Below are 81315 nucleotides of genomic sequence, written 5' to 3' on the forward strand. Positions count from 1 at the left end.
CGCCACCCCGGTGCGGGCGTGGTGCTCACCGTGGTCTCCGAGGCCGCCCGGGCCGAGGCAGAGGCCCGCGCCGACTCCGCCACGCGGGTGGCCTGGTTGCCCCCGGACGCCCCCCGCGCCGCCCGGCGCTTCCTGGAGCACGCCGACCCGGACTTGGCGGTCTGCCTGGGGCCGGGGCTGTGGCCCAACCTGTCCCGGTCCCTGGGCCGGCGCGGCGTGCCCTGCCTCTGGCTGCTCGGGGGGGTGTATCCGGCCCCCTGGCGCTGGGCCCGGCGCCTGCCCTGCCTGTACCGCGGCAGCATCCTCCGCGCCGACGCCGTGCTGCTGGGCCAGGGCGAGGACCGGGAGGCCCTGGAAGGGCACGGGGTCCCGGAGGAGCGCATCCGCGTGACGGGCAACCCCCTCCTGGACGCGCCCGAGCCCGCCGCCGCCGGCGACGCCCGGCAGCTGCGCGCCGCCCTGCGGGGCCGGCCCCTGCTCGCCTTCGACGGCACCGAGCCCGGCGAGGAGGAGCTGCTGGCGGGGGTCTGCCAGCAGCTCCCCGCCCCCTTCACCCACTGGCTCATGGTCCTGATCCCCGCCGATCCCCGCCGGGCCTCCGAGCTGGCGGAGCGCTTCCACCGCTTCGAGCTGGAGACGGCCGTGGCCTCGCGCGGGGACACCATCCACAAGGGGACCCGCGTCTACCTCCTCGACGACCCGGCCCAGCGGCCCCTGTTCCTGGCGGCGGCGGACGCGGTGGTGCTCGGCGGCACCTGGATCCAGGGCTTCGCCGGGGCCGACCCCCTGCCCGCCGCGGCGGCGGGCCGGCCCATCGTCTACGGGCCCTACGCCCACCGGCACCGCGAGGCCCTGCGCATCCTGGACCGGGCCGGGGCCGCCCGGCAGGCGCCCAACGTGAACAACCTGCTGGCGGCCATGCGGCGCCATCTCCAGCACCCGGGGGAGGGCCAGGCCGCCGGTCGCGCCGCCCGCAAAGCCCTCGCCCCCCATCGGGGCGCGGTGGCCCGCGTCACCGATGTCCTGGAGGCCCATTGGGGGGATCGCCACCCCGGCGATTGACGCCTTGTGGAACCTCGCCCTAGTGTAGGTCTTACCCCTGGCGCGCGGCCGGGGGCCCGAACCCGTCACCAGGCACCGTTCCGCCCATGGCCCACGCCGAGCCCGTCGTCGAGGTGGAGCACCTCCACAAGGTCTTCGGGGCCCATCCCGAGGTGGCCCTGGAGCTCCTCGATCGGGGCTACGACAAGGAGGCCATCTTCGAGCGCACCGGGCTGACCGTCGGGGTGCGCGACGCCTCCTTCGCCATTCGGCGCGGGGAGGTGTTCGTGATCATGGGCCTGTCGGGCTCCGGCAAGTCCACCCTCCTGCGCATGCTCAACCGCCTCATCGAGCCCACCAGCGGCACCGTGCGCATCCACGGCGACGATGTCACCGCCATGGATCCCCGAGCCCTCATCGAGCTGCGGCGCAGCGAGATGAGCATGGTGTTCCAGTCCTTCGCCCTGCTGCCCCACCTGAGCGTCCTGGAGAACGCCGCCTTCGGCCTGGACATCGCCGGGGTGGACCGGGACGAGCGCCACCGGCGGGCCCGGGCGGCCCTGGAGCAGGTGGGGCTGGGGCCCTACGCCGACAGCCTGCCGGACGAGCTGTCCGGGGGCATGCAGCAGCGCGTGGGCCTGGCCCGCGCCCTGGCCGTGGATCCCAGCCTGATGCTCATGGACGAGGCCTTCTCCGCCCTCGACCCCCTCATCCGCCGCGAGATGCAGGACGAGCTGCTGCGCCTTCAGGGGGAGAGCGAGCGCACCGTGGTGTTCATTTCCCACGACCTCGACGAGGCCCTGCGCATCGGCGACCGCATCGCCATCATGGAGGGTGGGCGCCTCCTCCAGGTGGGCACGCCGGCGGAGATCCTCAACCACCCCGCCGACGACTACGTGCGCAGCTTCTTCAAGGGGGTGGACGTGGGCCACATCTTCCTGGCCGGCGACCTGGCCCGGCCCGACCAGGTCACCTTCCGCCAGCCCCGGGAGGGGGCCATGGACAAGCCCACCCTGGTGCGCCACCTCCGCGAGTACGACCGCACCTACGCCTTCGTCCTCGACCCCGACGGCCGCTACGTGGATGCGGTCTCCCTGTACTCCTTGGAGGCGGTGGCCGAACGGCCGGAGGCCCCGCTGGAGGAGGCCTATCTGGCCCTGGGCGCCGTCAAGGCCGACACCCCCCTGGACGAGGTGCTGCGCCTGCTCTCCTACACCGAGCTGCCCCTGCCGGTGGTGGACGGTGAGCGCCGCTTCCTGGGGGCCATCGCCAGCCCCACCCTGCTGTCCACCATGGCCCGGGCGCGATGACCGCGCGGCGCCTGCTCCCCCTGGCCCTGCTCGCCCCGGTCCCGGCCCGGGCGGCCGTGCCTTGCGGGGTGCCGGTGGCGGAGTACATCGAGCGGGGCGTGGACTGGCTGCTGGCCAATCTGCAATGGCTGTTCGACGCCATCGTGGCGGTGGTGGGGGGCCTGACCGGAGCGCTGGAATGGCTGCTGCTGGCCCCGCCCGCCTGGCTGCTCACCGCCGCCATCGTCGTCCTCGGGGCCTGGCGGGTGGGCTGGCGCTTCGCCCTGTTCGCCCTGGCCGCCCTGGCCCTGGTGGTGGGCATGGGGCTGTGGCCGGACACGGTCTCCACCCTGGCCCTGGTGCTCGCCGCCACGGTGGTGAGCCTGGCCATCGGCCTGCCCCTGGGCATCTGGGCCTCGCGCAGCGATACCGTGGAGAAGGTGGTGCGCCCGGTGCTGGACTTCATGCAGACCATGCCGGCCTTCGTCTACCTGATCCCGGCGGTGATGTTCTTCAGCACCGGCAAGGTGCCCGGCGTCATCGCCACCATCATCTTCTCCATGCCGCCGGCGGTGCGGCTCACCAACCTGGGCATCCGGGAGGTGCCCCGGGAGCGGGTGGAGGCGGGGCTGGCCTTCGGCTGCACGCCGCGCCAGCTGCTGTTCAAGGTGCAGGTGCCCTCGGCCATGCCCTCCATCATGGCGGGTGTGAACCAGAACATCATGCTGGCCCTGTCCATGGTGGTGATCGCCTCCATGATCGGCGCCGGAGGCCTGGGCGACGTAGTCCTGCGCGGCATCCAGCAGCTGCAGGTGGGCATCGGCTTCGAGGGCGGCATCGGGGTGGTGATCCTGGCCATCATCCTCGACCGCATCACCCAGAGCTTCGGCCGGCGGCGCCGGGTCTCCGTGCGCGAGCGGCTGCGCGGTCTGTTTCGGCCCGAGCGTGCGCTGCCCCGCGGCGGGGGCGGGGAGTAGGAGGTCCCTATGGGTGCCTGGCTGCGGTGGCTGACCCTCGGCGTGGTGGGCGGGGTGGCGGCCGCCCTGTTCGTCTACCTGTTTTTGTGCGGGCCCGGGCTCACCGGCCGGCCGGGAGAGACCGCCCACCGGGGCCCCCCCGCGGAGCGGGCCGGGGAGCCGCCTCCCGCGGCGCAGGGGACCGACGCCGGCACGGCCCGCACCCTGCGCATCGGTTGGACCGCCTGGTCCGACGCCGAGGTGGTCTCCTTGCTGGCCCAGCGGCTCCTGGAGAAGCGCATGGGGCTGGAGGTGGAGCGGGTCATGACCGACATCGGCATCCAGTACCAGGGGGTGGCCAACGGCGACCTGGACGTCATGCTCATGGCCTGGCTGCCGGTGACCCATCGGGACTACTGGGAGCAGGTGCGCCACCGGGTGGTCAACCTGGGGGTGCTCTACACCGGGCGGCTGGGCTGGGTGGTGCCCGCCTACGTGCCGGAGGCGGAGCTGGGCGCCATCCCCGACTTGGCGGACCCGGAGGTAGGCCGCCGGGTGGGCGGCCGCGTCCAGGGCATCGACCCCGGCTCCGGGCTCATGCAGGCCTCCGAGCAGGCCTTGGAGGCCTACAGCCTGGAGGAACTGGACCTGGTCCCGGCCAGTGGAGCGGCCATGACCGCCGTGCTCGACCGCGCCATCCGCAACCGCGACTGGGTGGTGGCGACCGCGTGGCGCCCCCACTGGATCTTCGCAGCCTACGACCTGCGCTTCCTGGAGGACCCCGAGGGGGTGCTGGGCGGCGAGGAGCGGGTCCACGCCCTTGCCCGGCAGGGCTTTCAGGAGGACTTCCCGGCCCAGGTTTTGGGCTTCTTCAGCCGGCTCTACCTGCCCCAGGAGGAGCTGGCCGGCCTGCTGCTGGAGGCCCAGGACACCTCCCCCGAGGAGGCGGTTGAGCGCTACATCCGCGAGAACCCGGCCCGGGTCCGCTACTGGCTCACCGGGGAGGTTGAAGAACCGGGCTAAAGCCCACAATCTCCCTAGGGAATTCCCGGCCAGCGAGGCTGCCATGCCCTTCCGGCCCCGGCCCTTCGCCCGCCTGCCCCGGGCCATGGAGCCCTGGGTCTTCCTGCCCGCCGCCACCCTGCCGGTGATCGTCTTCTTCGTCACCTCCTCGGACTCGGGCTCCCTGGTGGGCGACATGGTCACCTCCGGGGGCCACCCCGATCCGCCCCGCGCCCAGCGCCTGTTCTGGGCCCTGGCCGAGGGGGCGGTGGCCGGCACACTGCTCTACGCCGGGGGCCGACCGCTTTGCGCACCGCCTCGCTCACCACGGGGCTGCCCATGGCGGTGTTCTTGCTGGTGGCGTGCTTCGGGCTGGTGCGGGCGCTGCGGGTGGACTACGCCACGGCGGGAATCCCCTCCGCCGAGGAGCTCCGGCGAGGCGGGGCCCGCATGCCGGGCCTGAGCCTGGACGAGCGCGGGGAGGGCGGGCCTACTTCCGCCAGAAGGCGGGCATCAGGATGACGAAAAAGGTGAACAGCTCCAGGCGGCCCATGAGCATGGCCAGCGACAGCACCCATTGGCCGGGGGTGGAGATGCTGGCGAAGCTGCTCGCGGGGCCCACCTCCCCCAGGCCGGGGCCGACGCAGGTCAGGGTGGCGCCCACCGCCCCCACCGCCGTCTCGAACTTGCCGCCCTCCAGGGCCATCATCACCAGAGTGAGCAGGATGAAGGTGGTCACGTAGACGGCGAAGAACCCCCAGACCGCCTGGATGACCCCTTCGGGGACCGCCCGCTCGCGCATCTTGATGGGCGCGATGGCGTGGGGGTGGATGAGCAGGTAGGCCTGGCGCAGGCCCTGCTTCCACAGCAGCAGGAAGCGCATCACCTTGATGCCGCCGGTGGTGCTGCCGGCGCTGCCCATGAAGAAGCCGATCATGAGGATGAAAAAGGGCAGCAGGGAGGGCCAGGCGGCGTAGTCGGCCGTGGCGAAGCCGGTGGTGGTGCCGATGGACACGGTCTGGAACAGGGCGCTGCGGAAGCTCTCCTCCAGGGTGGGATAGGTCTGGTAGGCCGTCAGGAAGCCCGTGACCAGCAGCGCCGCCACCACGTGCAGCGCCAGGTAGGCGCGGAACTCCGGGTCCCCCAGGTAGCCGCGCAGACCCCCGCCGTGCAGGAAGGCGAAGTGCAGGGCGAAGTTCGCCCCGCCCAGGAACATGAACAGGACGATGAGGTAGTGGATCAGCGGGCTGGAGAAATGGCCCACGCTGTCGTCGTAGGGGGAGAAGCCGCCGGTGGCCACCGAACTGAAGGCGTGGGAAACGGCGTCGAAGGGCCCCATCCCCGCCGCCCACAGGGCCAGGACCGCCACCAGGGTGAGGCCGATGTAGATGAGCCACAGGGCCTTGGCCGTCTCGTTAACCCGCGGGGTGAGCTTCTGGTCCTTCACCGGCCCCGGCACCTCCGCCTTGTAGAGCTGCATGCCGCCCACCTGCAGGATGGGCAGGATGGCCAGGGCCAGAATGATGATGCCCATGCCGCCGAGCCACTGCATCTCCTGGCGCCAGAAGCGGATGGCGTGGGGCAGCTCCTCGATCCCCGACAGGACCGTGGAGCCGGTGGTGGTGAGCCCCGACATGGACTCGAAGAAGGCGCTCGTGAAGCCCGGCGTGGCCCCGGACAGCAGCAGGGGCAGGGCCCCGAACAGGGCCAGCACCACCCAGAACAGGGTGACCAGCAGGAAGCCGTCGCGGTGGTTCAGGTCGCGGGGGGCGCCGCGCAGGGTGACCCACAGCACGAAGCCGGTGCCCAGGGTCAGCAGGTAGGAATCCACGAAGGCGGTCAGGGCGCCGTCGCCGTAGTACCAGGCGATGGCCAGCGGCGGCAGCATGGCGGTGGAGAACACCATGAGCAGCAGGCCCGCCAGGTAACCGATCGCCCGCCAATGCACTAGAAGAACCCCAGGCCGACCTGAAAGAGCTTCTCCACCTGGGCGATCTTGCGCTTGTCCACCAGGAACAGGATGACGTGGTCCTCGGGCTCGATGACCACGTGGCGGTGGGCGATGAGCACCTGATCGCCGCGGACGATGGCGCCGATGGTCACTCCCTTGGGCAGGCGCACCTCGTCGAGGCGCTTGCCGATCACCCGGGAGGTGGAGGCGTCGCCGTGGGCCAGCACCTCCAACGCCTCGGCGGCGCCCCGGCGCAGGCTGTGCACCATGGCCACGTCGCCGCGCCGCACGTGGGCGAGGATGCGGCCGATGGTGGCCTGGTGGGGGGAGACGGCCACGTCGATGCCGGTCTGCTGCACCAGGTCCACGTAGGCGCCGCGGTTGATGAGGGTCACCGCCCGGCCCACGCCCATGCGCTTGGCCAGCATGGAGGAGAGGATGTTGGCCTCGTCGTCGTTGGTCACGGCGACGAAGACGTTCATGGCGCCGATGTTCTCCTCGCGCAGGAGCTCCTCGTCGGCGCCGTCGCCCTGCAGGACCAGGGTGTTCTTGAGGCCGGCCGCTACCTCCGCCGCGTTGCGTGCGTTGTGGTCAATGAGCTTCACCTGCACCGGGGTGCGCTCCAGGGCCTTGGCCAGGGAGCTGCCGATCTTGCCGCCGCCGACGATGGCCACCGTGCGCACCGTGTCCTCCACCGCGCGCAGGGAGCGCAGCACCGACTGGATGTGCTCGCGGGCGGCGATGAAGAAGACCTCGTCGCCCTCCTCGATGACCGTCTGGCCCTCCGGGATCAAGGCCTGGCCCCGGCGGTAGATGGCGGCCACCCGGGTGTCCACCCCCGGCATGCGCTGGCGCAGCTCCTGGAGCTGATGGCCCACCAGGGGCCCGTCGGCGTCGGCGCGCACGCCCACCAGCCGCACCCGCCCGCCGGCGAAGTCCACCACCTGCAGGGAGCCCGGATGCTCGATGAGGCGGTGAATACTGTCGGTGACCACCTGCTCGGGGCTGATGATGTAGTCGACGGGAACGGCTTCACGGTTGAACAGCTCGGGATGGGCGAGGTATTCGGGAGCGCGCAGGCGGGCCAGCTTGGTGGGGGTGTGGAACAGGGTCTCGGCCATCTGGCAGGCCACCATGTTCACCTCGTCGGTGCCCGTCACCGCCAGGACCATGTCGGCCGCCCCCATCCCGGCCTCCTCCAGGATGTGGGGATAGGCCGCCTGGCCCCGCACCGTCTGGATGTCCAGGCGCTCCCCCAGCGCGGCGACCTTGTCGCCGTCCCGGTCCACCACCGTAATGTCGTGGCCTTCCAGGGCGAGCTGCTCGGCCACCGGGGCGCCCACCTGGCCGGCGCCAAGGATGACGATCTTCACTGTGGACGTTCCCGTTGGTGGAAGGGGCGAGCGTGGAAAGGCCCAAAGGATAACGCAAACCGGGGGCGGGGATAACACACCGGGCCGACGAGCAACCGCACCCCTTGCCGGCCAAGAGGCAAGCTATTCTTCCTCCATGGCACCCGCGCCCTCCGTGATAAAAGGTCGTCGCGCTTGGTCTTTCTCTGCGTCCTCCGCGTCTCTGCGGTGAACCCCCGTAAAGCCTAGCTAATCCGCCGCAGCAGCGGATCCAGGAGCCGCACCGGCAGGGACCACTTCATCCCGGCGAGCAGGTAGGTGGGCAAGGTGACGTAGTAGCGGGCCCGGGGACGGCGGGCCTCCAGGGCCTTCACCGTCTTGGCCAGCACCGCCTCCGGGCCGAGGGTGAAGGGGGCGTCCTCGCTGCCGGCGAGGCGGGCGCTCACTTCCTGCTCGTAGATGGCGCGGTGGGGGCTGCGCTCGGCGTCAATGTTGGCCTGAAAGGCGCGGAAGGCGTTCTCCCGGAAGCGGCTCGTGACCGGGCCGGGCTCCACCAGCACCGGATGGATGCCGCTGCCCGCCAGCTCCAGGCGCAGGGTGTCGGTAAGGCCCTCCAGGGCGAACTTGCTGGCGTTGTAAGCCCCCCGGTAACGCAGCGCCACCAGGCCGAGCAGGGAGCTGATCTGGATCACCCGGCCGAAGCCCTGCTCCCGCATCACCGGCAGCAGGCGCACGGTCAGATCGTGGGTGCCCAGCAGGTTGACCTGGAACTGGGCATCCAGCACCTCCCGGGACAGGTCCTCCACCGCCCCCGGCTGGCCGTAGGCGGCGTTGTTCACTAGGCCGAGCAAGGTGCCCCGGGTGCGCTCGGCAATGGCCGCGGCACATTCGGCCACTGAATTCGGGTCGGCCAGCTCCAGGGGCAGAGCCTCCAGACCCTGCTCCCCGAGACGCCGGAGGTCCTCCTCGCGGCGGGCGGTGGCCAGCACGCGGTAGCCGCGGTCGCGAAGGCCAAAGGCGATGCATTCGCCGATCCCCGAGGAGCAGCCGGTGATGGCCACGGCGGGTGAATGGCTCATGGGATCCTTTCCATGGTTGTCCCGCGGCGGAGCAACGATACCGCCTTCTTGCTGGCCCCACCGGGACGCTTTAAGCGGCACAGGACCGTTTGTGGGAACGAGCAGCCGGAGGATCTAGCGCTGGGTAATCTTGAGCTCGATTCGGCGGTTCTGGCGCCGCTGATCCTCGGTCTCGCCCGGGGTGAGGGGATGGTATTCGCCGTAGCCCGCCGCCGCCAGGCGGCGCGGGGGGAGGCCCTGCTCCACCAGGGCGCGGACCACGGACAGGGCGCGGGCGGTGGACAGCTCCCAGTTGGAGCGGAACTGCCCGCCCCGCACCGGTAGGCGGTCGGTGTGGCCCTCCACCTGGATGATCATGTCCAGCCCCTCGGGGATTTCGTCCCGGGCCTGGTCGAAGACCGCCACGAAGCGCTGGAGCTGCTCCCCGCCCTCGTCCGAAAGGGACGCCTCCCCGGAGGGGAAGAGGATCTCCGACTGGAAGACGAAACGGTCGCCGCGGATCTCGATATTGGGATTGTCGGCGAACACCTCGCGCAGGCGGCCGAAGAACTCGGAGCGGTAGCGCTCCAGCTCCTCCACTCGCTCCAGGAGCTGGGTGCGGATCTGCTCTGCCATGGCCTGGATGCGCTCCTGTTGCTCACCCACCCGCTCCCGCTGGCTGGCCACACGCTCCTCCAGGGCGCTTACCTGCTCCTCGGCAGCCCGGCGCTCCTTCTCCTCCAGGGCCAGGGCCCGCTCCATCCGCTCCAGACGCTCATTGAGCGCCGCCACGCGCTCGCTCAGAACGTCCAGGTTGGCCCGGGCGCCCGAGAGCTCCTGCCGGGTTTCGGTCAGCTCCTCCTCGCGGGCCTCCCGCTCCGAGCGGGCGGCGTCCAGGTCCCGCTCCAGGGCCTGGCGCCGCTCCCGGACCGCCGCCAGCTCCTCCCGGGTGCGGGACAGCTCCGTGTCCAGCTCCTGGCGGCGCTGCCGGCTCTCCGCCAGGCGCTCCTCCAGCCGCTCGCGCTCCTCTTCGCTCTCCCCGAGCATTCCCGCAAGGCGATCCACCTGGCTGCGCAGGTTGCCGATGATCTCCTCCTGGCCCGTCACCTGGCGGGAGAGGACCACCTCGAACAGGAAGAACAGCACCAGTAGGAACACCAGGGCCACCACCAAGCCCGCCAGGGCGTCGGTGAACCCGGGCCAGATGTTGGGGGTGGGGTCGCCGCCGCGCCTAGTCCGCCGCATTCCCGCCGTCCCGCGGCTGGCGGCCCATCACCCGGGCCAGCCGGTCGATGGCCTCACGCAGGTTCCGGTTGCGTTGGTCCTCCAGCTGGTCCAGGCGGTTGCCCAGGGCGTGGAGCTCCTGGCGCAGGGTCTCCCCGGACCGGTCCAGGGTACGGTTGAGGCCCTCGGGATCCGGCTGGCGGGCGATGAGCCGGTCCATCTGCTCCGTAACGGCGTCCAGGCGGTGGCCGATGCCCTCCAGGAGGGCGGCCTGGTAGGCGGGGCGGTCCTCCGCCTCCAGGTCCAGGTCGCGGGGCCGCTGCTGCTCGCGCCAGAAGGGCAGCAGGTCGGTGACGATGATCTCCTCCACCCGGGTCTGGCCGTGGGCCACGGCGCGGGCCAGCTGGGTCTCGGTGAAGCCGAGCACCAGCGAGGAGCCCAGGCCGAAGAGGCTGGTGGAGAAGGCCAGCGCCATGCCGGCGATGGGGTCCGCCATGCGCTCGCGCAGGGCGCCCACGAAGGCGGCGACGTTGTCGTACTCCTCGGCGGAGAGGGTGCCGATGATCCCCTGCACCCCCTGCACGGTCTGCAGCAGCCCCCAGAAGGTACCGAGCAGGCCCAGGACGATGAGGGTGCCGGCGAGGTAGCGGGGCAGGGAGCGGCGGCTCTCGGCGCGCTCGCCCAGGGAGTCCAGGAGGTAGGGCAGGGTGGCGTGGTGGTAGCCGCGCGTCACCACCTGGTGCAGGGTGCGCATGAACTCGGTGATGCTGCGGTTTTCGCCGTAGAGGATGGCCTCGTTGGCCCGCTCCGGCGGTTCCATGCCCTGCTCGGCGTAGCTCAGGTAGTTCTCCACCCGGTCCAGGTAGCGGTCCTCCTGCACCAGCTCGTAGAAGTGGCGGAAGACGTCCGCCAGGCCCACCACCAGCAGGAGCAGGATGATGCCGTTCAGGGGCGGGTTGGCCTCGAACAGGGGGGTCAGGGAGGAGGCGAACAGCCCGGCCGCCAGGGCCACCACGGCGACGAACAGGACCGCCCGCACCAGGTACCGTACGCTGCGTCCGCCTTGCTCCATGGTCGTCCCCTGTAGTCCGTGGCCCCGTCCACTGTACCGCAAGCGGGAACGGAGGCCATACCCGCCCGGAGGCCGCCTATGCGGGACCCTCCCGCAATCGGGCCACGGCGGCCCCCGGATCGGCGCCTGTCAGGGCCTCCCCCGGCACCACCAGGGTGTCCGCGGAGGTGGCACCTTCGGGGGGTGGGGCGCCCGGGTCGTCGGGAAGGGTCAGGGAGCGCTCCGCCGCCTCGGGGACCCCGCCGAAGGGGTCGGCAGACCCCGCCCCCGCGACGACGTGCACGCGGGCGGCGTCCCCGGGGGCCCTGGCGGGGGGCCAGGCGACGCCCATCCCGAAAGTTTCCAGGCGGGCGGCCAGCTCCTCCGGAAGGGCCCGGCCCGGGACCACCCAGTCGATGCCGGTGGCGGCGAGGGGCCCCATCCAGTCCGGTTCCGGAAGGGGGATTGCGGGGAAATGCAGCTCCAGGGGCAGGGGCACCGCCCCCCGCAGGGCCGCCAGGAGGTCCCGGGCCACGGGGTCGGCGGGGCCCCCCGCCACGGCGAGGCCGTCCACCCCGGCATCCCGCATGGACCACGCCCACTCCACCGGCGCACCGGCCGCGCCGGCCGGCAGCAGCGCCACCAGGCGGGGAGCGTAGGGCCGCGGACCGTTCAAGCCGCTGCCTCCGGGGCTTCCAGGCAGGCGTAGTAGAAGCCGTCCATGCCCTGCTCGCCGGGCAGGATCTGGCGTCCGGGGCCGTCCGGACGCCCCCAGTCCGCCTCCGGTGTGGCGGTGCGGGCCCCGGGTTCACCCTCCAGGAAGGCCGTCACCACCTCCCGGTTCTCGGCGGGCAGCACGGAGCAGGTGGCGTAGACCAGGCGGCCGCCGGGGCGCAGCAGGGGCCACAGGGCCTCCAGCAGGGCCCCCTGGCGGGCGGCCAGCGCGGGGATGTCCTCCGGCCGACGCAGGTGCTTGATGTCCGGGTGCCGGCGGATGACCCCGGTGCCTGAGCAGGGGGCGTCCACCAGGATGCGGTCGAAGGGCCGGCCGTCCCACCACGCCGCGGGCGCGGTGGCGTCGCCGTGGACCAGCGCCCCGGCCTCCAGCCCCAGGCGGTCCAGGGTCTCGCGGATCCTCGCCAGCCGGCCGGCCTCGGCCTCCACGGCGACCACCTCGGCCCCCGGGGCCCAATCCAGCAGGTGGGCCAGCTTGCCGCCCGGGGCGCTGCAGGCGTCCAGGACCCGCTCGCCGGGCCGCGGCGCCACCAGCGCGGCGGCCAGCTGGGCGGCGCCGTCCTGCACGCTGACCCGTCCCTCGGCGAAGCCGGGCAGGGCCCCCACCGGCAGAAACTCCTCCAGGGCCACCGCCCCCGGAGCGGCGTCCAGGGCCGAACCGGGGATGCCCGCGGCGGCCAGCCCCTCCAGGTAGGCGGAGCGGTCGCCCCGCACCCGCAGGGTCAGGGGCGGCGGGCGGTTGCCCGCCGCCAGGACTGCCTCCCAGTTCTCCGGGTAGCCCGCGCCTAGCGCCTCCACCAGCCAGTCCGGGTAGGCGTGGCGGAGGGCGGGTGAGCGATTGTCCACCCGGGCCAGGCGGTCGTCGCGCTCCCGCCCGAAGCGGCGCAGGACGCCGTTGACCAGGCGTCGGGCCCAGGCCTGCTTGCCGGTAAGCGCTCCCACCGTAGCCGAGACGGCGGCGTAAGGGGGGATCCCCGTGTGGGAGAGCTGGTGGAGGCCCACCAACAGCAGGGCCTCCAGGCGCTTTTCCTTGCGGGGCAACGACCGGTCGAGCAGGTCGTCCAGGACGGCGCGCAGACGCACGGCCCAGCGCACGGTACCGGTGGCCAGCTCCCGGAGCAGGGCCCGGTCCGCCTGCCCCAGCCCCTCGTAATCCAGGGCCGCCTCCAGGCGCCAACCCTCGTGGAGGACCGCCGAGACGGCCGCCGACGCCCGGCGCCGCACCTCGCTGCCGGCGTCCGCGCCGGTCCGTGGTGCCTTCCGCGTCCGGGCTCCCATGGCGGCTCCTCCCGCGCCCCGGTTCAGCCCAGGGCCCGCAGGCGCTCAATGCGGTCCTCCAGGGGCGGGTGGGTGGAGAACAGCTGCATCAGATCCTGTCCGGACAGGGGGTTGACGATCATCATCTGCGCCGTCTCGGGGTGGCTCTCGGCGCTGGCCATGGGCTGGCGGCTGGCCCCGTAGGCGAGCTTCTCCAGGGCGCGCGCCAGGGCCTCGGGGTCGCCGCTGATCTCGGCGCCGCCCCGGTCCGCCCCGTATTCCCGGGCCCGGGAGATGGCCATCTGAATGAGGCTGGCGGCGATGGGGGCGAGGATCATCACCAGGATGACCCCCACGATGCCGAGGGGGCTGCCTTCCTCGTCCTCGCCGGGCCGGCCGCCGAACAGCAGCATGAACTGGGCCATGTTGGCCAGGGCGGAGATGGCGCCGGCCACGGTGGCCGCGATGGTGGAGATGAGGATGTCGCGGTTCTTCACGTGGGCCAGCTCGTGGGCCAGCACGCCGCGCACCTCGCGCTCGTCGAGCAGGTCCATGAGGCCCGTGGTCACCGCCACGGCCGCGTGCTCCGGGTTGCGTCCGGTGGCGAAGGCGTTGGGGGAGCCCTCCTCGATGATGTAGACGGCGGGCATGGGCAGACCGGCCCGTCCGGCCAGCTCCTCCACCGTCCCCCAGAGGCGGGGCGCGCTGTCCCGGTCCACCGGCTGCGCCTTGTACATGCGCAGCACCATCTTGTCCGAGAACCAGTAGGCCCCCGCGTTCATGGCCAGGGCGAAGACCAGGGCGATCACCATGCCGGTGGTACCGCCGATGACGCCGCCCACCACGACGAACAAGGCCGTTAGGCCCGCCATCAGGACAGCGGTCTTCAAACCGCTATGCATCCTCGTTCCCTCCTTTGGGTATTCGTTGTCCGGCGATATGTCTGGGGATATCGGTCGGCCTATGGGACAGCCCTCCGGCCCCGGGGTTCACTCCGGCCCCGGGTCCCCGAGGCGCTCGCCGGGGCACAGGTGACCGCCGTGCAGGGCCGCCGATCCCTCCATGCGCTTGCGGCCGGGGGGCTGGACCTCCTCCAGGAGCAGACCCCCGTCCCCGCAGGCCACCAGGGGCAGGTTGTCCGCGCCCGCGGCGACCGTCCCCGGGGGACCGTCGGGAACGGCGGCCACCGGCCGGCTCCGCCACACGCGAAGGCGCTCGCCGCGATGCCCGGTATGGGCCACCGGCCAGGGATTGAAGGCCCGCACCCGGCGGTCCAGCTCCTCCGCCGGCCGACTCCAGTCCAGCTCCGCCTCCTCCTTGGTGACCTTGGGGGCGTAGGTGGCCCGATCCGGGTCCTGGGGCACCGCCTCCAGCGTGCCCGCCCGCAGGCGCTCCAGGGCCTCCGCCAGGGCCTCCGCGCCCAGGACCGCCAGGGCGTCGTGCAGCTCCCCCGCGGTCTCCCGCGGCCCGATGGGCCGGCTCCGCTGGAGCAGCATGGGCCCGCTGTCGAGGCCCTCCTCCATCTGCATGATGGTGACCCCGGTCTCGGCGGCCCCGTCGAGGACCGCGCGCTGGATGGGCGCCGCGCCCCGGTAGGCGGGCAGCAGGCTGGCGTGGACGTTGATGCAGCCCAGGTGGGGGAGGTGCAGCACCTCGGGCGGCAGGAGGAGGCCGTAGGCGGCCACCACTAGCAGGTCCGGGGCCCACTCGCGGAGCACCGCCCGCTCCGCCTCCCCCCGCAGATGGGCGGGCTGGGCCACGGGCACGCCCGCCTCCTCGGCCACCACCTTCACGGGGGACGGCCGCAGCCGGCGTCCCCGCCCCGCCGGGCGGTCCGGCTGGGTGAGCACGCCCACCACCGTCTCCCGGCCCTGGAGGAGGGCCCGGAGGCTGGGGACGGCGAAGTCGGGGGTGCCGGCAAAGGCGACGCGCAGCGCGGGCTCGGGAGCCTCGGGGCCGGTCATGGGACGCTCGCGCGGTTGGGAAGGGGAGGACGCCAACCCTCAGGCGGGGGTCGCCTGGAGGCGCTTGTCCTTCTCCATCTTCTTGCGCACCCGGCTGCGCTTGAGCTTGGAGAGGTAGTCCACGAACAGCTTGCCGTCGAGATGGTCGAGCTCGTGCTGGACGCAGCGGGCCGCTAGCCCGGCGAAGCGCTCCTCGCGCTCCTGGCCCTCACGGTCCCGGAAGCGGGCGGTCACTTCGGCGGCGCGGACCACGGGCTCGTAGACGCCCGGCAGGGAGAGGCAGCCCTCCTCGCCGTCCTGCTCCCCTTCGGCGTCGACGATTTCCGGGTTGATCAGGGCCAGGGGCGCGTCCCGCTCCTCGCTGGTGTCCATCACCAGCAGGCGGATGTGGCGATCCACCTGGGGCGCCGCCAGGCCCACCCCCTGGGCGGCGTACATGGTCTCCAGCATGTCATCCACCAGGGCGCGGATGCCGTCGTCCACCTCGGCCACGGGCTCGGCCGGAGTCCGGAGCCGGTCATCGGGGTAGTGAAGGATATCCAGAACAGCCATTGCCTGCTTCCTGTATGGCGCTTACGAGGGAGTTATTCGACCGATATCGTAGCACAATCCGTCCGCGGGGCGCCGTTGACACCGGCCCGGCCTTTTGCCAACGTATCGCGCGCTTCGCGCTCGGACGCACCTATTTAGAGACCACGCAAAGCGCCGCGGGTTTCCGGGGAGGGGCAGCCGGGCGGGAAACCCAACGAAAGGAGACGGGCACATGCGGCTTCGCAAGGGGATGGTGTTGGGACTGACGACGGTGGCCCTCGCCGGCTGCGGGGACCAGGAGGCCTACGATCCGGAGGCGGGCACCGACGCCTCCACCATGTTCGAGGAGGGGTGCGCCCATTGCCACGGCCAGGAAGGGCAGGGCAAGTTCGGCTTCCTGCTGTCCCTCGAGGACACCCAGCTGGCCGAGGAGGGCATTGCGGACATGATCGCCAACGGCACCGGCATCATGCCCGCCTTCCCCGAGCTGGAGGAGGACCAGCGCCGGGACCTGGCCCGCTACGTTACGGACCTCTAGGATCCCGGGGGAGAATACGGGCCGGAGGGGGGTGGAACCGGCCTGGCCTGGCCCTTGGGCCCACGGCCTCCCGGCCCTCCTTTCCTCCGCTCCTGCCGGTTCCCCCACCGGGAATTTCTTTAGAGCAAGCGAACCCGATCGGGGACACCCCTTTCCTCGTTTGCCCTTTCCCTTAGGATGTGGTAGCCAGAGGGTGTTCCTCGGGGGGGAATCCGCCCTAGTTGGATCCGCCCTTCCGCTCTAGCTCCAGTGAATATCAAGGATCCCATGCGCCTCCGGACCCTCCTGCTCGCCCTGACCGTCCTGCCCCTTCCCGTCTGGGCCCTCAGTCCCGATGAGCTGCGCACGGATGCCCCTTCGGTCTATACCGTCGAGAAGGGGGACACCCTCTGGGACATCGCCGCCACTTTCCTGGACGACCCTTGGAGGTGGGAAGAGCTCTGGGACCGAAACCCCTACATCAGCAACCCGGACCTGATCTACCCCGGCGACCGTCTGGTTCTGCGGGTGGTGGACGGCGAGGCCCGCCTTACCCGGCAGCGGGTTGAACGGCTGTCCCCGGAGGCCGAAGAGCAGCCGGTGGAGCGCCTGGAGGCTATTTCTACCGTTGACCCCAGCGTGGTGGTGCCCTTCCTTGGCCGCTACGGCATCGTCGATCCGGAAACCGAGCCGGCCGACCTGGGGGGCTATCTGGTGGCGGGGGAGAACGAGCGTGTCATGTACGCCACCGGCGACCGGGTCTTCACCCGACTGAAAGAGCCGGAGGAGCTGGAGGACCCCACCGCGCGGGACTGGCACAGCTACGATGAGCCGGAGGCCCTTCGCGACCCGGACAGCGGAGCCCACCTTGGCTACCTTCTGCGACACACGGGCACCCTCTCCCTGGAAGGTCCCGCCGAGGATGGCCTATTCGAATCCCGCGTTGAGCGCACCTTCGCGCCCGTGGAGGCCGGCGACCACCTGTATCCCGCCGATGGGGACTACGAGGCCCGCTTCACACCCGAAGCCGCCCCCGACGTGGAAGGCCGAGTGCTGCGTCACGTGGAGGAGGAAAGCCTGGTGGGGCAGGGCCAGATCGTGGTGCTCAATCTCGGCAGCCGGGATGGCCTCGAAAAGGGGCACGTCCTGCAGGTGCTGGGGAGCAGCCAAACCGTGGACGACCCCCAGCGCTTCGGGTCCGCCGAGCTGCCCGGTAGGGACAAGGGGACCCTCCTGGTCTTTCAGGTTGGGCAGAGGCTCAGCTTCGCCATGATCATGGAAAATTCCCGGGCCATCGCGGCCAAGGATCGGGTGGTCAGCCCGGAGCGCTGAACGTGGCCCTGGATCCCCGTGCGCGCGCCTGGCTGACCATTCGCCACGCCCCAGGCATGGGGGAGCGCCTCCTGAGCCGGCTCATGGATGTCTACCCCGATCCCGAGGAGGCCCTGGCCGCCCCCGCCGCGGAGCTCAAACAGCGGGCCGGCATCCCCCCGGCAACCGCCGCCGCCCTCCACCGGAGCGAGGCGCAGCCGGCCCTCGAGGACGATGCAGCCTGGCTCCGGCCCCCCGACCGCACCCTCCTGGCCCGCCCCGATCCCCGCTATCCCGCCCTGCTCGCCGAAACCCCCGATCCACCGCCGCTGCTCTACGTGGAGGGGCGCCCGGAGGCCCTGGAGGAGCGGCCCGCCCTGGCCGTGGTGGGGAGCCGCAACGCCTCGCGCGCCGGACGCCAGGACGCGCGGGCCTTCGCCCGCGATCTCGCCGCCAGCGGCTTCTGCATCGTCAGCGGCCTGGCGCGGGGCATCGACGCTGCCGCCCACCGGGGCGCCCTGGAGGGCGGCGGCTGGACCGTTGCCGTACAGGGTTGCGGGCCCGACCGGGTCTACCCCGGCGAGCACGCCGACCTGGCCGCGGAGGTAGCGGCCCGGGGGGCCCTCGTCAGCGAGTTCCCCGTGGGCACCCCGCCCCGCCGTAGCCACTTTCCCCAGCGCAACCGCATCGTCAGCGGCCTGAGCCTGGGCGTGCTGGTGGTGGAGGCCGGGGAGCGCTCGGGCGCCTTGACCACAGCCCGCTGGGCGGGTAGGCAGGGAAGGGAGGTGCTCGCAATTCCGGGCTCCATCCATTCGCCCCTGAGCCGGGGTCCCCACGCCCTGATCCGCGAAGGGGCCAAGCTGGTGGAGACGCTGGCCGACGTGGCGGAGGAACTCCCGCCACCCCGGCCGGTCCCATCGGAGGCGGCACCGGCCGGGGAGCCGGAAGCCGCGACGGCCCTGGCGGGAGAGCAACGGACCGTGGCTCAAAGCGTCGATTTTCACCCAACCGCCCTCGATCAGGTGGTCAACCGCTCCGGCTTGACCCCCGATAGGGTTTCGGCCATTCTCCTTGAGTTCGAAATCCTGGGGGTGGTGGCCGCCGAGCCAGGCGGTTTCTACATCCGCACACCCGCAGACGGGGCAAGAGGAACATGAACGAGAACGTCCTGGATATTCTGATGTATCTGTTCGAGAACTACTTCTCGGAGCCCATGGACGAAGCGCCCGATCAGAACGTGCTGCAGACTGAGCTGGTGGAGGCGGGATTCGCGGAGCCCAAGGTGAAGAAGGCCTTCTCCTGGCTGGAGGGGCTCGCCCACCAGCAGTCCGGAACCGCCAAGGAGCCCGGCGGCGGCCCCTCCCACCGCTCCGTGCGGATCTTCACCGAGGAGGAAGAGCACAAGATGACCCGGGACGCCCGGGGGTTCCTGACCTTCCTGGAGGATTCCGGGGTGGTGGACGCGGGCACCCGCGAGGTGCTCATCGACCGGCTCATGGCCCTGGACAGCGACGAGATCGACGCCGAGGCTCTGAGCTGGGTCCTGCTCATGGTCCTGCATAACAGCCCCGGTCACGAGGGGGCCTACGTGTGGGTGGAGGATATGATCTTCGACCGCATGGACGGGGTCTTCCACTAGGGTGCTCCGCCCAGGCTCCATGCGTTTTCCCAGGCCGTCCGGGCCCCCCCGGGCGGCCTTCGGTTTCCTGAGGGGTCCCTTCCGTCCGGGGCCCCCGACGGCGCGGCCGTCCCCGGCACCTGACAGGTAGCGGTCTCATGGCAAAGCATCTGGTGATCGTCGAGTCCCCGGCGAAGGCCAAGAGCATCAACAACTACCTCGGCAAGGACTACAAGGTCATGGCGTCCTACGGCCACGTGCGCGATCTGCGCGCCAAGGAGGGTGCCGTGGACCCGGAGCACGACTTTGCCATGACCTACGAGGTCATCGACCGCAACAAGAAGCACGTGGACGCCATCGCCGCGGAGCTGGACAAGGCCGAAGACCTCTACCTCGCCACCGACCCCGACCGCGAGGGGGAGGCCATCGCCTGGCACCTGGTGCAGCTGCTGCGCGAGCAGGGACACCTGGAAGGCAAGGGGGTCTACCGGGTGGTCTTCCACGAGATCACCAAGGGCGCCGTGCGCGAGGCCATGGAGCACCCCCGCGACATCTCCGAGGACCTGGTGAACGCCCAGCAGGCGCGCCGGGCCCTGGACTATCTGGTGGGCTTCAACCTCTCCCCGCTGCTGTGGAAAAAGGTGCGCCGGGGCCTCTCCGCCGGCCGGGTGCAGAGCCCGGCGCTGCGCCTCATCGCCGAGCGCGAGGAGGAGATCGAGAACTTCGAGCCCACCGAATACTGGTCCATCGAGGCGGACCTGGCGGGAGAGAACGAGAAGGGGGAGCAGCAGCCCTTCACCGCCACCCTAGTGGAGGCGGAGGGGCAGAAGCTGGAGAAGCTCTCCATCGGCAACGGCGCGCGCGCCGAGGAGCTCCGGTCCCATGTGGAGGCGGCCGCCGGGGACGGGACGCTGCCCGTCACCTCGGTGGAGAAGAAGCAGCGCAAGCGCAACCCCACGCCCCCCTTCACCACCTCCACCCTGCAGCAGGAGGCCTCGCGCAAGCTGGGCTTCTCCGTCTCCAAGACCATGCGGGTGGCCCAGCAGCTCTACGAGGGCATCGACCTCGGCGAGGGCACCGTCGGCCTCATCACCTACATGCGTACCGACTCGGTGAACCTCTCCGAGGAGGCCATCGCGGAGGCCCGCGGCCTCATCGGCGAGCGCTACGGGAAGGACTACCTCCCCGAGCAGCCGCGCCAGTTCAAGTCCCAGTCCAAGAACGCCCAGGAGGCCCACGAGGCGGTGCGCCCCACCAGCCCGAGCCGGCTCCCGGAGCAGGTGAAGGACAAGCTGGATAAGGACCAGTACCGCCTCTACGAGCTGGTGTGGAAGCGCATGGTGGCGGGGCAGATGACTCCTGCGCTCGTGGATACGGTCACCGCCCACTTTGAGATCGAGCCCGGCTGGCGCCTCAAGGCCAGCGGCTCTACCATCGCCTTCCCGGGCTTCCTCAAGGTGTACGAGGAGGGCCGCGACGACGCCGGCGAGGAGAAGGAGAGCAAGCTGCCGCCTCTGGCCGAGGGCGACCGCCCGGAGCTGCTCCAGGTGCGCGGGGAGCAGCACTTCACCGAGCCACCGCCGCGCTACACCGAGGCCACCCTGGTGCGGAAGCTGGAATCCTTCGGCATTGGCCGGCCCTCCACCTACGCCTCCATCCTGTCCACCCTGCAGGACCGGGGCTACGTGGAGCAGCAGAACAAGCGCTTCTTCCTCACCGACGTGGGCAAGGTGGTGAACCGTTTCCTCACCAACCACTTCACCACCTACGTGGACTACGACTTCACCGCCAAGCTGGAGGATGAGCTCGACGCCATCTCCCGCGGCGAAGAGGACTGGAGACCCGTCCTCCGAGAGTTCTGGGAGCCCTTCCACAAGCAGGTGGAGGAGAAGGAGGAGAGCGTAAGCCGCTCCGAGGTCACCTCGGAGGCCATGGAGGAGACCTGCCCCAAGTGCGGCGCGCAGCTGGAGAAGAAGCTGGGCCGCCACGGCCAGTTCATCGGCTGCTCCGCCTATCCGGAATGCGACTACACCCGGCCGGTGGAGGGGGAGGCGCCCGAGCCCGAGGTCACCGACCGCACCTGCCCCAAGTGCGAGCGGCCCCTGGCCATCAAGCACGGGCGCTACGGCAAGTTCCTGGGCTGCACCGGCTATCCGGAGTGCAAGTACCTGGAGCCGCTGGAGAAGCCCAAGGGCACGGGGGTGACCTGCCCGGAGTGCGGCAAGGGCGAGATCCAGGAGAAGAAGTCCCGCAAGGGCAAGACCTTCTACAGCTGCTCCGAGTACCCCGAATGCAAGTACGCCATGCCCAATCCGCCCATCGACGAGCCGTGCCCCGAGTGTGGCTCCAAGGTCCTCATGGACAAGACCACCAAGAAGTACGGGCGCGAAAAGGTGTGCCCCAACAAGGAGTGCAAGTACCGGGCGCCGTACCCGGAAGGCGAGGAGGAATCCGCCGGAAACGGGGAGGGGACCGACAAGGACCGCCAACCGGTGAACGCCAAATCCGATTCCTAGAAGATGGATTCACCGCAGCGACGCAAAGGAAGCAGAGAAAGGCCTGAAATTACGCGGTTCACGCCCATGCCCACTCCCACCTCGTATCCGAGCAAGGACGCCGCCCGCCGGGCCGCCTGGGATGCCCTCCAAGAACAGCGGGCGGCCCGCTTCCCCTATCCGCCCCACGGCCGCATTCCCAACTTCGCCGGCGCCGACTCCGCCGCCTCCCGCCTGCTCGCTCATCCGCGTCTCGCCGAAGCCCGGGCCATCAAGGCCAACCCCGACGCCCCGCAGCGGCCCGTGCGCCTCGGCGCCCTGGAGCGGGGGATCACCGTGTACATGCCCACGCCCCGCCTGCGCGGCGGCTTCCATCGCCTCGACCCGGAACGGATCCCTCCCGGGCACTTGAAGGAGGCCGCTTCGCTGTCCAAGGGGGCCCGGTGGGCCGAGGCGGTGCCCCTGCGGGCCCTGGCCGAGCCCATCGATCTGATCGTCACCGGCTCCGTGGCGGTCACCCGGGGCGGGAAGCGCTGCGGCAAGGGCCACGGCTACGGCGACCTGGAGTACGCCATCCTCCGCGAGCTGGGCCACCCGCCCATCCCGGTGGCCACCTCCGTCCATCCCCTGCAGATGGTGGGCGATTTCCCCGCCGATCCCTTCGACCTGCCGGTATCCCTGATCGCCACCTCGGAGGAGATTATCGAGGTGGCCAACCCCCCGGCCGCGCCCGCCGGTATCGACTGGCAGGCCTTGCCCGAAACCGCCCTCACCGAGATGCCGGTGCTCAAAGCGCTACGAGGCCGACGAACCGCCCAGGACGCCAGGAGTCCCCAAGGAAACCCATTTTCTTAACCGGTCAGGGCTGGCTACAGGGGTTCGCACAGGGGTACAAGCACAGATCGCGGATAAGCACCCGCGAGAACAAAAAAGGCCGGGGGCACACCCCGGCCTTTTCGTTGCCACTTCCGGGAATCCGTAGGCCTTGACGCTCTTGGCCTCCTTGGCGCTTCCCCCGGCCGTTCAGACGTCCAGGTTCTCCACCTCCAGGGCGTTGGCCTCCAGGAAGGCGCGCCGGGGCTCCACATCGTCGCCCATGAGGGTGGTGAAGATCTGGTCCGCCGCCACCGCGTCCTCGATCTGCACCTGGAGCATGCGCCGGGTCTCCGGGTTCATGGTGGTATCCCAGAGCTGCTCGGCGTTCATCTCGCCGAGACCCTTGTACCGCTGCACGGAGAGGCCGCGCTTGCCCTCCTCGAGCAGCCAGTCCACCACGTGCTCGAAGGACTCCACCTCCTTCTCCCGCTCGCCTCGACGCACCCGGGCCGGGGGCTCCAGCAGGCCCTCGAGGTTGCGCGCCATGTCCCGGATGCGGCCGTACTCCGGCGACTCGAGGAATTCCCGGTCCACCGTGGAGCGCGTCACCGAGCCGTGCTCGTAGCGCTCGATGGTGGCCTTGTGCCCGCCCTGCTCCGGATCGGGGAGGATCTGCATGCGGGCGTGGACGTCCTCGCCGCCGCCTTCCGTGAGATTCGCCACCACCGGCTCCAGGGAGGCCCGCAGCTGCTCCTCCGCCGCGCAGGCCTCCGGGCCGAGCTCGGGGTGGGCCAGGAGGGTGCGCAGCAGGACCGGATCGTACCGGCGGCTCAGCCGCTCCACGAGCCGCTGCACGTCCCGGAACCGCCGGGCCAGATCCAGCAGGCGGTTCCCCTCGATGGGCTCCGCGGCGGACTCGCTGGGGTAGAGCCGGGCGCCCTCCAGGGCGTTCTCGAAGAGGTACTCCTCCAGGGACTCCTCGTCCTTGAGGTAGGTCTCCTTCTTCCCCCGCGTCACCTTGTACAGCGGCGGCTGGGCGATGAAGATGTGACCGCGCTCCACCAGCTCGTACATCTGCCGGTAGAAGAAGGTGAGCAGGAGGGTGCGGATGTGGGCGCCGTCCACGTCCGCGTCGGTCATGATGATGATGCGGTTGTAGCGCAGCTTCTCCGGGTCGAAGTCCTCCTTGCCCGCACCGGTACCGAGCGCGGTGATCAGCGTGCCGATCTCCTGGTGGGAGAGGATCTTGTCGAAGCGCGCCTTCTCGACATTCAGGATCTTGCCGCGCAGGGGCAGGATGGCCTGGAAACGCCGGTCCCGGCCCTGCTTGGCCGAGCCGCCGGCGGAGTCGCCCTCCACCAGGTACAGCTCCGACTCGGAGGGATCCTTGGTCTGGCAATCGGCCAGCTTGCCCGGCAGGTTGGCGGTCTCCAGGGCCCCCTTGCGCCGGGTGAGGTCGCGGGCCTTGCGGGCCGCCTGGCGCGCCCGGGCCGCCTCCACCACCTTGGAGCCGATGGCCTTGGCCTCCTTGGGGTGCTCCTCGAGGTACCGGGTGAGGGCCTCGTTGAGCACCGTCTCCACCACGTTCTTCACTTCGGAGGAGACCAGCTTGTCCTTGGTCTGGGAGCTGAACTTGGGGTCGGGGACCTTCACGGAGATCACCGCCGTCAGCCCCTCCCGGGCGTCCTCGCCGGAGGTCTGCACCTTCTCCTTCTTGGCCAGCCCCGCCGCCTCGATGTAGTTGTTGATGCTCCGGGTGAGGCCTGCCTTGAAGCCGGAGAGGTGGGTGCCGCCGTCGCCCTGGGGGATGTTGTTGGTGTAGCAGAAGACGTTTTCCTGGTAGGACTCGTTCCACTGCAGGGCGATCTCCACCTCCATGCCCTCGCTACCCTCGTTGATGTAGACGGGCTCGGGGTGGAGGGGATGCTTGTGCTGGTTGAGGTGGTCGACGAAGGAACGGATGCCGCCGGCGTAGGCGAACTCCTCCTCCTTATCGCTCCGCTCGTCGCGCAGGACGATGGCCACTCCGGCGTTGAGGAAGGAGAGCTCCCGCAGGCGCCGGGCCAGGACGTCGTAGTGGAAGCGGGTGTCGGAGAAGATCTCGGGGCTGGGGCGGAACTGGATGGTGGTGCCCGTGCCCTCGGCTTCGCCGCTGGGCTCAAAGCCGGTGACCGGCTCGCCGAGTCGGTACTCCTGGTGCCAGATCCGGCCTTCCCGGCGCACCGTCAGCCGTAGCCATTCGGAGAGGGCGTTCACCACCGACACGCCCACGCCGTGAAGGCCCCCGGAGACTTTGTAGCTGTTGTCGTCGAACTTCCCGCCGGCGTGCAGGCTGGTCATGATGACCTCGGCGGCGGGACGGTCCTCCTCGCGGTGCCAATCCACAGGGATGCCCCGGCCGTTGTCGGCCACCGTGACCGAGTCGTCGGTATGGATGGTGACCTCGATGCGGTCGCAGTGCCCCGCCAGGGCCTCGTCGATGGCGTTGTCCACCACCTCGAAGACCATGTGGTGGAGGCCGGTGCCGTCGTCCGTGTCCCCGATGTACATCCCGGGCCGTTTGCGCACCGCCTCCAGGCCCTTCAGGACCTTGATGCTCGAAGAATCGTAGGCCTTCGTGGTATCGGGCATTCACTCGCTCCGCTCGATGGTCCCCTCGTGCACCCGGAATGTTGCCGCCGGGGTACCAGAGGAGGGGAGGGGGCACAAGGCCTCCTCCGTGCTGGTGACGAAAACCTGCCGGCCGTAGCGCTCCAGAAGGTCCATGGCCGCCCGCCGCCGCTCCGGGTCCAGCTCGGAGCCCACGTCGTCGAACAGGAAGACAGGGACCTCCCCGCTCACCTCCAGGGCCAGGGCCAGCTGGGCGAGGCGCAGGGCCAGGAGGATAATCTTTTGCTGGCCCCTGGAGGCGCGCTCCCGGGCGGGGCTGCCGTCCAGGATCAGGCGCAGATCCGCCCGGTGGGGCCCGACCCGGGTGGTGTCGAGCTCCCGCCGGCGGTCCCGCTCAAGGGCCTCCGCCAGTCCCAGGGCCTCCGGCCAGCCCCGCTCCAGCCGCATGGTGAGCTCCCCGGCGCCGCCCAGCTCCCCGAAGATCTCCTGCACCTTGCCCTCCAGCCGGGCCACGTAGGCTTCGCGCCGCTGGTTGATTTCCTCCCCGGAGGCGGCCAGCTGGCTGGCCCAGGGATCGGGGCCGCCAGGGCCCGCCTTCAGCCAGCGGTTGCGCTGTTGCAGGGTCCGGTGGTAGCGCCGTGCCAGATCCAGGTAGGCGGGTTCCACGTGGAACAGCCCCCAGTCGAGGAACCGGCGGCGCTCCCGGGGTCCCCCGGAAGCCAGCCGGTGGCCCTCCGGGGTGTAGTGGATGGTCTTCAGGACCCCGGCCAGGGCGGAGAAGCCGGGAACGTTGACCCCGTCCAGGCGGATTTCCCGGGACCCCTCGCCGAGGCGGACGCCCAGGGCGTGCTCACTGCGATCAACGATCCGGGCGGAGAGCACCGCCTCGCCGTCGCCGTTCTGGCGGAGGGTATCCGGACCGCCGCGCCGAAAGGAACGCCCGGAGGCGAGGAAGTGGATGGCCTCCAGGACGCTCGTCTTGCCTGCCCCGTTCACCCCCACCAGGCGGTTCACCCCTTCCGCAGGATCCAGGCGGGCCGAGGAGATGTTCCGGAAGGCGCCGATCTGGAGCCGTTGAATGACCACCACCACTCCATTGGCCGGGCTGCGAGGACCGCCGGTTCCCGGCGGAAGACCGTCCCGGTCCGCGCCGACCGCCGGGGCTTCGACCTCGTGGCCCTGAGGGCGGGCAGGGCACGCAAGCCGTTTCGTGCGCCTATCTATTCTAACGCATAACCGGAAGTTTCGGGGGCCTGGGGATCACGGAAAGCGAGGTCCGCGCCGAAGGGGGGAGGGGTGGACCCATTCCAACCGGGGGGAAGGGGTGCCCGGATCGGCGCCCGGCGCCTTGCCGGGAGGGCCCCCGGTCCCGCTAGAGCCGCATGGGCATGATGACGTATTTAATGGAGGTGTCGTCCGGAGGCATGATCAGGCAGCTGGACTGGGCGTCCCAGACGTGGATGACCACGTCTTCGGTGGGAAGGGCGCCCATGGCCTGCTGCAGGTATTCCACGTTGAAGCCGATCTCCAGCGGCTCGCCCTCGTAGGTGACGGGCACCTCTTCCGCGCCCTGATCCTGGTCGGGGTTCTCCGCGGAAAGCTCCAGGGTCCCCTCCCGGCAGGACAGACGGATGCCGTGGGTCTTGCGGTTGGAGAGGATAGCGATCCGTCGCAGGGCCTGCTGGATGGTCTTGCGGTCGCCGATGATCCGGTGGCCGTTGGCCTCTGGGATAACACGGCGGTAGTCGGGGAACTTCCCCTCGATGAGCTTGGAGGTGAAGGTCACCCCCGGCAGTCGGAAGCGCACGTGGTTGGCGGTGAAGCCTACCGTGACGGGGTCGTCGGTGTCCCCCAGGAGGCGCTCCAGCTCCTGGACCCCCTTGCGGGGGAGGATCACCCGGGTCTCCTCGGTGGTGGCTTCCACCTCGCGGTCCATGAGGGCAAGACGGTGGCCGTCGGTGGCCACCGCGCGCAGGTTGGCCTCGTTCCACTCGAGGAGGACCCCGTTCAGGTAGTACCGCACGTCGTCGCGGGCCATGGCGAAGGAGGTCCCCTCCAGCAGGGCCTTCAGGGCCCCCTGAGGGATGCCCACCTCCCGCTCGTAAGTGTCCAGCTCCAGGCGGGGGAAGTCTTCCGGCTGTAGGCCCGCCAGCCGATAGCGGCCCCGGCCGGCCTGCACGGTGACCCCGGACTCGTCCTGGAAGACGTTCACCTGGGCGCCGTCGGGCAGGGTGCGGGCGATATCGAGGAACTTCCGCGCCGGCACGGTGGCCGTTCCGGGCTCCTCCACCTCCCCAGGGAACCCAGCCTGGAGCTCCACCTCCAGGTCGGTCCCCGTCAGCGCCACCTCCCCGTCCTCGGCCCGCACATGCAGATGGCCCAGGATGGGCAGGGTCTGGCGGCTCTCCACGACGGACGCCGCGGGATTCAGGCCCGCGAGTAGATCCTCCTTGGCACACCGAAACCGCACTGGCTCCCCCTCAGACGTGGCGTAGGGCCCGGGCGTTCAGCCCGTCAGAACCCGTTTCAGGTTGTTGAGATCCTCGCGCAGACGCGGGTCCTCCCGCTGCCGCTCCTCCACCTTCCGGCAGCCGTAAAGGACCGTGGTGTGGTCCCGACCGCCGAAGGCGTCCCCGATCTCGGGGAGGCTATGGTCCGTCAGCTGCTTGGCCAGGGCCATGGCCACCTGCCGGGGGGCGGCGATGGCGCGCGAACGCTTCTTGGACCGCATGTCCGCCACCCGGATGTTGTAGTAGTTGGCCACGACCTTCTGGATGTTCTCAATGGTAATCAGCCGGGTCTGCATCTCCAACAGATCCGCCAGGGCCTCCTTCGTGAGGTCCATATCCACGTTCCGGCCCAGAAAGCGGGCATGGGCTACTACGCGGTTGAAGGCCCCCTCCAGGTCGCGGACGTTGGACTGGATGCGCTCGGAGATGAAGAACGCCACCTCCTCGGGCAGATCCACCCCGCTGGAGGCAGCCTTACGCATGAGGATGGCCATGCGGGTCTCCAGCTCCGGCGGCTCGATGGCCACGGTAAGGCCCCAACCGAACCGGGAGCGCAGGCGCTCCTCCAGTCCCTCCACCTCCTTGGGATAGCGGTCGCAGGAGATACCGATCTGGCTATTGAGATCCATGAGGGTGTTGAAGGTGTGGAAGAGCTCCTCCTGCGTGCGGTCCTTGCCGGCAAAGAACTGGATGTCGTCGATCAGGAGCACATCCAGACTGCGATAGCGCTGATTGAAGTCCTCGATGGCGTTGTGCTGGATAGACCGCACCATCTCGTTCACGAACCGATGGGCGGTGATGTAGCGCACCTTGGCCTCGGCGTCGTGCTGCCGTACCTGGTTGCCGATGGCCTGCATCAGGTGGGTCTTGCCGAGGCCGGTGCCCCCGTAGATGTACAAGGGGTTGTAGGCGCCACCCGGGTTCTCGGCCACTTGGCGGGAGGCGGCCAGGGCCAGCTGATTGGACTTGCCCTCCACGAAGGTCTCGAAGGTGAACTGGGGATCGAGCATGTCTCGGGACCGGCCGGTGCCCCGGGAAGAGGGCGCCTTCTCCCGGGGAGCCTGGGGCCGGGAGTCGGCGGAAGCGGTCTCGGCTTCCGGTACCGCAGTCTCGGCCACCTCCAGCTCGACCGCCAGTCGACCCTCGCCGAAGTGCTCTACCAGCTCGGCAATGCGCCCGAGGAAGCGCTCCCGGATCCAGTCGTAGAAAAAGCGGTTACTCACTTGCAGATGGAGGCGCTCCTCGGCCTCCTCGGCCTGAATGGGCCGGATCCAGGTATTGAACTGCTGCGAGGAAAGCTCCTCGCTCAAGCGTTCCAGGCATAGCTTCCATACGGCCGATTGCGCCAACTAGGGCCCCCACTTGCGCGTTCCCAGCGTCCGATGCATCGAGCAGGAGGATTCTAACCCAATCGGGCTGGGCCGGGTCGAATACCGAACGGTGGAGAGCCTGGGGAAATCCTGGGAAGGGGTGTGGATAAAGGGGTCGACTGTCCCCAAGGCGGCGCCCAGCTCCGATTCCCTCCCCGTTTTGTCCCATCGTGCTCCCCGGCCGTCTCCCCTGGGTAGCCCACAAGGCCACGACCCGGGAAATTCCCTGGATTTAATGAGTTTCTCGATTTCTCCACACCCAGGGCCCGCCCCCAATAAGTAATAACAAGTCGTAAAATGAAACTACAATTATCTTTATTGGTGAGGGAAAGCGGACCCCATTCGTTTTGGGCCACGGCGTGGATCCCGCAATTGACAGCCTCGTCGGCGGGGCAGTATCTTATTCGCTTTTTTGGACGGTTTTTTCCCGGACTTCCCGGGAGCACCCTCCATCCGAATCCGCGGAGCGCACCAATGAAGCACACCTTTCAGCCCAGCAATATCCGTCGCAAGCGCCGGCACGGCTTTCGTGCCCGGATGGCCACCAAGGGCGGCAAACGCGTTCTCAAACGGCGCCGGGCCAAGGGCCGGAAGCGGCTAACCCCCTGATCCGCTCCTTCGACCCCACCTACGGCGGGAAAGGCCCCGCGGGATGGCCCTCTGGAGCGCCAAGCCATTGAGCTCCGGTTTTCCCCAAGCGGCCCGCATCAAGAAGCCCCGGGAATTCCAGCGGGTCTTCCAGGGGGGAGCCAAAACGGTGGGGCGGTTTTTCGTTGTCTTCGCCCGGCGGCGCGACAAGGCCCGTGCCCGGCTCGGGCTGGCAGTAGGGCGCAAGGTGGGCAACGCCGTGGTCCGCAACCGGATCAAACGCCTTGTCCGGGAGGGCTTCCGGCATGAGCAAGACCGGCTCCAGGGTCTGGAGGTGGTGGTGGTGGCTCGGGGGTCGGCCGCCCGGGGAACCTCTGGGCAGCTCACCGACGACCTCGCCGCATGTTGGAGGAAGATCAGCCATGATCAGTAGGTTCCTTGTACTGATCATCCGCGGCTACCGGTGGCTGATCAGTCCCCTGCTCGGAGCCCATTGCCGGTTTCAACCGACATGCAGTAGCTACGCCATCACCGCCCTAGAACGGCACGGCCCCATCAAGGGGGGCTGGTTGGCATTGCGCCGCATTCTCCGCTGTCACCCCTTCCATCCCGGGGGCGACGATCCGGTCCCCTAGGGGTGCCGAAGGCGGGCCCCCATTCTTCCACAACCGTGTAAAGATCCATGGATACCAAGCGCTTCCTCCTCGCCATCGGTCTAACTCTGATTATCCTTTGGCTCTATCAGTCGTGGCTGGAGTACCAGTACCCGGACTACTACGCGCAGATGGAGGAGAAGGAGAGTCAGGATCGTTCAGAGGACGGTGCCGGGGACGAGGCCGAGGAGGAATCCCCGTCCACGCCGCAAACCGGGGACCAGAGCGAGGTTCCCTCCGCAGAATCCGCAGAAGAGGGGCAGCCAACCGCCCCGCAGCCGGCGCGGAATGGGGGTCCCACCGAGGGGGTGACGGTGACCACCGATGTTCTCCGCGTGGCCTTTTCCGAACAGAGCGGAGATCCCGTGGCAGCCTCGCTCCTGGACTACCGCGAGGAGGACAATCCCGATTCCCCGCCTGTGGAGGTACTGAAGAATCAGGGGAGCTGGCGGGTGATTGGACAGACCGGGTGGCTGTCCTCCGGTGGGGAGGCTCCGGATCACCAGGCCGCGTTCGAGGGGCCCGACGAAGGCTCCCTATCCCTAGAGGAAGGGGAGGATAGCCTCAAGGTCACCTATACCCGCCGGGAGGGGGACCTTGAATTCCGCAAGACCTACCGATTTGAGCGCGGATCCTATGTGGTCCCGGTGGAATACAGGGTGATCAACCAGGGAGAGGAACCGTGGACCGGCCACGTCTACGGGCAGCTGCGCCAACAGGGCATCAAGGGGCAGGGCAACTGGCTGCTGGGGGATTTCTTCTACCATGGGCCGGTACTGTTTACCGGCAATGCCATGCAGACCTTCCCCCTCACCGAGCTTGAGGAGCGGGCCCAGAACACCTTCCGGGACCAGGATCCTTCCGGTTGGGGCGGGATCATGTCCCGCTACTTCATGTCGGCCTGGGTACCCGAGGAACAAGAAGGGAACACCTTCTACGCCCGGGCTTCCAACGATGGCCTGTTCGCGGGCTATACGGCGCCGTTTCCGCAAGTGGCCGAGGGTGAGGAATCCTCGGTCCGTCAGTTCCTGTTCATCGGCCCCAAGGACCAGGGCATCCTGGAGCAGGTGGGTGAGAACCGAAACCTGCGGCGGTCCGTGGACTACGGCATTCTGTCCTTCCTGGCCGTGCCGCTGTTCGAGGTCCTGCGGTTCTTCCATGGACTGGTAGGCAACTACGGTCTGGCCATCATCCTGGTGGTCCTGGTGATCAAGATCGTATTCTATCCGCTGTTCACCATGAGCTACCGGGCCATGGCCAAGATGCGGAAGGTGCAGCCAGAGCTGCAGCGGCTGCGGGAGCAGTACGGGGACGATCGCCAGAAGCTCAACGAGGAGATGATGCGCCTGTACCGGGAGGAGAAGGTGAATCCCCTCGGCGGGTGCCTGCCCATCCTGGTGCAGATTCCGGTCTTCATTAGCCTGTACTGGGTGCTCCTGGAAAGCGTCGAGATCCGCCACGAGCCCTTCATGTTGTGGATCACCGACCTCACCAGCCAGGATCCTTACTACGTACTGCCCATCCTCATGGGCGCCTCCATGGTGGTGCAGCAGCTTCTGAATCCGGCGCCCCTGGATCCCATCCAGAAGAAGGTGATGCTGGCGCTGCCCGTGGTCTTTACCGTCTTCTTCATGCAATTCCCGGCCGGCCTGGTCCTCTACTGGCTGTCCAACAACCTCCTGTCGATCGCGCAGCAATGGTGGGTGATGCGGAAGATCACATAGCGGGCCGGACCATTGCCGCCATCGCCTCGCCCCCGGGGCGGGGCGGGGTGGGGGTGGTCCGCGTCTCCGGTCCCGCGGCCCGGGCCATCGGGCTGAGGGTATCCGGGCGCCGGGACCTGGAGCCGCGCTATTGCCACTTCGCCACATTCCGGGATTCCCGCGGCGAGCCTCTGGATCAGGGGCTCGTCGTTTTCTTTCCGGGTCCCCGGTCGTTCACCGGCGAGGACGTTGTGGAGCTGCACGGCCACGGCGGGCCGGCCGTTCTGAACGGGATCCTCCAGGCCGCCTACGACGCCGGGGCCGTGCCCGCCGAGGCGGGGGAGTTCACGCGGCAGGCCTTTCTGAACGGCCGCATGGATCTGTCCCAGGCCGAGGCGGTGGCGGAGCTTATCGAGGCCGATTCCCTGGCGGGGGCGCGGGCCGCCTTGCGGTCCCTGGAAGGGGAGCTCGGCCGGCAGGTGGAGCAGCTGGCCGAGGAGCTGGCGGATCTGCGGGTGTTCGTCGAGGGGGCCCTGGACTTTCCCGACGAGGACGTGGACTTCCTGGCCACGGGAGATCTCCGTGGGCGGCTCGCTGGGATTCGGGAGCGGTTCACCCGGTTGCGCCGACGCGCCTCCACAGGGGTGCGCCTGTCGGAAGGATTCCTGGTGGTCCTCGCAGGACGCCCCAATGCCGGCAAATCCAGCCTGCTTAACCGCCTCGCCGGTAGGGATTCCGCCATTGTCACCGAGCGTGCCGGCACCACGCGGGACGTCTTGCGGGAGAAGGTTGCCCTGGAAGGGTTCCACGTGGAACTTGCCGACACGGCCGGGCTCCGAGAGACTGAGGATCCCGTGGAGCGGGAGGGGGTACGGCGGGCCCGGGAGCTTGTGGAACGGGCCGACTTGGTCCTCTTTCTGGTGGACAGCCAGCAGGGCTGGACCCCGGGTGACGCCCGGGAATGGGACCGTCTGCCGGAGGACCGGCGGGTGGCCCTTTGGACGAAGGCGGATCTCGCCCCCTCCGGCGGGCAGCCGGCCGTCTCCACTACGGGAGAACCGGGGATCGCCCCCCTGGAAGACCTGCTGCGCAGCCGCCTTTCCCTCCAGGGCGGCGGCGATGCCCTGGGGGCGCGCCAACGGCACCTGGAGATCCTGGACCGGGTGGGAAGGGAAATGGCCAACGCGGCGGAGACCCTGGACCACTACGGCAGCGGCGATCTGGTGGCCCAGGACCTGCGGCGCGCCCACGCCGCCCTGGGGGAGATCACTGGGCGGGTCCACTCCGACGACCTCCTTGGGCGGATCTTCGCGACCTTTTGCATCGGGAAATAGCCATGGAACCTTACGACGTCCTGGTAGTCGGCGGCGGCCACGCGGGCACGGAGGCCGCGGCGGCCGCGGCGCGTATGGGGGTGCGAACCCTGCTGGTTACGCAGAACCTCGATACCATCGGCCAGATGGCGTGCAATCCCGCCATCGGGGGGCTCGGCAAGTCCCACCTCGTTCGCGAGGTGGACGCCCTTGACGGCATCATGGGGCGGGCGGCCGACCGGGCTGCCATCCAAGTGCGGGTTCTCAATCGGCGCAAGGGGCCGGCCGTACGTGCCACCCGGGCGCAGGCGGATCGCCTAGCCTACCGACGGGCGGTTCAGGAGGCGCTGTTCGCCCACCCGGGCCTGGAGCTTCTCCAAGGGAATGTGGAACAGCTGTGGCTGGACGGCGGACGGGTCCGGGGAATCATCCTCGCCGGGGACCATCGGCTCGAGGCGCGGAACGTGGTCCTGACCACCGGAACCTTCCTGGCGGGGCGCGTGCACATGGGCTCGGAGCAGTATTTGGCCGGGCGGGCCGGTGAGGCCCCCTCCATCGGGCTCGCCGAATGGCTCCGGTCGCAGGGGTTCCACGTGGAACGCCTGAAAACCGGTACCCCCCCACGCCTCGACGGGCGCTCCATCGACTGGGAGCGGGTCACTCCCCAACCGGGGGCGGAGCCCCTGCCGCGCATTTCCTTCCTGCCGCCGGTGGATCGTCTCCGACAGGTCCCCTGCCACCTTACCCATACGACGCCCGCGACCCACCGGGTAGTCGAGGAGGCCCTCGGGGAATCGCCCATTTATTCCGGGACCATCGAGAGCGCGGGTCCGCGCTACTGCCCTTCCATCGAGGACAAGGTGGTACGGTTCGCCGACCGGGATGCGCACACCGTGTTCCTGGAGCCGGAGGGCCTCCATACCCCGGAGGTCTATCCCAACGGCATCTCCACATCCCTGCCGCGGAGGGCGCAAAAGGAGCTGGTGGCCACCATCCCCGGCCTGGAACAGGCCCGTATCACCCGGTACGGCTACGCCATCGAGTACGACTATCTCGATCCCCGTCAACTGGAGCCCACCCTCCAATTGCGCGAGGTGGCGGGACTTTATCTGGCGGGACAGATCAACGGCACCACCGGGTACGAGGAGGCCGCGGCCCAGGGGCTGCTCGCCGCCACCAACGCGGCCCTCGCCGCCCGGGAACGGTCCCCCTGGTACCCCGGTCGGGAGGAGGCCTACCTCGGGGTGCTGATCGACGATCTGGTTACCCGCGGGGTGGACGAGCCGTATCGCATGCTCACCTCCCGCGCGGAGCACCGCCTCCTCCTGCGGGAGGACAACGCCGACGACCGGCTGACTCCCATCGGGCGGGAGCTCGGTCTGGTGGGGGAGGAGCGCTGGGCGCAGTTCAGTGAGACCAGCGCGGCCCTCCGGGAGTTGATGGAAGAGCTGGAGACCGTCCGGTTGGACCCACAGCAGGTGGAGCCAGAGCGGGCCGAGGAACTGCTCGGTGGCCCTTTCTCCAAGGGGGGCTCCCTGGCGGACCTCCTGCGCCGCCCGGAGGTGGGCCTGGAGGCTGTGGCCGTCCTCGCCGGCTACGATGACCTCCGGGAATACCCGGAGGAAGTCCGACAGCGGGCGGAGATCGAGGTGAAGTACGCGGGTTACATCGAGCGGGACCAGGCCCAGACCCGGCGTCTGGAGGCGGAAATGGACCGGCCCATCCCCGACGGGTTGGAATTCGCCGAGGTGCGCGGGCTCTCCAACGAGGTGGTGCAGCGCCTGGAGGCCGCCCGGCCGCGCACCCTGGGGCAGGCGGCGAACGTCCAGGGCGTGACTCCCGCCGCTTTGTCCCTCCTGCTAGTGCACAGCAAGCGGCGGGCGGGCTAGCGAAAAGCCTTGGCCTGCCTCACGGGCGAAGGGTATCCTACCCCCGTTCGTGATGCCCTGTTTCACGTGGAACCAAGGAGCGGGAATGGGCAAGGTAATTGCCGTGACCAACCAAAAAGGGGGGGTGGGGAAGACCACCACCTCGGTCAACCTGGCGGCCGCGCTGGCCGTTGGGGAGCAGCGGGTCCTGGTGGTGGATATCGACCCGCAGGGCAACGCCACCATGGGCCTTGGTTACGATAAAAAGGCCCAGGAAACCACCGTCTACCAGGTCCTTACGGGGGAGGTATCGGCCACCGAGGCCATCCTGACCCCCGCCGAGGGCAGCCAGGGAGGTCCGGACCTCATCCCGAGCAACAGCAACCTCTCCGGGGCCGAGATCGAGCTGGTGGATCAGGAAAACCGGGAGCGGCGCCTGCGGCGGGCCCTGTCGGAGGTCCAGGACCAGTACGATTACATCCTCATTGATTGCCCCCCCTCCTTGAACCTGCTCACGGTTAACGCCTTGGTTGCGGCGCACAGCGCCTTGATCCCCATCCAGTGCGAGTACTACGCCCTGGAGGGCCTCTCCCAGCTCATGGACGTCATCCAGCGCATCCGGCGCAAGGCCAACCCCGAGCTCCGCATCGAGGGGCTCCTTCTGACCATGTACGACAGCCGCAACAACCTCGCCAACCAGGTCTCTGAAGAGGTGCGGGAGCATTTCGGCCGCAAGGTCTACGAGACCACCATTCCCCGCAATGTGCGCCTGGGGGAGGCGCCCAGCTTCGGCATGCCGGTGATCTACTACGACGCCCTGTGCCGGGGATCGGAGTCCTACCTGGACCTGGCCCATGAGCTCATGGACGCCGGGGTGCCGGCATGAGCAAGCGCCGTTTGGGCCGGGGCCTGGATTCCCTCCTGGGGGACGACTTCCAGGAGGTGCCCGAAACGGGAGAGACCGAGGTCAAATGGGTGCCGGTGGACATGATCCGTCCCGGCACCTACCAGCCGCGCAAGCAGATGAAGGACGAGGCCCTCCGGGAGCTGGCGGAGTCCATTCGCAGCCAGGGGATCGTCCAGCCCCTGGTGGTGCGCCGACGGGAGGCGGGCGGCGAGTACGAGCTGATCGCCGGGGAGCGCCGCTGGCGGGCGGCCCAGCTGGCCGGGTTCGAGAGCGTGCCGGCCATGGTCCGTACCCTGGCCGACGAGCAGGCCCTGGAGATCGCCCTCATCGAGAACATCCAGCGGGAGGAGCTGAACCCGGTGGAAGAGGCGCGGGCCTTCGAGCGCCTGGTCACCGAGTTCGACATGACCCACGAGGCCATCGCCGAGCAGGTGGGCCGCAACCGCGCCACCATCTCCAATGCCCTGCGCCTGTTGCGGTTGCCCGAGCCGGTGCACCGGGCTCTGGAGGAAGGCACCCTGCGCATGGGGCACGCCCGGGCCTTGCTCGCCCTGGAGGGCCACGAGCGCCTGGGGGAAGTGGCCCAGGAAGTGATTCAGAAGGGCATGTCGGTCCGTGCCACCGAAGACCGCGTACGAAAGGCGATCCAGGAGGCGGAGGCCGGGGAAGGGCAGGAGACGGGTCCCGGTGGGGCCGTGCGCAAGGACCCGGACATCGAGCGGCTGGAGCAGGACCTCGGCGAGCGCCTGGCCACCCGGGTACGGATCACCCAGCGCAAGAACCGGGGCAAGCTCGAGATCGAGTACACCTCCGTGGACGAGCTGGAGGATATCGTTGCCCGCATCCGCCCTGAGCCCCGCGATTGACTAACAAGCCGCACTCCCTTAGTATCGCCGCCACCTGAAAGCGGAACGATTCCAATCCGATCGGGGTCGGCCCCGCCCTGCCCGCGCGCAGCCCGGGCAGGACGAGGCCGAAATTGTTTGCGGCCATTGTCCACCCCGAGCGCGCACCCGACGGATTTAAGGGTCCCTTGGACCAGCAACGAGACCTGATCAACCAGACCGGCCGGGTAATCGCCCGCCAGATCGTAACGGTGGCGGCGGTGGCGGCCCTGGCCTGGTACCTGGGCCGCCCGGACATGGCCAAGGGTCTGGCCTACGGCGGCGGCCTGGCGGCCCTGCTGGCCGCCATGCTGTCCGCCAGCCTCCAGCGGGCGGCGGACCACGCCGGGAACGGCGGTGCCCGGATCCTCTACCGGGGGGCCGTGGAGCGCTTCGTGCTCGTGGGGGTGGCGGTAATCCTCGCGGCGGGGGTCTGGGAACTGCACATTGGCGGGGTGATCGGGGGTCTGATCGTCGCCCACGTCGTCAGCTTCATCGAAGCGGCCCGCCTGTACGGGCCGCGGCGAAACACCGAATGATTTCCGGGATAGGGGAGCAACCGTGAGCAGCGGCAACGAGAACGCGGCCCAGGGCGGGGAAGCCCACGGCGACTACATCCAGCACCACATCACCAACTGGACCTTCGGCGAAGGGTTCTGGGCGATCAACCTGGACACCATGATCATGTCGATCTTCTGCGGCGTGGTCATTCTCCTGTTCGGGGCCTACATCAAGAACCGCGTCACCGAAGGGGTGCCCCAAGGCAGCCAGAACTTCATGGAAATGGTGGTGGAGTTCGTCAACAAGAACGTGGAAGACAACTTCCCCGGGCACAATCCCATCGTTGCCCCCATCGCCATCACCGTGTTCCTGTGGATCTTCCTGATGAACTTCTTCGACATCGTTCCGGTGGACCTGATCCCCGGGATGGTGGAGGCCATGGGTGCGGATTATTTCCGGGCGGTGGCCACCGCGGACCTGAACGTCCCCATGGGTATGGCCCTGGTGATCTTCATTCTCACCATCTTTTACAGCTTCAAGACCAAGGGCGGCGAATTCGCCATGGAGTTCGTCACCCACCCCTTCGGAAAGTGGCTCGCCCCCATCAACATCATAATGAAGGCGGTGGAGGAGCTGGCGAAGCCCCTTTCCCTGGGTCTGCGGCTGTTCGGCAACCTGTTCGCCGGGGAGCTCATCTACATCCTGATCGCCTTCCTGATCCCGTGGTGGCTCCACTGGCTGGGTGGTCTGCCCTGGACCATCTTCCACGTCCTGGTCATCGTGCTGCAGGCCTTCATCTTCATGGTCCTGAGCATCGTGTACCTGGCCATGGCCGTCTCGTCGGACCATTAACCGGTTTTTGTTTCCCACTCTTACAGCTCGCTAACTGCAGGAGGAATCGATGGAACCTGCCACCATCATCACCGCCGCTACCGCCATCGCCGTTGGAATCATCCTGGGTGCCGCCGGCCTGGGCTCCGCCCTCGGCTGGGGCATGATCACCTCCAAGGCCCTGGAGGGCATCGCCCGTCAGCCCGAGATGCGGCCCCAGCTGCTGACCAACACCTTCATCTTCGCCGGCCTGATGGAGTCCTTCCCGTTCATCGTGCTGGCGCTGGCCCTGTGGTTCGTCTTCGCCAACCCGTTCCTCGGCTAAGCGACGGGCCAGGCTACCGGGCGGCGTGAGGCCGCCCGGCCCCGAATTTCGGGACCAACCATAGGGGAAAGACCTTGAATCTGAATCTGACCCTGATCGGCCAGGCGATCACCTTCGTGGTCTTCATCTGGCTGTTCCAGCGGTATGTCTACGCCCCCATCAACGCGGCCCTGGTCAACCGGCAGAAGAAGATCCAGGAAGGCCTCGAGGCCGCCGAGCGGGGCGAGAAGGAGCAGGAGCTCGCCGAGAAGCGCGCCAAGGAAACCATCGCCGAGGCCAAGGAGAAGGCCCAGGAGATGGTGAGCGCGGCCGAGCGCCGGGCCAACGAGATCCGCGAGGAGGCCGCCGGTGAGGCTCGTCAGGAGGCCGAGCGAATCCTGGCCAATGCCCGGGAAGAGGCCGAGCAGGAAATGAACCGGGCGCGGCAAGAGCTGACCCAGCGGGTCGCGGACCTGGCGGTGGAAGGCGCCGAGAAGATCCTCGAGCGGGAAATCGACGCGAGCGCCCATTCCGAGGTCCTGGACCGCGTGGTGCAGCGCCTGTAAGGAGGGCCCCATGGCTGACGCCAATACCATCGCCCGGCCCTACGCGGAGGCGATCTTCGAGCTGGCCCAAAGCAAGGGAACCTTCGCGGAGTGGGAGGATACCCTTACCCTCCTGGCCGCGATCGCCGAGGATCCCAGCATGCGGCGCATGCTGGGCAACCCCAAGGTGAGCCAGGAGCGCCAGGAAGAGGTGTTCCGCTCGGTGGCGGGCGACCGCCTGGACGCGGCGAGCAACCGCCTTCTCGACACCTTGTTCGCCAACGACCGAGTGGCCTTTCTCCCCGACATCCTGGAGATCTACCGGGACTTGCGGCGCAGCGCCGAAGGCGAGGTCCACGCGGAGGTGACGGCCGCCGCGCCCCTCGACGAGGAGGCGGAAAAGGCCATTGCCAGCCAGCTGGAGAAGCGCTTTGGTAAGAAGGTTAGCGTGGAAAGCCGGGTGGACGAGTCGCTCATGGCGGGGCTGGTGATCCGCGCGGGGGACCTGGTGATCGACGGCTCCGTCCGGGGCGGGCTGGAACAGCTCCGTAACCAATTGAAAGCCTGAACAGGCCGCGAGGATAGGGGATCTGACGGTGCAACTGAACACCTCGGAAATCAGCGAACTCATTCGCAAGCAGATCGAGGGCTTCGAGCAGGACCTCGAAGCCCGCAGCGAAGGCACGGTGGTGGCCGTCCAGGACGGTATCATCAAGGCCCACGGCATCGAGGACGTCATGCAGGGGGAGATGCTCGAATTCCCCAACAACACCTACGGCATGGCGCTGAACCTCGAGCACGACGCGGTGGGCGGCGTGGTCCTCGGCGACTACACCCACATCCGCGAAGGGGACACGGTGAAGGCCACCGGCCGGATCATGGAGGTCCCCGTGGGCGAGAACATGGTGGGCCGCGTGGTGAACCCCCTCGGTCAGCCCATCGACGGCAAGGGCCCCATCGAGGCGGCCGCCCACGAGCCCATCGAGAAGATCGCCCCTGGCGTGATCGCCCGGGAGGGCGTGGACCAGCCGCTGCAGACCGGCATCAAGGCCCTCGACGCCATGGTGCCAGTGGGCCGGGGTCAGCGGGAGCTGATCATCGGCGACCGCCAGACCGGCAAGACCGCGGTGGCGGTGGACACCATCATCAACCAGAAGGGCACCGGGGTAACCTGCATCTACGTCGCCGTGGGCCAGAAGGCCTCCTCGGTGGCGCAGGTGGTGGCCAAGCTGGAGGAAGAGGGCGCCATGGACCACACCATCGTGGTCGCGGCGAACGCCTCCGAGTCCGCCACCATGCAGTACATCGCCCCCTACGCCGGCTGCTCCATGGGCGAGTACTTCCGCGACCGCGGCCAGGACGCCCTGATCGTCTACGATGACCTCACCAAGCAGGCCTGGGCCTACCGGCAGGTCTCCCTGCTGCTGCGGCGCCCGCCCGGCCGTGAGGCCTACCCCGGCGACATCTTCTACCTCCACAGCCGCCTGCTGGAGCGCGCCGCCCGGGTCAACGCCGATTTCGTCGAGCACAAGACGGGTGGCGAGGTGAAGGGCCAGACCGGCTCCCTGACCGCCCTGCCGGTGATCGAGACCCAGGCCGGCGACGTGTCCGCCTTCGTGCCCACCAACGTGATCTCCATCACCGACGGGCAGATCTACCTGGAGTCGGATCTGTTCAACTCCGGCATCCGGCCCGCCATCAACGCCGGCCTCTCCGTGTCCCGTGTGGGCGGGTCCGCCCAAACCGGCCTCATCAAGAAGCTGGCCGGCGGAATCCGGACCGACCTGGCGCAGTATCGGGAGCTGGCGGCCTTCGCCCAGTTCGCCTCCGACCTGGACGAGGCCACCCGGAACCAGATCGAGCGCGGCAAGCGCGTCACCGAGCTCATGAAGCAGGGGCAGTACAAGCCGCTGTCCGTGCCCGAGATGGCCACCTCCCTGTTCGCCGCCAACGAGGGCTACCTCGACGACGTCGACGTGGAGAAGGTGGTGGATTTCGAGAAGGCCCTGCATGAGTACATGCACTCCCAGCAGAAGGACCTGCTGGACAAGATGGCCAGCGAGCTCAAGCTGACCGACGAGATCCAGTCCGGGCTGCACAGTGCGCTGAAGGACTTCAAGGAGAAGCACGCCTACTAAGGCGCGCGATAACGATCGGAGAGCGGGATGCCGAGCTCCAAGGAAATCAAGAAGCAGATCGGCTCCGTCGAGAACACGAAGAAGATCACTTCGGCGATGGAGATGGTCGCGGCCTCCAAGATGCGCAAGGCGGAGGCCCGGATGCACGCCACCCGGCCGTACGCCGAGAAGATGCGGCAGGTGATCGGCCACATCGGCAAGGCCCATCCCGAGTACACCCACCCGTTCATGGAGGAGCGGGAGGTGAAGAACGCCGGGATCATCGTGGTCACCTCCGACCGCGGCCTGTGCGGTGGCCTCAACACCAACGCCCTGCGGGAGACGGTGAACCTGATGGAGGATCTCCAGAGCCAGGGGATCAACTATCAGGTCACGGCCATCGGCAAGAAGAGCCTCCCCCTCCTCAACCGGCTGGGGGTGGACATCATGGCCGAGCGGTCCGAGCTGGGCGATGCGCCGGAGGTCACCGACATCGCCGGGGCCGCCAAGGTGGTGATGGACGCCTACATGGCAGGGAGCCTGGACCGGGTCTACCTGGTGTACAACGAATTCGTGAACACCATGACCCAGAAGGTCCAGGCCGAGCAGATCCTGCCCATAACCAACCTGACCGAGCCGGACGAGCTCCACTGGGACTACATCTACGAGCCGGAGCCGCAGGAGGTCATCGACGGCCTCATGCAGCGCTACGTGGAGTCCCTGGTCTTCCACGGCCTGGTGGAGAACATCGCCTCCGAGCAGGCGGCTCGGATGGTGGCCATGAAGAGCGCTTCGGACAATGCCGAGGACCTCATCGAGGACCTTAAGCTGTCCTACAACAAGGCGCGTCAGGCGGCCATCACGGCGGAGCTGGCGGAGATCACATCCGGCGCGGCGGCCCTGGAGGGCTAGTCCGGCCGCGGCCACCCCGGCCGAGGTAGCCGGTCGGAAAGACCACGGGGCGGCGCCGAAGGCGGCGACCGAATTCCCAAGCTAGAGGAAGCGGGCACGAAAATGAGCGAATCCACTGGAACTGGCAAGATCGTCCAGATCATCGGCCCGGTGGTGGACGTGGACTTCGAGCAGGGCGACATGCCCGAGGTCTACGACGCCCTGGAGCTGGTGGACGGGGACCTGGTCCTCGAGGCCCAGCAGCACACCGGCGACAAGACCGTGCGCTGCATCGCCATGGGCTCCACCGACGGCCTCAAGCGCGGCATGGAAGTGAAGGGCACCGGCGCCCCGATCACCGTCCCGGTGGGGGAGAAGACCCTGGGCCGCATGATGGACGTCCTGGGCAACCCCATCGACGAAGCGGGCGACGTCCCCCACGACGAGACCGCCCCCATCCACGCCAAGCCGCCGGCCTACGAGGAGCTCTCCTCCACCGCCGACATCCTGGAGACGGGCATCAAGGTGATCGACCTGATGTGCCCCTTCGCCCGGGGCGGCAAGGTCGGCCTGTTCGGCGGCGCCGGCGTGGGCAAGACCGTGAACATGATGGAGCTGATCCGGAACATCGCCATCGAGCACTCCGGCTACTCCGTGTTCGCGGGCGTGGGCGAGCGCACCCGCGAGGGCAACGACTTCTACTACGAGATGAAGGAGTCGGAGGTCCTCGACAAGGTGTCGCTGGTCTACGGCCAGATGAACGAGCCGCCGGGGAACCGCCTGCGCGTGGCACTGACCGGCCTGACCATCGCGGAGAAGTTCCGGGACGAGGGCCGCGACGTGCTGATGTTCATCGACAACATCTACCGCTACTCCCTGGCCGGTAACGAGGTGTCCGCGCTGCTGGGCCGCATGCCTTCCGCGGTGGGCTACCAGCCGACCCTGGCCGAGGAGATGGGCGTCCTGCAGGAGCGCATCACCACCACCAAGACCGGGTCCATCACCTCGGTGCAGGCGGTGTACGTGCCCGCGGACGACCTCACCGACCCCGCGCCGGCCACCACCTTCGCCCACCTGGACGCCACCGTGGTGCTCGCCCGCTCCATCGCCGAGCTGGGCATCTACCCGGCCGTGGACCCGCTGGACTCCACCAGCCGCCAGCTGGACCCGCAGGTCATCGGCCAGGACCACTACGACACGGCCCGCCGGGTGCAGCAGGTGCTGCAGCGGTACAAGGAGCTCCAGGACATCATCGCCATTCTGGGCATGGACGAGCTTTCCGAGGAGGACAAGCTCATCGTGGCCCGGGCGCGGAAGATCCAGCGGTTCCTGTCCCAGCCCTTCTTCGTGGCCGAGGTCTTCACGGGCGCGCCCGGCAAGTACGTGCCGCTGTCCGAGACCATCCGCGGCTTCAAGGGCATCGTCGACGGCGAGTACGACGAGCTGCCGGAGCAGGCCTTCTACATGGTCGGCACCATCGATGAGGCGGTGGAGAAGGCCAACTCCCTGAAGAAGGCCAGCTGAGCCACGGCCCGGACGGATCGGCGGGGGTTGTCCGCCCCCGCCGCGAACGGGCTATATTGAGTAGGGGAGAGAGGGCATCATGGGAATGACCATCCACGTGGATGTTGTTAGCGCCGACCGGGAGATCTATTCCGGCACCAGCGAGATGGTGGTCGCCCCCGCCGAGATGGGCGAGGTGGGCATCATGCCCGGCCACTCCGCCTTCATCACCCGGCTGGTACCCGGGGAGGTGCGGATCCAGCACGAGGGCCGCGACGAGGAGGTGCTCTTCGTCTCGGGCGGCTACCTCGAGGTCCAGCCCTCGGTGGTGACCGTGCTGGCGGATACGGCGGAGCGGGCCCCGGACATCGACGCGGCGGAGGCCGAAGCGGCCCAGCGCCGGGCGGAGAAGGCCCTGGAGGAGCAGACCTCCGACATGGAGCTGGCCCGCGCCAAGGCCGAGCTGGCCGAGGCGGCGGCCCGTCTCCGGGTCTATCGCCGGCACCGCGAGCGCGCCGGGGTGTGAGGGCGCTTGCCACGGCTGCGCTGACGACCCGCCGGTTCGTATCGTCGGAGCAGGGGGCGGCCTTCGGGCCGCCCCCTTGTTGTTTGGAGGGTTTGAAGCCTTGAACTTGACCGTTGTCATCCTCGCCGCGGGACAGGGCACCCGTATGCGCTCGGCACGCCCCAAGGTGCTGCACGAGGTGGGCGGGCGCCCCATGGTGGGGCACGTTCTGGACGCCGCCCGTTCCTTGTCCCCGCAGCGCATCCGGCTGGTGGTCGGCCACGGCGCGGAGGAAGTGCGGGACCGCGTAGGGGCCCCGGACGTGGAGCTGGTGGAGCAGGAGGAGCAGTTGGGCACCGGCCACGCCGTACAGTGCGCCGGGCCCGAGTTCGCCGACTCCGACTGGGTGCTGGTGCTGAACGGGGACGTCCCTTTGCTGCGCGGGGAGACCCTCCGGTCCTGGGCCGAAGCCCTTGCCGGCTCCAGCCACGACCTGGGCATCCTGACCACCCACCCCGTGGATCCCACCGGCTACGGACGCGTCCTCCGCGACGACCAGGGACGGGTCACGGGCATCCGCGAGGAGAAGGACGCCACCCCCGAGGAGCGTTCCATCGGCGAGGTGTTTACCGGTACGCTGGCGGTCAGGGGGGAGCGCCTCGGCCCCTGGCTGGCGTCCCTGTCCGCCGACAACGCCCAGGGGGAGTACTACCTTACCGACGTGGTGGCCCTGGCGGCCGCGGCCGGCGGGGTACTCGCCCACCGTGTCCCGGATCCGGGGGAGGTGCAGGGGGTGAACAACCGCAGGCACCTGGCCGCGGTGGAAGCGGCCTTCCAGGAGCGGACGGCGGCCGCCCTCATGGAGGCGGGGGTGACGCTGCGGGACCCCGCCCGGACGGCGGTCTACGGCAAGGTCCATCCGGCGACCGACGTGGTGGTGGACCCGGGCTGCCAGTTCGAGGGGGAGGTGACCCTGGGCGCCGGGGCCCACATCGGTCCCGGATGTGTCCTGCGGGACTGCGCCATCGGCGAGGGCGCCCGGGTGGAGGCCAACAGCCACATCGAGGGGGCGACGGTGGGCCCCGGCGCCGCCGTGGGCCCCTTCGCCCGGCTGCGATCGGGCACGGTGCTTGAGGACGGCAGCAAGGTGGGCAACTTCGTGGAGGTGAAGAAGGCCCGCCTGGGCCCCGGGGTCAAGGCCAACCACCTCTCCTACGTGGGCGACGCCGAGGTGGGGGAGGGCGCCAACCTCGGCGCCGGGACCATCACCTGCAATTACGACGGCCACCGCAAGCACACCACCACCATCGGCGCGGGGGCCTTCATCGGCTCCGCGGTGCAGCTGGTGGCCCCGGTGAGCGTGGGGGAGGGGGCCACCATCGGCGCTGGCTCCACCATCACCAAGGACGCCCCGGCCGGGGCCCTGACCCTGTCCCGGGCCAAGCAGCTTACCCGCCACGACTGGAAGCGCCCCGAGGAGCGGGCCAAGGAGGAGCAGGACTAGATGTGCGGGATAATTGGCGGAGTGGGCGAGCGCAACATGGTCCCGGTGCTCCTGGAGGGGCTCTCCCGCCTGGAGTACCGGGGCTACGACAGTGCGGGCCTGGTGGTGCTCGGCGGCGGCGGCATGACCCGCCGCCGCCGGGAGGGCAAGGTCTCGGCCCTGGAGGAGGAGGTGGAAGCCGAGGGGATCCGCGGCCACACCGGCATCGCCCACACCCGCTGGGCCACCCACGGCAGCCCCTCCGCCGAGAATGCCCACCCGCACGTGGCCGGCGACCGGGTGGCCGTGGTCCACAACGGCATCATCGAGAACCACGGCGAGCTCCGGGCGGAGCTGGAGGCGGAGGGCTACGTCCTCACCTCCCAAACCGACACCGAGACCATCCCCTGCCTCATCCACCGCGAGCTGACCCGGGGAAGCGATCTCTTTGGCGCCCTCCGGGAGGTGGCCCGGCGCCTCCAGGGCGCCTACGCCCTGGCGGTGGTGGACGCCGAGGACCCCGGCCGCATCGTGGGCGCCCGCAAGGGCAGCCCGCTGCTGCTGGGCGTGGGGGTGGGTGAGCACTTCCTTGCCTCGGACGCCGCCGCCCTGGTGCCGGTGACCCAGGAGCTGGTGGATCTGGCCGACGGCGATTTCGTGGAGCTCACCCGCGACGGCTTCACGGTGACGGATCTGGACGGCCACCCCCAGCACCGCGAGGTGCGCACCTCCCACATCCGCGTGGACCAGGTGGAGCGCGGCCAGTACCGCCACTTCATGCAGAAGGAGATCTTCGAGCAGCCGTCGGCGGTGGCCGAGACCCTGGAGGGGCGCATCGAGCGGCCGGACTGGGGGCTGGACGACATCGCCGACGGCCTCGCCGATACCTGGTCCGGGGTGGAGGAAGTGCTGATCCTGGCCTGCGGCACCAGCTACCACGCCGCCCAGGTGGCGCGCTACTGGATGGAGGCCCACGCCGGCCTGCCCACCGCCGTGGAGGTGGCCTCGGAGTTCCGCTACCGGGACCCGGTGGTGCGCCCGGGCACGGCCATTATCGCCATCTCCCAGAGCGGCGAGACCGCCGATACCCTGGCCGCGGTGCGCGAGCTGCGCCGCCACGGCCACGGCCCGGTGCTTGCCATCTGCAACGTGCGGGAGAGCTCCCTGGACCGGGAGGCGGATACCACCCTGTACACCGAGGCGGGGCCGGAGATCGGCGTCGCCTCCACCAAGGCCTTTACCACCCAGCTCACCGTGCTGGCCCTGCTCACCGCGGCGGCGAGCCAGTCCAGCCGGGGCGCCGCCTGGCAGGATCCGGCGGTCTGGCGCGAGGAGCTGCGGGCCCTGCCGCGCCGCATCCACGGCGCCCTGGAGCTGGACGAGTCCATGCGCCGCGTGGCGGCCGGCCTCTTGGGGCGGGAGCACGCCCTGTTCCTGGGCCGGGGTCCCTTCTACCCCATCGCCATGGAGGGGGCCCTGAAGCTCAAGGAGATCAGCTACATCCACGCCGAGTCCTACCCGGCCGGCGAGCTCAAGCACGGCCCCCTGGCGCTGGTGGACGAGGACATGCCGGTGTTCGTCCTCGCCCCCAACAACCAGCTCCTCGACAAGGTGCTGTCCAACCTCGAGGAGGTGCGCACCCGCGGCGGCGACGTGGTGGTGCTCACCGAGCCCGGTCAGGGCCCGGCCAGCGGGGAGGGTCTGGAGGTGGTGGAGCTGCCGGATCCGGGCGCGCTCCTCGCCCCGGTTCTGTACACCATCCCCCTCCAGCTGCTCGCCTACCACACCGCGGTCCTCAAGGGCACGGACGTGGACCAGCCCCGCAACCTGGCCAAATCGGTGACCGTGGAGTAGCCTGCCCGGAAACGGCGCGCCCCCAGGGGCAAACCCGGCGAGGACCATGGACCTCCCCCACCTCCTGCGGACCTGGACCCGGCACTGGAGCCTGCGGCTCATGGCGTTGGGGGTGGTCGTGGGGGTGCTGGCGGGGGCGGTGGTCCTCCTGTTCCGCGTCGCCATCGCCCAGGCCACGGAGTGGTTCACCCTGGGGGCCGGCTTCGCCGGCCTCCCCGCCTGGGCGCGCCTGCTGCTGCCCGCCGCCGGGGGCCTGGCGGTGGGCCTGCTGGCCGCCTACGCCTTCCCCCGCCACGCCGATGTGGGGGTCAGCCGCGTGCTGGAGCGGGTGGCCTACGGCGCCAGCCAGCTGGGGGCCCGCAGCGCCATCGCCCAGTTCCTCTTCGGTACCCTGGCCATCGGCTCGGGACACTCCGTGGGCCGGGAGGGCCCGTCCATCCACATGGGCGCCGCCATCGGCTCCCTGGTGGGCCAGCGGTTCGGGGTGGATCCCGAGTACCTGCGCATCCTGGTGGCGGCCGGGGCCGCCGGGGCCTTCGCCGGCGCCCTGAACATCCCCCTGGCCGGGGTGGTCTTCGCCCTGGAGGTGATCCTGGGCGAGTACACCCTGATCCTGTTCGCGCCCGTGGTGGTGAGCGCAGTGCTGGCCACCGTGGTCGCCCAGGCCGGGGCAGGCGGGGCGGTGACCTTCGAGGTGCCGCAGATCGCCACCCACTCCCTGGTCTACCTGCCCCTGGATTGGGGCATCGGCCTGGGGGCGGCCCTGGTCTCCTTCCTGCTCATCCGGGGGGTGGAGGGGATCTACCGCCTGGGCCGCTGGAGCCCCGTGCCCGCCTGGGCGCTGCCGGCGGTGGGCGGGCTGCTGGTGGGGGTGCTCGCCGTGCCGCTCCCGGAGGTGATGGGGGTCAGCTACGACACCCTGACCCGGGTCTTCACCGGCAATGTGCCCCTGCTGGCCCTGGCCCTGCTCCTGGTGGCCAAGCTGGCCGCCACCGCCGTGAGCCTGGGCTGCCAGTCCCGGGGCGGGGCCATCGGCCCCTCCCTGTTCATGGGCGCCCTCGTGGGCGCCCTGGTGGCGGAGCTTGCGGGGTACCTCCCCGGCGACCCCGGGGACACCGCCGTCTACGCCGTCATCGGCATGGCGGCGGGCATGGCGGCCATCCTCAACGCTCCCTTCAGCGCCATCGTGGCGGTGTTCGAGCTGGTGCAGAACCCGGCGGTGATCCTGCCGGTGATGCTGGCCACGGTGACCGCGGCGGTTACCTCCAGGGATTGGTTCAAGGCGCAGTCCATCTTCGCCTGGACCCTCCACCTGCGGGAGCTGTCCGAGCCCACGCTGCCCGAGGCGGGCCAGAAGTGCACCATCCCCGTGAACCGGGTCATGCTCCGGGACTACCGGGCCCTGCCGCGCCAAATAACCACCGAGGAACTGCGCGAAGCGCAGTCCGACTCGGGCCTCCAGGTGGTCTTCCCGGTGGAGGAGGCGGGCCGCTTCCTGGGGATCATGGATCTCATGGGCCTCCTGCAGGCCGGCCTGGAGGCCCCCGACGAGGAAGGCCGGGTGGACCTGGAGCCCTTCCTCCACCCCGCCGAGGACCTGCGCAACCTCTATCCCGGCGACGGGGCGGTGAAGGCCATGGACCTCATGGCCTCCTACGGACTGGAGGGTTTCCCCGTGCGCTCCCCCCGGGATACCGAGATCCTGGTGGGCCTGGTGAACCGGACGGACGTGGTGCGGTCCTGCTTGGAACAGATGCGAAACGCCGAAGGAAGGGAAGAGACCGAGCCCCATGCTTGAAGGCCTGAACGAGCAGCAGCAGGAGGCGGTGGCCCTGCCCGCCGGCCCCAACCTGATCCTGGCGGGAGCGGGCAGCGGCAAGACCCGCGTGCTCACCCACCGCATCGCCCACCTGGTGGGGCACCTGGGCGAGCCGCCCGGCTCCATCCTGGCCGTGACCTTCACCAACAAGGCCGCCCGGGAGATGCGTGAGCGGGTGGAGGAACTGCTCGGCATCAGCGTCGCCAACCTGTGGATCGGCACCTTCCACGGCCTGTGCCACCGCATCCTGCGTGCCCACGCCGCGGCCCTGGAGCTGCCCGGCGACTTCCAGATCCTCGACGCCGAGGACCAGAAGCGCATGGTGCGGCGGGTGATCCGCGAGGCCGGGGTGGACGAGAAGGCCTACGACCCCCGCCGGGTGCAGGGGGCCATCAACGCATCCAAGGAGGACGGCCTGACCCCCGCCGAGGTGGCGAGCCGGGGCGACGACGATCCCACCATCACGGACCTCTACCGCCGCTACCAGGCCACCCTCCACCAGGCCGGCCTGGTGGACTTCGGCGACCTGCTGCTGCGGACCCTGGAGCTGTTCCGCAAGCAGCCCGAGGTGGCCGCCCACTACCGCGAGCGCTTCCGCCACGTCCTGGTGGACGAGTTCCAGGACACCAATCGGGTGCAGCTGCTGTGGCTGCAGGCGCTGGTGGGGGAGGGCGACGACTTCTTCGCGGTGGGCGACGACGACCAGTCCATCTACGGCTGGCGCGGCGCGCGGGTGGACCACGTGCTGAACTTCCGCGACCACTACCCCGAGTGCAACGTGGTGCGCCTGGAGCGCAACTACCGCTCCACCCAGCCCATCCTCGCCGCCGCCAACGACGTGATCCGCCGCAACACGGGCCGCCTCGGCAAGGAGCTGTGGACGGACCGGGAGGCGGGCCAGCCGGTGGCCTGGCTGGCCGCGCCCACGGAGCGGGAGGAGGCCCAGTTCGTGGTCGGCGAGATCCGCCGCTGGGTGGAGGGGGGCCGGGCCCGGGCGGAATGCGCGGTGCTGTATCGGTCCCACGCCCAGTCCCGGCAGTTCGAGGAGGCCCTGCTCGGGGCCGGGCTGCCCTACCGGGTCTACGGCGGCATGCGCTTCTACGAGCGCGCCGAGATCAAGGACGCCCTGGCCTACCTGCGCCTGCTGCGCAACCGCGACGACGACGCCAGCTTCGACCGGGTGGTGAACCAGCCGGCCCGCGGGGTGGGGGAGAAGTCCCTGGCGGCGGTGCGCGAGGCCGCGAGCGGCGGCTCCCTCTGGCAGGGGGCGGAGAACGCCTTGGCGGGCGGGGCGGTGCGCGGCAAGGCGCGAACCGGCCTGGAGGCCTTCATGCGCCTCATCGACGATCTCACCGCCGCCTCCCGCAATCTGGAGCTGGGCGATCTGGTGGAACGGGTGCTCCGGGACACGGGGCTGGCCGAGGCCTGGGCGGCCAAGGGCGACGGCGACGCCGACAACCGCATCGAGAACCTGGAGGAGCTCATGAGCGCGGCGGAGCAGTTCGCCGCCGAGGAGGTCCCCGCCGACGAGGACGCCCTGTCCGCCTTCCTCGCCCACACCGCCCTGGAGGCCGGCGAGGGCCGCGCCGACCCCGAGGAGGACGCCGTGCAGCTCATGTCGCTGCACGCGGCCAAGGGCCTGGAGTTCCCGCGGGTCTTCCTCACCGGCATGGAGGAGGGTCTGTTCCCCCACTTCCGCACCCTCGACGACGAGGCGGCCCTGGAGGAGGAGCGCCGGCTCTGCTACGTGGGCATGACCCGCGCCATGGAGGAGCTGACCCTGACCATGGCGCGCCGTCGGCGCCTGTACGGGCGCGACCAGACCAATCCACCGTCGCGCTTCGTGGAGGAGATCGGCCCGGAGCGGCTCAACGACATCACCCCCCGACCGGCCGTGGAGGGCCCGGGGCTGGGAAGTGCGAAGGGCGGGAGCGGATTCCAGCCGGCGGAGAGGCGGGAGCCGCCGCCGTTCCCCCCCGGATCGGGTGTTCGGCATTCCCGCTTCGGCGCCGGGGTGGTCATGGCCTGCGAGGGCAGCGGCCCCAAGGCCCGGGTGCGGGTCTTCTTCCGCGACCTGGGCGAGGAGAAGTGGCTGATCGTGGAGTACGCGGGGCTGGAAAAGCTGGGTTAATTATTTTAGGTAGGAGTCCGATTATACCCGATCCGGGGATCATTGGACTTATATAAACGAATTAATTCGATTTCCTTTCGGTTAATTTCGTTTGTATCAAAGGACTCAAATAATATCTCTTTCTTTATGGTAAATTCGCGACGCTCCTCCCTGGTGAAATCCTGAGCTATTATATCGCTGTTTGCGCTACCAAAATAGTTTATGCTGTCTGTAAGGTCTTTACCGATGTAAATTTTGCCATTCGGGTAGGTTATTTTGTAGACAACTTTTAACGTTTTGGACGAAGTCAAGCCGTTTCAACCCTTGAGTCTTACTCCGCCGCCGCCTTCGGCCAGCCCACCCAGGCGTTCTGGGGCAGGTCGCGGCGGGCCTCCAGGATGGCGCGGAAGGTGTCCGGATCCTTGGTGGAGGTGAGCTCGCCGTCGCGGGGGTGGTGGTAGTCCCAGAGTCGGGACAGCCAGAAGCGCAGGGCGGCGCCGCGCAGCATCACCGGCCACAGGGCCTCCTCCACGCTGGTCAGGGGCCGCTCGGCGTGGTAGTTCTTCAGCAGCGCCCGGGTGCGGTAGGGGTTGAGAGTGCCGTCGGGGTGGATGCACCAGTCGTTGGCGACGATGGCCAGGTCAAAGGCCAGCACGTCGCTGCAGGCGTAGTAGAAGTCGATGACCCCGGTGAGCTCGTTGCCCTCGAACAGGGCGTTGTCGTGGAACAGGTCGGCGTGGATCACCCCGCGCGGTAGGTCCACCCGCCGGTTGTGGTACTGGTAGGTGAGCTCGTCCTGCAGCAGCCGCCACTCGTCCGGAGTCAGGTCCCCCTCCAGCGCCGCCGCCGTCTCCTGCCACCAGCCAGGTCCGCGCGGATTGTCCCGGCTGTCGGGGAAGCGCTGGCCGGCCCTGTGCATGCGCCCGAGCACCCGCCCCACCTCCGCGCAGTGCTCCACGCCGGGATAGTAAATGGTCCGGCCTGGCAGCTTGGTGACGATGGCGGCGGTCTTGCCCGCCAAACGCCGCAGGAAGCTGCCCTCGTCGTCGGGCACCGGCCGGGGCACGGGCAGGCCGTCGTTGGCGAGGAAGGCCATCAGGTTGAGGAAGAAGGGCAGGTCCTGCTCCGGCACCCGCTCGAACAGGGTGAGGATGTACTCCCCCCGGTCGGTGGTGAGGAAGTAGTTGGTGTTCTCCACGCCCTGGGAGATGCCCTGCAGGTCGCGGGCCTCGCCGATCTGGCGGAAGTGGGCGAGGAACTCGTCCAGCTGTTCGGGGGTGACGGAGGTATAAACCGACATCGACGTCTACGCGGGCCTCACCATTCGAAGATGGTCCATTGGGGTACGGTGATGTCCGGGCCGAGCTCGGAGAAGCGGTCGTCCCACTCGCCGTCGCCGTTGCGGTCGTACAGGTAGTAGGACGGCCCGATGGCGGGCTCCACCCGGATCATGTAGACCCGATCCTGGGCCTCGTACGCGGTGATGGTCGTCTCCCCGCGCTGGATGACGCGGACCTCGGGCTCCTCCTGGCCCGGGGCGATGCGCTGCTCGGGAGGCAGGTCCTCGATCTCCTCCTCGGAGTCCTGGGCCGCTGCGGGCAGCGCCAGCGCCAGTGCCAGGAGCGTGAGTAACCGTCGTGGGGAGTGCATGGCTCGGCCCTCCGGTGCCGGACGCGGGCCCACCCGTGGGCGGCGGTTGCCGGCATGTTACCAGGGAATTGGAGCCCGGGCGGCGGGGGGTTCAGAATTCCCGCGCCTCGCCCCCGGGCAGCTCGCCGCCGTGCTCCCGGCGGTAGAAGTCCAGGATCTCGCGGACCACCTCCTCGGGGTCGTCGCACACCATGAACAGCTCCAGGTCCTCGGCGCTGATGGTGCCGAAGCCCAACAGGGTCTCCCGGAACCAGTCGATGAGCCCCTCCCAGAAAGGCGAGCCCACCAGAATGGTGGGGAAGCGCCGGCTCTTGCCGGTCTGCTGCAGGGTCAGCGCCTCCACCAGCTCGTCCAGGGTGCCGAAGCCACCCGGCAGGACCACGTAGGCCGTGGCGTACTTGACGAACATGACCTTGCGGGCGAAGAAGTGGCGGAAGAACAGCTCCCGGGTCTGGTACGGGTTGGCGGTCTGCTCCCGGGGCAGGTCGATATTGAGCCCCACGCTCTCCGCGCCGCCCTCCGCCCCGCCGCGGTTGGCGGCCTCCATGATCCCCGGACCGCCGCCGCTGATGATGGCGAAGCCGGCGGTGGCCAGGCGCCGGGCGATCTCCCGGGTGGTCTCGTAGTAGGGGTGGCCCGGCTCGATCCGCGCCGAGCCGAAGATGCTCACGGCCGGCTCGATGTCCGCCAGGTTCTCGAAGCCGTGGCTGAACTCGGCCAGGATCTCGTCGTTCCAGGCCCCGTTGGTGCTCGTAGTCCCCGGCTTGAGGAACTCCTGGGCCTCGGGGGCGGATCGGTCACCCTTCCTGTCCATGGTACCCTTTTCGCCTTATCACCACAGCCGGTTGCAGCCCGGCCGGTGGCCGTCAAAGAGGGAGAGCATACCGCCTATGACGAAGGACGGGCAAAAAACCGACGGGGACGCCGGCCCGGTCTTCCTGGTGGACGGCAGCTCCTACATCTTCCGGGCCTACCATGCCCTGCCCAACCTTACCAACGCCAGGGGCCTGGCCACCGGGGCGGCCTTCGGCTTCGCCCAGATGGTCCTCAAGCTGCTGGAGGACTACGGCCCCGCCGAGCTGGGGGTGGTCTTCGACCCCAAGGGTCCCACCTTCCGCTCGGAGATCTATCCCGAATACAAGGCCCACCGCCCCCCCATGCCCGAGGACCTGGCCGAGCAGCTCCCCTACATCCACCGGCTGGTGGAGGCCTTCGGCCTGCCCATGCTGGTGGAGGAGGGCGTGGAGGCGGACGACGTCATCGGCACCCTGGCCGCCCAGGCGGAATCCCTCGGCTGCGAGGTGATGATCGTCACCGGCGACAAGGACATGGCCCAGCTGGTGGACGGCCACACCCGCCTGTTGGACACCATGAAGAACCGCCTGATCGACGAGGAAGCCGTCCGGGAACGGTGGGGCGTGCCGCCGTCGGCCATCGCCGACCTGTTGGCCCTGGTGGGCGACAAGGTGGACAACATCCCCGGCGTGCCGGGGATCGGCGAGAAGACCGCCGCCAAGCTGCTGCAGACCTACGGCAGTGTGGAGAACCTTCTCGACCACCTCCACGAGCTCAAGGGCAAGCAGCGCGAGCGCCTGGAGGAGCACGCCGAGCAGCTGCGGCTCAGCAAGGACCTCACCACCATCCGGCGCGAGCTGGAGCTGGACCGCACCCTGGACGATCTGCGCCGCCAGGCCGAGGACCTTCCCGCCCTCCAGGAGCTGTTCCGCGAGCTGGAGTTCCACAGCCTGGCCCGGGAGCTGGGCGAGCTGGAGGGGGAGGCGCAGGCCCCCGCCTACGAGGCGGTCACCGACGCGGAGCAGCTCGCCGCCCTCGGCGAGCGCCTGGCGGAGGCCGAGCGCTTCGCCTTCGACACCGAGACCACCAGCCTGTCGGCGGAACGCGCCGACCTGGTGGGCCTGTCCTTCGCCGTGGAGGCGGGCACCGGCTACTACGTGCCGGTGGGCCACACCGGCGAGGGCGCCGAACGGCAGCTGCCCGCCGGGCGGGTGCGTGAGGCCCTGGAGCCGGTCCTGGGCGGCGAGCAGCCCAAGGTGGGCCACAACCTCAAGTACGATCTCTCGGTGCTGCAGCGGGCGGGCTATGGGGTGGCCGGCCCCTTCCACGACACCATGCTCATGAGCTACGTGCTCAACCCCACCCGCCACAACCACAGCCTGGACAACCTGGCCGCCGAGCGCCTGGGCCGCACCACCACCAGCTACACGGAGGTGGCGGGCAAGGGCGCCAAGCAGGTGACCTTCGATCGGGTGCCGGTGGACGAGGCGGTGGACTACGCCGGCGAGGACGCCGAGGTGACCCTGGCCCTGTACGAGTCCCTGGCCCCCGAGCTGGAGGGGGAGCCGCGCCTCTGGGCCATTTACGAGGAGCTGGAGCTGCCGCTCATGCCGGTGCTGGCCAGGATGGAGCGCACCGGCGTGCGCCTGGACCTGGAGCTGCTGGGGCGGCTGTCCGAGGAGATGGCCGGGGAGATGGAGCGCGCCGAGGAGCAGGCCTACGCCATCGCCGGCCGCGAGTTCAACCTGGGCTCCCCCAAGCAGATCCAGGCCATCCTGTTCGACGAGCTGGAGCTTCCGGTGCTCAAGCGCACCCCCAAGGGCGCCCCCTCCACCAACGAGGAGGTGCTCTCCCAGCTCGCCGAGGACTACCCCCTGCCGGCGCGGATCTTGGAGTACCGGGGGCTTTCCAAGCTCAAGTCCACCTACACCGACGCCCTGCCCAAGCTCATCAATCCCGAGACGGGGCGGGTACACACCAGCTACCACCAGGCCAACACCGCCACCGGGCGGCTGTCCTCCGCCGAGCCCAACCTGCAGAACATCCCGGTGCGCACCGAGCAGGGCCGGCGCATCCGCAAGGCCTTCATCCCGGAAGAGGGCTGGACCATGGTGGCGGCGGACTACTCCCAGATCGAGCTGCGCCTCATGGCCCACCTCTCCGGCGACGCCCGCCTGCGCGAGGCCTTCGCCCGCGGCGAGGACGTCCACGCCGCCACCGCCGCCGAGGTGTTCGGGGCGGCCAATGCCGAGGCGGTGCAGCCCGCCCAGCGCCGGGCGGCCAAGGCCATCAACTTCGGCCTCATCTACGGCATGTCCGCCTGGGGACTGGCCCGCCAGCTGGAGATCCCCCAGGAGGACGCCCAGGCCTACATCGACGCCTACTTCGAGCGCTACCCGGGGGTGCGCGCCTACATGGAGGCCACCCGGGAGCGGGCCCGCGAGCAGGGCTTTGTCGAGACCCTGCGCGGCCGGCGCCTCTACCTGCCCGACATCCACGCCCGCAATCCGGGCGTGCGGGCCGCCGCCGAGCGCACCGCCATCAACGCCCCGCTGCAGGGCACGGCCGCCGACATCATCAAGCAGGCCATGATCGCGGTGGACCGCTGGCTGGAGGGGGAGGGCATGGCCACGCGCATGCTCATGCAGGTGCACGACGAGCTGGTGTTCGAGGCGCCCCCCGAGGAGCTGGCGGCCCTGCAGCAGGCCCTGCCCGGCCTCATGACCGGCGGCAACGACGAGCTGGAGGTGCCCCTGGAGGTGGAGATCGGCACCGGGGCCAACTGGGAAGAGGCCCACTAGCGGCCCGGAAGGCCGCCCCCAAGCCTCAGCGGGGAACCTCCCGGGGCAAAGGCGGGCCCCGGCGCCCGGATCCCCTCCCGTGGGAGCCCGCTTCAGCGGGCGACGGCCACACCGGGTTCCAAACCCGATCCCAACTCCCGCCCTGAAGCGGGCTCCGCCCCGGATCCGTCCATGCCCACGAGCTCCTACCCCCACGCCATCGGCTTCGACGACGTGCCCTTCGACCGGGCCGGCCCCGGCCCGGTGGGGGTGGTAGGAGCGGTATTCGCCCGCGAGCGTCTGGACGGCGTGGTGAGCGGTCACGTCCAGCGGGACGGCACCGACGCCACCGCCGTCCTGATCCGCCTGGTGGCTACCTCGCGCTTCTTCCCCCAGCTGCGGATCGTGTTCCTGCAGGGCGTGACCCTGGCCGGGTTCAACGTGGTGGACCCCGTGCTCCTGCACCAGGCCCTCGGCCTGCCGGTGCTGGTGGTGGCCCGCCGCGAGCCGGACCGGGAACGGATCCGCCGCGCCCTGCTGGAGCGTGTCCCGGCGGGGGCCCGCAAGTGGGCCGTCCTGGAGCGGCTGGGGCCCATGGAGCCGCTGGGGGGCGTCCACGTCCAGCGGGCGGGCCTGACCCGGACCCAGGCGGAGGCGGCGCTGCGCCAATGGGCCCGGCACGGCAAGCTCCCCGAGCCCCTGCGCGTGGCCCACCTCATCGCCGGCGGAGTGGGGGAGGGGCACAGCCGCGGCCGGGCCTAGGCTCCGTCCATCCCCTTGGTGTCCCAGGTTTCCCCGGCGGGGGCAAAAGGGGCAGGGTGGAAAGAGATCCACCCCAACCGGGTCATTCGCCCATGTCCCAAGACCCCCAGAGCCTGGAGGAGCTGCTCGATCAGATCGGCGAAGCCGCTTCCGAGCAAGGCCAAGTCTCCATGGATGCCATCCTGGAGTCCGTTGGGCGCCGTTCCTTCGGGCCCATTCTGCTGTTGGCGGGCATCATCACCCTCGCGCCCATCGTCGGCGATCTCCCCGGCATGCCCACCATCATGGGCATCCTGGTGCTACTGACCGCCGGGCAGCTTCTGTTCCAGCGGGAGTATTTCTGGCTGCCGTCCTGGATGCTCAACCGGGCCGTGGGGCAGGACGGCCTGCGCAAGGCCCTGGACTGGATGCGGCCCCCGGCGCGCTTTCTGGACCGCTGGACCCGGCCGCGGCTGCGCATGTTCGCCCAGGGCACGGGGTTCTACGCCATCGCCGCGGTGTGCGTCCTCATCGCCTTCGGCATGCCGGTTATGGAGGTGGTCCCTTTCAGCGCCAACGGGGCGGGGGCGGCCCTGCTCGCCTTCGGGCTCTCCCTCATTGCCCGGGACGGGCTGCTGGCCCTGGTGGCCTTTGTCGTTACCGGGCTGACGGCGGGCGCGGTGGCCTACACCCTCCTCTAGATCCGTGGGCTCACGGCGGCGGATTCCGTACACTTGGGGCCTTCGCCGACTGGCGAACGGACCGGAACCATCCAGCCAACGTCGGGAGGCCCCGCCATGTCCCTCGCACGCGCCGAACAAAGTGTCCTTGCCATCGTGGACATCCAGGAGAAGCTCGCCCCGGCCATGAGCCCCGCCGCCCGGCGGGAGGTGCTGGCGGGCGTGGAGGTGCTGCTGCGGGCCGCCGAGGAGCTGGAGGTCCCGGTCCTGGCCACCGAGCAGTACCCCAAGGGGCTGGGGCACACCCTTCCGGATGTGAGCGACCACCTTCCCCGGAGCGCTCAGGTGGTCCCCAAGGACAGCTTTTCCTGCTGCGGCGCGTCGGACTTCACCGCCGCGCTGGAGGCCGCCGGCCGGCCCCAGGTGGTGATCGTCGGCATGGAAGCCCACGTCTGCGTGCTGCAGACCGCCCTGGAGCTCCGGGAGGCCGGGTACGCGCCCTTCGTGGTGGAGGACGCGGTCTGCTCGCGGCGGGACGACCACAAGGCCAACGCCCTGCATCGCCTGCGGGCCAATGGCGTGCAGGTGGCCAACGTGGAGTCCGTGCTGTTCGAGTGGCTGCAGCAGGCGGGCACCGACAGCTTCCGCCGGCTGGCCCGCCTGATCCGCTAGGCGACTCCCGCGTCCCGGGCGGGGAATCTCCCGCCCGTCACCCCTGAGGCCGGAACCCCGCCCCGGCCCCTATGCCTGTCCCCTTATCCCAGCGCTCGCCCCGGCGGCTCGCGGTCGCCCCTTCGTACGGTAAAGACCGCATACAGCACCACGTTTCCCCCATTTTCGGAAGGAAGGGTCGATTCGGTACAAATGTTCCGGATCGGTGAAAGGCCGGGTGGGCGAGCCCGGAAGCGTACCGGTCCACCCGGAGGCGGAGTAGGGGGATCCTTGAGCGGCAGGAACCCCGGGCGCATCGGGGGGCCATATCCCATAAGGACGGCGGGTCGCCGCAACGACGTAGGTCGGGGGCTACCCCGGGACCTGAAGCGCAGAATAGATTCACGAAACAAATGGGACAGAGATGGGTAACTTCAGCGAACTGGAATGGAAGGCTATCCTGAATGCGGCGGAAAGCTCCCTGAAGGAGCAGAAGTTCCTGATCGAGCAAGAATATGGGCTGCCCGGCGAGGCGGAGGAGGCGGGACCCCGCCAGTGGGAAACGGCCCGCCAGCGTTTTCGGGGCGCCCATTCCCGCCTGGCCCAGCTGGCCGAGCAGGGCCATCCCCACCACCGCCACCACCTGCGCCGCGTGGTGGAGCGCCTGCGGGAGAACGCCGAGGATCTCGAGGGCCGGCGCCGGGTAGGCCAGCGGGAGCCGCGGGGGGACGTGGGCGCCTCCTCCCGCATGAAGACTTCCTGACTACCCCCTGCCACCGGGGCCATAGGGCCCTCGGTCCTTCCCGATTCCTGCCCCGGTGCCCTGCACCGCCTCATCCGGTGGGTGTCGGAAACGCCAGATCGCTCCTGTACTGCAAAAAAGGCCACCCCGCCAGAGGGACGGCTTAGAGCCGGCCGCTGCGCTTGATGGCCAGGTACTGGTTGACCACCGCGCTGGGCAGCTGGTCGGGCGTGGCTTCCAAGGGGAGGGCGCCGCCGTGGCGGAGCCGCTCCTGGACCCCTTCCCGACGCCCCAGGAGGTCCACCGCGGCGGCGTAACGCAGGGACTGTTCCACCGTGGTGACGGGTTCGGCCACCAGCCGGTCCAGCATGGCTTCCCGCAGGTTCGCCACCATCACCAGATGCCGGGGGCTGGCCATGCGAACGGCGCGGACCAGGTCGTCGCCGTCCTCGTCCCGAATATTGGTCAAAACCACCAGCAGGGCGCGCTTGCGCTGCCTGTCCAGGAGCCCCTGGACGGCGGCCGTGAAATCGGCCCCGTGGCCGGTGGGCTCCAGGTCGTAGAGTTGGTTGAGAAGGCGGTTGAGGGTGGCCGTCCCCTTGCGGGGAGCGAGCCAGCGTCGCGGCCCGCCGAAGGTGTGCAGGCCCACGGCGTCGCCCTGGCGCAGGGCCACGTGGGCCAGGAGCAGCAGGGCGTTGAGGCTCTGGTCGAAGTGGCTGTGGCCGTCCTCCTCCGTGCGCATGCGGTGGCCGCAGTCGAGCAGGAACACCACCTCCTGGTCCCGCTCGTCCTGGTAATCCCGGGCGATGGGTTTGCCGTGCCGGGCGGTGGCCTTCCAGTCGATGCGGCGGATGCTGTCGCCCTCGCGGTAGTCGCGGAGCTGATGGAATTCCAGGCCCGAGCCCCGCTGCTGGCGCTGGCGGATGCCGAGCTGGGAGAGCTGGTTGTCCAGGGCCAGCAGATTGTATTTGACGGTTTCGGCGTAGTCCGGGTAGACGCGCCGTTGCTGGTCCTGCGGCAAACGGGCGTAGCGCCGCCACAGGCGCAGGGGGGAGCGGACGCAGATCTCCACCGGTCCGAACCGGGCCTCCCCGCGCCGGGTGGGCCGCAGGCGGTAGCGGACCCGGGCCGAGGCCCCGGGCTCCAGGCGCAGGGGGGCGGGCTGGCCCGTGACCTCGGCCGTGGCGGGGTGGTGGTCGTACACGGCCAGGCGGTAGGCTCGTTTTCCCGGGTTGCGGAGGGTCAATCCCACGGTGGCCCAGGCCCCCTGGGCGAGGTTGGCGGGCGGCCGCCGCTCCACCTCCAGGTCCAGCGGGCGGCGGGCGGCCAGCCAGTCGGTCCCCAGGAGCCCGGCCAGGAGGAGCCCGCCGCCCCGCCAGGCCTCCGCCAGGGCCGGCCACAGCGCCCCGCCCAGACCCAGGGCGAGCCAGCCGGTCAACAGGAGGAGGGTCGGCCGCGCCGGTCTCATGGCCGCGGGGCTTCCACCTGCTCCAGGATCTGGTCGAGGACGTCGTCGCTGGCCAGGCCCTCGATCTCCAGCTCCGCCCCGAGCTGCAGGCGGTGGCGCAGGACGGGCTTGGCGATGGCCTTCACGTCGTCGGGGACGATGAAGTCCCGGCCCTGGAGCAGGGCGTGCGCCCGGGCCGTGCGGACCAGGGCGATGCCCCCGCGGGGCCCGGCGCCGGTGTGGACGCCCGGCCAGTCCCGGGTGGCGCGGGCGAGGCGCACGGCGTAGTCCACCACCTGGCCGTCCGCCTCCAGGCCGGCGGCCGCTTGCTGGAGGTCCAGGACTTCGGCGGCGGAGACCCCGGGCGTCACCGCCTCCACGTTCAGCTGCTCGCCCGTCTGGCCCCGGGTCACCCGGTCTACGATGTCCGCCTCTTCCTCGGCGGAGGGGTAGTCGATGCGGACCTTGAGCAGGAAGCGATCCAGCTGGGCCTCGGGCAGGGGGTAGGTGCCCTCCTGCTCCACCGGGTTCTGGGTGGCCAGGACCATGAAGGGGGGGTCCAGGGGAAGGGCCCGGTCCTCCAGCGTCACCTGACGCTCCTGCATCACCTCCAGCAGGGCGGACTGGGTCTTGGCCGGGGCCCGGTTGATCTCGTCGGCCAGCAGGAAGTTGGTGAACACCGGCCCCTTGCGGATGCGGAACCGTCCCGAGGCGGCGTCGTAGAGGGTGTGGCCGGTGACGTCGCTGGGCATGAGGTCGGGGGTGAACTGGACGCGGGCGTAGCCGCCGTTCACCGCCCGGGCCAGGGCCCGGGCCAGGAGGGTCTTGCCCAGCCCGGGGACCCCTTCGATGAGGACGTGGCCCCCCGCCACCAGGGCGGCGAGGGTCTCGGTGACCACCCGCTCCTGGCCGACGAAGGCCGCGCGCACGGACTCCAGGAGGCGCCGCGCGTGCTCGGCCCCGGCGGGTGCTTCGGGCGGTTGGGGGCGGAGGGGTGTCTCGTTGCTCATAGGTGTCGTCCCAGGGTTTGCAGGGTCTGAATCGTCTCCAGGAGCTCCCCGTCGCTGTCCGGAGTGCGGTAGAGGGCCCGCTCCAGGGCGGTTTCCTCCAGGCCCGAATGCTCGGCCAGCCAGGCCAGGCGCCGGGAGCGGTCCCAGTGGCGCCACGGGGCCATGCGCCCCTCCAGCCGGGCGTGCAGGCGTCGGCGGAGGGGCTCCAGGAGACGTTCCGGCTGGCCGTGGCGGTGGTGAAAGGCGCCCAGAGCGTCCAGGTGCTCCACCAGGCTGCGGCGGGGGCCGCTGCCGGGGGCAGCCAGCGGCGGCCCGAAGCGGTTGTACGCCGCCCACAGGGCGAAGAGGAGGAGGGCGGCCCCGGAAAGTACGGCCTCCGGCGCCTTCTCCCAGAGCAGGAGCGGGAGACCGGGCATGTCCACGTGGGCCAGGAACCGGACCCCGGCGGGGTCGGTAAGCGTCATCATGCGCCACAGGAGCAGGGCGTGGTCGCCGGAGCCGATTCGGTCGTTGCGCCAGAAGCCCGTGTCCGAGAGCACGGTGAGGCGGCCTTCGTCCACAGGCCGGGTGAGCAGGTGGGGGCCGCAGAGGGTCGTGACCCGGCCGTCCGCCGCTCCGGCGGCGTCCTCCAGGTAGAACCGGGGCGAGAATCCCACCTCCATGGCCGGGCGGGATCCAGGCAGGGCCGCCAGGGACCCTCCGTCCGACTCCTCCTCGCACACGGACCCGGCGTCCCCATGGCGATGCAGCCGGATGCCGAAGCCATCCAGGAAGGGGTCGCCGCTGGCCTGCTCCTCCGGGTCCCACAGGAGGAACGCCTCGGTGACCAGGTGGCCTCCGGCGCGCAGCCAGGCGGCGAGCTCGTCCCGTTCGGACTTGCCCAGATCCGCCAGGGGGGCGGTGAGGAACAGGACCCGGTCCGGCGGGGGCAGCTCCTCCAGGGTGCCCCGACCCCGGGCGCGCTCGGTGGGGATCCCCCCGGCCTCCAGGAAGCGCTCGGCGGCCAGGAAGGGGTTCTTGCGCGCCTCCAGGGAGACATCGGTGCGCACCTCCTCCTCCACGGGCTTGAAAAACAGGAGGAAGCCCCCCACGACCAGGCCCAGCACGGCCAGGGTCATCCCTCCGAGGGTTAGGCGCTCGCCCCGGGTCACCGGTCGCCCTCCTCAAGCATCGGCCAGCGGCGGCAGAGGTCCTCAACGGTGGTCGGTTCAGGGAGCCGGTGCCCGTAGGCGAAGCGCAGCCAGGCGGCGGTGAGCTCGGTGAAGAGGCCCCCGCCCCTGGGGTCCAGGGCCCCTTCGGCCTGGCGCAGGACCTCTCCCTCCGTGGCCCCGGAGGGGACCTCCACCCGCGCGAGCAGCCGGGCAAGCCCGGCGCGGTAGAGGAGGGCCAGGGCCTCCCCGGGTCGGCCCTCCCCGCACAGTTCCCGCGCCTTGCCGGGCACATCCGCGGGCAGGGAGTCCGGGGTCACCGCCAGGCCGAACAGCACCTCCGGCGCCGGTCCAGGCGGACGGCTCCCCGTCCGGGTCCGATCCACCTGGCGCAGCCAGCCAAGGAGGTTGTAGAGGAGGAAGTACACGGCCACGCCCCCGGCGGCCCACAGGAGCACTTCCCCCAGGGCGGCCAGCTTCCCGCCCAGACCCAGCAGCCATTTGAAAAAATCCGGGATCTCGAAATCGGAATCGGCCTCGAAGTCGAGGTCGAAGTCCAGCTCCCAGCGGGTCTCGGTCTCCATGCGGCCGAAGTCGGGGTGGGCAAGCACCTCCTCGATGCGGGTCTCCGCCTCCTCCGGGCCGGTGGGCGCGGAGGCCCGGGAGCCGGCGGGGTCGGCGGTCGCCTCCACAGGAGTGGCAGGCACTCCCGCCAGGGCCGCAACCAGGGCCAAGAGGACGAGGGCGGCCCGGCCCGCTCCGGCGCCGCCCTCCAGCCGATCCCGCAGGCGCCGGAAGCGGATCTCCAGGTCCCAGCCCTCCAGTTCCACCCGGCGGTTGATGTACAGGCTGAACCCCGAGGCCACGTAGAAGGGGGCCACGGCGGCCGTGGCCACGAAGGCCACCACGTTAATGGTCACCTGTCCGGCGGTGGTGGCGGTGAGGAAGTGGTTCACATCCAGGGCGAGCCGGCTTGGCACCAGGGCCGCGGCGGTCAGCAGCAGGGAGAGGACGAAGAGGGCCTCGAACAGGGCGTAGATCAGCGTCAGCCAGCCCGCCGTGCCTCGGGCGCTGCCCAGCACCGCCAGCCGGCTACCCCGGGCCTCCCCGCGGGCCCCTTCCAGCAGGGCCACGGGCAGGGCGAAGGATCGCCGCGGGCTGAGGCGGCGCCAGCTGAGGTCGCCGAGCAGGCCCGGTCCCGCGATCCGGTGCAGCTCGCGGGCTGTCGAAGCGGCGGTGGGGCGCTCGCCGAACAGGGCACGGCTGAGGAAAAACAGCGGCGCCCGCTCGTAGAGAGGCTTCAGCCACCAGAAGGCGAGCGGGGCCCAGGCCAGGTGGCTCCAGAGCAGGCCGTGCACGACCAGAAAGGCCGGTCCGGCGGTCAACAGCCAGAAGCCCAGCATGGCGGGCCACCAGGTCCGGGCGAAGCGGGTCCCCAGGTCCACCGCCTCCCCGGGCCGCCGCGGGCGGAGCTCCGCCTGGACCCGCTCAAGATCCACGCCGTGCCCTCCCGGCCAGGAGGAAATAGGCCGCCACCAGGGCCCAGAGCGCCCCGGCCACCGCGTACTTCACCTCGTCCGGCACCAGGGTGCTGGAGGACCAGAAGGCCTCCACGAAGGCCGCCAGGAGGAAGAGCACCGCGGCGCCGGCCATGATGGTGGCGCTGGCGGGGGCGACGGCCCGCAGCGCGCCGAGGCGGCCGTACCGCCCCGGCGCGTACAGGGCGCGGGCGAGCTGCAGGCCGGCGGTGCCGCTGAGCACGATGGCGGTGAGCTCGAAGGCCCCGTGCCCTGCCACGAAGGGCCAGAAGGTACCGGCGTAGCCGAGCCCCGTCAGGTGCCCGGCCACGCCCCCCAGGAACAGGCCGTTGAAAACCAGGGTCCCCACCGTCCCCACGCCGAACAGCAGGCCCCCGGCGAAGGTGCGGAAGCCGATGCCGGCGTTGTTGCTGACGTAGACGCCGAACATCTGGAAGTCGGAGGCGGCCTGGCGCTCGGCGCCGCGCCCGACCTTGTCGTTGGCCGGGTCGTACATGGACTCCATCTGGCGCACCTGCTCGCTGCCGGCTAGGGTGTAGATGAGCCGCCCGTCGGCGTAGCTGGCCAAGCCCATGACCAGGCCGGGGAAGAACAGCAGGAAGGCGCCGAGGGCGAACAGGCGGCGCTCGGCGCGGACGGTGCGGGGCAGCTCCACCAGGAAGAACTGCAGCACCCGTCCGCCCCAGCGCCGCCGGGTGCGGTAGAGGTGCTGGTGGCCGCGCAGCACCAGCCGGTGGAGGCGGGCCACCAGGGCCGGGCTGTAGTGGCGGTCCTTGGCCAGGGCCAGGTGGCGGGCGGTGCGGCGGTACAGCTCCGGCAGGTCGCCGACCTCGTCGTCCGCGACCCTGCGATCCAGGGCGTCGAGCCGTTTCTCGAGCGCCTCCCAGTCCTCCCGGTGGTGCCGTTCGAACTGGAGCTGCTTCACGGCTCCGCCTCCGCCAGCCCCTGTCCCCGATACCAGTTGGCGAGCTGGTGCAGGGCCGCCTCCGGCTCCGGCGCCCCGGGAGGGAGAAGGGGGGCGAGTACCGCCGCCAGCTCGGCCCGGCGCTGCGGGGAAAGCTGTCCGCCGCGCTCGGCGAAGGCCAGGACCGCCTGCTGCTCCTCCAGGCTCAGCGGCACCGGCGGGGGCAGGGTGCCCCAGACCCCGGAGACCCCCTCTTCGTGGCGCTCGGTGGCGTACACCACCAGGGTCCCGGCGGCGAGGTCGCCGAGCCGCTGGAAGCGGCCCGTGAGGACCATTACCACCAGCCCCAGGCCGTAGAGCAGGGGCAGGAAGTCCGCCGCCCGCAGCAGGTTGCGCAGCAGGGCCCCGCGCCATTCCAACGGCGCCCCGTTGTCCTGGATGGCGTGGAGCCCCAGGGCCATCTTTCCCGGCGTGGCCCCGCCGTGGAGCAGCTCGAAGTACACCGGGTAGAACCACTCCACGAGGAAGACCACCACCAGGGCCAGCCCCCAGCCGAACTGGCCGAGGAGGCCGAGCACGAAGGACGCCAGGGCGTAGATCCCCAGGCGCAGCAGCTGGTCGATCATCCAGGCGCGGGCCCGGTCCAGGGGCCCGGCCGGGTGCAGGTGGAGGTCCACCCCCTCCGGCGTCTCGGAACGGACGGTGGTGTCGAGCACCTTCCCGATCGCTCCCTACGCCGGGGCGGGCCCGCTGTAGAAGATGTCCCGGTAGGCGGTGTAGCTGGAAAGGATCATGAGGGGGACCACCACCAGCAGACCGAGGAGCAGGGGTAGAGCCCCCAGGAGGAAGAGCGCCGCCAGGGCCAGCCCGTAGACAAACAAGGGCAGGATGTTGCGCAGGCAGGCCATGAAGCTCATGCGCAGGGCGGGCAGCACCTTCACGTCTTCGAGGATGACCAGGGGCGTGGCGAACCAAGTGGCCATGGCGACCGGGAGGAAGACCGCCATGGCGACCAGGATGGTAAGCGGTCCGAACAAGGCGGGATCCGTCGCACCCTGGGCAAGTCCGCTCTCTGCATACATGGCGGGGCCAAAGGTCAGGCCGAGACTGAGCCCGACCGCGAGAAGGGTGCCAAAAAAGTTCACCAGGGCGATTTTCAGCAGTCTCAGGGTGTTCTCGCGGAAGCCCACGAACAGGTCGGGAAAGGCGGCGTCCCCGTCGTTGGCCGTTTGCTCGGCGGCGAAGTACATCCCCGCCATGAATAGGAACATAAAAAAGTTGTTCAGGATGCTGACCACCGGCACCATGGAAAGGCCCATCTGGATGAGCACGACAGTCATCGACAGGAGGACCCAGAGGCCGGGCTGACGCTTGAACAGCCCGAAGCCTTCCCGGATCCACCCCCAGCCGCGCCCGACGGCCACCCCCCGTGGCTCGCGAAGCTCTCCCGACTCCCGGTCGCCGTTCCCGAAGGCAGTCTCCAGCGCCGCCGCCGGCGCCTGATACGGATTCTCGCTCATGGCAATCCCCTTTGTGCTAGGCCGGATCCGACCCCTTACCGCCCGTGGTAGGCCGTTCCCGGCTCACGCCCGTGGTAAGACTACTGTGCCCTTCCCCCGTTTGTCCCAAGCCCACCCCCGGGCACCGCTCAGGCCCCGTTCGCCAATCCGAGGAGGATGTCCACGAGGGCGGCCCCGTAAAGCAGCGGATGGAGCCAGCCCGCGAACGCCAGGGCGTATCCGTTGGGCGGCGCCGGATCGCCATGGCGGTTGGGGCCGTCGGTACCGGGGATGAGCCAAAGGGCCAAGTGGAGGAAGGGAATGAAGGCCAGGAAGGCCATCCACCCGGGGGCACCGAAGTCGTGGGCCCGCTGCACGGCCAAGTTCACCTGGACCATCAGGAGGGGTACGACGACCACCACCCAAAGGGCCAGGAAGAAGACCAAGCCGTTGGGGCCCAGGAACATGCCTTCCAGCGGAGCAACCAGCGCAGGCATGGTGAGCCAGGCCAGGAGCCCCAGGCCAAATCCCAAGGAATAGGCCAAGTAGCGCAGGCGGCCCAGCCGGCCGGCCGCGCTCAAAAGCTCGACCTTCCAGGACTCCCCCTCTCCGCCCGTCCGGAGATCCCCGAGGGGAGCCGCATAGGGATCGGTTTCGCCCGTCACTTTCTTTCCCCTTGGCTGTCCCCCTGCAGGCGGACAGCGATTCAGTCTGTCCCAAGACTGCCAGAAGCTGTTCCGGGATGCACGTAACTCCCCATTGGGTGGGGCTTATTCCCGACAACCCTGGTCCGGAACGGAAGGGCAATGGGGGGAGGGTTGGACCGTCAAGGGGGGCAGCTGTGCGGCGGCTCGGCGTCGGGTCCTCCCAGGGTCCAATGCGACAGCAGGGGGGTCTCGGTAACCTCCGCGCCTAGAGAGCGCAGCCACCGGGCCACCCGGCTGTTGGAAGTGGTGGGCAGGCGGTAGGACTCGGACAGGGGTGCGAAGGTCAGGTCGTAGGCGGGAACATACTTGTGGCCCTCGGCGCCCTCCGCGTGGCGGCGGTCCAGCCGGTTCCGAAGGGCGTCCACCCGCGCTCCGGAAACCTCCAGGGGGAACAGCGTTTCCACCGGTACCCGGACCCGGCGGCACACAACCCCCGGATCCGACGGACCGGGCAGTTCACGGCGGCCCAGGGTCGCCGGGGTCGCGCGGAACAGCGCCGCCAGGCCGCTGCCCAAACTGGTGTCCCGCTCGGCGTAGTACCGCCAGTCGCCGTAGGCATAGCGCACCAGGTCGCCCTCCGGGGTGGTCAGCACCAGGCTTGCGTGCCAGCCGTGGTCCAGGAGGAAGACCCGGCGGGGATCCTCCACGGGGGACGCGGGTGGCGTGACCCCGGTGGCGCAGCCGGCGAGGAGGAGGAACGCCCCGGGCAGCAGGGCGCGGAGGATGATCCCGGGCATGGCGTGACGGTCCTCCCGTGGGTCCGGAGGAACCACCCATTCTCCGCAGGGCACCTCCGGGTCCGCAAACGGGTCGAAGAGTCGCGGGCCGATCCTCGTCGCAACGGTGCGGGTGTATACTGACGCAGGGGTCTTACCGGGGAGGTGGGACATGCGCTGGGTCTGGCAGCTCTTCGGCTGGTGCAATGTGGGGCTGGGGGTGGCGGGCATCCTGTTGCCGCTGCTGCCCACCACCCCGTTCCTGCTGGTGGCCGCCTGGGCCTTTGGCCGGAGCTCGGAGCGTGCCCGTCGCTGGCTCCTCACCCATCCCCGCTTCGGTCCCTACCTCCGGGACTGGCGGGAGCACCGGGCCATCCCGCGCCGGGGCAAGTGGATCGCCGTGCTCTCCCTGTTCGCCAGCGTGGGTATCGCCGCGGGCGCCGGCGTCCCCGCCTGGGGCCTGGCCCTGCAGGGGCTGGCCCTGGCCTGCGTGGCGGCCTTCCTCCTCACCCGTCCCACCAGCGAGAACCTCTCCTGGAAAACCGCCGCTCCCTTGGCGCTACCCGGCGAGCCCGGCTCCGAGCCCGCCCGGCGCAGCGGCTCCACGCGCTGACCGGCCCTGCCTTTTTAGCAAGGGGTTTCCATTTTCGCTCAAGGGGTTACCTTGGTTCGAAAAGGTTTTCTTTTTTCCGGAACAACCAGGATGGAACCCCACCATGACGAACGATCTCGGCAAACTGCTGCTGCGGGTGGTGCTGGCCGTGCTGATCCTGCTGCACGGCATCAACAAACTGGCCAACGGCGTGGACGATATCCAGGGCATGGTCGGGGAGGCGGGGCTCCCGCCGGCCCTGGCCTACGGGGTATTCCTCGGCGAGGTGCTGGGCCCCGTTCTGCTCCTGGTGGGCTGGTACGCCCGCGTGGGCGCCGGCCTGATCGCCCTGAACATGCTCTTCGCCATCGGTCTGGTCCACGCCCACGAGGTGCTGGCGCTGAACCAGAACGGCGCCTGGGCCATCGAGCTGCAGGGCATGTTCCTGTTCACGGCGGTGGCGCTGATGCTGCTGGGTCCGGGGCGCTACGCCGTGAACCACCGCTGAGCGGACCCCCATCCGGGGCCGTGTGCCGGCCCCGGATGGGGGGGTTAGGAAGATGCCACGGCGCCTAGCGTCCACTCGGTCAGGATCCCGCCCGCTAGGGCCAGGGCGAAGCTCAGGAAGGTGCCGATGAGGATGAACTCGGCGAGCTTGCGGTGCTCGGAGTCCCGGATCTCGCCGAAGCGCAGGATGGATTTGGTGGCCAGCACGAAGCCGATTCCGGAGCCCTGGCCGCCCAGGTACAGGATCAGCACCAGCCCCCGCTCCAGCCAGCCGATGTAGCGCCCGCCGTTGGGCAAACCACCCGTGGGGCTCTGGTCGTCCTCCAGCTCCCGGGTCAGGGGCTCCATGAGCAGGCCGATGACCACCCCCGCCACCGGCACGGTCAGCAGGACTCCCAGGGCGCCCACCAGCGCCTGAGCGTAGGCTTGTAGGCCGGCCGCCGTCATCCAGCTCCCCCACGCGCCTGCCTGCACCGTGGCCGGGAAGGCCAGCGCCAGGGCGACGATGACCGCCAGGTGCACCGCCTGATCCGTCAGGAAGGCCGCCAGGCTCGGCGGCAGCAGGTAGACCTTCACCGCGTCCATGGCCAGATGGGTGAGGAACAGGATCCCCAGCACCCACCCGTCCAGGCTGCCCAGCAGCAGGGCGCTCACCGCCGTGACCAGGACCACGTGCAGGACCAGGACCGCGGGGGCGCGCTTGATCCGCACCATGCGGTCGGTTTGCAGCACGAAATCCCCGACGAAATGGCCGACGAGCAGGGCCAGGAGCGTTTCGGTCATGGGTCGGGTGCACCGTACGCGGTTGTTCTCCTTTTAACAACTTTTGAAGGTTGTTTTTTTAAATACAATATATTGGGGTTGTTATTCATCGGAGTCCGACTCCATCACGGTGAGGGCCTCCGCCAGCCCGTACCAGCCGGAGCCGAGCAGGGACTTGCTGACCGCTTGCTGCGTGATGGGCGGGGAGAGCCGGGCGCCGATCTCCTCATGGGAGGCATCGGGGTAATAGCAGGCCAGGCGGGCGATCTCGATCTGCCGGCCCTCCCACTGGGCCATGACGCTGTCGCACAGGTGGGCCACAAGCCCCGCCCACCGGGCAGGAAGCGCCAGGGAGGGTGCCGGGTTAAGGGCGATCCGGAAGCGCGGCCCCATGGCGTCCAGGGCCTCCCCGGACAGCTGGAAGGCCTCGCCGGCGGACTGGGACACGCGCTCCTCGGCGACCCGGTCCACCCCGCCGATGCCGATGGCGATGCGCGTATCGGCGATCCCCTGCATCAGCAGGGAGGCCCGCAGATAGACAGCCGCCCGCAGCGCCCAGCCCGGCTCACGGAGCAGCAACTGCCAGGAGTCGCCGCGGAAGATGTCCAGCTCGCCGACAGGGAGAGGCTCCTCGGTCCAGGCTGCGTCGCGGAGCTCGGCGACCGCCCTGCGGAGGCCGCTGTGCGCCCCTTGCAGCGCCTCCCCGGACAGGGAACGCGACCGCACCAGGTCGCCCGTGAGCACGGCATAGCAATGGTTTATGTTCGGCGATGTCCTCATCTCAATAGGTTGTCTTGCCGGAATCGGCAGGACAACCGTACTCCCTTTCAGCGGTAACATTACGGTAGGCCGGACTCACCTTTCCAGAAAGGCCAGGACAGGGGGCCAGTAGGGGGAGCGTGAATCCCGAAAAAAATCCGTATGGCCGGGGCCGGACACCTCTTCGAGCCGCACCTCGGGACCGCTCTCCTCGGCCAGCCGCCGAGCCTGGGCCACGGGCACCACCTCGTCGTCGGTGCTGTGCACGAGGAGCGTAGGCAGCCCGTTCTCCGCGATGGCGCGCAGGTTGTCCTGAAGGTTGGGGAACAGGAAGGCAGCCCAGCGGGGTAGGGGGGAGATCCGGGGCAGCAGGTCGCGCACCCGGGAGTAGGCGCCCACGAGAATCATGCCCGCTGCCCCCCAGCTTTCCCTGGCCAAGCTGTCCATAAGGACCGCAGCACCCAGGGAAAAGCCCAGCAGATAGATCCGCGCGGCGGGCCCCGCCAGCTCCCGGGCGCGGTGGAACACGGCCCAGGCATCCCGCCGCAGCTGGTGCGGGGTAGGGCGACCGGAGCTATTGCCGAAGCCGCTGTAGTCGAAAACGAGCACCCCGTGGCCGGCCCCGTGCAGTCGGGCCACCACCTCGGCCCAGTCGCTCAAGGCCTCCTGATTGCCGTGGTAGATGATCACGGCCTTACCGGAAGCCTGTTCCGCCGGGGCAGGCACCCACCAGGCGGCCAGCCGGGAGCGGCCGCTAGCAATGTGAACTTCCTGATAGGCAACCCCGAAATCTTCCGGGGTTGCCGTCCCCAATGCCCCGCTGCGGAACCAGAATGGGTAGTGCAGGTATCCCCAATAACGGAATCCGAAGAAAAGAAGGGCGAATGCCCCACCACCCGCCCACCAGAACGTGACCGCCATGCCCCTCCCCCCTTTTTGTCCCGGTACAGCGCCCGGCGGCAGCCGAGGCGTGGAACCAGTTAACACATTGTCGAAAAACAATAATCCCGAATCGAGGCTTTGCCAATAAAAAGCGTGGCAAATGGGCGGCACAGGAAAGGGCTGCCGGAGGAGGGAGTCGGTGTGGGAACGCTCGCTGGCGGCCTGGGCCCGAGCGGCAAGTCGGGAATGATCAATGATGGATGACGATCCGCAGCCCTTGGGCGTCCACGTCCACGGTGGCATGGGCCTCCTCGGCGGCAGGCGCCAGCTCCTCCAGGCCGTCCAGCCCCTGGTGACTGGATAGCTCCCGCAGGCAATCCGGCCCGCGGCAGCCCACCAGGATGCCATTGTCCGGGTTGCGCCCACAGCCGAGGGCCTGGGCGTCCACCGAGAGGTCCACCCCCCGGGGCATGTTCAGGATCACCGGCTCCGCCCGGATGATCTGGGCACGCGCCTTGTTGGCGCTTTCGGGGTCGGTCCAGTCCAGGGCGGGCAGGTTGCTGTAATCGAGCATAGAGGCCTCCTCAAGGAGTGGTCATGGCACGGGGTGAGGAGGACGAATCGTTCTTACAGAATTGGAAAGAAAAAACCGCCGGGGCGTTCCCCGGTGGTAGGAGCCGGGTGTGAACCGGGCGGGCAAGAAGGTGCTTACGACCGGCCGCTGTGTTCTTGCTTGGCCCGCAGGACCTTGCGGGCGTAGCGGTGGAAGTCCCGGTGGCGCTCGCGCTGATCGGCCTCCATTTCCGCCAGCCGTTGCTGCTCGCGCAGCAGCTTGCGCCAGTTCTCCAGCCGGCGAGAGTCCAGGTCTCCCCCCTCCACGGCGGCGCGCACGGCGCAGCCGGGCTCTAGGTCGTGGGCGCAGTCGCGGAAACGGCACTGCTCCGCCAGCTCCTCGATGTTCTCGAACACCTCCGAGAGCCCTTCGGCCGCCGCCCCGAGCCGCAGCTCGCGCATGCCCGGGGTATCCAGCAGCCAGGCCCCGCCGGGCAGGGGGTAGAGGGCGCGGTGGGTGGTGGTGTAGCGCCCCTTTCCGTCACCCTTGCGCACCCCGCCGGTGGCCTCCAGCTCCACCCCGGACAGACGGTTGAGCAGGGTGGATTTGCCCACCCCGCTGGAGCCCATGACCGCCACAGTGGCGCCCGGGCTCAGCCAGGGACCGAGGGCCGCGGCCGCATCGTCACGGCGCGGGTCCAGCACCCCTACGCCGTCGTGTCCCGGCAGGTTCCCGATGGAGCGGCGGGCGGCCTCGGGGTCCTCGGCGAGGTCGGGCTTGGTGAGCACCGCCACGGCCTCCACCCCGCCTTCCCGGGCCATCACCAGATAGCGCTCCAGCCGGCGCAGCAGGCGGTCATTTGGGTCCAGAAGCAGCCAGTCGCCCACCAGGGGGCGGTCGGCGGGAGGGGTGGAGGGCGGCAGCTCGAGGCGCCGCTCGCCGCCGGCGGCATCGAGGATCCGCACCCTGCGCCCGTCCGTATCGGTGACGCGCACGGCACGCGCGGATTCCAGCTCCTTCAGGTCGAGCTGGGTCAGAAAGTCGTTGTGCCAGCCCATGCGGGCCAGCGCATTCTGGTTGTCCATGACGGGAAGCTCCGGATATCCGGTGAGGATACGGGCTTCGCGGGCAAGCCCGGCCACGGGGCCAGGCTAGGCGGGTCAGCGGAGGGGAGACACCCCGGCGACCGCACACTGCCCGGCGATGGGGTCTAGCTCTGGAGCATTCATCGAGCGCCTCCTGGCAGTGGCGGGAAAGGGATGGGGAAACGATAAGCCGGGAGGTCCGGAGGGGCAAGGAGCGGCGGTGGGCTTTGGGGCGGCGGAATCTATTGGCATCCTCAGGGGAAAAAGGCCGGTGTAGGAGCCCGCTTCAGCGGGCGATGGCTCAGGCAGGCATTGAAGTCCGATTCAGGATCGCCCGCTAAAGCGGGCTCCTACCAGGCCCTGGCCGTACCATCGGGGCAGTGGTCCTCGCGTCCGGTGACCGAGGCGGGGAGGCGTGCCCTCCGTCCCCACGAAAAGGCCAAACGCAGGTGTAGGAGCGAGCTCCAGCTCGCGACCTGGTGGAGGCGGCCAACTGGTCGCGGCCTGGAGGCCGCTCCTATAGGCCCGCTGCCTGAGCTGGGGGGGGAGCCAATTCTGCCGAAGGAATGCCCCGGGGCTATGGGAAGAATGGTTTAACAGGCGGGGCTATTGGTAAGGGGGATGCGACCAGGCTAGCGAGCCTGCTGACGAAGGGGGCGTGGAAGGCCGATCCATCCATTAAGGCTGCTTTGTCAGGTGCGGCGGATGCCCTGGTAGGAGCCCGCTTTAGCGGGCGAAAGGCCGAATGGGCACCGGTGCCCTCGGAAGAATCGCCCGCTGAAGCGGGCTCCTGCGTCGGCCTTTTCGGGGCTGTGGGTCCCCGAAGCCCTTCGTAGGCCCAAGCCAAAGAGTGTTATTACTCCTGAGCGCCAAAAACAGGGTGCCCTACGGACACCCTGGCGCCTCAAACCTCCCGGAAGGTCGCCCGGTCGCGCACCAGCTGGCCGTCGCGGTAGTCGCGGAAGGCCTGTTCCAGCTCCTCGCGGCTGGTCATGACGAAGGGCCCGTACTGGGCGATAGGCTCGCCGATGGGCCGCCCGGCGACCAGTAGCAGTCGGGCGCCTTCCGGGCCCGCTTTCACCGTGACGGCTCCTTCTTCCCCGAGCACGATCAGGCTGGTGTCGGGGATGTCCTGGCCCCCCACCTGCGCCGTGCCTTCGAACAGGAAGGCGAAGGCGGTGTGGCGGTCAGGGGGCTGGTGGGTGAAGGTGGCGCCCGCCTCCAGCCGCACGTCCAGGTAGCCGACGTCGGTGTTGGGGTCCGCCACCGGGCCGGCGGTGTCGCCGTAGCGCCCGGCCAGCACCCGGACGCGGGCCCCTTCCTCGGTTACCTCGGGCACGGCCTCGGGGCGGATCTCCTGGTACTCCGGCGCCGACATCTTCTCCGCCGCCGGCAGGTTGATCCAGAGCTGGAAACCGCGCATGAGCCCGGCCTCCTGGCGCGGCATCTCCGAATGGATGACGCCGCTGGCGGCCTTCATCCATTGCGCGCCGCCCGGGTCCAGCCGCCCCTCGTTGCCCATGCTGTCGCCGTGGGCCATGTGGCCGTCGAGCATGTAGGTGAGGGTGATGAAGCCCCGGTGCGGGTGGTCGGGGAAGCCCGCGCCGTAGTCCTCCGGATTGTCACTGCCGAAGTGGTCCAGCATGAGGAAGGGATCGAGGTGGCGCCGGGCGGGCGTACCGATGGTCCGCAGGATCCGCACCCCGGCCCCCTCGGAGACCTCCATCGCCGGTACCACCTGAACCACCGTACGCTCCGCCATGGCGCAATCCTCCTAGTCGTCCTGCCGGACGCCCTCGATGGACAGGGTCAGGTAGACCTCCTCGGCGTCCGGCCCGAGGTCGTAGTCGATGCCGTAGTCCTCGAGCGCCAGCTTGGTGGTGCCCTTGAAGCCGCGGCGGTAGCCGCCCCAGGGGTCTTCGCCGTGGCCCACGTGCTCAACGTCGATGGTCACCGGATTGGTCTCGCCCCGCAAGGTCAGGTCGCCCTCAAGGGTGGCGGTGCCGTCGCCGTGGTCCTCGAAGCCGGTGCTCTCGAATTTCGCCTCGGGGTACTCGTCCACGTGCAGGAATTCCTCGTCCCTCAGGTGCTTGTCGCGCTCGGCGTGGTTGGAGTCGATGCTGGCCGGGTCGATGTTCACCACCACCTCGGAGGCGTCCGGATTCTCCTTGTCGTAGGTAAAGTGGCCGGAGAAATCGTTGAACCGGCCGTGCAGCCAGCTGTAGCCCAGGTGCTGGATCTTGAACTGGATGAAGGCGTGCTGGCCTTCGGTGTCGATCTTGTACTCCGCGGCCTGGGCGCCGGGGATGGCGAAGCCGAGGGCGAACAGCCCCGCGAACAGGGTCTTCTGCATGGTTGGTGCTCCTAGCGGTTGGGACGTTCCGGGTTGCCGGGCCGGAGCATGCGCAGCAGCGTGCGGTCCCGGTCGAGGAAGTGGTGCTTGAGGGCGGCGGCCGCGTGGAGGGCCACCAGGCCGATGAGGGCGTAGGACAGCCAGCGGTGCAGCCAGCCGGCGATGTCCTCCTGGCCCTCCACCCCGTGCAGGGTGGCGGGGACCTGGAACCAGCCGAAGACGTCGACGGGCCGGCCTTCGGCGGTGGAGATCAGGTAACCGGCCACCAGAACCGCCACCAGCAGCGCCAGCATGGCGCGGTGGACGATCGGACCCAGGCGCCGTTCCACGGGGCGCCCCTCCGGGAGGGGGGCGGGGTTGGCCCACCGCCACAGAAGGCGCGCCAGGGTGAGGGCCAGCACCAGGATGCCGAAGCCCTTGTGCAGCGTCGGCGCCCGGTTGTACCAGTCGTCGTAGTAGGTCAGCTCCACCATCCACAGGCCCAGCCCGAACAGGCCGAGGACCCCCACCGCGATCAGCCAGTGCAGGCCGATGGCCACCCAGCCGTAGCCCTCCGTCGTGTTCCGCCACTGCATCCGTCTTCCTCCGTTTGGCTGGAGGAGATCCTGGCTGTTCTGGTATAAAAGATAAACATCCTTGATCGCAAAACACTGTTGCATGAGAGGCAACGAATGGACCGTTTCGACGCCATGCAGGCCTTCGTCCGGGTGGTGGAGGTGGGCAGCTTCAGCGGGGCCGCCGAGCGGCTGGGGGTGACCAAGTCCGTGGTCAGCCGGCGGGTGGCGGACCTGGAGCGGGCCCTGGGCGCGGAGCTGCTGCGCCGCACCACCCGCCGCCTCCACCTCACCGACAGCGGCCGGGCCTACTACGAGCGGGCGCGGCGCATCCTCGCCGACCTCGCCGAGGCGGAGCAGGCGGTATCCAGCGAGCAGGGCGCGCTGCGGGGGGAGCTCCGGGTGGCCGCGCCCCTGTCCTTCGGCATCGGCCCCTTGCAGCCCGCCATCGAGGCCTTCCAGGAGCGCCACCCCGAGGTGACCTTCGACCTGGACCTCGACGACCGCCAGGTGGATCTGGTGAAGGAGGGGGTGGACGTGGCCGTCCGTATTGCCAACCTGGAGGATTCCACCCTGGTGGCCCGGCGCCTGGCCCCCATCCGGGGCATCGTCTGCGCCAGCCCGGACTACCTGGCCCGGCACGGCACCCCGGAGACCCCCGACCAGCTCGCCGCTCACCCGGCCCTCGTCTACACCAACCGGCAGCAGCCGGAGGTCTGGCCCTACACCGATCCGAGCGGCCGCGCGGGGCGGGTGCGGGTGACTCCCCGCCTGCGCGCCAACAACGGCGACTTCCTGCGCGAGGCGGCCCTGGCCGGGCAGGGGGTGCTCTACAGCCCGCTGTTCATCCTTCACCGGGCCCTGGAGGAGGATCGCCTGGTGCCGATCCTCGCCGACTACCGCTGGCCCGAGGTGGCCGCCTACGCCGTCTACCCCCGCACCCGCCACCTCTCGGCCCGGGTGCGCGCCTTCGTGGATTTCCTCGCCGAGCGCTTCGCGGGCGCGCCCTACTGGGAGCGGGCCGTGCGGGGGGACGCCGGGGCCCGCAGGCCCTGAACGGCCCCTGCTCCCAGTGTTCAAAGCGGACCATTGTCTGTGCCCGGGGCTTAGCATCCCGGACAAATCCAGGCATAATGCGGGATTTTTGAGCCAGATCGAACGAGCATTCGTTCGGACGAAGCAGGAGCAGACCGTTACGATGCAGACTAATCCCGTGGACCGGGTGAAAAGGAGCCTGGGACGCAGCCTCCACCAGGGCGACGTTTTCGACACCTTCTACCGCATCTTCCTGGACAGCGACCCCCGCATCCGGGAGCAGTTCACCGAGACCGATTGGGAGGAGCAGAAGCGCCTCCTCCGCCAGGGGGTCAACAACGTCATCGGCTTCTACGAGGGCAGCGCCACGGGCCGCAGCGCCCTCAGCCGCATTCGCCAAACCCACTGCCGGGAGCGCATGGACATCAGCCCGGAGCTGTACGATTACTGGGTAGAGTCCATGATCAAGGCGGTTCAGCGGCTCGATCCCGACTTCGACCCCACCCTGGAGCAGAGCTGGCGGGACGTGCTGCGTTACGGGACGGAGTTCGTGAAGGCGGGCTACGAGCAATGAGGTGAGCCGGGCACTGCCCGGGATCGGATTCGGGGGCCGGCACGAACGGCCGGTGGATAGTCCGCATGTCTTACGTGCCGGCGGGAAGGGAAGGGGTCTCCGGAGCCAGCGGCCCGCCCGAAAACCATGAACCGGGGAGGAAGTTGCCATGAGCATTCCGGTCTGGGCCCTGCTGGGATTCGCCGGCTGGACCTTGCTGATCCTGTTCGCCACCGTGGGCGTGTACCGCTGGAGCCGCATCCTCACGGGGCGGGCCACGGTGCGCGAATGGCGGGCCGACGAGGAGCAGGGGGCCAACTGGTACCGCCGGGCCATGCGGGCCCACATGAACTGCGTGGAGAACCTGCCCGTCTTTGCCGCCATCGTGGTCGCCATCATGGCCGCCGGCCTGCAGAGCGCCTTCCTGGACATCCTGGCCCTGGCCATCCTCGGCGCCCGCATCGTGCACAGCCTGTGGCACATCCTCCTGGAGCAGACCGAGGTGGTGGCCTCCATCCGCTTCGCCCTCTACTTCCTCCAGATTCTCGCCATGCTGGCCATGGGGATCTACGTGGCGGTCCACGCCTAGGAAGGGGATTGATGGCCAAGCTGACCCTGGACCTGCACCCCATCCACAACCGCGGCAGCGCCATCGAGGCGGAGCTGCACCGGGTGATGGACGAGGCCGAGGCGAAGCGGATCAAGACCGTGGAGATCATCCCCGGCAAGGGCTCGGGGCAGCTCAAGAAGCGGGTGCTGAAGTTCCTGGAGCGCCCCGACATCAAGGCCCGCTACCACCGCGTGGACAAGGACGCAAAGAACCACGGGCGGCTGTTCGTCTACTTCCGGTTCTAGGCCCCTCGGAAGCCCGGCCCGTCACGGCCCCAGCTCCCCCCGCCGCCGCGGGAACAGGTCGGCCCCCAGGAGGCGGGTCCACACCTCCAGCCCCAGCCGGAAGCCCTCCTCGAGGCTGAGGATGCGGGCGTCCGTGCGCGCGCCGCGCCATTCTCCGGCCGCTTCCCGGCCAGCCAGAAAGACCGCCTCGACGCTCGGCCGGCCTTCCCCAGGTGCCTTTCTTCCAGGAACCCGGAGCCCCAGGCGCACGTCCTCCGGTTCGCAATCGAGCACGCCCTCGGGCGCCACCCGCAGCAGGATGTCGTCGTCGGTGGCCCGGCAGCGGCTGGCCACCGCCGCCTCCTCCCCCAGGATGGCCGGCAGGATCAGGGTATCCCAGGCGCTCCAGGCGAACAGGTCCCGCTCGCCCACGCGTAGGTGGTGGCGGGTGGGAAACAGGTCCAGCCCTCCGAAGCCGATGACGGATCCGTCGGCGTCCCGCCGCAGGCCCCGCCAGCCCGCCAGGTGCCGGCGTACCGTCCCCTCGTCCCGCCCGGCCTCGCGGGCCAGCTCCGCCACCCGCACCGGATAGCCCCGTCCCAGCAGCGCGAACAGGGGCAGCACCAGGAACCGGCCCTCCGGGCCGAATTTGGGGAACATGGGCACCGGGGCGTCGGCAAGGTCCGAGGCGGGGGGCTCCATGGGGACCTTCTCGGTGGCGGGCCGGTGCCGGCTCCGGGGCCCGCAGAGGCGCGGAGCCTGCGGGGGCAGGATGCATCACCCCACCAGTATAGCCCTTCAGGGCACCATCCCCAGGGGGAAAGGGCCGGAGCCTTCGCCCTCTCCCGAGGCTCTCCTGCGATGGAGGGCCAAGGCCGCCCGGGGATCGCTCCGGCTAGCCCGGGTACGGGCCGCGGACCCTGTCCGGGGTCCGCCACCCTCGCCACAGGGCGAGGGCGCCCCAGAGCAGTGCCCCCAGGAGCAGGGCCGAGCCCAGGAGGTGGGCTGCCATGGCGATGGCGTGGTCCCATTCGAGCAGGCCCGTCCAGCGCAACAGGTTGTTCCAGTCGTGGCTTCCGGGCCGGTCCTGCCCGGTGCCCCCACCGAGCAGGGGCAGGGTCATCCGGCGGGCGTCGTGGATGTAGGGCGCCACGTCGATCAGGCTCTGGCCGGCCCACCACAGGCCCACCGAGGCGCCGAAGGGGTGCCGCCGCACCAGGAAGGCCCCCGCCACGACAAGCGGCACCAGGACCTGGAAGAGCGAGCCGCCGAGGACGGTTAGGAAACGGCCGAAGGGCCGGAAGAGCACGTGCCCGGCCTCGTGGAAGGTCAGATTGACGTGGTGCAGGAACGACCGGCCCGCGGCATCGGTGGCTGGATCCATGGCGAGGAAGTGCAGCCCCCACAGGGCCAGGGCGATCCAGACCAGGGTGCGCCCACCCAGCACCAGGGCGCCGGGAGAATCCTCGGGGGGCAGGAGGGCGGCGGCAAGCTGGTCCCAAAGGCCGTCCCGGGTGGACCGCCTGGGCAGCTCGGCCCCGCAGGAAGCGCACATCCAGGGTGGGCTGGAATCGGTGAAACGGCGCCGGCGTCCGCATCGTGGGCACAGACGCTCGAAGGTGCCACGGCGGGGACGTCTGGCCGGCATGGATCCCTCCCGGTGGGGGGCGGCGGCCCCTCCGAAGAGGGCCCCGCGCCCAAGGTGCAAGGACGGCCCCGGCCCCGAAGAGCGCGGTATTCCGCACCCTTCTCCGAGTCGAATCAGGTCTTTTTATAGTTGGATACGGAGTCGTGCAAGCCGGGACGGGAAGGAGCCGGTTTGCAATGGGGGGATGGGGAGGGGACCGCCCGCATGTCCCCCGCGGACCCGGTGGGACCGGGTCCGCCGAGGCGGGGCTCAGGCTTCAGGCCTCATGCCGGGTCCGGAGCCATGCCAGCCCCAGCAGCCCGAGCCCGAGCAGGGCGGGAGTGGCCGGCGCGGGGATCGGCGCGGGGGCCGAGGTCTCCCCGGGGATCTGGGAGAGCAGGAACGAATCGCCCTGGAAGTAGCCGTTCTCCCGCAGGCCGAAACGGACCATGGCGGTCTCCTCGTCCGCCAGGATCCCGTCCATGTACTCCAGGAAATCCCGCTCCCCGAACTCGTCGGCCTCGGTGGTCCCGAAGGTGTCGGAGCTCCGGGGCAGGTCACTGCGTTGGGCGAAGCTCACCCCGTCAATATCGTGGGATTGGCGGAACTCCTCGGGGACGTGGGAAGGCTGGTCTTCCGTCTCGGATTCATCACCCGCGGGGACGAGGATCTCGCTGGCCAGGGAGTCCCAGTCGGAGCCGGAGTCGTTGGTGATCTCCTTGATGATGGTGTAGTCCCGATCGCCCTCCAGATCGCTGATCTCCAGGGCCCCGGGTCCTTCCCCCTCCCAGGTTTCCCGGATGGTGATGGTGCTGTCGGATTGCTCGTAGGAGAGCTCCCCGATGCCCTGGTTATGGGGGCTCAGCTCGATGTTGAGGGCGGAGGCCGTGGTTGGGACCAGCAGGCCCGCGAGGAACAGCGCGGTCATGCCGCCCAACAGGGTCTGGGTTCTCATGGCAACTCTCCTTCAAAAGAGAGCAAAGGGTTTGCCTCTTCCGAAGCATGCGCCGTGCCAGGAATGGGAAGATCGGAAAATCAGTTTCTTACATGGGCGGGCGCGGCGGGAGGGAGCGCGGCGGGAACGTTGCGCAAAATTCCTCGACAGGCGAAATGAGGCGGAAGCCCCGGCTGCCGCGGAAGGCTCGGCCGTGGGAGGCCCGCCTCCTGTAAAGCC

At 69.7% G+C, this 81315-nt stretch carries 80 protein-coding genes and 1 pseudogene; 43 read left to right on the plus strand and 38 right to left on the minus strand.

Translation table 11 applies throughout. The annotated features are described in order from the left end of the window. The 5 genes and pseudogenes from ACLFRB_RS01700 to ACLFRB_RS01720 all read left to right on the plus strand — a co-directional run. The coding region (locus ACLFRB_RS01700) for a 3-deoxy-D-manno-octulosonic acid transferase (RefSeq protein ID WP_411067269.1) at positions 1-1062 on the plus strand (1062 nt) is incomplete at its 5' end. 86 nt (positions 1063-1148) lie between these two features. After that, entirely contained in the window at positions 1149-2351 is a 1203-nt protein-coding gene (gene proV, locus ACLFRB_RS01705; RefSeq protein WP_411067270.1) for a glycine betaine/L-proline ABC transporter ATP-binding protein ProV, read from the plus strand. After that, on the plus strand, positions 2348-3307 hold the full coding sequence (locus tag ACLFRB_RS01710) for an ABC transporter permease (protein WP_411067271.1): 960 nt from the start codon (positions 2348-2350) through the stop codon (positions 3305-3307). Before proV ends, ACLFRB_RS01710 begins: the two co-directional genes overlap by 4 nt. A 9-nt stretch (positions 3308-3316) precedes the next feature. Continuing rightward, positions 3317-4309: a glycine betaine ABC transporter substrate-binding protein gene (locus ACLFRB_RS01715; RefSeq protein ID WP_411067272.1), complete on the plus strand. Its 993-nt coding sequence runs from the start codon at positions 3317-3319 to the stop codon at positions 4307-4309. A gap of 112 nt (positions 4310-4421) precedes the next feature. Beyond that, positions 4422-4810: pseudogene (locus tag ACLFRB_RS01720) on the plus strand (BCCT family transporter); the annotation flags it as partial. Here the strand turns inward: ACLFRB_RS01720 and ACLFRB_RS01725 are convergent. The 10 genes from ACLFRB_RS01725 to def form a co-directional block, all read right to left on the minus strand. Beyond that, positions 4779-6236: a TrkH family potassium uptake protein gene (locus ACLFRB_RS01725; protein ID WP_411067273.1), complete on the minus strand. Its 1458-nt coding sequence runs from the start codon at positions 6234-6236 to the stop codon at positions 4779-4781. The pseudogene ACLFRB_RS01720 and the gene ACLFRB_RS01725 sit on opposite strands and share 32 nt — an antisense overlap. After that, positions 6236-7612, minus strand: coding sequence for a Trk system potassium transporter TrkA (gene trkA, locus ACLFRB_RS01730; protein ID WP_411067274.1), 1377 nt, complete (start codon positions 7610-7612; stop codon positions 6236-6238). The genes ACLFRB_RS01725 and trkA overlap by 1 nt, the downstream gene beginning before the upstream one ends. A 224-nt stretch (positions 7613-7836) precedes the next feature. Continuing rightward, entirely contained in the window at positions 7837-8670 is an 834-nt protein-coding gene (locus tag ACLFRB_RS01735) for an SDR family NAD(P)-dependent oxidoreductase (RefSeq protein ID WP_411067275.1), read from the minus strand. Between the two features lie 114 nt (positions 8671-8784). Further along, positions 8785-9894 (minus strand): OmpA family protein, encoded by a 1110-nt coding sequence (locus tag ACLFRB_RS01740; RefSeq protein WP_411067276.1) that lies wholly within the window; start codon positions 9892-9894, stop codon positions 8785-8787. Further along, positions 9881-10945 (minus strand): hypothetical protein, encoded by a 1065-nt coding sequence (locus ACLFRB_RS01745; protein ID WP_411067277.1) that lies wholly within the window; start codon positions 10943-10945, stop codon positions 9881-9883. The genes ACLFRB_RS01740 and ACLFRB_RS01745 overlap by 14 nt, the downstream gene beginning before the upstream one ends. Before the next feature lie 76 nt (positions 10946-11021). After that, positions 11022-11600 (minus strand): hypothetical protein, encoded by a 579-nt coding sequence (locus ACLFRB_RS01750; protein WP_411067278.1) that lies wholly within the window; start codon positions 11598-11600, stop codon positions 11022-11024. Beyond that, positions 11597-12937, minus strand: a complete 1341-nt coding sequence (gene rsmB, locus ACLFRB_RS01755; RefSeq protein ID WP_411067279.1) for a 16S rRNA (cytosine(967)-C(5))-methyltransferase RsmB — start codon at positions 12935-12937, stop codon at positions 11597-11599. Before rsmB ends, ACLFRB_RS01750 begins: the two co-directional genes overlap by 4 nt. 23 nt (positions 12938-12960) lie before the next feature. Continuing rightward, complete coding sequence (gene htpX / locus ACLFRB_RS01760; protein ID WP_411067280.1) at positions 12961-13818, minus strand: zinc metalloprotease HtpX; 858 nt, start codon at positions 13816-13818, stop codon at positions 12961-12963. A gap of 87 nt (positions 13819-13905) precedes the next feature. Further along, positions 13906-14850 (minus strand): methionyl-tRNA formyltransferase, encoded by a 945-nt coding sequence (gene fmt / locus ACLFRB_RS01765; protein WP_411067346.1) that lies wholly within the window; start codon positions 14848-14850, stop codon positions 13906-13908. 69 nt (positions 14851-14919) lie between these two features. Beyond that, positions 14920-15432, minus strand: a complete 513-nt coding sequence (gene def, locus ACLFRB_RS01770; RefSeq protein WP_411067281.1) for a peptide deformylase — start codon at positions 15430-15432, stop codon at positions 14920-14922. A 211-nt stretch (positions 15433-15643) separates the two neighbouring features. Between def and ACLFRB_RS01775 the strand changes: the two genes are divergently transcribed. The 6 genes from ACLFRB_RS01775 (at position 15644) to ACLFRB_RS01800 (ending at position 22207) form a co-directional block, all read left to right on the plus strand. After that, entirely contained in the window at positions 15644-15949 is a 306-nt protein-coding gene (locus ACLFRB_RS01775; protein ID WP_411067282.1) for a c-type cytochrome, read from the plus strand. 267 nt (positions 15950-16216) lie between these two features. Further along, on the plus strand, positions 16217-17260 hold the full coding sequence (locus ACLFRB_RS01780; protein ID WP_411067283.1) for a LysM peptidoglycan-binding domain-containing protein: 1044 nt from the start codon (positions 16217-16219) through the stop codon (positions 17258-17260). 2 nt (positions 17261-17262) lie between these two features. Beyond that, positions 17263-18396, plus strand: a complete 1134-nt coding sequence (gene dprA, locus ACLFRB_RS01785; protein WP_411067284.1) for a DNA-processing protein DprA — start codon at positions 17263-17265, stop codon at positions 18394-18396. Next, on the plus strand, positions 18393-18878 hold the full coding sequence (locus ACLFRB_RS01790) for a DUF494 domain-containing protein (RefSeq protein WP_411067285.1): 486 nt from the start codon (positions 18393-18395) through the stop codon (positions 18876-18878). The genes dprA and ACLFRB_RS01790 overlap by 4 nt, the downstream gene beginning before the upstream one ends. A 137-nt stretch (positions 18879-19015) precedes the next feature. Beyond that, a complete protein-coding gene (gene topA, locus ACLFRB_RS01795; RefSeq protein ID WP_411067286.1) occupies positions 19016-21373 on the plus strand; it encodes a type I DNA topoisomerase in 2358 nt (785 codons plus the stop codon). A gap of 66 nt (positions 21374-21439) precedes the next feature. Further along, a complete protein-coding gene (locus ACLFRB_RS01800; protein WP_411067287.1) occupies positions 21440-22207 on the plus strand; it encodes a 5-formyltetrahydrofolate cyclo-ligase in 768 nt (255 codons plus the stop codon). 168 nt (positions 22208-22375) lie between these two features. Here ACLFRB_RS01800 and gyrB read toward each other — a convergent pair whose 3' ends face one another. The 4 genes from gyrB to dnaA all read right to left on the minus strand — a co-directional run bounded on the left by gyrB (position 22376) and on the right by dnaA (position 28637). Then, positions 22376-24799 (minus strand): DNA topoisomerase (ATP-hydrolyzing) subunit B, encoded by a 2424-nt coding sequence (gene gyrB, locus ACLFRB_RS01805; RefSeq protein WP_411067288.1) that lies wholly within the window; start codon positions 24797-24799, stop codon positions 22376-22378. Further along, positions 24800-25864 (minus strand): DNA replication/repair protein RecF, encoded by a 1065-nt coding sequence (gene recF / locus ACLFRB_RS01810; RefSeq protein ID WP_411067289.1) that lies wholly within the window; start codon positions 25862-25864, stop codon positions 24800-24802. A 286-nt stretch (positions 25865-26150) separates the two neighbouring features. Then, the gene (gene dnaN / locus ACLFRB_RS01815) at positions 26151-27248 is read right to left on the minus strand and encodes a DNA polymerase III subunit beta (RefSeq protein WP_411067290.1); all 1098 of its coding nucleotides are present in this window, start codon (positions 27246-27248) and stop codon (positions 26151-26153) included. A gap of 36 nt (positions 27249-27284) precedes the next feature. Continuing rightward, positions 27285-28637: a chromosomal replication initiator protein DnaA gene (gene dnaA / locus ACLFRB_RS01820; protein WP_411067291.1), complete on the minus strand. Its 1353-nt coding sequence runs from the start codon at positions 28635-28637 to the stop codon at positions 27285-27287. 495 nt (positions 28638-29132) lie between these two features. On the opposite strand from dnaA, the gene rpmH reads away from it, so the two are divergent. From rpmH to ACLFRB_RS01925, 21 genes are all read left to right on the plus strand, one after another. Continuing rightward, positions 29133-29267 (plus strand): 50S ribosomal protein L34, encoded by a 135-nt coding sequence (rpmH, locus tag ACLFRB_RS01825; protein ID WP_054964917.1) that lies wholly within the window; start codon positions 29133-29135, stop codon positions 29265-29267. 43 nt (positions 29268-29310) lie between these two features. After that, positions 29311-29679 carry a ribonuclease P protein component gene (rnpA, locus tag ACLFRB_RS01830; RefSeq protein ID WP_411067292.1) on the plus strand — a complete coding sequence of 123 codons (369 nt, stop codon included), beginning with the start codon at positions 29311-29313 and terminating at the stop codon, positions 29677-29679. Further along, positions 29669-29881: a membrane protein insertion efficiency factor YidD gene (gene yidD / locus ACLFRB_RS01835; RefSeq protein ID WP_411067293.1), complete on the plus strand. Its 213-nt coding sequence runs from the start codon at positions 29669-29671 to the stop codon at positions 29879-29881. The genes rnpA and yidD overlap by 11 nt, the downstream gene beginning before the upstream one ends. 47 nt (positions 29882-29928) lie before the next feature. Beyond that, positions 29929-31623, plus strand: a complete 1695-nt coding sequence (gene yidC / locus ACLFRB_RS01840) for a membrane protein insertase YidC (protein ID WP_411067294.1) — start codon at positions 29929-29931, stop codon at positions 31621-31623. Next, positions 31596-32936 carry a tRNA uridine-5-carboxymethylaminomethyl(34) synthesis GTPase MnmE gene (gene mnmE, locus ACLFRB_RS01845; protein ID WP_411067295.1) on the plus strand — a complete coding sequence of 447 codons (1341 nt, stop codon included), beginning with the start codon at positions 31596-31598 and terminating at the stop codon, positions 32934-32936. Before yidC ends, mnmE begins: the two co-directional genes overlap by 28 nt. A 2-nt stretch (positions 32937-32938) precedes the next feature. Further along, positions 32939-34804 carry a tRNA uridine-5-carboxymethylaminomethyl(34) synthesis enzyme MnmG gene (mnmG, locus tag ACLFRB_RS01850; protein ID WP_411067296.1) on the plus strand — a complete coding sequence of 622 codons (1866 nt, stop codon included), beginning with the start codon at positions 32939-32941 and terminating at the stop codon, positions 34802-34804. A gap of 85 nt (positions 34805-34889) precedes the next feature. Further along, positions 34890-35669, plus strand: a complete 780-nt coding sequence (locus ACLFRB_RS01855) for a ParA family protein (protein WP_411067297.1) — start codon at positions 34890-34892, stop codon at positions 35667-35669. After that, positions 35666-36556, plus strand: coding sequence for a ParB/RepB/Spo0J family partition protein (locus ACLFRB_RS01860; RefSeq protein ID WP_411067298.1), 891 nt, complete (start codon positions 35666-35668; stop codon positions 36554-36556). The genes ACLFRB_RS01855 and ACLFRB_RS01860 overlap by 4 nt, the downstream gene beginning before the upstream one ends. Positions 36557-36723: 167 nt before the next feature. Next, a complete protein-coding gene (locus tag ACLFRB_RS01865) occupies positions 36724-37113 on the plus strand; it encodes an ATP synthase subunit I (RefSeq protein ID WP_411067299.1) in 390 nt (129 codons plus the stop codon). A 22-nt stretch (positions 37114-37135) separates the two neighbouring features. After that, positions 37136-37927: a F0F1 ATP synthase subunit A gene (atpB, locus tag ACLFRB_RS01870; protein ID WP_411067300.1), complete on the plus strand. Its 792-nt coding sequence runs from the start codon at positions 37136-37138 to the stop codon at positions 37925-37927. Positions 37928-37976: 49 nt separating this feature from the next. Next, positions 37977-38231 (plus strand): F0F1 ATP synthase subunit C, encoded by a 255-nt coding sequence (atpE, locus tag ACLFRB_RS01875; protein WP_054964908.1) that lies wholly within the window; start codon positions 37977-37979, stop codon positions 38229-38231. Between the two features lie 74 nt (positions 38232-38305). Beyond that, positions 38306-38776, plus strand: coding sequence for a F0F1 ATP synthase subunit B (locus ACLFRB_RS01880; RefSeq protein ID WP_411067301.1), 471 nt, complete (start codon positions 38306-38308; stop codon positions 38774-38776). A 10-nt stretch (positions 38777-38786) separates the two neighbouring features. Further along, on the plus strand, positions 38787-39323 hold the full coding sequence (locus ACLFRB_RS01885; protein ID WP_411067302.1) for a F0F1 ATP synthase subunit delta: 537 nt from the start codon (positions 38787-38789) through the stop codon (positions 39321-39323). A 28-nt stretch (positions 39324-39351) separates the two neighbouring features. Further along, positions 39352-40893, plus strand: coding sequence for a F0F1 ATP synthase subunit alpha (atpA, locus tag ACLFRB_RS01890; RefSeq protein WP_411067303.1), 1542 nt, complete (start codon positions 39352-39354; stop codon positions 40891-40893). A gap of 27 nt (positions 40894-40920) precedes the next feature. Next, on the plus strand, positions 40921-41784 hold the full coding sequence (gene atpG / locus ACLFRB_RS01895; protein WP_411067304.1) for a F0F1 ATP synthase subunit gamma: 864 nt from the start codon (positions 40921-40923) through the stop codon (positions 41782-41784). 102 nt (positions 41785-41886) lie between these two features. Next, the gene (atpD, locus tag ACLFRB_RS01900) at positions 41887-43287 is read left to right on the plus strand and encodes a F0F1 ATP synthase subunit beta (RefSeq protein WP_411067305.1); all 1401 of its coding nucleotides are present in this window, start codon (positions 41887-41889) and stop codon (positions 43285-43287) included. A gap of 79 nt (positions 43288-43366) precedes the next feature. Next, positions 43367-43792, plus strand: a complete 426-nt coding sequence (locus ACLFRB_RS01905; RefSeq protein ID WP_411067306.1) for a F0F1 ATP synthase subunit epsilon — start codon at positions 43367-43369, stop codon at positions 43790-43792. A 100-nt stretch (positions 43793-43892) separates the two neighbouring features. Next, entirely contained in the window at positions 43893-45275 is a 1383-nt protein-coding gene (gene glmU, locus ACLFRB_RS01910) for a bifunctional UDP-N-acetylglucosamine diphosphorylase/glucosamine-1-phosphate N-acetyltransferase GlmU (protein WP_411067307.1), read from the plus strand. Continuing rightward, positions 45276-47108 carry a glutamine--fructose-6-phosphate transaminase (isomerizing) gene (gene glmS, locus ACLFRB_RS01915; RefSeq protein ID WP_411067308.1) on the plus strand — a complete coding sequence of 611 codons (1833 nt, stop codon included), beginning with the start codon at positions 45276-45278 and terminating at the stop codon, positions 47106-47108. 46 nt (positions 47109-47154) lie between these two features. Then, positions 47155-48906 carry a chloride channel protein gene (locus ACLFRB_RS01920; protein ID WP_411067309.1) on the plus strand — a complete coding sequence of 584 codons (1752 nt, stop codon included), beginning with the start codon at positions 47155-47157 and terminating at the stop codon, positions 48904-48906. Beyond that, positions 48899-51058: a UvrD-helicase domain-containing protein gene (locus ACLFRB_RS01925; RefSeq protein ID WP_411067310.1), complete on the plus strand. Its 2160-nt coding sequence runs from the start codon at positions 48899-48901 to the stop codon at positions 51056-51058. The genes ACLFRB_RS01920 and ACLFRB_RS01925 overlap by 8 nt, the downstream gene beginning before the upstream one ends. A gap of 5 nt (positions 51059-51063) precedes the next feature. On the opposite strand, the gene ACLFRB_RS01930 is transcribed toward ACLFRB_RS01925, so the two are convergent. From ACLFRB_RS01930 to ACLFRB_RS01945, 4 genes are all read right to left on the minus strand, one after another. After that, entirely contained in the window at positions 51064-51348 is a 285-nt protein-coding gene (locus ACLFRB_RS01930) for a GIY-YIG nuclease family protein (RefSeq protein WP_411067311.1), read from the minus strand. A 20-nt stretch (positions 51349-51368) separates the two neighbouring features. Continuing rightward, on the minus strand, positions 51369-52337 hold the full coding sequence (locus ACLFRB_RS01935) for a homoserine kinase (protein WP_411067312.1): 969 nt from the start codon (positions 52335-52337) through the stop codon (positions 51369-51371). Between the two features lie 17 nt (positions 52338-52354). Beyond that, positions 52355-52687, minus strand: a complete 333-nt coding sequence (locus ACLFRB_RS01940; protein ID WP_411067313.1) for a DUF2782 domain-containing protein — start codon at positions 52685-52687, stop codon at positions 52355-52357. 91 nt (positions 52688-52778) lie between these two features. After that, positions 52779-53501, minus strand: coding sequence for a TIGR00730 family Rossman fold protein (locus ACLFRB_RS01945; RefSeq protein WP_411067314.1), 723 nt, complete (start codon positions 53499-53501; stop codon positions 52779-52781). A gap of 76 nt (positions 53502-53577) precedes the next feature. On the opposite strand from ACLFRB_RS01945, the gene polA reads away from it, so the two are divergent. The 5 genes from polA (at position 53578) to ACLFRB_RS01970 (ending at position 59097) form a co-directional block, all read left to right on the plus strand. After that, positions 53578-56283: a DNA polymerase I gene (gene polA, locus ACLFRB_RS01950; protein ID WP_411067315.1), complete on the plus strand. Its 2706-nt coding sequence runs from the start codon at positions 53578-53580 to the stop codon at positions 56281-56283. 171 nt (positions 56284-56454) lie between these two features. Continuing rightward, positions 56455-57024, plus strand: coding sequence for a DUF99 family protein (locus tag ACLFRB_RS01955; RefSeq protein ID WP_411067316.1), 570 nt, complete (start codon positions 56455-56457; stop codon positions 57022-57024). Positions 57025-57116: 92 nt separating this feature from the next. After that, positions 57117-57704 (plus strand): exopolysaccharide biosynthesis protein, encoded by a 588-nt coding sequence (locus ACLFRB_RS01960; RefSeq protein WP_411067317.1) that lies wholly within the window; start codon positions 57117-57119, stop codon positions 57702-57704. Between the two features lie 96 nt (positions 57705-57800). Then, positions 57801-58355 (plus strand): isochorismatase family protein, encoded by a 555-nt coding sequence (locus tag ACLFRB_RS01965; protein WP_411067318.1) that lies wholly within the window; start codon positions 57801-57803, stop codon positions 58353-58355. A gap of 403 nt (positions 58356-58758) precedes the next feature. After that, entirely contained in the window at positions 58759-59097 is a 339-nt protein-coding gene (locus ACLFRB_RS01970; RefSeq protein ID WP_411067319.1) for a hypothetical protein, read from the plus strand. Positions 59098-59239: 142 nt separating this feature from the next. Here the strand turns inward: ACLFRB_RS01970 and ACLFRB_RS01975 are convergent, their stop codons facing one another. The 9 genes from ACLFRB_RS01975 to ACLFRB_RS02015 form a co-directional block, all read right to left on the minus strand. Then, on the minus strand, positions 59240-60544 hold the full coding sequence (locus ACLFRB_RS01975) for a DUF58 domain-containing protein (protein ID WP_411067320.1): 1305 nt from the start codon (positions 60542-60544) through the stop codon (positions 59240-59242). Then, a complete protein-coding gene (locus tag ACLFRB_RS01980; protein WP_411067321.1) occupies positions 60541-61533 on the minus strand; it encodes an AAA family ATPase in 993 nt (330 codons plus the stop codon). The genes ACLFRB_RS01975 and ACLFRB_RS01980 overlap by 4 nt, the downstream gene beginning before the upstream one ends. Then, positions 61530-62684 (minus strand): DUF4350 domain-containing protein, encoded by a 1155-nt coding sequence (locus ACLFRB_RS01985; RefSeq protein WP_411067322.1) that lies wholly within the window; start codon positions 62682-62684, stop codon positions 61530-61532. The genes ACLFRB_RS01980 and ACLFRB_RS01985 overlap by 4 nt, the downstream gene beginning before the upstream one ends. Continuing rightward, positions 62681-64180 carry a DUF4129 domain-containing protein gene (locus ACLFRB_RS01990; protein WP_411067323.1) on the minus strand — a complete coding sequence of 500 codons (1500 nt, stop codon included), beginning with the start codon at positions 64178-64180 and terminating at the stop codon, positions 62681-62683. The genes ACLFRB_RS01985 and ACLFRB_RS01990 overlap by 4 nt, the downstream gene beginning before the upstream one ends. After that, the gene (locus ACLFRB_RS01995) at positions 64170-65144 is read right to left on the minus strand and encodes a stage II sporulation protein M (RefSeq protein WP_411067324.1); all 975 of its coding nucleotides are present in this window, start codon (positions 65142-65144) and stop codon (positions 64170-64172) included. The genes ACLFRB_RS01990 and ACLFRB_RS01995 overlap by 11 nt, the downstream gene beginning before the upstream one ends. Further along, positions 65141-65839, minus strand: coding sequence for an RDD family protein (locus ACLFRB_RS02000; protein ID WP_411067325.1), 699 nt, complete (start codon positions 65837-65839; stop codon positions 65141-65143). The genes ACLFRB_RS01995 and ACLFRB_RS02000 overlap by 4 nt, the downstream gene beginning before the upstream one ends. Before the next feature lie 15 nt (positions 65840-65854). Next, the gene (locus tag ACLFRB_RS02005; protein ID WP_411067326.1) at positions 65855-66643 is read right to left on the minus strand and encodes a BPSS1780 family membrane protein; all 789 of its coding nucleotides are present in this window, start codon (positions 66641-66643) and stop codon (positions 65855-65857) included. Between the two features lie 128 nt (positions 66644-66771). After that, on the minus strand, positions 66772-67287 hold the full coding sequence (locus ACLFRB_RS02010) for a DUF805 domain-containing protein (RefSeq protein ID WP_411067327.1): 516 nt from the start codon (positions 67285-67287) through the stop codon (positions 66772-66774). A 161-nt stretch (positions 67288-67448) separates the two neighbouring features. Continuing rightward, positions 67449-68066 carry a hypothetical protein gene (locus ACLFRB_RS02015; protein ID WP_411067328.1) on the minus strand — a complete coding sequence of 206 codons (618 nt, stop codon included), beginning with the start codon at positions 68064-68066 and terminating at the stop codon, positions 67449-67451. Between the two features lie 151 nt (positions 68067-68217). Here ACLFRB_RS02015 and ACLFRB_RS02020 point away from each other — a divergent pair, with 151 nt between their 5' ends. Together ACLFRB_RS02020 and ACLFRB_RS02025 are read left to right on the plus strand one after the other, a co-directional pair. Continuing rightward, the gene (locus tag ACLFRB_RS02020) at positions 68218-68658 is read left to right on the plus strand and encodes a YbaN family protein (RefSeq protein WP_411067329.1); all 441 of its coding nucleotides are present in this window, start codon (positions 68218-68220) and stop codon (positions 68656-68658) included. A 103-nt stretch (positions 68659-68761) separates the two neighbouring features. Continuing rightward, positions 68762-69145 (plus strand): DoxX family protein, encoded by a 384-nt coding sequence (locus ACLFRB_RS02025; protein WP_411067330.1) that lies wholly within the window; start codon positions 68762-68764, stop codon positions 69143-69145. 44 nt (positions 69146-69189) lie between these two features. Here the strand turns inward: ACLFRB_RS02025 and ACLFRB_RS02030 are convergent, their stop codons facing one another. The 8 genes from ACLFRB_RS02030 to ACLFRB_RS02065 form a co-directional block, all read right to left on the minus strand. Next, on the minus strand, positions 69190-69927 hold the full coding sequence (locus tag ACLFRB_RS02030) for a DUF3307 domain-containing protein (protein WP_411067331.1): 738 nt from the start codon (positions 69925-69927) through the stop codon (positions 69190-69192). Between the two features lie 81 nt (positions 69928-70008). Then, positions 70009-70686 (minus strand): hypothetical protein, encoded by a 678-nt coding sequence (locus tag ACLFRB_RS02035; RefSeq protein WP_411067332.1) that lies wholly within the window; start codon positions 70684-70686, stop codon positions 70009-70011. Positions 70687-70761: 75 nt separating this feature from the next. Next, positions 70762-71355 (minus strand): alpha/beta hydrolase, encoded by a 594-nt coding sequence (locus ACLFRB_RS02040; RefSeq protein WP_411067333.1) that lies wholly within the window; start codon positions 71353-71355, stop codon positions 70762-70764. Between the two features lie 442 nt (positions 71356-71797). Next, a complete protein-coding gene (locus ACLFRB_RS02045; protein ID WP_411067334.1) occupies positions 71798-72121 on the minus strand; it encodes a hypothetical protein in 324 nt (107 codons plus the stop codon). A 134-nt stretch (positions 72122-72255) separates the two neighbouring features. Further along, a complete protein-coding gene (gene rsgA / locus ACLFRB_RS02050; protein ID WP_411067335.1) occupies positions 72256-73185 on the minus strand; it encodes a ribosome small subunit-dependent GTPase A in 930 nt (309 codons plus the stop codon). Between the two features lie 904 nt (positions 73186-74089). After that, positions 74090-74947 (minus strand): pirin family protein, encoded by an 858-nt coding sequence (locus tag ACLFRB_RS02055; RefSeq protein ID WP_411067336.1) that lies wholly within the window; start codon positions 74945-74947, stop codon positions 74090-74092. A gap of 12 nt (positions 74948-74959) precedes the next feature. Further along, positions 74960-75538, minus strand: coding sequence for a YceI family protein (locus ACLFRB_RS02060; protein ID WP_411067337.1), 579 nt, complete (start codon positions 75536-75538; stop codon positions 74960-74962). A gap of 11 nt (positions 75539-75549) precedes the next feature. Beyond that, positions 75550-76113 carry a cytochrome b gene (locus ACLFRB_RS02065; protein WP_411067338.1) on the minus strand — a complete coding sequence of 188 codons (564 nt, stop codon included), beginning with the start codon at positions 76111-76113 and terminating at the stop codon, positions 75550-75552. Between the two features lie 96 nt (positions 76114-76209). On the opposite strand from ACLFRB_RS02065, the gene ACLFRB_RS02070 reads away from it, so the two are divergent. From ACLFRB_RS02070 to ACLFRB_RS02085, 4 genes are all read left to right on the plus strand, one after another. After that, positions 76210-77148 carry a LysR substrate-binding domain-containing protein gene (locus tag ACLFRB_RS02070; RefSeq protein WP_411067339.1) on the plus strand — a complete coding sequence of 313 codons (939 nt, stop codon included), beginning with the start codon at positions 76210-76212 and terminating at the stop codon, positions 77146-77148. A 142-nt stretch (positions 77149-77290) separates the two neighbouring features. Continuing rightward, a complete protein-coding gene (locus ACLFRB_RS02075; protein ID WP_411067340.1) occupies positions 77291-77701 on the plus strand; it encodes a globin in 411 nt (136 codons plus the stop codon). A gap of 148 nt (positions 77702-77849) precedes the next feature. Beyond that, positions 77850-78269 carry an MAPEG family protein gene (locus tag ACLFRB_RS02080; protein ID WP_411067341.1) on the plus strand — a complete coding sequence of 140 codons (420 nt, stop codon included), beginning with the start codon at positions 77850-77852 and terminating at the stop codon, positions 78267-78269. An 11-nt stretch (positions 78270-78280) separates the two neighbouring features. Next, positions 78281-78535 carry a Smr/MutS family protein gene (locus ACLFRB_RS02085; protein ID WP_411067342.1) on the plus strand — a complete coding sequence of 85 codons (255 nt, stop codon included), beginning with the start codon at positions 78281-78283 and terminating at the stop codon, positions 78533-78535. A 21-nt stretch (positions 78536-78556) separates the two neighbouring features. On the opposite strand, the gene merB is transcribed toward ACLFRB_RS02085, so the two are convergent. The 3 genes from merB to ACLFRB_RS02100 all read right to left on the minus strand — a co-directional run bounded on the left by merB (position 78557) and on the right by ACLFRB_RS02100 (position 81096). Next, the gene (merB, locus tag ACLFRB_RS02090; protein WP_411067343.1) at positions 78557-79216 is read right to left on the minus strand and encodes an organomercurial lyase; all 660 of its coding nucleotides are present in this window, start codon (positions 79214-79216) and stop codon (positions 78557-78559) included. A gap of 193 nt (positions 79217-79409) precedes the next feature. After that, positions 79410-80162 (minus strand): zinc ribbon domain-containing protein, encoded by a 753-nt coding sequence (locus ACLFRB_RS02095; protein ID WP_411067344.1) that lies wholly within the window; start codon positions 80160-80162, stop codon positions 79410-79412. Positions 80163-80418: 256 nt separating this feature from the next. Beyond that, positions 80419-81096 carry a hypothetical protein gene (locus ACLFRB_RS02100; protein ID WP_411067345.1) on the minus strand — a complete coding sequence of 226 codons (678 nt, stop codon included), beginning with the start codon at positions 81094-81096 and terminating at the stop codon, positions 80419-80421. Positions 81097-81315: the final 219 nt, after the last annotated feature.

The sequence above is a fragment of the Thiohalorhabdus sp. genome (assembly GCF_046545655.1).
Lineage (GTDB): Bacteria > Pseudomonadota > Gammaproteobacteria > Thiohalorhabdales > Thiohalorhabdaceae > Thiohalorhabdus.

What these genes read in the sequence shown, in the direction of transcription:
- atpG (WP_411067304.1), top strand. Translation starts at nt 40,921, where the DNA reads ATGCCGAGCTCCAAGGAAATCAAGAAGCAGATCGGCTCCGTCGAGAAC.
- ACLFRB_RS02065 (WP_411067338.1), bottom strand. Translation starts at nt 76,113, where the DNA reads ATGCAGTGGCGGAACACGACGGAGGGCTACGGCTGGGTGGCCATCGGC.
- ACLFRB_RS02020 (WP_411067329.1), top strand. Translation starts at nt 68,218, where the DNA reads ATGCGCTGGGTCTGGCAGCTCTTCGGCTGGTGCAATGTGGGGCTGGGG.
- mnmE (WP_411067295.1), top strand. Translation starts at nt 31,596, where the DNA reads ATGGTGGGTGATGCGGAAGATCACATAGCGGGCCGGACCATTGCCGCC.
- atpE (WP_054964908.1), top strand. Translation starts at nt 37,977, where the DNA reads ATGGAACCTGCCACCATCATCACCGCCGCTACCGCCATCGCCGTTGGA.
- ACLFRB_RS01960 (WP_411067317.1), top strand. Translation starts at nt 57,117, where the DNA reads ATGTCCCAAGACCCCCAGAGCCTGGAGGAGCTGCTCGATCAGATCGGC.
- ACLFRB_RS01925 (WP_411067310.1), top strand. Translation starts at nt 48,899, where the DNA reads ATGCTTGAAGGCCTGAACGAGCAGCAGCAGGAGGCGGTGGCCCTGCCC.
- ACLFRB_RS02005 (WP_411067326.1), bottom strand. Translation starts at nt 66,643, where the DNA reads ATGAGCGAGAATCCGTATCAGGCGCCGGCGGCGGCGCTGGAGACTGCC.
- ACLFRB_RS01980 (WP_411067321.1), bottom strand. Translation starts at nt 61,533, where the DNA reads ATGAGCAACGAGACACCCCTCCGCCCCCAACCGCCCGAAGCACCCGCC.
- ACLFRB_RS01855 (WP_411067297.1), top strand. Translation starts at nt 34,890, where the DNA reads ATGGGCAAGGTAATTGCCGTGACCAACCAAAAAGGGGGGGTGGGGAAG.
- ACLFRB_RS01975 (WP_411067320.1), bottom strand. Translation starts at nt 60,544, where the DNA reads ATGAGACCGGCGCGGCCGACCCTCCTCCTGTTGACCGGCTGGCTCGCC.
- rsgA (WP_411067335.1), bottom strand. Translation starts at nt 73,185, where the DNA reads ATGGACAACCAGAATGCGCTGGCCCGCATGGGCTGGCACAACGACTTT.
- mnmG (WP_411067296.1), top strand. Translation starts at nt 32,939, where the DNA reads ATGGAACCTTACGACGTCCTGGTAGTCGGCGGCGGCCACGCGGGCACG.
- ACLFRB_RS02055 (WP_411067336.1), bottom strand. Translation starts at nt 74,947, where the DNA reads ATGGCGGAGCGTACGGTGGTTCAGGTGGTACCGGCGATGGAGGTCTCC.
- merB (WP_411067343.1), bottom strand. Translation starts at nt 79,216, where the DNA reads ATGGAGCCCCCCGCCTCGGACCTTGCCGACGCCCCGGTGCCCATGTTC.
- ACLFRB_RS02030 (WP_411067331.1), bottom strand. Translation starts at nt 69,927, where the DNA reads ATGACCGAAACGCTCCTGGCCCTGCTCGTCGGCCATTTCGTCGGGGAT.
- ACLFRB_RS02085 (WP_411067342.1), top strand. Translation starts at nt 78,281, where the DNA reads ATGGCCAAGCTGACCCTGGACCTGCACCCCATCCACAACCGCGGCAGC.
- ACLFRB_RS02080 (WP_411067341.1), top strand. Translation starts at nt 77,850, where the DNA reads ATGAGCATTCCGGTCTGGGCCCTGCTGGGATTCGCCGGCTGGACCTTG.
- ACLFRB_RS01710 (WP_411067271.1), top strand. Translation starts at nt 2,348, where the DNA reads ATGACCGCGCGGCGCCTGCTCCCCCTGGCCCTGCTCGCCCCGGTCCCG.
- atpD (WP_411067305.1), top strand. Translation starts at nt 41,887, where the DNA reads ATGAGCGAATCCACTGGAACTGGCAAGATCGTCCAGATCATCGGCCCG.
- yidC (WP_411067294.1), top strand. Translation starts at nt 29,929, where the DNA reads ATGGATACCAAGCGCTTCCTCCTCGCCATCGGTCTAACTCTGATTATC.
- glmS (WP_411067308.1), top strand. Translation starts at nt 45,276, where the DNA reads ATGTGCGGGATAATTGGCGGAGTGGGCGAGCGCAACATGGTCCCGGTG.
- def (WP_411067281.1), bottom strand. Translation starts at nt 15,432, where the DNA reads ATGGCTGTTCTGGATATCCTTCACTACCCCGATGACCGGCTCCGGACT.
- ACLFRB_RS01715 (WP_411067272.1), top strand. Translation starts at nt 3,317, where the DNA reads ATGGGTGCCTGGCTGCGGTGGCTGACCCTCGGCGTGGTGGGCGGGGTG.
- polA (WP_411067315.1), top strand. Translation starts at nt 53,578, where the DNA reads ATGACGAAGGACGGGCAAAAAACCGACGGGGACGCCGGCCCGGTCTTC.
- ACLFRB_RS01920 (WP_411067309.1), top strand. Translation starts at nt 47,155, where the DNA reads ATGGACCTCCCCCACCTCCTGCGGACCTGGACCCGGCACTGGAGCCTG.
- ACLFRB_RS01780 (WP_411067283.1), top strand. Translation starts at nt 16,217, where the DNA reads ATGCGCCTCCGGACCCTCCTGCTCGCCCTGACCGTCCTGCCCCTTCCC.
- rpmH (WP_054964917.1), top strand. Translation starts at nt 29,133, where the DNA reads ATGAAGCACACCTTTCAGCCCAGCAATATCCGTCGCAAGCGCCGGCAC.
- ACLFRB_RS01885 (WP_411067302.1), top strand. Translation starts at nt 38,787, where the DNA reads ATGGCTGACGCCAATACCATCGCCCGGCCCTACGCGGAGGCGATCTTC.
- yidD (WP_411067293.1), top strand. Translation starts at nt 29,669, where the DNA reads ATGATCAGTAGGTTCCTTGTACTGATCATCCGCGGCTACCGGTGGCTG.
- ACLFRB_RS02035 (WP_411067332.1), bottom strand. Translation starts at nt 70,686, where the DNA reads ATGAGGACATCGCCGAACATAAACCATTGCTATGCCGTGCTCACGGGC.
- htpX (WP_411067280.1), bottom strand. Translation starts at nt 13,818, where the DNA reads ATGCATAGCGGTTTGAAGACCGCTGTCCTGATGGCGGGCCTAACGGCC.
- ACLFRB_RS02100 (WP_411067345.1), bottom strand. Translation starts at nt 81,096, where the DNA reads ATGAGAACCCAGACCCTGTTGGGCGGCATGACCGCGCTGTTCCTCGCG.
- ACLFRB_RS02060 (WP_411067337.1), bottom strand. Translation starts at nt 75,538, where the DNA reads ATGCAGAAGACCCTGTTCGCGGGGCTGTTCGCCCTCGGCTTCGCCATC.
- ACLFRB_RS01800 (WP_411067287.1), top strand. Translation starts at nt 21,440, where the DNA reads ATGCCCACTCCCACCTCGTATCCGAGCAAGGACGCCGCCCGCCGGGCC.
- rnpA (WP_411067292.1), top strand. Translation starts at nt 29,311, where the DNA reads ATGGCCCTCTGGAGCGCCAAGCCATTGAGCTCCGGTTTTCCCCAAGCG.
- ACLFRB_RS01790 (WP_411067285.1), top strand. Translation starts at nt 18,393, where the DNA reads ATGAACGAGAACGTCCTGGATATTCTGATGTATCTGTTCGAGAACTAC.
- ACLFRB_RS02075 (WP_411067340.1), top strand. Translation starts at nt 77,291, where the DNA reads ATGCAGACTAATCCCGTGGACCGGGTGAAAAGGAGCCTGGGACGCAGC.
- ACLFRB_RS01860 (WP_411067298.1), top strand. Translation starts at nt 35,666, where the DNA reads ATGAGCAAGCGCCGTTTGGGCCGGGGCCTGGATTCCCTCCTGGGGGAC.
- gyrB (WP_411067288.1), bottom strand. Translation starts at nt 24,799, where the DNA reads ATGCCCGATACCACGAAGGCCTACGATTCTTCGAGCATCAAGGTCCTG.
- rsmB (WP_411067279.1), bottom strand. Translation starts at nt 12,937, where the DNA reads ATGGGAGCCCGGACGCGGAAGGCACCACGGACCGGCGCGGACGCCGGC.
- ACLFRB_RS01935 (WP_411067312.1), bottom strand. Translation starts at nt 52,337, where the DNA reads ATGTCGGTTTATACCTCCGTCACCCCCGAACAGCTGGACGAGTTCCTC.
- ACLFRB_RS01955 (WP_411067316.1), top strand. Translation starts at nt 56,455, where the DNA reads ATGCCCACGAGCTCCTACCCCCACGCCATCGGCTTCGACGACGTGCCC.
- ACLFRB_RS01740 (WP_411067276.1), bottom strand. Translation starts at nt 9,894, where the DNA reads ATGCGGCGGACTAGGCGCGGCGGCGACCCCACCCCCAACATCTGGCCC.
- ACLFRB_RS02045 (WP_411067334.1), bottom strand. Translation starts at nt 72,121, where the DNA reads ATGCTCGATTACAGCAACCTGCCCGCCCTGGACTGGACCGACCCCGAA.
- ACLFRB_RS01965 (WP_411067318.1), top strand. Translation starts at nt 57,801, where the DNA reads ATGTCCCTCGCACGCGCCGAACAAAGTGTCCTTGCCATCGTGGACATC.
- ACLFRB_RS01735 (WP_411067275.1), bottom strand. Translation starts at nt 8,670, where the DNA reads ATGAGCCATTCACCCGCCGTGGCCATCACCGGCTGCTCCTCGGGGATC.
- ACLFRB_RS02015 (WP_411067328.1), bottom strand. Translation starts at nt 68,066, where the DNA reads ATGCCCGGGATCATCCTCCGCGCCCTGCTGCCCGGGGCGTTCCTCCTC.
- ACLFRB_RS02095 (WP_411067344.1), bottom strand. Translation starts at nt 80,162, where the DNA reads ATGCCGGCCAGACGTCCCCGCCGTGGCACCTTCGAGCGTCTGTGCCCA.
- ACLFRB_RS02025 (WP_411067330.1), top strand. Translation starts at nt 68,762, where the DNA reads ATGACGAACGATCTCGGCAAACTGCTGCTGCGGGTGGTGCTGGCCGTG.
- ACLFRB_RS01940 (WP_411067313.1), bottom strand. Translation starts at nt 52,687, where the DNA reads ATGCACTCCCCACGACGGTTACTCACGCTCCTGGCACTGGCGCTGGCG.
- ACLFRB_RS01970 (WP_411067319.1), top strand. Translation starts at nt 58,759, where the DNA reads ATGGGTAACTTCAGCGAACTGGAATGGAAGGCTATCCTGAATGCGGCG.
- ACLFRB_RS01775 (WP_411067282.1), top strand. Translation starts at nt 15,644, where the DNA reads ATGCGGCTTCGCAAGGGGATGGTGTTGGGACTGACGACGGTGGCCCTC.
- ACLFRB_RS01745 (WP_411067277.1), bottom strand. Translation starts at nt 10,945, where the DNA reads ATGGAGCAAGGCGGACGCAGCGTACGGTACCTGGTGCGGGCGGTCCTG.
- ACLFRB_RS01945 (WP_411067314.1), bottom strand. Translation starts at nt 53,501, where the DNA reads ATGGACAGGAAGGGTGACCGATCCGCCCCCGAGGCCCAGGAGTTCCTC.
- proV (WP_411067270.1), top strand. Translation starts at nt 1,149, where the DNA reads ATGGCCCACGCCGAGCCCGTCGTCGAGGTGGAGCACCTCCACAAGGTC.
- ACLFRB_RS01905 (WP_411067306.1), top strand. Translation starts at nt 43,367, where the DNA reads ATGGGAATGACCATCCACGTGGATGTTGTTAGCGCCGACCGGGAGATC.
- topA (WP_411067286.1), top strand. Translation starts at nt 19,016, where the DNA reads ATGGCAAAGCATCTGGTGATCGTCGAGTCCCCGGCGAAGGCCAAGAGC.
- ACLFRB_RS02070 (WP_411067339.1), top strand. Translation starts at nt 76,210, where the DNA reads ATGGACCGTTTCGACGCCATGCAGGCCTTCGTCCGGGTGGTGGAGGTG.